The 96,723-nt window shown below is 65.0% G+C and carries 76 protein-coding genes and 2 tRNA genes; 40 read left to right on the top strand and 38 right to left on the bottom strand.

What is annotated here, in order from left to right:
* Nucleotides 1-157: 157 nt before the first annotated feature.
* Together rhtA and ACKLLE_RS21085 are read left to right on the top strand one after the other, a co-directional pair.
* Nucleotides 158-1,045, top strand: coding sequence for a threonine/homoserine exporter RhtA (gene rhtA, locus ACKLLE_RS21090; protein ID WP_064303825.1), 888 nt, complete (start codon nucleotides 158-160; stop codon nucleotides 1,043-1,045).
* Nucleotides 1,046-1,220: 175 nt separating this feature from the next.
* Nucleotides 1,221-1,502, top strand: a complete 282-nt coding sequence (locus tag ACKLLE_RS21085) for a hypothetical protein (RefSeq protein ID WP_064303826.1) — start codon at nucleotides 1,221-1,223, stop codon at nucleotides 1,500-1,502.
* A gap of 43 nt (nucleotides 1,503-1,545) precedes the next feature.
* On the opposite strand, the gene ACKLLE_RS21080 is transcribed toward ACKLLE_RS21085, so the two are convergent.
* Together ACKLLE_RS21080 and ACKLLE_RS21075 are read right to left on the bottom strand one after the other, a co-directional pair.
* Nucleotides 1,546-3,357, bottom strand: coding sequence for an aminopeptidase P family protein (locus tag ACKLLE_RS21080; RefSeq protein ID WP_420058978.1), 1,812 nt, complete (start codon nucleotides 3,355-3,357; stop codon nucleotides 1,546-1,548).
* A gap of 57 nt (nucleotides 3,358-3,414) precedes the next feature.
* Complete coding sequence (locus ACKLLE_RS21075) at nucleotides 3,415-4,575, bottom strand: aminotransferase class V-fold PLP-dependent enzyme (protein ID WP_420058977.1); 1,161 nt, start codon at nucleotides 4,573-4,575, stop codon at nucleotides 3,415-3,417.
* Nucleotides 4,576-4,779: 204 nt separating this feature from the next.
* Here ACKLLE_RS21075 and ACKLLE_RS21070 point away from each other — a divergent pair, with 204 nt between their 5' ends.
* Both ACKLLE_RS21070 and ACKLLE_RS21065 read left to right on the top strand, forming a co-directional pair.
* Nucleotides 4,780-5,883 (top strand): DUF3182 family protein, encoded by a 1,104-nt coding sequence (locus ACKLLE_RS21070; protein WP_420058976.1) that lies wholly within the window; start codon nucleotides 4,780-4,782, stop codon nucleotides 5,881-5,883.
* Nucleotides 5,870-6,640, top strand: a complete 771-nt coding sequence (locus ACKLLE_RS21065) for an alpha/beta hydrolase family protein (RefSeq protein WP_009394690.1) — start codon at nucleotides 5,870-5,872, stop codon at nucleotides 6,638-6,640. The genes ACKLLE_RS21070 and ACKLLE_RS21065 overlap by 14 nt, the downstream gene beginning before the upstream one ends.
* On the opposite strand, the gene ACKLLE_RS21060 is transcribed toward ACKLLE_RS21065, so the two are convergent.
* The gene (locus ACKLLE_RS21060) at nucleotides 6,619-7,617 is read right to left on the bottom strand and encodes a GlxA family transcriptional regulator (protein WP_420058975.1); all 999 of its coding nucleotides are present in this window, start codon (nucleotides 7,615-7,617) and stop codon (nucleotides 6,619-6,621) included. The two genes, ACKLLE_RS21065 and ACKLLE_RS21060, sit on opposite strands and share 22 nt — an antisense overlap.
* Before the next feature lie 107 nt (nucleotides 7,618-7,724).
* Between ACKLLE_RS21060 and ACKLLE_RS21055 the strand changes: the two genes are divergently transcribed.
* Nucleotides 7,725-8,273 carry a cysteine hydrolase family protein gene (locus ACKLLE_RS21055; RefSeq protein WP_420058974.1) on the top strand — a complete coding sequence of 183 codons (549 nt, stop codon included), beginning with the start codon at nucleotides 7,725-7,727 and terminating at the stop codon, nucleotides 8,271-8,273.
* 1 nt (nucleotide 8,274) lies between these two features.
* On the opposite strand, the gene ACKLLE_RS21050 is transcribed toward ACKLLE_RS21055, so the two are convergent.
* Entirely contained in the window at nucleotides 8,275-8,835 is a 561-nt protein-coding gene (locus ACKLLE_RS21050; RefSeq protein ID WP_420058973.1) for a helix-turn-helix domain-containing protein, read from the bottom strand.
* A 115-nt stretch (nucleotides 8,836-8,950) separates the two neighbouring features.
* Between ACKLLE_RS21050 and ACKLLE_RS21045 the strand changes: the two genes are divergently transcribed.
* The 7 genes from ACKLLE_RS21045 (at nucleotide 8,951) to ACKLLE_RS21015 (ending at nucleotide 16,093) form a co-directional block, all read left to right on the top strand.
* A complete protein-coding gene (locus ACKLLE_RS21045) occupies nucleotides 8,951-9,895 on the top strand; it encodes a DMT family transporter (RefSeq protein WP_420058972.1) in 945 nt (314 codons plus the stop codon).
* 146 nt (nucleotides 9,896-10,041) lie between these two features.
* A complete protein-coding gene (locus tag ACKLLE_RS21040; protein WP_420058971.1) occupies nucleotides 10,042-12,954 on the top strand; it encodes a monovalent cation/H+ antiporter subunit A in 2,913 nt (970 codons plus the stop codon).
* A complete protein-coding gene (locus ACKLLE_RS21035; protein WP_009394682.1) occupies nucleotides 12,954-13,298 on the top strand; it encodes a Na+/H+ antiporter subunit C in 345 nt (114 codons plus the stop codon). The genes ACKLLE_RS21040 and ACKLLE_RS21035 overlap by 1 nt, the downstream gene beginning before the upstream one ends.
* Nucleotides 13,295-14,980 carry a monovalent cation/H+ antiporter subunit D gene (locus tag ACKLLE_RS21030; RefSeq protein ID WP_420058970.1) on the top strand — a complete coding sequence of 562 codons (1,686 nt, stop codon included), beginning with the start codon at nucleotides 13,295-13,297 and terminating at the stop codon, nucleotides 14,978-14,980. The genes ACKLLE_RS21035 and ACKLLE_RS21030 overlap by 4 nt, the downstream gene beginning before the upstream one ends.
* Complete coding sequence (locus ACKLLE_RS21025) at nucleotides 14,977-15,465, top strand: Na+/H+ antiporter subunit E (RefSeq protein WP_420058969.1); 489 nt, start codon at nucleotides 14,977-14,979, stop codon at nucleotides 15,463-15,465. The genes ACKLLE_RS21030 and ACKLLE_RS21025 overlap by 4 nt, the downstream gene beginning before the upstream one ends.
* Complete coding sequence (locus ACKLLE_RS21020; RefSeq protein WP_009394676.1) at nucleotides 15,462-15,740, top strand: K+/H+ antiporter subunit F; 279 nt, start codon at nucleotides 15,462-15,464, stop codon at nucleotides 15,738-15,740. Before ACKLLE_RS21025 ends, ACKLLE_RS21020 begins: the two co-directional genes overlap by 4 nt.
* Complete coding sequence (locus tag ACKLLE_RS21015; protein WP_009394675.1) at nucleotides 15,737-16,093, top strand: Na+/H+ antiporter subunit G; 357 nt, start codon at nucleotides 15,737-15,739, stop codon at nucleotides 16,091-16,093. Before ACKLLE_RS21020 ends, ACKLLE_RS21015 begins: the two co-directional genes overlap by 4 nt.
* 6 nt (nucleotides 16,094-16,099) lie before the next feature.
* Here ACKLLE_RS21015 and ACKLLE_RS21010 read toward each other — a convergent pair whose 3' ends face one another.
* The 16 genes from ACKLLE_RS21010 to ACKLLE_RS20935 form a co-directional block, all read right to left on the bottom strand.
* Nucleotides 16,100-16,291, bottom strand: coding sequence for a hypothetical protein (locus ACKLLE_RS21010; protein ID WP_420058968.1), 192 nt, complete (start codon nucleotides 16,289-16,291; stop codon nucleotides 16,100-16,102).
* Nucleotides 16,288-16,755, bottom strand: a complete 468-nt coding sequence (locus ACKLLE_RS21005; protein ID WP_420058967.1) for a hypothetical protein — start codon at nucleotides 16,753-16,755, stop codon at nucleotides 16,288-16,290. The genes ACKLLE_RS21010 and ACKLLE_RS21005 overlap by 4 nt, the downstream gene beginning before the upstream one ends.
* Nucleotides 16,756-17,206: 451 nt before the next feature.
* Complete coding sequence (locus ACKLLE_RS21000) at nucleotides 17,207-18,322, bottom strand: methyl-accepting chemotaxis protein (protein WP_420058981.1); 1,116 nt, start codon at nucleotides 18,320-18,322, stop codon at nucleotides 17,207-17,209.
* Between the two features lie 690 nt (nucleotides 18,323-19,012).
* Entirely contained in the window at nucleotides 19,013-19,417 is a 405-nt protein-coding gene (locus tag ACKLLE_RS20995) for a TraR/DksA family transcriptional regulator (protein WP_064303839.1), read from the bottom strand.
* A 255-nt stretch (nucleotides 19,418-19,672) separates the two neighbouring features.
* Complete coding sequence (locus tag ACKLLE_RS20990; protein WP_420058966.1) at nucleotides 19,673-21,340, bottom strand: hybrid sensor histidine kinase/response regulator; 1,668 nt, start codon at nucleotides 21,338-21,340, stop codon at nucleotides 19,673-19,675.
* Nucleotides 21,324-22,487 carry an alcohol dehydrogenase-like regulatory protein ErcA gene (ercA, locus tag ACKLLE_RS20985; RefSeq protein WP_064303841.1) on the bottom strand — a complete coding sequence of 388 codons (1,164 nt, stop codon included), beginning with the start codon at nucleotides 22,485-22,487 and terminating at the stop codon, nucleotides 21,324-21,326. Before ercA ends, ACKLLE_RS20990 begins: the two co-directional genes overlap by 17 nt.
* 103 nt (nucleotides 22,488-22,590) lie before the next feature.
* Nucleotides 22,591-22,662 (bottom strand): pyrroloquinoline quinone precursor peptide PqqA, encoded by a 72-nt coding sequence (gene pqqA / locus ACKLLE_RS20980; RefSeq protein ID WP_009394664.1) that lies wholly within the window; start codon nucleotides 22,660-22,662, stop codon nucleotides 22,591-22,593.
* 211 nt (nucleotides 22,663-22,873) lie between these two features.
* Nucleotides 22,874-24,394 carry an acetaldehyde dehydrogenase ExaC gene (exaC, locus tag ACKLLE_RS20975; protein ID WP_064303842.1) on the bottom strand — a complete coding sequence of 507 codons (1,521 nt, stop codon included), beginning with the start codon at nucleotides 24,392-24,394 and terminating at the stop codon, nucleotides 22,874-22,876.
* 250 nt (nucleotides 24,395-24,644) lie between these two features.
* Entirely contained in the window at nucleotides 24,645-29,198 is a 4,554-nt protein-coding gene (locus tag ACKLLE_RS20970; RefSeq protein ID WP_420058965.1) for a dermonecrotic toxin domain-containing protein, read from the bottom strand.
* Between the two features lie 121 nt (nucleotides 29,199-29,319).
* Nucleotides 29,320-30,093: an enoyl-CoA hydratase gene (locus ACKLLE_RS20965; protein ID WP_009394659.1), complete on the bottom strand. Its 774-nt coding sequence runs from the start codon at nucleotides 30,091-30,093 to the stop codon at nucleotides 29,320-29,322.
* A gap of 12 nt (nucleotides 30,094-30,105) precedes the next feature.
* Nucleotides 30,106-31,233, bottom strand: coding sequence for an acyl-CoA dehydrogenase (locus ACKLLE_RS20960; RefSeq protein WP_420058964.1), 1,128 nt, complete (start codon nucleotides 31,231-31,233; stop codon nucleotides 30,106-30,108).
* Between the two features lie 8 nt (nucleotides 31,234-31,241).
* Nucleotides 31,242-32,429, bottom strand: a complete 1,188-nt coding sequence (locus tag ACKLLE_RS20955) for an acetyl-CoA C-acyltransferase (protein ID WP_064303845.1) — start codon at nucleotides 32,427-32,429, stop codon at nucleotides 31,242-31,244.
* A gap of 10 nt (nucleotides 32,430-32,439) precedes the next feature.
* Nucleotides 32,440-33,207, bottom strand: coding sequence for an SDR family NAD(P)-dependent oxidoreductase (locus tag ACKLLE_RS20950; RefSeq protein WP_420058963.1), 768 nt, complete (start codon nucleotides 33,205-33,207; stop codon nucleotides 32,440-32,442).
* A gap of 12 nt (nucleotides 33,208-33,219) precedes the next feature.
* A complete protein-coding gene (locus tag ACKLLE_RS20945; RefSeq protein ID WP_420058962.1) occupies nucleotides 33,220-34,875 on the bottom strand; it encodes an AMP-binding protein in 1,656 nt (551 codons plus the stop codon).
* Between the two features lie 235 nt (nucleotides 34,876-35,110).
* Nucleotides 35,111-36,148 (bottom strand): AraC family transcriptional regulator, encoded by a 1,038-nt coding sequence (locus tag ACKLLE_RS20940; RefSeq protein ID WP_420058961.1) that lies wholly within the window; start codon nucleotides 36,146-36,148, stop codon nucleotides 35,111-35,113.
* Between the two features lie 62 nt (nucleotides 36,149-36,210).
* A complete protein-coding gene (locus ACKLLE_RS20935) occupies nucleotides 36,211-36,765 on the bottom strand; it encodes an NADPH-dependent FMN reductase (protein ID WP_009394646.1) in 555 nt (184 codons plus the stop codon).
* A gap of 150 nt (nucleotides 36,766-36,915) precedes the next feature.
* Here ACKLLE_RS20935 and ACKLLE_RS20930 point away from each other — a divergent pair, with 150 nt between their 5' ends.
* From ACKLLE_RS20930 to ACKLLE_RS20920, 3 genes are all read left to right on the top strand, one after another.
* Complete coding sequence (locus ACKLLE_RS20930) at nucleotides 36,916-37,134, top strand: hypothetical protein (protein ID WP_009394644.1); 219 nt, start codon at nucleotides 36,916-36,918, stop codon at nucleotides 37,132-37,134.
* 161 nt (nucleotides 37,135-37,295) lie between these two features.
* Complete coding sequence (locus ACKLLE_RS20925) at nucleotides 37,296-39,392, top strand: AAA family ATPase (protein ID WP_420058960.1); 2,097 nt, start codon at nucleotides 37,296-37,298, stop codon at nucleotides 39,390-39,392.
* An 86-nt stretch (nucleotides 39,393-39,478) separates the two neighbouring features.
* The gene (locus ACKLLE_RS20920; RefSeq protein ID WP_420058959.1) at nucleotides 39,479-40,489 is read left to right on the top strand and encodes a helix-turn-helix transcriptional regulator; all 1,011 of its coding nucleotides are present in this window, start codon (nucleotides 39,479-39,481) and stop codon (nucleotides 40,487-40,489) included.
* On the opposite strand, the gene ACKLLE_RS20915 is transcribed toward ACKLLE_RS20920, so the two are convergent.
* Both ACKLLE_RS20915 and ACKLLE_RS20910 read right to left on the bottom strand, forming a co-directional pair.
* Nucleotides 40,474-41,241, bottom strand: a complete 768-nt coding sequence (locus ACKLLE_RS20915; protein ID WP_064303850.1) for an SIR2 family NAD-dependent protein deacylase — start codon at nucleotides 41,239-41,241, stop codon at nucleotides 40,474-40,476. The genes ACKLLE_RS20920 and ACKLLE_RS20915 overlap by 16 nt on opposite strands.
* Before the next feature lie 145 nt (nucleotides 41,242-41,386).
* Nucleotides 41,387-41,463: transfer RNA gene (locus ACKLLE_RS20910), tRNA-Val, on the bottom strand.
* 310 nt (nucleotides 41,464-41,773) lie between these two features.
* On the opposite strand from ACKLLE_RS20910, the gene ACKLLE_RS20905 reads away from it, so the two are divergent.
* Both ACKLLE_RS20905 and ACKLLE_RS20900 read left to right on the top strand, forming a co-directional pair.
* A complete protein-coding gene (locus tag ACKLLE_RS20905; RefSeq protein WP_420058958.1) occupies nucleotides 41,774-42,088 on the top strand; it encodes a DUF4258 domain-containing protein in 315 nt (104 codons plus the stop codon).
* 1 nt (nucleotide 42,089) lies between these two features.
* Entirely contained in the window at nucleotides 42,090-42,518 is a 429-nt protein-coding gene (locus ACKLLE_RS20900) for a helix-turn-helix domain-containing protein (RefSeq protein WP_009394630.1), read from the top strand.
* 94 nt (nucleotides 42,519-42,612) lie between these two features.
* Here ACKLLE_RS20900 and ACKLLE_RS20895 read toward each other — a convergent pair.
* Nucleotides 42,613-42,689 (bottom strand) — tRNA-Val (locus ACKLLE_RS20895).
* A 224-nt stretch (nucleotides 42,690-42,913) separates the two neighbouring features.
* On the opposite strand from ACKLLE_RS20895, the gene ACKLLE_RS20890 reads away from it, so the two are divergent.
* Nucleotides 42,914-44,197, top strand: coding sequence for an NAD(P)/FAD-dependent oxidoreductase (locus ACKLLE_RS20890; RefSeq protein ID WP_009394629.1), 1,284 nt, complete (start codon nucleotides 42,914-42,916; stop codon nucleotides 44,195-44,197).
* Between the two features lie 308 nt (nucleotides 44,198-44,505).
* Here ACKLLE_RS20890 and ACKLLE_RS20885 read toward each other — a convergent pair whose 3' ends face one another.
* Nucleotides 44,506-45,165 (bottom strand): peptidase C39 family protein, encoded by a 660-nt coding sequence (locus ACKLLE_RS20885; RefSeq protein ID WP_064303851.1) that lies wholly within the window; start codon nucleotides 45,163-45,165, stop codon nucleotides 44,506-44,508.
* Nucleotides 45,166-45,354: 189 nt separating this feature from the next.
* Here ACKLLE_RS20885 and ACKLLE_RS20880 point away from each other — a divergent pair, with 189 nt between their 5' ends.
* Entirely contained in the window at nucleotides 45,355-45,540 is a 186-nt protein-coding gene (locus ACKLLE_RS20880; protein WP_009394625.1) for a hypothetical protein, read from the top strand.
* 76 nt (nucleotides 45,541-45,616) lie between these two features.
* Here the strand turns inward: ACKLLE_RS20880 and ACKLLE_RS20875 are convergent, their stop codons facing one another.
* Together ACKLLE_RS20875 and ACKLLE_RS20870 are read right to left on the bottom strand one after the other, a co-directional pair.
* Entirely contained in the window at nucleotides 45,617-46,366 is a 750-nt protein-coding gene (locus ACKLLE_RS20875) for a TerC family protein (RefSeq protein ID WP_420058957.1), read from the bottom strand.
* 36 nt (nucleotides 46,367-46,402) lie between these two features.
* Nucleotides 46,403-46,639 carry a hypothetical protein gene (locus ACKLLE_RS20870; protein WP_009394620.1) on the bottom strand — a complete coding sequence of 79 codons (237 nt, stop codon included), beginning with the start codon at nucleotides 46,637-46,639 and terminating at the stop codon, nucleotides 46,403-46,405.
* 133 nt (nucleotides 46,640-46,772) lie between these two features.
* Here ACKLLE_RS20870 and nhaR point away from each other — a divergent pair, with 133 nt between their 5' ends.
* Nucleotides 46,773-47,678 carry a transcriptional activator NhaR gene (nhaR, locus tag ACKLLE_RS20865; protein ID WP_009394618.1) on the top strand — a complete coding sequence of 302 codons (906 nt, stop codon included), beginning with the start codon at nucleotides 46,773-46,775 and terminating at the stop codon, nucleotides 47,676-47,678.
* On the opposite strand, the gene ACKLLE_RS20860 is transcribed toward nhaR, so the two are convergent.
* Nucleotides 47,659-48,807 carry an MFS transporter gene (locus ACKLLE_RS20860; RefSeq protein ID WP_420058956.1) on the bottom strand — a complete coding sequence of 383 codons (1,149 nt, stop codon included), beginning with the start codon at nucleotides 48,805-48,807 and terminating at the stop codon, nucleotides 47,659-47,661. The genes nhaR and ACKLLE_RS20860 overlap by 20 nt on opposite strands.
* A gap of 175 nt (nucleotides 48,808-48,982) precedes the next feature.
* On the opposite strand from ACKLLE_RS20860, the gene sstT reads away from it, so the two are divergent.
* Both sstT and ACKLLE_RS20850 read left to right on the top strand, forming a co-directional pair.
* Nucleotides 48,983-50,191, top strand: a complete 1,209-nt coding sequence (gene sstT / locus ACKLLE_RS20855) for a serine/threonine transporter SstT (RefSeq protein WP_420058955.1) — start codon at nucleotides 48,983-48,985, stop codon at nucleotides 50,189-50,191.
* A gap of 97 nt (nucleotides 50,192-50,288) precedes the next feature.
* The gene (locus ACKLLE_RS20850; RefSeq protein ID WP_420058954.1) at nucleotides 50,289-50,933 is read left to right on the top strand and encodes a YceH family protein; all 645 of its coding nucleotides are present in this window, start codon (nucleotides 50,289-50,291) and stop codon (nucleotides 50,931-50,933) included.
* A 195-nt stretch (nucleotides 50,934-51,128) separates the two neighbouring features.
* On the opposite strand, the gene ACKLLE_RS20845 is transcribed toward ACKLLE_RS20850, so the two are convergent.
* Nucleotides 51,129-51,941, bottom strand: a complete 813-nt coding sequence (locus ACKLLE_RS20845; RefSeq protein WP_420058953.1) for a shikimate 5-dehydrogenase — start codon at nucleotides 51,939-51,941, stop codon at nucleotides 51,129-51,131.
* 173 nt (nucleotides 51,942-52,114) lie between these two features.
* Between ACKLLE_RS20845 and ACKLLE_RS20840 the strand changes: the two genes are divergently transcribed.
* Together ACKLLE_RS20840 and ACKLLE_RS20835 are read left to right on the top strand one after the other, a co-directional pair.
* Nucleotides 52,115-52,474: a hypothetical protein gene (locus tag ACKLLE_RS20840; protein ID WP_009394608.1), complete on the top strand. Its 360-nt coding sequence runs from the start codon at nucleotides 52,115-52,117 to the stop codon at nucleotides 52,472-52,474.
* A gap of 95 nt (nucleotides 52,475-52,569) precedes the next feature.
* A complete protein-coding gene (locus ACKLLE_RS20835) occupies nucleotides 52,570-52,752 on the top strand; it encodes a hypothetical protein (RefSeq protein ID WP_064303857.1) in 183 nt (60 codons plus the stop codon).
* Nucleotides 52,753-52,825: 73 nt separating this feature from the next.
* On the opposite strand, the gene ACKLLE_RS20830 is transcribed toward ACKLLE_RS20835, so the two are convergent.
* From ACKLLE_RS20830 to ACKLLE_RS20820, 3 genes are read right to left on the bottom strand one after another with little or no spacing between them, the layout of a single operon-like run.
* On the bottom strand, nucleotides 52,826-53,935 hold the full coding sequence (locus tag ACKLLE_RS20830) for a carboxylate-amine ligase (RefSeq protein WP_420058952.1): 1,110 nt from the start codon (nucleotides 53,933-53,935) through the stop codon (nucleotides 52,826-52,828).
* 3 nt (nucleotides 53,936-53,938) lie between these two features.
* Entirely contained in the window at nucleotides 53,939-54,892 is a 954-nt protein-coding gene (locus ACKLLE_RS20825) for a methyltransferase (RefSeq protein ID WP_420058951.1), read from the bottom strand.
* Nucleotides 54,876-56,207 (bottom strand): iron-containing redox enzyme family protein, encoded by a 1,332-nt coding sequence (locus ACKLLE_RS20820; RefSeq protein ID WP_420058950.1) that lies wholly within the window; start codon nucleotides 56,205-56,207, stop codon nucleotides 54,876-54,878. Before ACKLLE_RS20820 ends, ACKLLE_RS20825 begins: the two co-directional genes overlap by 17 nt.
* 268 nt (nucleotides 56,208-56,475) lie before the next feature.
* Here ACKLLE_RS20820 and pbpG point away from each other — a divergent pair, with 268 nt between their 5' ends.
* Entirely contained in the window at nucleotides 56,476-57,402 is a 927-nt protein-coding gene (pbpG, locus tag ACKLLE_RS20815) for a D-alanyl-D-alanine endopeptidase (protein ID WP_037058468.1), read from the top strand.
* A gap of 117 nt (nucleotides 57,403-57,519) precedes the next feature.
* Here pbpG and ACKLLE_RS20810 read toward each other — a convergent pair whose 3' ends face one another.
* Nucleotides 57,520-57,969 (bottom strand): hypothetical protein, encoded by a 450-nt coding sequence (locus ACKLLE_RS20810; RefSeq protein ID WP_009394601.1) that lies wholly within the window; start codon nucleotides 57,967-57,969, stop codon nucleotides 57,520-57,522.
* A 139-nt stretch (nucleotides 57,970-58,108) separates the two neighbouring features.
* On the opposite strand from ACKLLE_RS20810, the gene pvdM reads away from it, so the two are divergent.
* The 11 genes from pvdM (at nucleotide 58,109) to ACKLLE_RS20755 (ending at nucleotide 68,063) form a co-directional block, all read left to right on the top strand.
* Nucleotides 58,109-59,461 carry a pyoverdine-tailoring dipeptidase-like protein PvdM gene (gene pvdM, locus ACKLLE_RS20805; protein ID WP_064304842.1) on the top strand — a complete coding sequence of 451 codons (1,353 nt, stop codon included), beginning with the start codon at nucleotides 58,109-58,111 and terminating at the stop codon, nucleotides 59,459-59,461.
* Nucleotides 59,462-59,478: 17 nt separating this feature from the next.
* Nucleotides 59,479-60,765 carry a pyoverdine-tailoring periplasmic protein PvdN gene (gene pvdN, locus ACKLLE_RS20800; protein WP_420058949.1) on the top strand — a complete coding sequence of 429 codons (1,287 nt, stop codon included), beginning with the start codon at nucleotides 59,479-59,481 and terminating at the stop codon, nucleotides 60,763-60,765.
* 14 nt (nucleotides 60,766-60,779) lie between these two features.
* On the top strand, nucleotides 60,780-61,640 hold the full coding sequence (pvdO, locus tag ACKLLE_RS20795; protein WP_064304840.1) for a dihydropyoverdine dehydrogenase: 861 nt from the start codon (nucleotides 60,780-60,782) through the stop codon (nucleotides 61,638-61,640).
* Between the two features lie 287 nt (nucleotides 61,641-61,927).
* Nucleotides 61,928-63,130, top strand: coding sequence for a PepSY-associated TM helix domain-containing protein (locus tag ACKLLE_RS20790; protein ID WP_420058948.1), 1,203 nt, complete (start codon nucleotides 61,928-61,930; stop codon nucleotides 63,128-63,130).
* Entirely contained in the window at nucleotides 63,127-63,672 is a 546-nt protein-coding gene (locus tag ACKLLE_RS20785; RefSeq protein WP_420058947.1) for a thiamine pyrophosphate-binding protein, read from the top strand. Before ACKLLE_RS20790 ends, ACKLLE_RS20785 begins: the two co-directional genes overlap by 4 nt.
* Complete coding sequence (locus ACKLLE_RS20780; RefSeq protein WP_009394584.1) at nucleotides 63,669-63,992, top strand: hypothetical protein; 324 nt, start codon at nucleotides 63,669-63,671, stop codon at nucleotides 63,990-63,992. The genes ACKLLE_RS20785 and ACKLLE_RS20780 overlap by 4 nt, the downstream gene beginning before the upstream one ends.
* Complete coding sequence (locus ACKLLE_RS20775; protein WP_420058946.1) at nucleotides 63,989-64,555, top strand: DUF6162 family protein; 567 nt, start codon at nucleotides 63,989-63,991, stop codon at nucleotides 64,553-64,555. The genes ACKLLE_RS20780 and ACKLLE_RS20775 overlap by 4 nt, the downstream gene beginning before the upstream one ends.
* A 16-nt stretch (nucleotides 64,556-64,571) precedes the next feature.
* A complete protein-coding gene (locus ACKLLE_RS20770; protein ID WP_420058945.1) occupies nucleotides 64,572-65,486 on the top strand; it encodes a metal ABC transporter substrate-binding protein in 915 nt (304 codons plus the stop codon).
* On the top strand, nucleotides 65,483-66,232 hold the full coding sequence (locus ACKLLE_RS20765) for a metal ABC transporter ATP-binding protein (protein WP_420058944.1): 750 nt from the start codon (nucleotides 65,483-65,485) through the stop codon (nucleotides 66,230-66,232). Before ACKLLE_RS20770 ends, ACKLLE_RS20765 begins: the two co-directional genes overlap by 4 nt.
* On the top strand, nucleotides 66,232-67,131 hold the full coding sequence (locus tag ACKLLE_RS20760; RefSeq protein WP_420058943.1) for a metal ABC transporter permease: 900 nt from the start codon (nucleotides 66,232-66,234) through the stop codon (nucleotides 67,129-67,131). The genes ACKLLE_RS20765 and ACKLLE_RS20760 overlap by 1 nt, the downstream gene beginning before the upstream one ends.
* Nucleotides 67,128-68,063, top strand: coding sequence for a metal ABC transporter solute-binding protein, Zn/Mn family (locus tag ACKLLE_RS20755; protein WP_420058942.1), 936 nt, complete (start codon nucleotides 67,128-67,130; stop codon nucleotides 68,061-68,063). Before ACKLLE_RS20760 ends, ACKLLE_RS20755 begins: the two co-directional genes overlap by 4 nt.
* Nucleotides 68,064-68,168: 105 nt before the next feature.
* On the opposite strand, the gene ACKLLE_RS20750 is transcribed toward ACKLLE_RS20755, so the two are convergent.
* Both ACKLLE_RS20750 and ACKLLE_RS20745 read right to left on the bottom strand, forming a co-directional pair.
* The gene (locus ACKLLE_RS20750; protein ID WP_420058980.1) at nucleotides 68,169-69,233 is read right to left on the bottom strand and encodes a DUF1615 domain-containing protein; all 1,065 of its coding nucleotides are present in this window, start codon (nucleotides 69,231-69,233) and stop codon (nucleotides 68,169-68,171) included.
* A gap of 17 nt (nucleotides 69,234-69,250) precedes the next feature.
* Nucleotides 69,251-69,802 carry a hydrolase gene (locus ACKLLE_RS20745; protein ID WP_420058941.1) on the bottom strand — a complete coding sequence of 184 codons (552 nt, stop codon included), beginning with the start codon at nucleotides 69,800-69,802 and terminating at the stop codon, nucleotides 69,251-69,253.
* A 122-nt stretch (nucleotides 69,803-69,924) separates the two neighbouring features.
* Here ACKLLE_RS20745 and ACKLLE_RS20740 point away from each other — a divergent pair, with 122 nt between their 5' ends.
* The gene (locus ACKLLE_RS20740; RefSeq protein WP_420058940.1) at nucleotides 69,925-70,929 is read left to right on the top strand and encodes an ABC transporter substrate-binding protein; all 1,005 of its coding nucleotides are present in this window, start codon (nucleotides 69,925-69,927) and stop codon (nucleotides 70,927-70,929) included.
* Between the two features lie 18 nt (nucleotides 70,930-70,947).
* Here ACKLLE_RS20740 and ACKLLE_RS20735 read toward each other — a convergent pair whose 3' ends face one another.
* The 4 genes from ACKLLE_RS20735 to ACKLLE_RS20720 all read right to left on the bottom strand — a co-directional run bounded on the left by ACKLLE_RS20735 (nucleotide 70,948) and on the right by ACKLLE_RS20720 (nucleotide 93,151).
* Complete coding sequence (locus ACKLLE_RS20735) at nucleotides 70,948-76,464, bottom strand: NEL-type E3 ubiquitin ligase domain-containing protein (protein WP_420058939.1); 5,517 nt, start codon at nucleotides 76,462-76,464, stop codon at nucleotides 70,948-70,950.
* A gap of 146 nt (nucleotides 76,465-76,610) precedes the next feature.
* Entirely contained in the window at nucleotides 76,611-82,031 is a 5,421-nt protein-coding gene (locus ACKLLE_RS20730) for an NEL-type E3 ubiquitin ligase domain-containing protein (RefSeq protein ID WP_420058938.1), read from the bottom strand.
* Between the two features lie 156 nt (nucleotides 82,032-82,187).
* Nucleotides 82,188-87,569, bottom strand: a complete 5,382-nt coding sequence (locus ACKLLE_RS20725; RefSeq protein WP_420058937.1) for a dermonecrotic toxin domain-containing protein — start codon at nucleotides 87,567-87,569, stop codon at nucleotides 82,188-82,190.
* Between the two features lie 155 nt (nucleotides 87,570-87,724).
* On the bottom strand, nucleotides 87,725-93,151 hold the full coding sequence (locus ACKLLE_RS20720; protein WP_420058936.1) for an NEL-type E3 ubiquitin ligase domain-containing protein: 5,427 nt from the start codon (nucleotides 93,149-93,151) through the stop codon (nucleotides 87,725-87,727).
* Nucleotides 93,152-93,464: 313 nt separating this feature from the next.
* Here ACKLLE_RS20720 and ACKLLE_RS20715 point away from each other — a divergent pair, with 313 nt between their 5' ends.
* From ACKLLE_RS20715 to ACKLLE_RS20705, 3 genes are all read left to right on the top strand, one after another.
* Nucleotides 93,465-94,484: a branched-chain amino acid aminotransferase gene (locus tag ACKLLE_RS20715; protein WP_420058979.1), complete on the top strand. Its 1,020-nt coding sequence runs from the start codon at nucleotides 93,465-93,467 to the stop codon at nucleotides 94,482-94,484.
* A 152-nt stretch (nucleotides 94,485-94,636) separates the two neighbouring features.
* Nucleotides 94,637-95,317, top strand: coding sequence for a response regulator transcription factor (locus ACKLLE_RS20710; protein WP_009394551.1), 681 nt, complete (start codon nucleotides 94,637-94,639; stop codon nucleotides 95,315-95,317).
* Entirely contained in the window at nucleotides 95,295-96,677 is a 1,383-nt protein-coding gene (locus ACKLLE_RS20705; RefSeq protein WP_064304318.1) for a sensor histidine kinase, read from the top strand. The genes ACKLLE_RS20710 and ACKLLE_RS20705 overlap by 23 nt, the downstream gene beginning before the upstream one ends.
* Nucleotides 96,678-96,723 lie beyond the last annotated feature (46 nt).

Raw genomic sequence — 96,723 nt, 5'->3', positions numbered from 1 at the left:
TGAATAGAGAGATTGAATCCAGCGTCAAGCTTTAATTTGAAACGCACAGCGAAAAAGAAAACTGCGCAATATATTGCTCATCGCCAGGGGTGTTTAGCATCATAGGCAGCCGGTACGAATGTTCGTACCTTTTACTATTAAGGAACGCCCTGCCTCGATGAACACCCAGACCCGCAGCCTAGCCGCTACCTTGTTCCCCGTCGGCGTACTGCTCATTGCCATGGCTTCGATCCAGTCCGGTGCATCGCTGGCCAAAAGCATGTTTCCTCTGATCGGCCCGGAAGGTACCACGACCCTGCGCTTGCTGTTCGCCAGCGTGATCATGCTGCTGTTGCTGCGACCATGGCGGGCGAAGCTGAGCGCGAGCACTCTGAAAAGCGTGATCATCTACGGAGCATCCCTGGGCGGGATGAACTTCCTCTTTTATATGTCGCTGCAGACGGTTCCGCTGGGCATTGCCGTTGCCCTGGAGTTCACCGGGCCGCTGGCGGTGGCGCTGTATGCTTCGCGACGCCCGGTGGACTTCCTCTGGATCGGCCTGGCGGTCATCGGTCTGTTGCTATTAATCCCGGTTGGTGAAACCGGGGCAAGCCTGGACCTCACCGGTGTCGGATTCGCATTGGGCGCAGGGCTCTGCTGGGCGCTGTACATTCTTTACGGACAAAAGGCCGGGGCCGAGAACGGAATCCAGACCGCAGCGCTCGGAGTGGTGATTGCCGCGCTGTTCGTGGCTCCTATCGGCATCGTCAAGGCAGGCAGCGCCTTGCTCGATCCGGCGCTGATCCCTGTCGCCCTCGGCGTAGCGATTCTCTCCACCGCCCTGCCCTACAGCCTGGAAATGGTCGCACTGACTCGCCTGCCGGCGCGCACGTTCGGCACCCTGATGAGCATCGAACCCGCTATTGGCGCTCTGTGCGGTCTGGTTTTCCTCAGCGAAGTACTCAGCCTGTCCCAGTGGCTGGCGATCGGTGCGATCATTACGGCATCGGTAGGCGCAACCCTGTCGATGCGCAAGGACGTTCCTCCACCGGTGGCAGCAGACTGATTGAGAAATACTTTCATTCGAATGGCCGCAAATGATTGTGCGAGCCAATCGGGCCTGTTTAACTGTGCCCTGTGTCATATTTTGAATTTTTCACTCGACGCAGGGACGAACGAGCATCAGGAAGGTGCAACTGGAACGAACACGGGCACAGACCCGCGCAGCGTTAAGGACAGGAATGAAACGAATTCTGCTCATACTAGCTATCCTCGCAGTCGCAGGTTGCGCAGCAACCGCGAAGGATCAGGTCAAGCGTGGCAAGAAAGGGCTGCACATCAACTGCTCCGGCCTTTCCTCTTCCTGGAACAAGTGCTACAGCAAGGCGGAAACCTCCTGTGGCACGAAAGGCTACAAGGTGATTGCCAGATCCGGGGACAACGACGAAGAGCCGGGAGATTATCCATTCGGCATCAACCCTGCCGGCTATACCAGCCGCAGCATGATCGTCATCTGTAAATAAGAAAGGGCAACCAGAAGGTTGCCCTTTGCCTTTATTGCTTCACTCAACCGATAGCCCGGGTTCTTTCGTGCAACCATTGCAGAGCAGCACCGTCGAGCAGCGGTCCCAGACGTCGACGAACCTCGGCATGGTAGGCGTCGAGCCACGCGGCATCCTCGCTGCCAAGCTGGTCGATCAACAGGCAACGGGTGTCGATCGGACACAGCGTCAAGGTTTCGAATTCCAGGAAATCGCCAAACGCGCTCTTGCCCGACTCCCGGTTTATCACCAGGTTCTCGATGCGCACGCCCCACTGCCCGGGACGATAGGTTCCGGGCTCGATCGAGGTAATCATACCGGCCTGCATCGCCGTGTGAGGCGTTACGGCGGCCTGATAGGCAATGCTCTGCGGTCCTTCGTGGACATTCATGAAGTAGCCGACCCCGTGCCCGGTGCCGTGCCCGTAATCGATATGTTCAGCCCACAACGGCGCGCGCGCGATCGCATCCAGTAGCGGCGAGGGAATGCCTCGGGGAAACCGGGCCCGCGATAGGGCGATCATGCCCTTGAGCACACGGGTGCAGTCCAGTTTCTGCTCATGGCTCGGGGTACCGATCGGCACCATGCGGGTGATATCGGTGGTTCCGCCAAGATACTGCCCGCCCGAGTCGATCAGAAGCAGGCCATCGCCTTCGATCCGTGCGAAAGCCTCCGGGGTGGCATGGTAATGCGGCATCGCGCCATTGGCGTTGAACGCCGCGATGGTGGCAAAACTCAGGCAGACGAAATCCGGACGCCGGGCACGCGCCGCCGTCAGTTGCACATCGATATCGACTTCGGTGACCACCTCGCGTCCCTGGGCCGTCTCGAGCCATGCGAAGAACTCGCACAGCGCAGCGCCGTCATGCTCCATGGTTCGGCGGATATGCGCGAGGTCCGCATCGCTCTTGCGCGACTTGGCCAGGGTCGTAGGGTTGATACCTTCGACCAACCGCACGCCCTCACGCAGATTGGCCAGAAGACCACTGGTCACCTTTGCCGGATCCAGCAACACCCGGCTGTCCGCCGCGATCCCGGCAAGACCGGCGGCAACCTCGCTGTAATCACGCAATTCGACCCCATCGGCGGCAAGCATGTCGCGCAGCGCCGCATCCACCTTGCTCTGGGCGACGAACAGAATCGCAGCCTCCTGGCCGATCAGGGCGAAGGAAACGAATACCGGGTTGTAGGAAACATCGCTACCGCGCAGATTGAACAACCAGGCGATATCGTCGAGGGTGGCGAGGAAATGCCAGTCGGCGCCTCGCTCGGCCAGCGTCTGGCGCAAGGCGGCCAGCTTCTCGCGACGCCCCTGCGAGGCATAGGGTGGCAAATGTGCATACACCGGACTGGCCGGCAACGCCGGACGGTCCGGCCAGATCTGTCCCAGCAGATCCTTGTCCAGCAGCAAGCGAACCTTGCGCGCCTGCAGGCGCTCTTGCAATTGCCGAGCAGACGCCAACGCCATGACTGCACCGTCTGCGGCCACCGCACCGTTGGCCGGGGTGTTGTCCGCCAGCCATTCCAGCGGCCCCGGCCTGCCAGGTTGCAGCTTGACCAGTTCGATCCCGGTACCGGCCAGTTCCTGGGTGGCCTGCTCCCAATAGCGGCTATCGGCCCACAGCCCGGCAAAGTCGGCGGTCAGCACCAAGGTTCCGACCGACCCCTGAAATCCGGACAGCCATTTGCGGCCCTGCCAGTATCCCGGCAGGTATTCGGAAAGATGGGGATCGGCAGAAGGCACCAGCAGTGCATCGACCCCTTCGTTGCGCATCACCTGGCGCATCTGCGCCACGCGCGCCCTGACCGCATCCTGCGGTGTCGGTTGACTGTTCATGCTCGCTCCTTTCATCACTACGGCCTGTATTCCAGGCCGCTGATAATGGAGCAGGGCTCAGCCCCGGGCAACACCCCAGAAGGGCGCAGGATGCAGCGCTGCATGGATGGCCGCTACAGCCTGATCAACGTCCGACACGCGGGTGAAACGCCCCAGGCTCAAGCGTATGGTCTGTCCCGCCAGATAGGCATCATGCCCCAATGCCAGCAACACATGGGAGGGTGCTGAACTCCCGGAATTGCAGGCCGACGTGGAAGAAAATGCCAGGGTTTTCGCCAGTTCGGATAGATCCAGCGAGTCGCCGCCAAAGGTCAGGCTGAGGGTGTGGGGAATGGACTGTTCGAGGCTGCCGTTTACCAGTAAGCCGGAAATATCCCGCAGCCTTGTAAGAAGCCGCTCACGCAAACATCGGATGCGATCCAGCTCTTCTCGCTGCACTTCACCAGCCAGGGCAAAGGCCGCCCCCATCGCGGCGATCTGGTGGGTCGCCAGCGTCCCGGAGCGCAGCCCGCCTTCGTGACCGCCACCATGCATCTGCGCCTGCAGCAGTGTACGAGCCCGCTCGCCGACATACAGCGCACCGATTCCCTTGGGCCCATAGACCTTGTGTGCGGAAAACGAAGCCAGGTCCACCGGCCACCGCGCCAGATCGATCCCGACCTTGCCCGCCGCCTGTGCGCAATCGACATGCAGCAATGCACCCCACTCTCGTACCACCTCACCGATGCGCTCGACATCATTGAGCGTACCGAGCTCATTGTTCACCAGCATCAGGGACACCAGGAACGTATCAGGGCGCAGAGCAGCGGCTACCGCCTGCGGCGTGATCAGCCCTTTGCCATCCGGCTTCAGGTAAGTGACCTCGAAACCCGCGTCCTGCAACTGCCGCGCGGTATCCAGCACCGCCTTGTGCTCGATGCAACTGGTAACGATGTGACCGCCCTGCCGTCCTTGAGCCAACCCCTTGATGGCGAGATTGTTCGACTCGGTCGCGCCGGAGGTCCACACAAGCTGCTCGGGACGTGCGCCGATCAGCGTTGCTACCTGCAAGCGCGCCAGCTCCACGGCTTCGCGCGCCTGCTGACCGTAGCGATGTGAACTCGAAGCGGGATTGCCGAACGTACCGGACACACCCAGGCACTTGACCATCACGTCGATGACTCGCTCGTCGACGGGTGTCGTGGCGGCATAGTCGAAATACAGCGGCAGTTTTTCCATGGTTCAAGGCTCTCTTGCAGTTGTCGCCCCGGAAAGCGTCGTGCTTTCCGAATCCTGTCCAGCGATAGTGCCTCAAACTACATAGAACCAATAATTATCAATTTTCATATTTATATAACCATAATTTCATACCTCTTTACCCAGTGAACTTCTCGACCATCCAGGCCTTCAGAACAAATATCTACGCTGACTGGAGCATCCGCCATGCCCCGCCGGACCGACCGCAAGCACGGCGTGCTATTGCTCGATACCCGGGAACGCACGCCAGAGCATGAACGTGCCGTACACCGTAAATTGGCCGAGCATCTGGCCGCCCTCCTGCATACCGAAGTGGTTGCATCGCCCACGGACGAGGAAGAGGATCTCTACTACCTGCCCACCGCGACCCTGATCGACCCTCGCCGTTATGGACAACTGGGCATCCGCTCGACCGACGATTTCTTCGGTGGCCTGGTAGCCCATCCGTACATGGCGACGAAGGCCATCTCCCATCCGTTGCCCGCCGGCGCACAGTATCCCAACGGTTGGACCGACGAGTTCGCCCGTCAGGCAGGCAGGGCGCTGCTCAAGGGCTACACGGTGTTCAGCATCGCCGATGCCAGGGCCGCCGCCACGCTGCTGCTGCGCGATGGTCCCTTGCGACTCAAACCGGTACGCGCAACGGCCGGCCGCGGGCAGAAAGTGATTGCAAGTGCAGCCGAGCTGGAACCCGAACTGAGCCAACTGGACAACGACGAACTTGCCCTCTGGGGGCTGGTGCTCGAAGAAAACCTGACGGATGTCGAAACCTTCAGTGTCGGCCAGGTACAAGTCGCCGGGATCGTTAGCAGCTATTACGGCGTCCAGCATTGCACCCTTGATCATCAGGGCGAATCGGTCTACGGCGGATCGGACCTGGTTGTGGTACGCGGCGATTACGAGCGCCTGCTGCAACTTGAACTGGACCAGCCCCTGCGCCTGGCGATCACCCAGGCGCAGGCCTATGAGCAGGCCGCCATCGCCAGCTTTCCAGGCTTTCTTGCCTCCCGCCGCAACTACGACGTCGCGCGCGGCCTGACCGCCGCGGGCCATGTGCGCAGTGGTGTACTCGAACAATCCTGGCGCATCGGCGGCGCCAGCAGCGCCGAACTGCTGGCCCTGCGCGCCTTCGCCGATGACCCGGCGCTACAGCGCGTACGCGCCTCCACCCATGAAGTGTTCGGTGATGCCGTGCTGCCCGGGGACGCCACGCTTTTCTATCAGGGGGACGACCTTGAAGTCGGACGAATCTGCAAATACGCGAGGATCCGCGACTATGACCATCCATAGCGAAAGCCTGGACATTCCCGTCGACGGCGAAACCATCGCCGGTACCCTGCTCAGCCCGAGCCCCAAGGTCCCCGGGATTCTCTTCGTGCACGGCTGGGGTGGCAGCCAGCAGCGGGACCTGGCGCGCGCCAAGCACATCACCGGGCTGGGCTGCGTGTGCATGACCTTCGATCTGCGCGGCCATGAGAAGACCGAAAGCCAGCGGCGCAGCGTAACCCGCGAGCAAAACCTGGCCGACCTTCTGGCAGCCTACGACAAGCTGGTCAGCCACCCGGCGGTGGATACCAGCTCGATCGCGGTGATCGGCAGCAGCTACGGTGGTTACCTGGCCACCCTGCTGACCCGCCAGCGACCGGTGAAATGGCTGGCGCTACGGGTTCCGGCGCTGTACTGGGACGATGAATGGAGCCTGCCGAAGCAGGCGCTCGATCGGCAACGCCTGTCGCAATACCGGCTGATGACCCTGGGCCCTGGCGACAACCGCGCCCTGGCTGCCTGCGCAGAATTCGCCGGGGACGTCCTGCTGGTGGAGTCGGAAACCGATGACTATGTGCCACACACCACCTTGATGAGCTATCGCTCGGCGTTCGTCTGCGCTCATTCGCTGACGCACCGGATCGTCGACGGTGCCGATCATGCGCTCTCCAGTGACCGGAGCCAGAAGGCCTACAGTGCGTTGTTGACGGCCTGGATCAGCGAAATGGTGATCGGGGCGCGGCTGGACCGTTATCCGCATCACTCGCCCTGGTATTCCTGACATCGCCCGGCCTGCGTAACACGCCGCCGGTAATCACTTGGCGCCAGTCCCGTGACCTTATGGAACACCTTGCGAAACGCGCCTGGGTCCTGGTAGCCCACGCCCCAGGCGATCTGGTCGATGCTGCGCCGGGTGAATTCCAGCATCCGGCAGGCACGGCCCACCCTGACCTGCTGGCAGTACTCGGTGGGTTTCAGTCCGGTGGCGCTGCGAAAGCGGCGCAGGAACGTACGCTCTTCGAGCCCGGCGCAATCGGCCATGACCGCCACGCTGACTTCCCGTGCGCCGGTGCTCTGCAACCAGTGCTGGACCTTGAGCACCGCTTCGTCGCCATGATCCAGGCGCGGGCTGAAAGTACTCCCGGCTGGCTTGATCCGCACCGGTTCCACCGCCAGAAAGCGTGCGGTTTCCGCGGCCAGGGTTGGCCCGAGGTAGCGCTCCACCAGTTTCAAGCCAACCTCGGTCCAGGCCATCAACCCGGCGCTGGTGATCACGTCACCGTCTTCCAGCAGCGGCAGGTTGGCCTCGACCTTTATCCGCGGGAAGCGCTCGGCCAGGGATTGGGCAAAGTTCCAGTGCGTAGTGGCTGAACGTCCGTCCAGCACACCGCTGGCGGCAATAAAGAATACCCCGACGCAGATCGACGCCAGCAGGGCGCCATCGCCGTGCCAGTTGCGCAACTGCTCGCGGTAGCGCTCGAGCAGTTCAGCGGTCGGTTCCTGGGTCAGGCTGGGAGGCACGATCATCACCCGCAGCTGATGGCCGGGCAGCAGGTGGCTGTCATGGCTCACCACCAGTGCGCCTTCTGCATCCTCCTGCCAGTGGCAGACCCGCAGCGGCGCACGCTGTGCAAGGCCCAGGTCGGCCGCCAGACGATTGGCCACGCTGAACAGATCGGTCAGCCCGTGCACAGCCGCCAACTGCGCCCCGGGATAGACCAGGATGCCGATCTCGATGATTTTGCCGTCCCGGCTCATTGTCAGTTTTTCCCGTGAAATTGTCGGTCGCGCCAATCCGCAACGGCGCCGGGCAAGCCTATAACTATCAGCCACGGCCCCACCACTGCCATCAACGAGGAAACCACATGAGCAGCAAAGCCCTGGTCATCATCGATATCCAGAACGATTACTTCCCGGGTGGCAAATGGCCCCTGGCCAACGCCGACCTTGCGGCCGACAATGCGGCGAAAGCCCTGGAAAGGGCACGGGCGCAGGGCGACCTGGTGATTTATGTGAAGCATGAATTCGAATCCGCCGATGCGCCCTTCTTCGCTCCCGGTTCGCAAGGCGCGAAGATCCACGCGAAACTGACGCCCCGGGACAATGAGCCGGTAGTGCTCAAGCACAAGGTCAACGCTTTTCTCGACACCCCGCTGCCCGGCCTGCTGGAAGAACACCGCATCAGCGAACTGACCGTGGTCGGCAGCATGAGTCATATGTGCATCGACGCTGCCACGCGTGCCGCCGCCGACCTCGGCTACACGGTCACGGTCCTGCACGATGCCTGCGCCACCCGTGACCTGGAGTTCAATGGCGTGACCGTCCCTGCGGCCCAGGCCCATGCGGCCTACATGGCTTCGCTGGCTTTCGCCTACGCCCGGGTCATTTCCACCGCGCAATGGCTCGAGGCCTGAGTCAGATCACCACGTTGCGCACGAAGCGCGTGGCCACCGCGCCATCGTTGCGATAGCCGTGGGCGCGGTTGCTGGCATAGGTGAAAAACTCGCCGGCAGCCAGCGCCCGCGCCTCGTCGTCGATCAAAAGGGTCAGGCAGCCCTCGAACACGAAGATCTGCTCGCTGAAGCCTTCCGGGTCGGCATTGGTCTTGTAGAACTCGCCGGGCTCCAGGCGCCACTCCCACAGCTCGACTTCGCGCCGGGCCGGAGTGCTGGCCAGCAGCACCGCCTTGCTGCCGGCATGCTCGCCGGCCCAGGCCAGTTCGTTGATGCGGCTGGAGTCGCGGTTGTCCGCGGCCTTGATCAGGTCGGCGAACGCCACGCCCAGGGCTTCGGCGATCAGGTCGAGGGTCGACAGGCTGACGTTCTTTTCCCCGGCCTCGATAGCCACCAGCATGCGTCGGCTGACGCCGGAGTTCTCGGCCAGGGCACTCTGGCTCAAGCCGCGGACATGCCGCAGGCGCCGCACGTTCTGGCTGACGTGCTGGAGAACCGAGGCACGGTTGGGATCTCTATCCACTGAACTATTCACCGAAAGCAATCACCGAAAGTACTCACCGAAGAGAATTTGCGCAGTATACTGCCCACTTTTGCCGCGCGCACTGTGCGGTGCCTCCATTTCTCGCGTGCAAGCCATGACTACCAATACCTCCGTGCGTCCCTCCCCGACCTTTCGCCTGAGCAAGGCGGAACTGGTGCTGGTGTTCATCACCATGCTCTGGGGTGGCACTTTCCTGATCGTGCACAAGGTGATGACGGTCAGTGGCCCGATGTTTTTCGTCGGCCTGCGTTTTGCTGCTGCCGCTTTCTTCGTCGGACTGTTCTGCTTCCGCTCGCTGCCGGGCCTTACCCTGCGCGAGCTAAAGGCAGGGGTGCTCATCGGTGTCGCGATCATGCTCGGCTACGGCCTGCAAACCGTGGGCCTGCAAACCATCAGCAGCAGCCAGTCGGCCTTCATCACCGCGCTTTACGTGCCCTTCGTACCGATCCTGCAATGGCTGGTGCTGGGCCGCCGTCCCGGCCTGATGCCAAGCATCGGCATCGCCCTGGCTTTTACCGGGTTGATGCTGCTGGCCGGGCCAAGCGGCGGCGCGGTGCATTTCAGCCCCGGGGAGGTCGCCACCCTGGTCAGCGCCGTGGCCATCGCTGCGGAAATCATCCTTATCGGCCACTACGCCGGCAGCGTCGATGTGCGCCGTGTCACCGTGGTGCAGCTGGCTACCGCCTCCGCCCTGTCGTTCATGCTGGTGGTGCCGACCCAGGAGCGCCTGCCGGACTTCTCCTGGCTGTTGCTCGGCGCCGCCATCGGCCTGGGCGCCATGAGCGCGATTATCCAGGTCGCGATGAACTGGGCGCAGAAGTCGGTTTCGCCGACCCGCGCTACGCTGATCTACGCGGGGGAACCGGTCTGGGCCGGGATTGTCGGACGTATCGCCGGTGATCGTTTGCCCGGCCTCGCACTGCTGGGCGGTTTGCTGATCGTAATCGCGGTGATCGTGAGCGAACTCAGGCCCGGACGCAAGGAAGATAAACCGGCGACAAGTGCCGCCGACGGGAAGGAAGCTGATACCGGTATTTAAGGAAACAGCGCGCTCGTCTTGCGGAAACTGTTATAAGAAAAAAGCTTTTTCTTACAATTCTTGTAGGATTCTGCGACAGCTTGCCGGTTGGTGATCACCGGACCGGCACGTATGATTCCCTGCAAATTTCCGCAGATTAGATATCTATGTCCTTGATAGTTCTACTGCTTCTGCCATTCGTGGGGAGCTGTGTGGCCGGTGTGCTGCCGCACAACGCACGCAACTCGGAGTCGCTGCTGGCCGGCATCGTCGCCCTGATCGGCACGGTGCAGGTGGCCATGCTGTATCCGCAGATCGCCGATGGCGGGGTGATCCGCGAGGAGATCCTCTGGCTGCCGAGCATGGGACTCAACATCGTTCTGCGCATGGACGGCTTCGCCTGGCTGTTCTCGCTGCTGGTGATGGGCATCGGCACCCTGGTGTCGCTGTATGCGCGCTACTACATGTCGCCCCAGGACCCTGTGCCACGCTTCTTCGCCTTCTTCCTGGCCTTCATGGGCGCGATGCTCGGCCTGGTGATTTCCGGCAACCTGATCCAGATCGTGTTCTTCTGGGAACTGACCAGCCTGTTCTCCTTCCTGCTGATCGGCTACTGGCATCATCGCGCCGACGCCCGCCGCGGCGCCTACATGGCCTTGATGGTGACCGGGGCCGGCGGCCTGTGCCTGCTGGCCGGGGTGATCCTGCTCGGCCATGTGGTCGGCAGCTACGACCTGGACAAGGTCCTGGCTGCCGGCGATGTCATCCGTGGCCACGCCCTGTACCCGGTGCTGCTGCCGCTGATCCTGCTCGGTGCCCTGAGCAAGAGCGCGCAATTCCCCTTCCATTTCTGGCTGCCCCACGCAATGGCAGCGCCCACGCCGGTGTCCGCCTACCTGCACTCTGCAACCATGGTCAAGGCCGGGGTCTTCCTTCTGGCGCGGCTGTGGCCGGTGCTGTCCGGCACCGACGAGTGGTTCTGGATCGTTGGCGGCGCCGGGGCCTGCACCCTGTTGCTCGGCGCCTACGCGGCGATGTTCCAGAACGACCTCAAGGGCCTGCTGGCCTACTCGACCATCAGCCACCTCGGCCTGATCACCTTGCTGCTGGGCCTGAACAGCCCGCTGGCGGCGGTGGCCGCGGTGTTCCACATTCTCAACCATGCCACCTTCAAGGCTTCGCTGTTCATGGCGGCGGGCATCATCGACCATGAAAGCGGTACCCGTGATATCCGCAAGTTGAGTGGCCTGTTCCGCCTGATTCCGTTCACCGCGACCCTGGCCATGGTCGCCAGCGCCTCGATGGCCGGCGTGCCCTTGATGAACGGATTCCTGTCCAAGGAGATGTTCTTCGCCGAGACCGTGTTCATCTCCTCCACCGCCTGGGTCGAGACCACCCTGCCGGTGATCGCCACGCTGGCCGGAACCTTCAGCGTCGCCTACGCGCTGCGCTTCACCGTCGACGTGTTCTTCGGCCCCACCGCCACCGACCTGCCGCATACCCCGCACGAACCACCGCGCTGGATGCGCGCGCCGGTCGAGTTGCTGGTACTGACCTGCCTGGTGGTCGGCGTCTTCCCGGCGCAGTCGGTCGGTCCGCTGCTGGCCGCCGCCGCCCTGCCGGTTGTCGGCGGCGAGCTGCCGGAGTACAGCCTGGCGGTCTGGCACGGCTGGAACGCCCCCCTGATCATGAGCCTTATCGCCATGTGCGGCGGGGTGCTGCTCTATCTGGCCCTGCGCAGCCAGTTCCAGCAGGGCCGCTTCACTTATCCGCCGCTGATCGAGCGTTTCAACGGCAAGCGCCTGTTCGAACGCGGCCAGGTCCTGCTGATGCGTACCGCCCGCGGCATCGAGCGGATCTTTACTACCCGGCGCCTGCAGAAGCAGCTGTTCATGCTGGTCCTCGCCGCCCTGGTGGCGGGCATGCTGCCACTGCTGGCCCACGGCCTGAGCTGGGGCAACCGGCCGAAGATCCCGGGCTCCGGGGTGTTCGTCATGCTCTGGCTGATCGCCATTGCCTGCGCCATCGGTGCCGCCTGGCAGGCCAAGTACCACCGTCTCGCTGCGCTGATCATGGTCGGGGTCTGCGGCCTGATGACCTGCATTACCTTCGTCTGGTTCTCCGCCCCGGACCTGGCGCTGACCCAGTTGGTAGTCGAAGTGGTCACCACCGTGCTGATCCTCCTCGGCCTGCGCTGGCTGCCACGGCGGATCGAGGGCGTGTCGCCACTTGCCGGCTCCCAGGAGCGGGCGCGCCTGCGGCGTCTGCGCGACCTGGTCCTGGCGGTGCTGGTGGGCGGCGGCATGGCGGTGCTGTCGTACGCCATGCTGACCCGTCCGACACCCAACTTCATCTCCTCCTTCTACCTCAGCCGCGCCCTGCCGGAAGGCGGCGGGACCAACGTGGTCAACGTCATGCTGGTGGACTTCCGGGGCTTCGATACCCTTGGCGAGATCACCGTGCTGGTGGCCGTGGCCCTGGCGGTCTTCGCCCTGCTGCGACGTTTCCGTCCGCCGCGCGAGAGCATCCAGTTGCCGGCGCAGCAGCGCTCGCTGGCACCCGACATGGTCACCGACCTGGTCAACCCGCGACATGCCGAGGACACCGCCCTGGGCTTCATGATGGTCCCGGCGGTACTCGCCCGCCTGGTGCTGCCGATGGCCATGCTGGTGTCGATGTACCTGTTCATGCGCGGCCACAACCAGCCGGGCGGCGGTTTCGTTGCCGGCCTGGTGATGTCGGTGGCGTTCATCCTCCAGTACATGGTTGCCGGCACCCAATGGGTCGAGGCGCAGATGAGCCTGCGGCCCTTGCGCTGGATGGGCACCGGGCTGCTCTGCGCAGTCCTGACCGGTGTCGGTGCGCTGCTGTTCGGCTACCCGTTCCTCACTACCCATACCGCACATCTGCACCTGCCGCTGCTGGGTGACCTGCATATCGCCAGTGCGCTGTTCTTCGATGTCGGGGTGTTCACCGTGGTGGTCGGCTCGACCCTGCTGATCCTCACCGCCCTCGCCCACCAGTCGGTGCGTGCGCACCGGCCGCTACCGAAATCCACCACAGCAGAGGGAGCCGCCTGATGGAAGAAGTCATCGCGATCGCCATCGGCGTTCTCGCCGCCTCCGGGGTCTGGCTGATCCTGCGGCCACGGACCTACCAGGTGATCATGGGGCTGTGCCTGCTGTCCTACGGGGTCAACCTGTTCATCTTCAGCATGGGCAGCCTGTTCATCGGCAAGGAGCCGATCATCAAGGACGGCGTGCCCCAGGACCTGCTCAACTACACCGACCCGCTGCCCCAGGCCCTGGTACTGACCGCGATCGTCATCAGTTTCGCCATGACCGCGCTGTTCCTCGTGGTACTGCTGGCGTCCCGCGGTTTCACCGGTACCGACCATGTCGACGGACGGGAGCCCAAGGAATGAGCGGGATGCAACAACTGATAGTCGCGCCCATTCTCCTGCCGCTGCTGACCGCAGCCCTGCTGCTGTTGCTCGGGGAAAAACGCCGGCCACTGAAGGCGCGGATCAACCTGTTATCGACCCTGACCGGGCTGGGCATCGCGATTGCCTTGCTGCTGTGGGTCAGGGACCAGGGCCAGGCCACCTCCATCGGTGTCTACTTGCCGGGCAACTGGGCGGCGCCGTTCGGCATCGTCCTGGTGCTGGATCGCCTGGCCGCGCTGATGCTGGTGCTCACCGGCGTCGTCGGCACCAGTGCCCTGCTCTTCGCCCTGGCCCGCTGGGACCGCGCCGGCGCCAGCTTCCACGCACTGTTCCAGATCCAGCTCATGGGCCTGTACGGTGCCTTCCTCACCGGCGACCTGTTCAACCTGTTCGTGTTCTTCGAGGTGCTGCTGGCGGCGTCCTACGGCCTGCTGCTGCACGGTTCGGGGCGCTCGCGGGTCAAGGCCGGCCTGCATTACATCGCCATCAACCTGTTCGCCTCGTCGCTGTTCCTGATCGGCGCCGCCATGCTTTACGGGGTCACCGGCACCCTGAACATGGCCGACCTGGCGATGAAGATTCCCCAGGTGCCTGAGGCCGATCGCGGCCTGCTGCATGCCGGCGCGGCGATCCTGGCCATCGCCTTCCTCGCCAAGGCCGGCATCTGGCCGCTGAATTTCTGGCTGGTACCGGCCTACTCCTCGGCCAGCGCGCCGGTGGCGGCGTTGTTCGCCATCATGACCAAGGTCGGCTTCTACACCGTCCTGCGCCTGTGGACCCTGTTGTTCTCCGAGCAAGCCGGCGCCTCGGCCTTCTTCGGCGGACAGTGGCTGGTCTACGGCGGCCTCGCCACCCTGGCCTGCGCGGCCGTGTCGATCCTTGCCGCGCAGCGCCTGGAGCGCATGGCCAGCCTGAGCATCCTGGTCTCGGCCGGCACCCTGCTGGCGGCGATCGGTTTTGGCCAGACCGCGCTGATTTCGGCGGCGCTGTTCTACCTGGTCAGCTCGACCCTGGCCCTGTGCGCGCTGTTCCTCCTGGCCGAGCTGATCGAACGCTCGCGTTCGGCCAACGAGCTGCCGCTGGACGACGATGCCGATGCCATGCCGTCGCCGCTGGAGTCGCTGCAGCCACCCAAGGGCACCAACCTCGATGACGAGCAGAAGGCCGTGGTCGGCCAGGTGATCCCCTGGACCATGGCCTTCCTCGGTTTCAGCTTTATCGCCTGTGCGCTGCTGATCATCGGCATGCCGCCGCTGTCCGGCTTCGTCGGCAAGTTCAGCCTGATCACCGCCCTGTTCAACCCCTCGGGCATGGGCGTGCCGGCCGAAGCGCCGCTGCCGGCCAGCGGCTGGGCGCTGCTGGCCTTGCTGATCCTTTCCGGCATGGCCTCGCTGATCGCCCTGGTGCGCCTGGGCGTGCAGCGCTTCTGGAAGCCGGAGGAGCGCCCCTCGCCGTTGCTGCGCCTGTACGAATGCATGCCGATCGTCGCCCTGCTCAGCCTTTGCGTGGTGCTCAGCCTGTGGGCCGAACCCTTGATGCGCTACGCCCAGGATACCGCCGCAAGCCTCAAGGATCCGGGTGTATACGTGGAAGCGGTGCTCGGTACGCGGCCGATTCCAGGCCCCACCACCCTTGAAAGCCTCGGGCAGGTTCAACCATGAAACGATTGTTCCCCGCCCCGCTTCTGTCCCTGGCCCTGTTCGTCCTGTGGCTGGTGCTGAACCTTTCGATCAGCCCGGGCAACATCATCCTCGGCCTGCTCCTGGGCATCCTCGCACCGCTGCTGATGAGGCCCTTGCGCCCGTTGAGCGCGCATATCCGCAATCCGGGGGCGGTGATCCGCCTGGTACTGCGGGTGGGCCTGGATGTGCTGGTGTCCAACCTTGACGTGTTCCGCAGCGTCTGGCGCATGGGCCGCAAGCCACCGCGCTCGCGCTTCGTGCATATTCCCCTGGACCTGCGCGATGCCCATGGCCTGGCAGCACTGTCGATGATCACCACGGTGATCCCCGGTACGGTGTGGTCCGAACTGGCCCTGGATCGCAGCGTACTGCTGCTGCATGTGTTCGACCTGGACGACGAGGCCCGCTTCATCGAGCACTTCAAGCACACCTATGAACGCCCGTTGATGGAGATCTTCGAATGACCGGCCTGCTTGCCAATGCCATCATCGCCAGCCTGTTCATCTTCACCATCGCCATGGCCGTGACCCTGGTCCGGGTGTTCCGCGGCCCGTCGGCCCAGGACCGGGTGCTGGCCCTGGACTACCTGTACATGCTGGGAATGCTGATGATGCTGGTGCTGGGTATCCGCTACGCCAGCGATACCTATTTCGAGGGTGCGCTGCTGATCGCCCTGTTCGGCTTCGTCGGCTCGTTCGCCCTAGCCAAGTTCCTTCTGCGCGGCGAGGTGATCGAATGACCGCTCCGGTATTGCCGTTCTGGCTGGAAATCGTGGTAGCCGCACTGATCCTGACCAGCAGCCTGTTCGCCCTGACCGGGGCCATCGGCATCCTGCGCCTGAAGGATTTCTTCCAGCGCATGCACCCGCCTGCCCTGGCTTCGACCCTCGGTGCCTGGTGCGTGGCGCTGGCCTCGATCCTGTATTTTTCCGCGCTGAAGGAGACGCCGGTGCTGCATGCCTGGCTGATTCCGATCCTGCTGTCGATCACCGTGCCGGTGACCACGCTCCTGCTGGCCCGCACCGCGCTGTTTCGCAAGCGCATGGCCGGCGAGGACGTGCCCGGCGAGGTCAGCAGCCGCGAGCAGGAGTGACGCCCGTCACTGCCCCTCGGTCAGGCGCTGCAGCTCGCGCCTGACCATCGCCGCGTATTGCGCGGGCTGGAGCTGGTAAAGCTGCCCGGCGACCCAGGTCAGCCACTGCTCCTGCAATTCCTCACGCCGTGCCAGCCACTGCCGCGCCTGATCTTCGGCGCGAGCCTGATGGCGCTCATGGAACTCGCGGCGACTCACTCGCTGGCCTTGAAGGTCAGCTCGCCCTTGCGCCACTTGGCAACCTTGGCCGTGGCCGCCTTGAGGGTCTTGGACAGCCCTTCGCTGATGCGCGCGTGGGCCGCGAACACCATCATGACCGCACGCCCTTCACGGAAGACGATGCCCTCGCCTTCCGGAACGCTGACGAAGGCGTATTCGCCCAAGCCGTAGATGGTCTGCTTGATTTCGCGGAAGCGGATTTCCAGCTTGCCGCCTTCGCGGCTTGGCAGGACGGCGGCGCGGAAGTGGTCACCGACCTTCAGTTCCAGGCGCTGCTTGTCATCGACCACCAGCGCGTCGGCGGTCTCGACCTCGGCCATGTACAGGCCCTCGGGGCTTTGCTCGGTGATGTAAACGAACGGCGACTGGAATTGCTTGACCAGCTTGCCGCGAAGATCTCCCAGCACGAACAGGGCGTGCATATCCAGATTGGTGACTGCCAAAGAAAATTCCTCAAAACCGAGATCACACTGACACCCGTGAAGAAAAGCTCCCACGGGCATGCCGTACTTCATTAATTCGAAGTTCGAAAGACTAATGAGTTGGCGCCAATAAGTAGCGGCCCGGAGGCGTCGCACCTTGTGGGAAATCACACTTTCCCATGCCGGATACGGCTTGATAGCGAACGTCTGACCGACATCGCGCGGTGAAAATTCCGTGTTTCACCGCTCCTTCGCGGTGCAAGGCGACCGATTGAAGATCGCCTCGTAGCGTCGGAAAGCGAATGGCTTACCGCACAGGGAAGCGAATATGCACGAAAACACGGAAACCCGTCGAGGGGTGTGTGCTGTTTGCAGGTGAGAAATTTCTGTTGTTGGGGTTGTTACAGGAGCGGATTAATGTGGTGTTCTTGAGGGCCTCATCGCTGGCAAGCCAGCGATAGGTCCCTCAAGACTAACGAGTTCCCGGCATCTTCTCCGGCCGATACCCCAGCCGCAGCCCGCCCCAATGCCGGCCATCGACCTTGATCGGTACCGACAGGTCATGCATCAGCTCGCCGGTGTCCCGGGTGTAGGTCTGCAACAGCAGGCGCTGCTGATGGCTCCCGCAACGAATACCGGTGCGGTCGTCGAACTTGCGCTTGCTGCGGTTGTGCGCAGTGTCGGTGGCCTCGTCCCCGGTCAGTGGCTGGTTGAAGGCATTGTTGTGGGTCGGCACGTAGCCCTGCTGGGTACAGGCGATCGCGTAGATCAAGCCCTCGTGTTCGCGCAGCAATGGCTCCTGGATAGCCGGCAGGACCTGGTCGGTGTACTGGTCGAAACGGGTGCGATAACGCGCCGGCCGGGTGCCGGGCAACACCTGGTACTGACGGTCGAACAGATCATCATGACTGATCCGGCCCTCACGGATGTCCGCCTCGAAGCGCTCGGCGATCTGCCGGGCGCCACGCAGGGCCAGGTCGAAGACCCGCTGGTGATAGTCATCCAGCCCGACCTCGGCCAGGCGCTCGCTGATGTTCTCCGCCTGCCCTTCCATCTGTACGGCGGCCTGGGCCAGGCGCTGGGTCTGCTGGTCGCTGATGGCCAGGTCGCCGCGCATCTGCTCCACCGCCTGGAACAGGCTGTCGAGCTGGGTACGGGTGGTTTCGGTACCACCGGCGATCTCGGTAATCTGCTGCTCGACACCCGCCGCCAGCCCGGCAATGGCATCCAGTTGCTCGCCGGTGTGCTCGACCTGGGCAACGCCAGTGTGCAGGTCATCCGACAGCCCGCGGATCTGCTCTACCACCTGGGCAGTGCGCTGCTGGATATCGGCGACCATCACCCCCACTTCCTCGGTGGCGCTGGCCGTACGACCCGCCAGGCCGCGGACCTCATCGGCGACCACGGCGAAACCGCGTCCGTGTTCGCCGGCACGGGCGGCCTCGATGGCGGCATTGAGCGCGAGCAGGTTGGTCTGGCTGGCGATGGCCTGGATCACCAGGGTGACCCGGGCGATATCCTCGCTGCGCTGGTGCAGCGCTTCGATCAGTTCGCGGCTGGCAGTGGCGCGCGAACTGAGCAGGTGCATGAGCTGGATCGAATCGGCCAGTACCAGGCGCCCCGCAGCGCTGCTTTCATGGGCTTGCTGGGCGGCCACCAGCGCCTCTCGACTGAGCTGGGAAGTGACTTTCTCGGTGCCGATCATGACTTCGGCGCTATTGACGATCTGTGCCGCGGAAGACAATTGCGATTGCAGCTTGTCCGCCAGTTGCCTGACCGAATAGGACACGCCGGCCGCCGACAGCGCGTTATGACTGGTGACCTGGGCCAGGTCGCGGGTCAGCTCGGTGAGCGGGTCGTGCACGGCCACCTGAGCCGGCTGCGGCCGGCTGCGCAGGTGCGGCAGCCACAACACCAGCAAGGCCAGCGGCAGGCAGAACCAGAACGAAATGCCGGCGAATGCCATGGCCGCCAGCACCACCACCAATACCAGGCTTTGCAGCACCACACCGGACCAGCCACGGGCACCCCGGGCCGAGGGTTCTGCGTGTGCCAGCGCGGCGGGTAGAGATCCTTCTCGCATCATGACTGTGGCTCCCCGTTGTTATTGTTGCGTCATTAAACGCCACTACAACGCCATTAGCCATGCTTCCTTGGGCGTAACCCGATCCGGCCTTGATACAGGACAACTGCCCGCCGCTTTTCGCCCGCGCGAAAACGAAAGCCCCGGGTGCGTGGCCCGGGGCTTTGGTATGCAAGGGTCGACCAGACGTGTCGATCAGACCTGGCGCAGATGCTTGTCCAGTTGCTCGTGACGCTCCTGCGCCTCGATGCAGTACTTGGTGGTCGGGCTGATCAGCAGGCGCTTGAGGCCGATCGGCTCGCCGCTGTCGTCGCACCAGCCGAAGCTGTCGTCGGCGATACGGCCCAGGGCCATTTCCAACTGCGGCAGCAGGCGCTGGTCACGCTCGATGGCGTTGACCAGCCAGTGACGCTCTTCTTCGACCGAGGCGGCATCGGCAGGATCGGCAGGCGAGTCCAGGCTTTCGATGGTTACACGGCTCTGCTCGATGCGCTCCTGGGTCTCCACTTTCATCTGCTTGAGCAGATCGGCGAAGAAGGCCAATTGCTCGGCGTTCATGTAGTCATCGGCCGGCATGGCCAGCAACTTTTCCTTTGTCATTGATATCTCTAATAAAAATTTACGTGCATTTAGACGAATCGGGTGCCGCGGCGAACGCATCGCCAGCAGCGGAATTCTTCAAGCACCAGTCGGCACTCAGTTCATGGGGGGCGGCAGTCTAAGGCCGAGCCTCATGCCGGGCAACAGAAATGACTGCGGTTTTGTCCGAAAAGCCCCTTATCCCTCGCAAGCATGGTGCGGGGGCAGCGTTTATAGCAAAAAATCCGGGCGTGCGTGAAGCACGGCAACGCCCGCTTATCCGAGCAATTGGCTGAGCACGGCGCGCAGCTTGCCCGGTTTCACCGGTTTGTTCAGCAGCGGCGCGCCAAGCCGCTGCATGGCCCGACGGCTCTGGTCGCTGCGGTCGGCAGTGATCATCACTGCGGCGATCGCCACGCCGAAGTGCTTGCGCAGGTCACGTACGACTTCACATCCGGTTACACCATGATCCAGGTGGAAGTCGGCCAGGACCAGCTCCGGCGCCCTGCCTTGCAATACCTGCAAGGCTGTCTCACGGTCGGTGGCGGTGAGCACTTCGCAGCCCCATTGGCCGAGCAGCGCGGCCATGCTCTCGAGGATGGCGGTCTCGTTGTCCAGTACCAGCAGGCGGCGACCCGGCAGCGGATCGCCCAGGGCGGGCGATGGCACCCCGGGTGCGACCACGGGACGCGGGGCTTCCCGCGATAACGGCACATCGATGCTGAACACCGAACCGCGCCCTGGCCAGGAACGCACCCGTACCTGGCAGCCGAGGATGCGTGCGATGCGCTCGACGATCGCCAGCCCCAGGCCGACGCCCTTGCGGTCGGCGGCACGGCCGACGTCCAGCTGGTTGAATTCGAGAAAGATCGACTCCAGGCGGTCGGCCGCGATGCCCCGGCCGCTGTCCCACACTTCCAGGCGCAGCACCTGGCCACGCCGCCGGGCGCCAAGGAGGATGCCGCCCCGCTCGGTATAGCGGCAGGCATTGCTGAGGAAGTTGCGCAGGATCCGCGTCAGCAGGCGGATGTCACTGCGGATCATCCAGGCACCACTGCGTACCCGCAGGCCCAGCCCGGCCGCTTCGGCCACCGGCTGGAACTCGGAAGCCAGGGGGCCGAGCAGTTCGTCGAGGTGGTACAGATCCAGGTCAGGCTTGATTGCCGCCTGGTCGAGGCGAGAAATATCCAGCAGATCGGTCAGCAGGTCTTCCGCGCCCTCCAGCGCCTGGTGCGCGCGTTCCACCAGTACGTGCTCGGCAGCCGGCAGGCTGCGCTCGCGCAACGTGGAAATCAGCAGCCGCGCCGCATTCAATGGCTGCAGCAGGTCGTGACTGGCCGCAGCCAGATACTTGTCCTTGCTGCGGTTGGCGGCCTGGGCAGCATCCCGGGCCTCGATCAACTGGTTGGTGCGCTCGGCAACGCGCTGCTCCAGTTCGTCATTGAGCTGTTGCAGGCGTTCCTGGCTGAGCTTGCGCTCGGTGATATCGGCGACGAAACCCTCGACTACGCCCTCTTCGTCCGGACGCAGGAGCAGGTTCATCAGCACATCGATGGCGCTGCCGTCCTTGCGTTGCAAGCGGGTCTCGTACCCCAGCAGCGCCCGCTCGCGCTGCAGTTGCTCGGCGATGTGCATCAGTTCCTGCTGGCCGCCAATGAACAGATGCCCGGCCAGGTCGGTGCGCGCCAGCAGCAACTGCTGCGGATCGGCGTAGCCCAGCATCCGCGCCATGGCCGGGTTGGCCGCGCGCAGGCCATCTTCCAGGCTGGCCTGGAAAATCCCGTGCACGGCATGCTCGAACAGCCAGGTGTAGCGGTTGCGCTCGGTTTCCAGCTCGTCGAGGCGCGCCGCCAGCTCCGGGTAGTGGCTCTTGCGGACCGTGTGGTTGCTCAGCCCGAGCAATCCGGCCAGGGCGTCGGAGCCCGGCTCAGAGGGCCTCGCCATAGACCACCTCGACATCACGCTGGCTCGAGGCACGAGGGTTGGTGAGGATGCACGGGTCGTCCATGGCGTGTTGCGAGAGGAATGGAATGTCGCTGCCGCTGACGCCATGCAGGCCCAGGGTTTCATGGAAGCCCACGGCCCGCTTCAGGGCGATCAGGTGCTCGACCAGGCGCTGGCGGATCTGGTTATGGCTGAGGCCGCGGCAATCGATGCCGAAGGTTTCGGCGATCACCTTGAAGCGCTCCGGCGCCGCACTGTAGTTGAACGCCACCACGTGCTCCACCAGCACCGCATTGCACAATCCATGGGGCAGGTCGAGGAAGCCGCCGAGGCTGTGGGACATCGCATGCACCGCGCCAAGGATCGCATTGGAGAACGCCAGCCCGGCCTGCATGCTGCCGAGCATGATCGACTCGCGCAGGGCAATGTCCGAAGGGTTGGCGATCATCTGCACCAGGTTGCCGTCGATCAGGCGCATGGCTTCCAGGGCGTGGGTATCGGTCAACGGCCCGTGGCCGGTGGAGACGAACGCCTCGATGGCATGCACCAGCGCGTCGATGCCGGTACAGGCGGAGAGGAACGGGTCCATGCTCAGGGTGGTTTCCGGGTCGATCAGCGACACATCGGGCACCACCGCCTTGCTGACGATGGAGAACTTCATGCGTTCCTGCTGGTTGGAAATGATCACGAACTGCGAAACGTCCGCCGACGTGCCGGCAGTGGTCGGGATCAGGATCAAGGGCGGGCTGGGCACGCGGATGGTGTCGACCCCTTCGAACTCGAGGATGTGCCGGCCATGGGCGACCACAATACCGATGCCCTTGGCGCAGTCCATGGGGCTGCCGCCGCCAACGGCGACGATCACGTCGCACTGCTCGGCACGGTAGCGCTCGGCGCCGTCCATCACCTCTTCCACCCGCGGGTTGGGCGACACCTGGCTGTACAGCACGTAATCGATGCCCTGGGCCTGCAGGCTGGCCTCGACATCGGCGACCCAGCCGGCGGCGATGACGCCGGGGTCGCTGACCAGCAGCACCTTGCGCGCGCCGAAGGTCCGGGCGTAATTGGCGACGTGATGGCGGCAGCCGGCACCAAAGATGATTTCGGGGGAAACGAACTTGCGCAACTGGCTCAGATTCGGGCTCATGCAACGCCTTCTTGTTTTTTTAAGTTAGCGCCAGCCTAAAGCAAAGAGAGGGTAAGGCAAAGGCGGCGCCGGCCGTCTCGAGAGCCGGCCGGCGCCAGGAGGATCAACGGTTGGCGAAGTACATGGTCACTTCGAAACCGATACGCAGATCAGTGAACGCAGGCTTTTTCCACATAGGTCCATCCTCTTCTGGCACCGCAGGCTGGCGGTGCGTCTAGTGATACACCGTTTCCGGTGCGGGTCGAATACTACTTTGGAACAGTCTTGAAGCACGACGCGGACTCTGTGGGAGCGGGTTTACCCGCGATAGCGTCGGTGAATCCATTATCGCAATCGCGGCGGTTCGGCGTTTCGATGAACCCGCTCCCACAAGGAGGCGCGGTGCTTTAGAAGAAGCCCAGAGGATTGATGTCGTAGCTCACCAGCAGGTTCTTGGTCTGCTGGTAGTGGTCGAGCATCATCTTGTGGGTCTCGCGGCCGACACCGGATTTCTTGTAGCCACCGAACGCGGCATGCGCCGGGTACAGATGGTAGCAGTTGGTCCAGACGCGACCGGCCTTGATTGCGCGGCCCATGCGGTAGGCACGGTTGATGTCGCGGGTCCAGACGCCGGCACCGAGGCCGAACTCGGTGTCGTTGGCGATGGCCAGGGCTTCGGCTTCGTCCTTGAAGGTGGTGACGCCGACCACAGGGCCGAAGATCTCTTCCTGGAACACACGCATGCCGTTGTGGCCCTTGAGCAGGGTCGGCTGGATGTAGTAGCCGCTGGACAGGTCGCCGGCCAGCTGCTCGGCGTTGCCGCCGGTGAGGATCTCGGCGCCTTCGTCGCGGGCGATCTGCAGGTAGGACAGGATCTTGTCGTACTGCTGCTCGGACGCCTGGGCGCCGACCATGGTTTCGGTGTCCAGCGGGTTGCCGCGCTTGATCTGCTTCACCTTCTTCAACACCTCCTGCATGAACTGCGGGTAGATGGATTCCTGGACCAGCGCACGGGACGGGCAGGTGCACACTTCGCCCTGGTTGAAGAAAGCCAGGACCAGCCCTTCGGCGGCCTTCTCGATGAACGAAGGCTCGGCCTGCATGATGTCTTCGAAGAAAATGTTCGGCGACTTGCCGCCCAGCTCGACGGTGGACGGGATGATGTTCTCCGCTGCGCACTTCATGATGTGCGAGCCCACCGGAGTGGAACCGGTGAAGGCGATCTTGGCGATGCGCTTGCTGGTGGCCAGGGCCTCGCCGGCTTCGCGACCGAAGCCCTGGACGATGTTCAGCACGCCTGGGGGCAACAGGTCGCCGACCAGCTCGATGAACACGGTGATTGACAGCGGCGTCTGTTCGGCCGGCTTGAGCACGATGCAGTTGCCGGCGGCCAGGGCCGGGGCGAGTTTCCAGGCGGCCATCAGCAGCGGGAAGTTCCACGGGATGATCTGCCCGACCACGCCCAGCGGCTCATGGAAGTGATAGGCGGCGGTGTTGTCGTTGATCTCGGCGGCGCTGCCCTCCTGGGCGCGGATGCAACCGGCGAAGTAACGGAAATGGTCGGCAGCCAGGGGCACGTCGGCGTTGAGGGTTTCGCGGATGGCCTTGCCGTTGTCCCAGGTCTCGGCCAGGGCCAGGACTTCGAGGTTCTGTTCGATGCGGTCGGCGATTTTCAACAGGATGTTGGAACGGTCCTGTACGGAGGTGCGGCCCCATGCATCGGCAGCGGCATGGGCGGCGTCCAGGGCCTTGTCGATGTCCTGGGCGTTGGAGCGGGGGAATTCGGCGATGAGCTGGCCGTTCACCGGCGAGGTGTTGCTGAAGTACTGGCCGCTCAGCGGCTGGACGAACTCGCCGCCAATGTAGTTGCCGTAGCGGGGTTTGAAGGAAACGATGGCATCCGGGCTGCCGGGAGCTGCGTAGATCATGGTTCAGGGCCTCTGCTGAGCGGCGCCCGTCGTGGATGACGGGCAGTGACTGGATCTTAGTCAGGCGCGGCGGAGCAACGAATCAGCACTTGGCAGGGATGGGCTAGTCATTTGGTCGTAGAAAAAGAAGGCGCACCGCGTGTCCTGTGGGAGCGGGTTCACCCGCGATTACGGTGGCGAATCCACCATCGTAATCGCGGCGGTTCGGCGTCCCGATGAACCCGCCCACAGGGTCCGAGTCGCGCCAGCACTACAGGCTCAGGAACAACTTCTGCGCACTGCTCTTGTCGATCCGGCTGCGATACACCTCGATGATCGCCTGGTTGCTCTGCGATGCCATCACCTGCGGTCCGCGGTCATAACGCTGCTCGCGGGTCTTCAGGTGTGCCGCGGTGAAATCACCGACCTGGGCATCGGCGCTGGCGTAGTGGAAATGCGCGTACCACAGCGGCTTACCGTCCTTGTCATTGACCACGAACTCCTGCAGGTAGTCCTGGGGAAAGCCCTTGCGCCTGGCCAGCGCGACCCGCTCGCCTTCCCGGGCAATGCTGATTTCCTGCTGCTCCAGCAGCCAGGCCACCTGTCCCACCGTCGGTGCCTGTTTCTTGAGGATCTCCACCCGCAGGCGCCGGCCCTCGTCACGCATCAGCTTCGCCTTGGCCGTCAGGGCCGCCGACTGGCGCGCCGCATCGATCCCGTCGGCAGAGTCATCCGTGGCGTTTTCCCGGGTGAGCGCATCCTGTATCTGCTGGACCAGGGCATCCAGCGGACGCGCTTCCTGGATCAGGATGTCCTCGATATCAGCCCCCACCGTTGCCGTCTTCGCCTGGCTGCGGACCTTGGCAATCTTGCGTTCGGCATTGTTGAGCAACGGCGTCGAGCGCTTGATCAGCGTGGCCAGGCTCGCTGGCGTCGGTGCCGGCGCTTCGCCGCGGACTTCGCTGACCGGCTGCCAGACACCAGGTTCGGAGGTTTCCTCGTAGCGATCCAGTTCACTGTTGTCGATGGGATCGACCACCACCACGGACTCCGGGCGACCGCCCTCGGCCTTGCGTCGCGAACCGACCACCACGCCGCGGTTGCGGGTGCGGATCAGGACCTGCTTGCGCTTGTTCGACGCCGGCCGGGGCGCCGCATCGCTGCGCCCCGGCAGCAGTTGCAGGTGCGTGGCCAGTTCCTCCTGAGCCTCGCGATGCAGGCTTTCCAGATCGTCGATGAACACCTGCAGCAGTTCCGCACCGCCGGGACCTCGTGGCAGAGCCTGGTACAGGCGCGATGTATCAAGGGCAAAGCGCAGACGGCTGACCACACTGTCGAGAACCTCCACCTCCTCGGCCTCGGTGAACGTCTCCTTCACATCCAGCGCATCGCGCATGCTCAGGCCGGTGCGCGCCGCCAGCAAGGCACGGTAGAGCACCTTGTAGTCGCTGCTTTTTTCGATGTCGAGAATGGTCGCGGCACGCAGGCTCAGGTCGACCGATTTCCATGCCCGCAGGCTCGGCTCGGTGGTCAACAGGCCGTGGGTCTTGTCCGCCAGTTGCGGCCCGCCGGGGAGAATGTCGCGCAACTGCTTGCGCATATCGGCGATCACCGCATGGCAGGCCAGGATGCCATCGACCTCCTCCTGGGACTTGCGACACGCCTCCATCATGCGCGCGAGCTTTTCCACATGCTCCGGCGACTGTTCTTCCTGGGGCGAACCGGCCGGACGCATATCGCGCATGATGGCGTGGTTGTCGCTGAAGCGCGCGTGCAGCACATAGGCCAGTTGCGCCTGGACACCGGCACGGTCGTAAAGGTTGCGTGAATGCATGCGCTTGAACTCGGGCTGCGGTTTCAACTGCTGCAGTTGGCGCAGGTTGTCGTCGAATGACACCAGCACGGCGTCCAGCTGGCCCAGGTGATCGTGATAGACCTGAAGATGGTCCTTGGTCGGATATTGCTGGCGCGCGGCTTCATCCAGGTCTGCCTGGACCTGCTCGGAAAAGCTGACCCGTTGCCCGAGCAAGCGGGCGTGGTTCTCTTCCAACTGGAGGATGCGTTGCCGATTGCTTTCACGCAGTTGCGCAATGCGCCGGTTGACCGGCATGCCGCCGCGCAGACGCAGGCCGAAGTCCAGCCGCCAGTTCCCGCCGGCGTCGCTGCGTACCCAGGGGCCGAGCTTGCCGGCGGCATCGATCAGGCGCGGACCATCCTCGGTGAAGGACAACCGATAGATCACCCCGTCGATCAGGCCCAGCCACTGCTGCTGGTATTGATAAAGCCCATGATGGAGTCCCGGCCCCATCGGCGTACCGAGCTTGTCCACGCTGACCTCGCTGCGAAAACCGGACAGTGCCTCGCGCTGGGCCACGGTCAGGTCGGTGCTGCCCCAGCCGAAACGCGACCAGCGGGGCGCCTGCGGCAGCTCGGTCTTGCTCGGCTCGATGCTCACCGCCTCGCTGTCCCCGTCCGGGGCTGTCGTGGTGTCGCGCGGCAAGCCGGGTTCGCTTTCCGGCAGCAGCAGCAACGCCAGGCTCAGGAGCAACTGCTGCAGGTCACCGGGCTGGCCAGCGCCCTTGTCCTGCGCCAGTACCCCACGCAGGCTGGAAAACAGCGGCAGCATCCAGGCCGCCTTGACCAGTGGCCCATTGAAGAACGGCAAAATGGTGTTCAGCATCAGCCAGCCCAGCTCCTGGTAGCCCAGCCAGCGACTTTCGCTGGTAGACAGGGTTTCCCGCTGCGCCCGGGCAATCAGCTCCTGGGCGCAGGACTGATACAACTGCTCGGGTACATTGCCGTGCAGCACCGCCTCGCCCAGCTTGGCCAGCGCCGGCACGCTGATCATGGAGAATTCGTCACCAGGGAAGAAGCGCACGATGTGCGGCTCGGCAAAACCGCCATGGGCGTAGACCGCTCGGCGCGCCGGTACCAGGCGCTCGAGAATGTCGTCCTGCAGGGCTCCCGCTGCGCACAGGGCCTTGAAGAACTCCGCGCGGCTGGCGTACTCGCGCAACGGCTCACGGTGCAAGGGGCGATACAACAGGCAAGGGCCTTCACCGATGGTCGGTGCTTCGATCAACCAGGCGTTGCCGGCGATATCCGGCGCGGCGCCGGAACGAGCGATGAACGACAGCGGCCGCAGCGCCACCGGTGCTGCGGACGGCAGTTCGGGGCGGAACAGGCTGTCCACCCGCTTCACGCTCTGCGCGCTGAGCGATGCCGGATCACGCAGGCGGGTTTCCAGCGCCAGCAGCGGCATCTGCTCGCAAATCTGCTGGATGAAGCGTTGTTGGCGCGGCCTGCGCTCGTCGGCATCGTCGAGCAGGACGCGCCGCAGCAGCTCCGGATAGTGTCCTCCGACATCCAGGCGCGTCACCAGGCCCTTGAGATAATCCACCGTCAGCCACTGCGGCAACTTCGCACCACTGAGGCTGTGCAGGCTCACGGTGCCGGCCTGCAACACCGCCAGGTTGGCCAGGGCGAACTGCATCGGCGTCAGGCGCACGATCTTTTCCTCGCCCTGGGGCACCACGCTGCCACCACTGCCGCCAGCGGCCCCGGTCACCTGCCTGTTGACCAGTTCCAGGTCATCCAGATCCGGTAACGGATCATGGGGATGGTCGGTGAGCATGGCGTCATGCAGCTGCTGGCGGGCGAAATCGAACGCGTCGGGCACGCCGTCGAGGAAGGACCTGTCGTCCTCATCCTGCCGCAGCCACGCCATGCGCAGCAGGCGCCCGGCATAATCACGGCGCTGATCCTCGCCGGCCTTGGCCAGCCAGTCCGGCAATTGCAGGCGCAAGCGCTGGCGCATCTCGCGCTGGTTGGCCTGGCAGATGCCGAGCAGCGAGCTGGCTTCATCCAGACGCAGTTGCAGCGACTGGCCGGCGCTCATGCCCGGCAGCGCCGGCAGGCGTGCCAATGCGGCGACAAGCTCCTGCTGCTGCTCGCGCAACAGAAGGGCCTGGGACACGAACACCGAGCCGGGTGCCGTGTACTGGTGCAAAACCTGCGGCCCTGTTCTGTCCGGACAGCGATTGACCAGCGAGCCACGCAGGGCCGTACGCGACTCGAAGCGATAGATCGACCCGCTCAGGCTGAAAACCAGGGCCATCGTGCGCTGCAACTGGCTGACCTCGCGCTCCAGCAGGATCGCACTGGCCAGTTCCGGATCCAGGCCCTGTTCAACGCACAGAACCTGCGCGAGCAGGCTGATCTTCACTTCGACCAGGTTGTGCAACAGCGCTCGGTCCTGCGCTCGCGGAAAGTTGATGATGATCCTTGCGGTCGCCGCCTCAAGGCTGTCCAGGCCACCGTTGTGGAACAGTTCCTCTACGACTTCGCGGCATTGCTGCTGCAGATGGCCAGCCATCCACAACAGCGGACTGCCCTCGCCGTCGCGGCTGAAGTTCCAGTACTCGTACAGCGCCTGCTGGTAAGTGGACAGCAGGTAGCGCGCGCTTTCGTTGATCAGCGCCTGGATATCGGCGGCTTCGACCTTGCTGCGGAACGGGGTTTCCGCGCCCTTGTAGAAACTCAGGTAATCGCTGTCGGCGTCGAGGCTGAGCAAGGCGCCAGTGCAGAAGCATTCGATCAGGATGTCGGCCAGGTCCTCGACCTGTTCCATGCCCTTGGCATCGGTCCGATACAACAGCAGCGCCGAGGGATCGGGCTCGGCAAAGCCGCGCAGGTAGGCCTGCTCGAAGATCAGGCACCAGGCCACGTCACGCAGCGAGGGACGCCGGGCGAAACGCTGGGCGATGGGGCCGCAGAGGGGGGAGTTCAGGGCCAGTTGGCCGAGGGGTGATGGGGTTGGGGTCATGGGTGCGCTTCCTTGGGCTGGAGGGAAGCAGCATTTCAATCGTATGCATTGGCATGACGGTGGTAGATCTTGCTTGGGTGGTTGCGGCTGATGGCCTCATCGCCGGTACTTTCAGCGGAAATCAACGGTCCTTGAACTGCGCCTCACGCTTGGCAATGAATGCCGCCATGCCTTCCTTCTGGTCTTCGGTGGCGAATGCCGCGTGGAACACCCGGCGCTCGAAGCGCACGCCTTCCGACAGGCTCACTTCGAAGGCGCGGTTCACCGACTCCTTGACCATCATCGACACCGGTACCGACTTGCTGGCGATCACCGCCGCTACTTTCAGCGCTTCGTCCAGCAGCTCGGCCTGGGGCACGATCCGCGCCACCACGCCAGCGCGCTCGGCTTCCTCGGCGCCCATCAGGCGGCCGGTCAGGCACAGCTCCATGGCCTTGGCCTTGCCCACCGCGCGGGTCAGGCGCTGGGTGCCGCCCATGCCCGGCAACACGCCGAGGTTGATCTCCGGCTGGCCGAACTTGGCGTTGTCGGCAGCCAGGATGAAGTCGCACATCAGCGCCAGCTCGCAACCGCCGCCGAGGGCAAAGCCGGACACCGCCGCGATGATCGGCTTGCGCCGGTTGGCCACGCGGTCACTGTCGCTGAACAGGTCGTCGAGGTAGATCTGCGGGTAGGTCAGCTCGGCCATTTCCTTGATGTCGGCGCCAGCGGCAAAGGCCTTGGCCGAACCGGTGAGGACGATGCAACCGATGTTGGCATCGGCCTCGTAGGCGTCCAGCGCCTGGTTCAGTTCGCCGATGATCTGGCGGTTCAGGGCGTTCAGCGCCTGGGGCCGGTTCAGGGTAATCAGGCCGACCTTGCCACGGGTTTCGACGAGGATGGTTTCGAATGTCATGAGCTGCTCCCTTCAAAGATTGCGCGCAATCACCATGCGCTGAATGTCGCTGGTGCCTTCGTAGATCTGGCAGACCCGCACATCGCGGTAGATCCGCTCCAGCGGAAAGTCACTCAGATAGCCATATCCGCCGAGGGTCTGCAAGGCATCCGAACAGACCTTTTCGGCCATTTCCGAGGCGAAAAGCTTGGCCATGGACGCTTCGACCAGCGCCGCCCGACCGGCATCGCGCAGGGCAGCCGCGTGATGCACCATCTGCCGCGCCACGGCAATCCGGGTGGCCATGTCGGCCAGGCGGAAGGCCACGGCCTGGTGCTCGATCAGCGGCTTGCCGAAACTCTCGCGCTCGCGGGCATAGTCCCGGGCCACTTCGAACGCGGCGCGGGCCATGCCCACCGATTGCGCGGCAATGCCGATGCGCCCGCCCTCCAGGTTGGCCAGGGCGATCCTGTAGCCTTCGCCTTCCTCGCCCAGGCGGTTGGCCAGCGGCACGCGCACCTCGTCGAAGACGATCTGGCAGGTGTCGGATGCGTGCTGGCCGAGCTTGTCCTCGACCCTCGCGACCTGGTAGCCGGGGCTGTCGGTGGGAACCAGGAAGGCGCTGATCCCGCGCTTGCCCGCAGCCGGATCGGTAACGGCAAAGACGATCACCAGCCCGGCATTGCTGCCGGAGGTGATGAACTGCTTGCAGCCGTTGATCACGTAGTGGTCGCCATCGCGACGGGCGCGGGTCTTCAGGCTGCTGGCATCGGAGCCGGCCTGGGGTTCGGTCAGGGCGAAGGCGCCGAGCATGGCACCGCTCGCCAGCGGAGTGAGGAACCGCTCCTTCTGCTGCTCGTTGCCGAACTTGAGGATCGGCACGCAGCCCACCGAGTTGTGCACGCTCATGATGGTGGAGCAGGCGCCGTCACCGGCGGCGACTTCCTCCAGGGCCATGGCATAGGACAGGTAGCCGGTATCGCAACCGCCCCACTGCTCCGGCACCAGCATGCCGAAGAAGCCCATATCGGCCATCTCGGCCATCGCCTCCTTCGGGAAACGATGCTCGCGACTCCATTGCTCGGCGAATGGCCGCAGGCGCTCCTGGGCGAACTGCCGGGCAGCATCGGCGATCTGTTGTTGCTCGTCGTTAACCAGCATGGCGCACCTCAATCCAGGATCTCGACAGCCATGGCCGTGGCCTCGCCACCACCAATGCAGATCGCCGCCACACCGCGGCGCTTGCCTTTCTGGCGCAGGGCGGACAGCAAGGTCACCAGGATCCGCGCGCCGGACGCGCCGATCGGATGGCCGAGGGCACAGGCACCGCCGTGGACGTTGACCTTCTCGTGTGGCAGCCCGAGCGTCTTCATCGCGACCAGGGTCACCACGGCAAAGGCTTCGTTGATCTCGAACAGATCGACATCGCCCAGGTCCCAGCCGGTGCGTGCGAGCAGCTTCTCGATGGCACCGATCGGCGCGGTGGGGTACAGCGAGGGCGTGTCGGCGAAGGCGGCGTGACCATGGATGACCGCCAGCGGCTTGAGGCCCAGCGCTTCGGCCCGGGAGCGGCGCATCAGCACCAGCGCCGCGGCGCCGTCGGAGATCGAGCTGGAGTTGGCCGCAGTCACGGTGCCCCCGTCGCGGAACGCCGGCTTGAGTTGCGCGATCTTGTCCAGGCGCGCCTTGGGCGGCTGCTCGTCATCGCTGATCAGCACCTTGTCCTTGCCCACCGTGACCTCTACCGGAACGATCTCCGCGGCGAAACTGCCGTCCTTGATCGCCTGCTGGGCGCGGGTCAGCGAGGCGATGGCGAAATCGTCCTGGGCCTGGCGACTGAAGTCGTTGGCCTCGGCACAGTCCTCGGCGAAGGTGCCCATCAGGCGACCCTTGTCGTAGGCGTCCTCGAGACCGTCGAGGAACATATGGTCGATGATCCTGCCGTGGCCCATGCGATAGCCGCTGCGGGCCTTGTCCAGCAGGTACGGGGCGTTGGACATGCTTTCCATGCCGCCAGCGACAACCACATCGGCACTGCCGGCCAGCAGCAGGTCGTGGGCCATGATCGCCGCCTGCATGCCGGAGCCGCACATCTTGTTCAGGGTGGTGCAGGTGGTGCCCTTGTCCAGGCCGGCCCCCAGCGCAGCCTGGCGCGCCGGAGCCTGGCCGAGGCCGGCAGGCAGTACGCAACCGAACAGCACCTGCTCGACGCTGCCGGGCTGGATGCCGGCACGCTCGACGGCGGCGCGGATCGCCGCGGCGCCCAGTTGCGGCGCGGTCAGGCTCTTGAGGTCGCCCTGCAGGCCACCCATCGGGGTGCGCACGGCGCTGACGATGACGATCGGATCCTGGTTCATGTTCGACTCCTTATTTCGCAGCCATGCGCAACGCGCCGTCGAGACGGATGGTCTCGCCGTTGAGCATGCTGTTTTCAATGATGTGGCGGGCCAGCGCAGCGTACTCGGCCGGGCGGCCCAGGCGTGGCGGGAACGGTACCCCGGCGGACAGCGAGGCACGGACCTCCTCGGTCATCCCGGCCATCATCGGGGTTTCGAAGATGCCCGGGGCAATGGTCATCACACGGATGCCGAAGCGCGCCAGTTCGCGCGCGGCAGGCAGGGTCAGGCTGGCGACGGCGCCTTTGGAGGCGGCATAGGCGGCCTGGCCGATCTGGCCGTCGAAGGCGGCGATGGATGCAGTGTTGATGATCACCCCGCGCTCGCCCTCCTCCGACGGCGCGCCTTCGGCCATGGCCGCCGCTGCCAGGCGCAGCATGTTGAAGCTGCCGATCAGGTTGACGTTGATGACCCGGGCGAAGCTGCCCAGGCCATGGGGACCGTTGCGGCCCAGGACCTTCTCGGCACCGACGATGCCGGCGCAGTTGACCAGCCCGTGCAGGCTGCCGAAGGCGGCGAGCGCAGCATCCACGGCGGCCTTGGCCGCGCCTTCCTGGCTGATATCGGCTACCGCATGCCGGGCCTGTTCGCCAAGGCTGGCGGCCCTGGCGGCGACAGCCTCGGCATTGAGGTCCACCAGCATTACCCGGGCGCCGGCCTGGACGAGCATTTCGGCGGTGGCCGCACCCAGCCCGGAGGCGGCGCCGGTGACGATGAAGTTGTGATTGGCGATTTGCATGCTTGGCTTTCCTCAGGCGCTGGCCTTGTGGGCTTGTTGCGCCGCTTGTTGAAGGGCGATTTCCTGGTTGCGCAGGATGAAACGCTGCAGCTTGCCGCTCGGGGTCTTGGGCAGCTCGCTGACGAATTCGATTTCACGGGGATAGGCGTGGGCGTAGAGGCGCTTGCGTACGTGCTGGCGCAGGGCTTCGGCCAGCTCTTCGCTGCCCTGCTGGCCGGCGCCGAGTACGACGAAGGCCTTGATCAGTTCGGTGCGCTCCGGATCGGGCTTGCCGATCACCGCCGCTTCGATCACCGCCGGATGCTCGATCAAGGCGCTCTCGACGTCGAAGGGGCCGACCCGATAGCCCGAGGTGGTGATCACGTCGTCGCTGCGCCCGACAAAGCTGATGCTGCCATCCGGGTTCAGCTCGACGGTGTCGCCGCTGAGGTAGTACTTGCCGACGAAGGCCTTGGTCGGCAAGCCGTGGTAGCCAGCGAACCAGCACAGCGGCGACTGCTCGCGATCCACGGCGAGGATGCCCGGCTGGCCGGCCGGCAGTTCCTCGTGCTGCTCGCCAAGCACGACGATGCGGTGACCGGGCACGGCATAACCGGCCGATCCCGGATGAACGTTGTGTTCCAGGCCGTGGTGGTTGCACAGCACCATGCCCAGTTCGGTCTGGCCGTAGTGGTCATGGATGGTTACCTCCAGCTCGTCGCGGAACCAGCGGATCACCTCCGGATTGAGCGGCTCGCCGGCGCTGCTGACCACCCGCAGGCGCCCCTTGATCGGTGCGGAGAATGCCGCGCCGGCGGCGATCAGCATGCGATAGGCGGTGGGCGAACCGGCGAGGTTGGTGATGCGGTATTTGTCGATCACCCGGCAGGTGCTCTCGACGCTGAACGGCCCGTCGAAAAAGGTCGTGGCATGGCCCAGGGACAATGGCCCGGTGACCGCGTAGTACAGGCCATAGGCCCAGCCCGGATCGGCAAGGTTCCAGAAGGCGTCCTCGGGACGCAGGTCGATGGCATCGCGCATATAACCCTGGAAGGCAACGATGGCGCGCAGCGGCACTTCCAGTGGCTTGGCCGGCCCGGTGGTGCCGGAGGTGAACATCAGCAGGAACGGCGCTTCGCCGGGCAGCAATACCGGGTCGCAAGCCTGGGTGGTGGCATTCAGCGCAGCGTGGAAATCCACATCGCCACTGACCTGGGCGGCATTGACGCAGATGATGGCGGGACACTGCTCGACTTCTTCCAGCTTGGCCCGGTTGTTCGCATCGGTGACCACCACCTTGGCCCCCGACGCATGCAGGCGGTGTTCGACCGCCTTGGGTCCGAACGCGGTGAACAGGGGCTGGTAGACCGCACCCAGGCGCCAGGTGGCCAGTACGGTAACCAGCAACTCGACGGTGCGTGGCAGCAGCCCGGCGACCCGATCGCCAGGGCCGACGCCCTGGGCCTTGAGGACGCTGGCGAAGCGCGCCGCCTGGTCGCGCAATTCATCGAAACGGTAACTGGCGCTCTGGCCGTCGCGGCCCTCCCAGTACAGCGCGACGGCTTCGCCATCGGCGTGCCGGTCGCAGCACTCGACGCAGGCGTTGAGCGCCTCGAGACTGCCTGCCAGTGCCGCCCGGGCTGTCTGCTGGTAATTGAAAGAACGTACTGCCGCGCTGTACTCACGCATTCGCCAGACTCCCCATTGTTGTTTTTGGAAGGAATTCGAAGGTCTGGAAATAGTCGCCCCGGTGCCGGGTCGCGGCAATGGTCAAAGTTATCAATGTGGATGACTGGTTTGGCCAATCCTGCTGGAAGTCGAGCAAGACCATGGCTCACCGGAAGGCGATTATCTGGAACGCATGAACCGGCTTTCACCGAACAGGCCCTGGACACCGGCTGATCGCTGAAGGAAGTACACCCCGTCAGGCGCTGGCCAACACCAGCGTCCGATAATGCCCTGGACTGCTTCCCGACCACTTGCGGAACGCCTTGTGGAACGAGCTCACATCGGCAAAGCCCAGGCGTTCGGCAATCTCGGCAAAGCCCAGGTCCGCTTGCGCCAGCCAGCCGATTGCCAGCTCCTTGCGCACACTGTCCTTGAGTGCCTGGTAGGTCTGCCCTTCGTCGGCCAGCCGGCGGCGCAAGGTCGAGGCGGAGATGCACAGGTGCCGGGCCAGGGTTTCGGTTTCCGGCCACTGCGCAGCCGGGCGCTGGCGCAGGTCGTCCTTGATGCGCCGCGCCAGGCTGTCCGGATCGCGGTACTTGACCAGGATGTTGCCGGGCGCCTGGGCCAGGAACCGCTGCAATTCCTCGGCACTGCGCTTGACCGGCAGGTCGAGGCAATCGGCGGCGAAGATCATCCGCGTGCGCGGTCGCGAAAACTGCAGGTTCTGCGAGAACATCACCCGGTAGTCATCGCAGAAATCCGGTTCGGCGCAGCGCAGCTCGATGGCCAGGATCGGGATGCGCCGCCCGGCCAGCCAGCAGGCCACGCCGTGCACGATCATCCAGAAGGTGAAATAGGTGAAGGGCCGGCGCGCCTCCTGCTGTGGCTCGCCGATCACGATCTCGGCCAGGCTCTGCTGGCGCACCAGCACCGGATGCAGGTGTTCGAATGTCAGGGTCAGGAATTCCAGGGCCGAGGCCAGCGCAGCGCCCACCGTGGGCTGGGCCATGGACGAGCGACAGATGAAGGCCAGGCTGCCGCTGCGCAGTCCGCGCGGGTCCATGCAGAAGAACTCGTCGTTGCAGCGTCGCGCCAGCAAGCGCCAGAGCCGGGCATAGGCGCTGGCCGGGACGCGGGCATCGGGCAGATCGAGCCGGGCCGGGTCGATACCGACCCGGCCCAGTACCTCGGCGGTTGCAGCCCCCGGCGGGCAGCTTTGCAGCAGTGCTTCGCGCACCAATTGCATGGAGATGGTGTCTTTCGCCGTGTTCAACAGGGGTTCGCCTTGGGTCATGCCGGTGCCGGCATCTTACGCCAGATTCAAGCCTGCAGTGCCAACCTGGCGGCCCCGAACACTCAGCCCTGGTGCCTGGCGACCCACTTGGCATAACTGTCGATGAACCCCTGCAGGAACGGCCGGGATTTCTCCGACAGTTTCCCCTGCTCGTCGAACAGGCTCCCCGCACCGCCCACATAGGCCTCCGGTTGCTGCATGCATGGCACATCGAGGAATACCAGGGACTGGCGCAGATGATGGTTGGCACCGAATCCGCCCACCGCCCCCGGCGACACGCTGATCACCGCTCCCGGCTTGCCGCTGAACACGCTCTGCCCGTAAGGCCGCGACCCCACGTCGATGGCATTCTTCAAGGCCCCCGGCACCGAGCGGTTGTACTCCGGGGTGACGAACAGCAGCCCCTGGGTGTCCTTGATCTGCTCGCGGAAAGCCTTGTACGCCGCCGGCGGATCAACGTCGATATCTTCGTTGTACAACGGCAGCTCGCCGATCTCGACGATCTTCAGCTTCAGGCTCGACGGCGCAAGCTCACCCAGGGCCTGGGCCACTTTGCGATTCAAGGACGCCTTGCGCAGGCTGCCGACCAGCACCGCAACCGTATAAACCTGACTCATGAGCACCACCATCTGCGTGAATTAGGGAATAGACAGTTATAGATGATGGACGAGTGGCGGGAGGTTTTTTTCCTGGTCCTACAAAACTTCCTACGGACCGGTACGGTCTATGAACCACGCAGATCATTTTTTTCAGAGGTCATAACCGAAATGACAGCAGTACTGGTCGGGCAATTTCATGCCAGGGACGCCGAAGGACGCATCTATCCCGTGCATGAGTTTCAGGAAGCCACCCTGCAGGCCGATGGAAGTGCCGCCTCGTTACCGATTACCACCTATCGCCTGGCTATCGGCGATCGGGTCAACCACCTGGGCGAAGATCGCTTCGAGCTGGTGCAGAGTGGTGTCGAGTTGATCCGCGTCCCCTGATTTCCCTTTGCGAGCGGCTCGATCGTGGGCCGTTCCTCTTTTCCTTCCGAAGAGCAATCTGCGCCGGTCTTGCCCCGCCTCATCCCTCCATCCCCCCTGACGACACATTGTGACCATCCCCTGGCCCATCCTGCGCGCCCACAGCCTCAGGAGAAGTCGACATGGCGACCTGTTTCAACCCCCTCGGCCGCACCAGCCTGCGCGTCGCCGATACCTGCCCGTTGTCCCTGAGATGGAGCTACCAGCTGCTGCTGGAACTGGGCGGACACCGCAACTTCATCACCCGCCACGGTTTCAACGACTATGAGCTGGCCCATGAACTGGGCCTGCAGAAATGGGCCGAGGACGACACCTTCGATACGGCACGGGTACTGGCCGCCCTGCGCAGGAGCGCGCGCACCTTCCACGCGCAGCACCCGCAACCAGCCTACCCGGACCGACTGGGCAACAACCTGGCGGCGTTGGCCGGGCTGCTGGGGCTGAACGAGGCCGAGTTGCGCATCCTCGGTTTCTGCGTATTGATGTTCTGCGACCCCACCCTGAGCGATGCTACCGACCAACTGGGCCTGCTGGGCATCAATCGGACCATGAAAGTGCTGTCGGTCCTGCTCGGGCTTGATCTGCCGACCGTGGAAGCCTGCCTGGCACGGGGCAGCACCCTGATGCGCAGCGGCCTGCTCGAGCTGGGCACCGTCAACCGTGCAGCAATGGCCCTGAGTTCGATGCTGTCGATCAGCAATACCGAGCTGCCCGGCCTGCTGCGTTTCAGCCAGGGCCAGCCCCTGGAGCTGTTCGCCTACGCCTTCCGCCCCAGCCCGCCGGGGAACCTGAACGCCGAGCACTACAGCCATCTGAAGCACTCGCTGGGCATTGCCGAACGCTATCTGGAAAAGTCCCTGGCCCAGCGGCGCCAAGGGGTCAACATTCTGCTCTACGGTCCTCCCGGCACCGGCAAGACCCAATTGAGCCGGCTGATCGCAAGGAACCTCGGCTGCGTGCTGTACGAGGTGGCCTGCACCGACAAGCACGGAGACCCGGTCCAGGCCCGTCAGCGCCTGTGCTCGCTGCGGGCGGCCGACAGCGTGCTGCGTTCGCAGAGGGCGCTGCTGGTACTCGACGAGATCGAGGACATTTTCCACCACGCCAGCCCCGAAGCCGGCAGCCGCTCGCAGAAAGGCTGGATCAACCGCATGCTGGAAGAAAACGCCCTGCCCTGCTTCTGGCTGAGCAACAGCATCGAAGCGATGGACGCCGCGCATATCCGTCGTTTCGACCTGGTCATCGAAGTGCCCAACCCGCCTTTGGCGCAACGTCGCAAGCTGTTGCGCGAATGCAGCGGCGGCAAGCTGGGCGACGAACTGGTCGAGCACCTGTGCAGCCACGAGCAGATGACTCCGGCCGTGCTGGAGCGGGCGATACGGGTGGGACGCAGCCTCGCCCAACGCGCCGGAAAGCCGCTGGACAACGCCGTTCGCAGCATCGTCGACAGCACCCTCAAGGCCCAGGGTTTCGAGCGGCTGCAGCCCGACGAGCAAGGCTTGCCGCCCTTCTATTCGCCACAGTTGATCAACACCGACCTGGCACTCGACGGCCTGGTCAGCGGCCTGCAGGCCCACTCCCAGGCCCGTCTGTGCTTCTACGGGCCACCAGGCACCGGCAAGACCGCACTCGGCCACTGGCTGGCCCGCGAGCTGGGCAAGCCGCTGATGGTTAAGCGCGTATCCGACCTGGTCTCGCCCTACGTCGGCAGCACCGAGAAGAACCTGGCCGATGCCTTTGAACGGGCCCGCCAGGAAGACGCGGTGTTGCTGCTGGACGAGGTCGACAGTTTTCTCAGGGATCGACGCAAGGCCCGGCAGAGTTGGGAAATCACCGCTGTGAACGAAATGCTCACGCAAATGGAAAGCTACAGCGGACTGTTCATCGCCTCGACCAACCTGATGTCCGACCTCGACGAAGCCTCGCTGCGCCGCTTCGATCTCAAGGTACATTTCGGCTATCTGAACCCGATGCAGATCCGCAACCTGTTCGCTGCACACCTTAAAGCCCTTGGCCTGAAGGATACCGGTGGCCGCGCCGTGCAGGGCCTGCTCGACGAAACCTGCCTGACGCCGGGAGATTTCGCCCTGGTCGCCCGCCGTGCGCGCTTCAGACCCTTTGCCAGCGCCGCCGGGCTGGCCAGTGCACTGCGTGCCGAATGCCAACTGAAACCCGCGGCCCGGCAACGCCCGATCGGGTTCGCCGCCTGGACCAACTAATGCTTGCGAGGGGCTGCGGATCGGCAGAAACTCGCCCGCTTGATTGCTAGCCAAAGGCCAGCCCCGACCCCACAAGGATGATCCAGGTGCCTTCCGCCAAGACCCACAGCGCCCTCAATCGACAATGGGAACTGCTGCAGCAACTGCCCAAACGCCCGCCCGGCATCACCGTCAGCGAACTGCTGGCGCGCCTCACCGCCGCAGGGTACAGCATCAGTCGGCGCAGTATCGAACGGGACCTGCGCGACCTCTCGATAGTCTTTCCCTTGCAATGTAACGATGGCGGCACGCCCTTCGGCTGGTACTGGAAGCCGGGCGTTAATGTGGAGTTGCAAGGCATCACCCTGACCGAAGCGGTCAGCCTCGCCCTGGTCGAGGATGCGGTTCGCCCACTTTTGCCGGGGAGCATGCTGAGCGTGCTGGAACCACGCTTCGAACACGCCCGGGCCAAGCTCAAGGGCCTGGGCGACGGTAATCCGGCCGCACGCTGGCCGGACAAGGTGGCCAGCGTGCGGCCGGATTTCAATCTGCAGGCACCCCAGGTCCAGGCACGGATCCTCGAGCCGCTGCAGCAGGCATTGATCAGCGAACGGCAGGTGCAGTGCCAGTATTATTCAGCGCATAACGACAAGCTCAGCGAACTGACCCTCAATCCACTGGCAATCGTGCAGCGCGGCCTGATCACCTACCTGATCGCCACCGCCGAGCCCTATACCGATGTTCGCCAGTTCGCCGTGCACCGGTTCCGCAACGCCGTCTTGCTCGATTCATCCTGCCGGGGCCTGGATTCCTTCGAACTGCAGGCCTACCTCGACAGCGATGCCCTGCAGTTCGGCAAGCCAGAGAAAATCCGCTTGCAGGCCTGGGTCAGCGAGCACCAGGCCCGGCTGATCCGCGAAACGCCACTGAGCAGCGACATGCAGTTGGAGGAAGTCGAGGACGGTTTCCACCTGAGCGCCACGGTGACCAATACCTGGCAACTGCACTGGTGGATCCTGTCGTTGGGCGATGCCTTGGTGGTGCACGAGCCACCCGCCCTGCGCCAGCAGATTGCCGGGACCCTGCAACGAGCAGCGGCGGCCTACGGGCCGGCCTGATCATCAGCCATTTGCGAAAGCAGGCGCGGCAGGATCTCTGCCGCGTCACCTATCAGGCTGAAGGTCGTTGCCCCGTCCGCCGGCTCCGCGTCGAGATTGACCTGCACCACCCTGGCACCATTCTGTCGGGCCACCTGGGGAATCTGCGCAGCAGGCATCACCAGGCCGGAAGTACCGACCACCAGTAGCAGGTCGCACGCCCTCGCGGCGGCCAGCGCCTCACGCCAAGGCCGCTCGGGCAACGCCTCGCCGAACCAGACCACACCGGGGCGGATCCTGCCATTGCAACGCAGGCAACGAGGCGGCTCGATGCGCTCGCCCTCCTCGACCCGTGCCGGCTCGGCATCGCTGCCGGCATAGGCCCGGGCACAGGCAAAACAACGCGGCGCATGCAGACTGCCGTGCAGATGGATTACCTCCTGGGACCCGGCTCGCTCGTGCAGATCATCGACATTCTGGGTCACCAGGGTCAGGCGCGGCACCCGGCGAGCCAGTTCGGCGATGGCAAGATGCGCCGGATTGGGCCTGGCGGCCAACACCTGGGCCCGCCGCCATTGATACCAGCCCCAGACCAGCGCCGGATCCTGGCGAAAGGCGTCGGCGGTAGCCAGACTGGCCGGGTCGTAGCGGCTCCATAAACCGCCCAGGGCATCGCGAAAGGTCGGAATGCCACTGCTCGCCGAAACGCCGGCACCGGTGAAAACCAGTACATGGCGTGCGTCGCGCAGTACTCGCAGGTCGAACCCCGTCATCGTTCACTCCTTGCTTAACGCTTCGTCAGGCAGATTATCGAAATGGCCGACGACGATTCGTGTCGTGTCCGAAACGCGAAAAGCAAAAAGGGCGACCCTTTCGGGTCGCCCTTTTCGCTGTACCGCCAACAGGAGCGGTTATGTTTGGTAGGCACAATTGGACTCGAACCAACGACCCCCACCATGTCAAGGTGGTGCTCTAACCAACTGAGCTATGTGCCTGCTGTGGGGCGGCATTCTACGCACTTGGCTGAGGCTGTCAACTGCAAGATTGAAGAAAATCTGCAAAAGAATCAGCGACTTCAAAAAGCGCGTGGCGGCAGACAAGGAAAACTCAACACAGGCCGCCCGGCCCCTGGTTACTTTTTGATCCAGCACAGCGCTTGCCCAGGGAAATCGTTTCGCCTGAGTCTCGTCGGCGGTCGATGCTCATCCCTTCTGCGAAGAACATTGGCCATCAATCAGCTACCAATTGACGAACCCAGGTTGCGCATTACCATAGAGCAACCTATAAAAATTATAGGTAACTGAAATGAGCCGTCAGCCTTTATGGACGAAGCAACAGCTCGAGGAATTCGTTCACGCATTGGCCAGGGATTCGGCCAGGGTCGTGTTCACGGGGCATTGCCTGCAGCGAATGGAGCAGCGCGGGGTGTCGACGGTCGAGGTACTGTCCTGCCTGCGTCGTGGATCCATCGTCTGCGGACCGTTCTACAACGCAGGACACCAGAGCTTCGAGTTCCGCATGAGCGAACCGGCGCCACGGGATATCGTCTGCGTCATAGCGGCTGTAAAGCCGGTCGCAATCCCTGGCGAGCTTTTCGCCATTACCGTATGGGAGATTTGAGATGTACGAATATACCGGCTGCGGCCTGAACGGGATCTTCCTGAAGAATGGCTACAAGATGGTGGAAACCTCGTATGGGGGTGGTGTGGTCATCGAAGACATCGATGGCCTGCACCGGGCCATTGCAGTAGACATTCTCGGCCAGACCACGCCGATGTCCGGGCATCAGTTTCGCTTCCTGAGGAAGGAGCAGGGCCTGGTCCAGAGCGAACTGGCAGCCCTGCTGCGCGTCGATGTGCAGACGGTCGCCAACTGGGAGAAGAAGGGCCTGGAGGCTGTGCCCGGGCCGGCGGATGTAGCGATGCGCGCCTGTTACTGCGCCTCTGTTCAGGTCCGCTTCGGGCCGGTGGTCGTCGAGCCAGACGCGAAGGCTGACGAATCCGCAGTCTTCGAGTGGAGCGATCACGCGTGGGTTGAGCGGGCCGCGTGAAGCCGGGACGGCTCGGGCAGACACAGCGAAAGCAGAAAGGGCGACCCTCTCGGATCGCCCTTTCTGCTTGACCGCCAACAGGAGCGGTGATGTTTGGTAGGCACAATTGGACTCGAACCAACGACCCCCACCATGTCAAGGTGGTGCTCTAACCAACTGAGCTATGTGCCTGCTGTGAGGCGGCATTCTACGCTTTCGACAAGGTGTGTCAACGTTTTTTTCGCCTAAACCACTGAATAATAGAAATTTTTTACTTACGCTTGACGCTTGGGGCCGGCTTTAGGGGATTTCGTCAGCCCGGCTGGCGGGTGTTTATTATTGTTGATAGGATTGGCGCATCCGTAAAAAATACAAAACACACAACTACAAAGTCATCGTTTAGAGGTTCACCGCGCATGGCCACCATCGCCTACCCACAATCCTATTACGCCGCCTCGGCCAATCCGGTACCCCAGCGCCCCGCCCTGCAGGAAGAAGTGCAGACCGATGTCTGCGTGATCGGTGCCGGCTACACCGGCCTGTCCAGCGCCCTGTTCCTGCTGGAGAACGGGTTCAGCGTCACCGTACTGGAAGCCGCCAAGGTCGGCTTCGGTGCGTCTGGCCGCAATGGCGGGCAGATCGTCAACAGCTACAGCCGCGACATCGATGTCATCGAACGCACCGTCGGCCCGCGCCAGGCGCAACTGCTGGGGCAGATGGCCTTCGAAGGCGGGCGCATCATTCGCGAGCGCGTCGCCAAGTACAACATCCAGTGCGACCTGAAGGACGGTGGCGTATTCGCCGCCCTGACCAGCAAGCAGATGGGCCATCTGGAATCGCAGAAGCGCCTGTGGGAACGCTTCGGCCATACCCAGCTGGAACTGATGGACCAGAAGCGCATCCGCGAAGTGGTGGCCTGCGATAACTATGTCGGCGGCATGCTGGACATGAGCGGCGGTCATATCCACCCGCTGAACCTGGCGCTGGGCGAAGCCGCCGCCGTGGAATCCCTGGGCGGCAAGATCTACGAACAATCCCCAGCCGTGCGCATCGAGCGCGGCGCCAACCCGGTGGTGCATACGCCCAACGGCCGCGTGCGGGCCAAGTTCATCATCGTCGCCGGCAACGCCTACCTCGGTGGCCTGGTTCCGGAGCTGGCGGCCAAGTCCATGCCCTGCGGCACCCAGGTGATCACCACCGAACCGCTGAGCGACGAACTGGCGCGTACCCTGCTGCCGCAGGACTACTGCGTCGAGGACTGCAACTACCTGCTCGACTACTACCGCCTGACCAGCGACAAGCGCCTGATCTTCGGCGGCGGCGTGGTCTACGGCGCGCGTGACCCGGCGAACATCGAAGCGATCATCCGGCCGAAGATGCTCAAGGCCTTCCCGCAGTTGAAGGACGTGAAGATCGACTTCGCCTGGACCGGCAACTTCCTCCTGACCCTGTCGCGCCTGCCGCAGGTTGGCCGGATTGGCGACAACATCTACTACTCGCAAGGCTGCAGCGGCCACGGCGTGACCTACACCCACCTGGCCGGCAAGGTACTGGCCGAGGCGCTGCGTGGCCAGGCCGAGCGTTTCGATGCCTTTGCCGAGCTGCCGCACTACCCGTTCCCGGGTGGCCAGATGTTCCGCGTGCCGTTCAGTGCGATCGGCGCCTGGTACTACAGCCTGCGGGATCGCCTGGGGGTTTAATTGCTGCTGGCAGCAGGTTTATCCCTGCTGTCAGTCCCGGCCCTATCGCTGGCAAGCCAGCTCCCAACACTGTGGGAGTCCGCCCAGCCTTTCAGGCTGCGCTGTCGCGCAGAGAACAGTTCCAAAGCACGACGCGTACCCTGTGGGAGCGGGTTTACCCGCGATTGCGGTAGTGAATTCACAATAGCAATCGCGGCGGTTCGGCGCTCCGATGAACCCGCTCCCACACGGTCCCTGCAAATCAAAGAGTTATGCTTCGTTCTAGGAGCTGGCTTGCCAGCGATGCGCCCTCAAGAGCAACACAAGGCTCAGCGCCCGATCGCCTCGACCGCCTGCCGCGCCGCCTGCTCCTGCCCCGCCTGGGCCAGGTCATTGGCCGCCTTCAACCAGCGCTGCCGATCCACCGCGGCCGGCAACTGCCTTGGCTGCTGCACCAGCACCGCCCAACTGCCCTCTTTCTTCCACGCCGACTCGAACGCATCGAAGTCCATCAGCAGCCTTCGGCTATTGCCCGCACGCAGCAATACCCGTTGCTTATACCGATCGAAGCCCACCAGCAGCCCGTAGCGCGGCTCGCTCCAGAAGGCCGAGCCCTCCTGGAAACGCACCAGCACCGGATAGCCCGCGGCGACCTGGCTCAGCAGCGCGGCCAGGCTGTGATCCAGTGGATAGACCAGCATGCCGTACTGACGCGCCGTGGTCTCAACCCCGGCCTGGAGCTTTTCGGCTTGTTTCGGCAGGCCCAGCAGCCCCGGCGTCACCCGCACGCCCTGCTGCGACAGCAACGCAGCCAGCGCCATCGGGGCACTCTGGTCGGCGTTGCCACGGAAGAACGGTACGGAGCTGAGCTCGACCCGCTGGGGCAATTGCTTGAGCTCGGAAGACGGCTGGCTGGCACACCCGGCCAGGCCGGCGGCCAGGAGAAAGGCCAGCATCAGGCGGCGCGGGGCAATGGAAAGGATCGGCATGGGTCCTCGCTCGACAGGGTCAAAGGGCCGATCATAGGCCGACGGACGGCATCGGTATAGCCCGCGCCGGGCTTGGAACAAAGCGGTCTAGCACTTGGACCTTCGGTCAATAGCCTGAAATAACTGACCGTCTAGACTTATCAGGTGTCTGAGTTACAGGTCCCGCCTGTACTGAAGAAGGAGGCACCCATGAGCCTGACCATGGCTATCTTCATGTTGATCGCAGCCTGGCTGAGCGTAGCCGCTGCCATGTTGTGGGGTGTACTGCGAATCGCCCGCCGCCACCATTTGCACCACCAGGATCCGCATGCAGCGACCAGGCCAGCCGCACCAGCCCATCGCCGGGCTGGCCGGCGTCACGCCAACGCGCACTGATCCGCCAGCCGCCTGCCCATAAAAAAGGGGCTCCCGAAGGAGCCCCCAAACTACAGCACGCAACAGATCCGGTTGATCAACCCTTGCTGGCCTCACGGCGCTGGCGAGCCCTGCGCGACATGATGTTGAGTACCTCGATCGCGGTGGAGAACGCCATCGCTGCATACACGTAGCCTTTCGGCACATGGGCACCGAAACCTTCGGCGATCAGGGTCATGCCGATCATGATCAGGAAGCCCAGTGCCAGCATCACCACGGTCGGGTTGTCGTTGATGAACTTGGCCAGCGGGTCGGCGGCTACCAGCATCACGATCACGGCACTGATTACCGCAATGATCATGATCGGCAGGTGTTCGGTCATGCCCACGGCAGTGATGATGCTGTCGATGGAGAAGACGATGTCCAGCAACAGGATCTGACCGATGGCCGCTGCAAAGCCCAGGGTAATGGTAGACGAGGCTGCCGATTCTTCCTTGGCCCGTGGATCCACGCTCTCATGGATTTCCTTGGTGGCTTTCCACAGCAGGAACAGGCCGCCGGCGATCAGGATCATGTCCTTCCACGAGAAGCTCTTGCCGAGGATGTCGATCACCGGCTCGGTGAGCTGCACGATCCAGGCTACGGTGCTCAGCAGCGCCAGGCGCATCACCAGGGCCATGGAGATGCCGATGCGGCGGGCCTTGGAGCGGTACTCCACGGGCAGCTTGTTGGTCAGGATGGAAATGAAGATGAGGTTGTCGATACCAAGGACGATCTCCATCGCCACCAGGGTGGTCAGGGCGACCCAGGCGGTCGGGCTTGCAGCGAGTTCCAGCAGGTATTCCATGAATCAGGTCCTGAGAGGGGGTTATTGAAAAATAGGTCAGATTTTCTGGCCGTCGGCGTCCTTGCTGTCTTCCTTGTCGGTTTTTTCCGAACCGGTGGCTTCGCTCAGCGCCTGCTGGGCCGCTTCGTTGGTCTTGTCGATGGCCTGCTTGGCCGATTCGGCCGCCTGGTTGAGCATCTGCTGGGCGGATTTTTCAGCCTGTTCGCAGCCACCCAGGGCGAACAGGGCCATGACCAGCACCAGCGGTGTACCAATGGATTTGAGATAGAGCATGTCGTCCTCACTGCAATGGCATCGGCGCGCGAAACATGGCGCCGCAATGGGAGGCATTCTAGAGAGCGGAAAACTTCAGAAAAATTCGTATTTTCAGCGGTTATACTTCGGTTTTTTCGAATCGGGATTTGCCGTGCTCAATTACCGCCAGCTCCATTACTTCTGGGTCGTGGCCCGCACCGGCAGTATCGTGCGCGCCTGCGAACAGCTGAACCTGACGCCACAGACCATCAGCGGGCAGATCAGCCTGCTCGAGCAGACCTATGGCATCGAGCTGTTCCAGCGGGTCGGGCGCCAGTTGGAGCTGACGGAGACCGGGCGCCAGGCGTTGTCCTACGCCGAGCAGATGTTCCAGATCGGCGGCGAGCTGGAAGCCATGTTGCGCGCGCAACCCAACGAGCAGCAGGTGCTGTTCCGCGTCGGGGTGGCCGACGTGGTGCCCAAGTCCATTGTCTACCGGTTGATCGCCCCGACCATGGAACTGGCCGAACCGCTGCGCATCAGTTGCCGCGAAGACAAGCTGGAGCGCCTGCTCGCCGACCTGGCGATCCAGCGCCTGGACCTGGTGATTTCCGACAGCCCGATGCCCGGCCACCTGGACATCAAGGGCTATAGCCAGAAACTGGGCGAGTGCGGCATCAGCTTTCTCGCCACCCCGGAACTGGCCGGGCGCCAGCCGCTGCCCTTCCCCGCCTGCCTGCAGCACGCGCCGTTGCTGATTCCCGGCCAGGAGACCATGGTGCGCAACCGCCTGCTGCGCTGGTTCGCCGAGCAGCAATTGCAGCCGCGGATCGTCGGTGAATTCGATGACAGCGCGCTGATGCAGGCCTTCGGCAAGTCCGGCAGCGGCATATTCATCGCGCCCAGCGTGATTGCCGAGGAGGTGTGTCGGCAGTACGGCGTCGAACTGATCGGCCAGACCGACGCGGTGACCGAGTCGTTCTATGCCATCTCGGTGGAGCGCAAGGTCAAGCATCCGGGCATCGTCGCCATCACCGAGGGTGCGCGCCGCGAGCTGTTCAACTGGCCACTGGCTTGAAGCGGCTCAGCCACAGGGCCAGGGCCACCGACAGGCCGATCAGCAGCGCGGCGACCTGACCGACACTGCCCAGGCCCAGATGATCGATCACCTGGCCGCCGATCACTGCGCCCAGGCCAATGCCAAGGTTGCCCCCGGCGATATTCAGCGAGGCGCCGAAAGCCGGTGCCGAGGGTGAGGCCTTGATCACCCGGACATGACTGACCAGGAACAGCGCCGCCTGGGTCGCGCCCCACAAGGCCAGGGCCAGGATCAGGCCGACCGGCGAGCTGATCGCCGGTACCACCACCAGCAAGGCGATCACCAGCAGCGCGCTGAAGCCTGCCGACGCCAGCAACGGATGACGATCAACCGCCCGGCCCCCCAGGCTGTTGCCAATCAGGCCTACCGCACCGAAGCCCATCAGGTACCAGCCAACCAGCTTGCCGTCGAAGCCGGCCAGGCGCTCCAGCAGGTCTGCCAAGTAGGTGTAGGCGGTGAACATGCCGCTGAACACCAGCACCGACAACAGCACATGCCCTTGCAGCAGGCGCCCGCGCAGCACGCCAAACTGGCTGCGCAGCGAGGTGGCCTCGCTCTTGCGCGGGGTATGCGGCAGAAAGCGCCACAGTAACAAGGCCTTGGCCAATGCCAGCAGGGCCAGCACGCCGAAAGCGGCGCGCCAGCCCCAGGCATCGCCCAGCAGCGTGCCAAGGGGAATGCCGAAGACCATGGCGCAGACCACGCCGAAGCTGATCTTGCTGATCGCCCGACCGGCATAGGCCGGGCCGACGATATCCACCGCCGTTTCGCTGGCCAGCGACCAGAACACCGGCAGCCCCAGGGCCGGAACCAGCCGCGCCAGCGCCATCACCCAGTAGTTAGGCGCCAGCGCTGCCAGCAGGTTGGACGCAGCGAACAGCAGCAACACCCCGACGAACAGGCGCTTGCGCTGGAAACGCGCGCACCAGGCGGTCAGGAAGGGGCCGCACGCGGCCACGGTGAAGGCGAACAGGGTCACCAGCAATCCGGCACGGGGCACGCTGACGCCCAGGTCGCGCGCGATCCCCGGCAACAGGCCGACAATAAGGAATTCGGTGGTCAATACGGTGAAACCGGCCGCGGCCAGCAACAGAATGGGCAAGAACATCCAGGCTCCAACGGTGAGCGCGTCGGCTCGAAACGGCCGCGCATGGTAACAGCGACAGCGCCGGCAGACCTACCGCCGGACGGCACCTTGGGTTGGGGCAGGCACTCTATGCTAGAGTTCCGCCCTTTTTCCGGCCGGCCTTGCCGGCGTCTGCCAAGACCGAGAAACAACCCTTATGCTGCCCGTCCTCACTCTGCTCAATCGCACCAGCCTGGTGCTGCAAATCGTCATCGGCCTGGTCGCCGGGATCGCCCTGGCGTTGATCGCGCCAGGGGTCGCGGCCAACCTGGCCTTCGTCGGCAAGGTTTTCGTCAGCGCCCTGAAGGCGGTGGCGCCGATCCTGGTGTTCGTGCTGGTCATGGCCTCGATCGCCAACCACAAGCAGGGCCAGCAAACCCACATCCGGCCGATTCTCGCCCTGTACCTGTGGGGCACCTTCGGCGCGGCGGTGGTCGCGGTGGTGGCGAGCATGCTGTTCCCCTCGACCCTGGTGCTGAACACCGGCGAAGCGCAGATGAGTGCACCCGGCGGCATTGCAGAAGTGCTTCAGGGCCTGCTGCTCAGTGCCGTGGACAACCCGGTCAACGCCCTGGTCAACGGCAACTTTATCGGCATCCTGGTGTGGGCCATCGGCCTGGGCATCGCCGTGCGTCACTCGGGCAACACCACCCGCAGCGTGCTGGATGACCTGTCCAACGGCGTGACCATGATCGTGCGCGTGGTGATCCGCTTCGCCCCGCTGGGGATCTTCGGCCTGGTGGCCTCGACCCTGGCGCAGTCGGGCCTCGACGCACTGCTCGGCTACTTGCACCTGCTGACCGTGCTGATCGGCTGCATGCTGTTCGTGGCCCTGGTGATGAACCCGCTGATCGTGTGGTGGAAGATCCGCCGCAATCCGTTCCCGCTGACCCTGCTGTGCCTGCGCGAAAGCGGCATCACCGCCTTCTTTACCCGCAGTTCGGCGGCGAACATCCCGGTCAACCTGGCCCTCAGCGAGAAGCTCGGCCTGCATGAAGACACCTACTCGGTGTCCATTCCCCTCGGCGCCACCATCAACATGGCCGGTGCGGCGATCACCATCACGGTGCTGACCCTGGCGGCCGTGCATACCCTGGGCATCAACGTCGACCTGCCGACCGCCGTGCTGCTCAGCGTGGTCGCGGCAGTCTGCGCCTGCGGGGCCTCGGGCGTGGCCGGCGGTTCGCTGCTGCTGATCCCGCTGGCCTGCAGCCTGTTCGGCATTCCCAGCGAAGTCGCCATGCAGGTGGTCGCCGTGGGCTTCATCATCGGCGTGCTCCAGGATTCGGCGGAGACCGCGCTGAACTCCTCCACCGACGTGCTGTTCACCGCCGCGGCCTGCGAAGCCGAAGCCCGGCGCGCCTGATCCCGTTCACGACCGATGGCCTCAAGCCATCGGTCGCTTGTGTTTTACCCGCCTGCGCCCCTAGGCTATGACCCTTTTCACGCAAAGAGACAGGGCCATGTCCGACGAGCACGATTCTTCCGCCACTGCCCGATTCACCCCCGCCGAAGTGCGCATCCTTGGCTCGCTGATCGAGAAACAGGCGAGCAGCCCGGAAACCTATCCCCTGACCCTTAATGCGCTGATGCTGGCCTGCAACCAGAAAACCAGCCGCGAACCGGTGATGAACCTGACCCAGGGCCAGATCGGCCAGAGCCTGCGCAACCTCGAAGGCCAGGGCCTGGTGCGCCTGCAGATGGGCAGCCGCGCCGACCGCTGGGAACAGCGGGTGGACAAGGCCCTGGAGCTGGTGCCGGCACAGTTGATCCTGATGGGGCTGATGTTCCTGCGTGGGCCACAGACCCTGAACGAACTGCTGACCCGTAGCCAGCGCATGCATGAGTTCGCCGACACCGATGAAGTGCAGCACCAGCTGGAGCGCCTGGTTGCCCGGGACCTGGCCCTGCACGTGCCGAAGCAGGCGGGGCAGCGGGAAGATCGCTACACCCATGCGCTGGGGGACCCGGCCGAGATCGAAGCGATCCTGGCGGCGCGCCAGCAAGGGCCGGAGCGGGTCGCCAGCGGGGTTTCGGCGGAACGCATCGAAGCCCTGGAAGCGCGGATTGCGGCACTGGAAGAACGCCTGGCACGGCTAGAGCAATGAATTGATCCGACCGGCCTCATCGCCGGCAACGCCGGCTCCCACAAGGTTCAGTGTCAATCTCATTACCTGTAGAAGCTGGCCAGCGATGGGGTGCTCTTTTTGACCTCATCGCTGACAGCTCCCACGGGGATCTGAGCTGCGCCGCGGACACTGTGGGAGCTGGCTTGCCAGCGATAAGGCCCGAAAGAGCACCCTCTAAATCCGGGCGAACGCCACCGCCAGTTCCACCTGTTCCCGCGTCGGCCGCACGCCGGTATACAGCACGAACTGCTCCAGCGCCTGCAAGGCAATCACCTCCAGCCCGGTGATCACCCGCTTGCCGCGCGCCTCGGCGGCCAGGATCAAGGGCGTGCGCGCCGGCATCGCCACGACATCGAAGACCACCCGGGCGGCATCGATCAGCGCTTCGGAAAACGCCAGTTCCTGCGCCTCCACACCACCGGCCATGCCGATCGGCGTCACGTTCACCAGCAACGCCGGACGCAGATCCCCGACCTCCGCCCGCCACTCATAACCACAATTCCCCGCCAGGCGTCGCCCTGCCTCTTCATTGCGAGCGACGATGGTGCCATTGCTGAACCCGGCATCCCGGAACGCACAGGCCACCGCCTTGGCCATCCCGCCGCTGCCGCGCAACGCCAGCGACCACTGGCGATCGAGCCCATGCGCCTCGATCAAGTGCCGCACCGCGATGTAGTCGGTGTTGTAGGCCTTCAGATGCCCGTCGCTGTTGACGATGGTATTGAGCGAGTCGATCGCCGCCACCGACGGATCCAGCTCGTCCACCAAGGCGATGCTGGCCTCCTTGTAAGGCATCGAAACCCCGCAGCCACGGATCCCCAGGGCACGGATCCCGGCGATCGCCCCCGGCAGGTCGCGCGTGGTCATTGCCTTGTAGTAGTAATCCAGTCCCAGTTGCTCGTACAGGTGGTTGTGGAAGCGTACGCCGAAGGTGCCGGGGCGGCCGGCCAGGGACATGCACAGGACGGTGTCTTTGCTGGGGGTCATGACGAACTCCGGAAAACCACGAAAGCCGACAGTATGCCCAAGCCTGCGCCCTACCGCTGATCGCCCCTTACAAAACCTTTACCAAGCGCACCGGCGAAAGCTTGCGAAATAGCGGTCATAGTAATGACCCGACCCGCTGTATCGGGCGGAGTTATGCCCTGCGAGGAATCATCATGAAGCGTCATATACCCGGTATTGCCTTGCTGATCGGTGCCCTGGCCCTGTCTGGACAAGCCTCCGCCCATGGCGGCGGCTGGGGTGCAGGTCCGGTCATCGGTGCTGCCGTAGTGGGTGCCGTGGTCGGTGCTGCCGTGTCCGGCGGCCCGGAACGTACCGTGGTCGTCGAACGGGCCCCGGCGTATTACCCGCCGCCACCGCCTGCGCCGGTCTATTACCAGCCGCCACCCCCGCCGCCACCGGTGGTGTACTACCAGCCCTACCCGGTCGTGGAGCGCTATGTGCCGGCGCCACCACCGCACTACCACCGCTACTATGGCCCGCCGCCGGTCTATTACGGCCCGCCGCGCTGGTAGTGGATTTCATCAATGAACACTATTGAGAACACTGATTTCACCACAGCCCGCGTGACACGTAAGGTTGGCGGCATGACCCAGAGGGAGTACTCGCCATGGCCACCATCAGCATCATGTCCGTCGTCGGCAGCGCCGTCCCCTCTCCACTGAGGGATGTCGGATTGCTGGTCTGCTGGTACCTGGTCCGTGACGGCGAGAAGATCGGCGGCCCGATCCTCTCGCTGCCCGACGCCGAAGCAAGGGCCCGTGATATAGCAGCCAGGTCCTTCGAGGCATAGCTCAACGAAACCGTCTTTCCCTTGTGCGTTGCTCCGCACACCTCCCCTTGCCCCGCCTTCATGGCGGGGCTTTTTATTGCCCTGCGGTTTCGTCCAGCAACCCTTCCACCACCAGGCGCAGCGCCTGCGCCTCGCTGGCCCCGCTTTGCCGGGCCAGGGCGAAGGCAGTGAGCTGATGATCGGCACTGCTGCCGAACAACAGGATGGAACCGGCCCGGCTGAAAGCGTCCCGCGCTTCAGCGCAGCCAGGCTGGAGGATATCCATGGTCTCGGTCAGCCACTGCTGCGCGGTCAGCGAGCTGCCGTCCTCGCCAATGAATTGCCCGCGCCGTCCGAGGCGCATGGCTCGCCAATAGTTTTCCTGCTCGCGCCAAAGGGCCTGCTGGTCAGGCGCCCTGCCTGGTACCGGTTGCCTGATGGCCCATTCGACCATCTGCCGGAACAACCCGGCGATGCACAAACCGTCTTCCAGGCGCGGACAGGCATCGCTGATGCGCAATTCCAGGGTCGGGAAACGTGACGACGGCCGCAGCGCCCACCAGCAGTCGCCATCCGTACGCAACGAACCCGTACTGCGCAACCACGCCAGGTAATCCTGGTAATGCGCCCAGTCGTCCAGCGGTTCCGGCAGGCCCATGCGCGGCCATTCCCCGCACAGCACCCGCCGATAGCTGCAATAACCGCTGTCCTGCCCCTCCCAGAAGGGTGACGACGCGCTGAGCAGCAGCAACAGCGGCAGCCAGCGCCGCACCCGGTTGCTCACGGCAATCCGGTCGACCCCGGCGGGTACGCCGACATGCACATGCAGCCCACATACCACGCTGCGCCGGGCCACCTGGCGATAATCCTCGAACAACTGGCGGTAGTGCGCCTCTGCCGTCGGTCGCTGCTGGCTCCAGCCACCCAAGGGATGACTGCCGGCGCTGAGCAGCCCGACGCCGTCCGCCGATAGCTGCAGCGCCAGCCGCTCCCGGCGTGAAGCCAGGAAATCCCGCGCCTGGGCCATGCTGTCGAAGACCGGAGATACCAGCTCGACCTGGCTGCGGAACATCTCGGGCGCGAAATGCTCCCCGAAGACCTCGCGACAGGCTGCCAGCACCTGCGGCGGTGGGTCGTAGAGCAGGCGTCCGCTGTCCAGGTCTACCAGCAGGTATTCCTCCTCGATGCCGAAGGTGCAGCCCATGACTCAGCTCCGTCGCGTCACGGTCAGCGCCACGGCGGCGATGCGCTCCACCCGTTCATAACCCGGCTCGAGCAATTGTTCGCCGAACAGGTCCGGGTCCAGTTCCTCGTAGAACCAGGCCCACTGCGGCTGGTCGAGCACGTCGCGCAGGGCCTCGAGGAACGGGTCCTGCCCGTCGATCATGGCCACGCCGGTGTACAGCAGCAGGCTGCCGCCCGGGGCCAGGCGCTCCAGCGACTCACGGACCATGCGCAGCGACAGCCCTTCACCAAGCCGGCCGCCGCCGTGCCGGTAGGTGCGCTGCCGGGCATCGAGCATGTACGGCGGATTGGCGACGATCAGGTCGAACCGGCCCGTGATGCCTTCGAGCACATCGCTGTACTCCACCGTGACATTGGCCAGTTCGGCCAGCGCCACGTTCACCGCCGAATAGCGCAGCGCCAGGGGATTGATATCCAGCGCGCTGACCTGGGCATGGGGCCGCGCCCGGGCGATCAGCAGCGCGCCGATCCCGGTGCCGCAGCCGATCTCGACGGCATGCTCGATCGGCGCCGTTGCATGTTGCAAGTGCGCCTCGATCACCCGTGCGAAGCGATAACTGTCCGGCCCGAAGAACACCGCATCCGCCGTGTCGGTGGGGAAGCCCGAATGCACCAGCAACAGGTCATGCACGCTGGACCAGCGCACCTGGCTACGCAGCAGCCCGTCGTGTGGCCGGACGATGCCGGCCTGGCGCATGTGCTGCAATTCGTCCGGCGACAACAACGACTCATCGAACCCCAGGTTCCAGCCGAATACATCGCGCAAGGTCAGCGCCGGTCGCGACGCGTTCTGCTGCTGGTAGCGCTGCTGGGTCAGCGGGGTAACGCAGGTGAAGCGGTAGCCATCGGCATGCAGGCGTCGCCCCAGGTGCAACAGGGCCTCGTCGCTCAGGCGTTGCTCATCGGTCAATTGCATGGCAATGCCCTCCCTTGAGGCCGGTCAGTTGAATGTAGCGACGGGTGGCGGCCAGGCCCAGCGGCGTGGCATGGCGGTCACCGGCCATCTGCTCGATCAGTTCGGCAATCGACAGCTCCCGCTCCGGCCGAGGCAGCTCGACCTCCGGGAACAGCACCGGCACCGAACGGGTCTTCGGCGCCTGCCAGTCACCGGCGATCCAGTCATGCAGCAACTGCTTTTCATAAGGGCTGAACACCCCGAACATCGCTGCCTGCGGGCCTTCCACCAATTGCCAGAAACGGCTCTCGGCGGGATCGCGATCACGCAGGATCCAGCGCTGGCGCTGCAACGCATCGAGAAAGGCCGGAAAGCTGCCGGGCGCGGAGAGCCATTCGTTGACCGTGCGCCCGTCGAACCGGCAGCGGTCCGAATGCAGGTGCTGGGCGAAAACCCGTTTGCGCTCAAGGGCGGCCAACAGCTCGCTTTCCAGGTCGAAGCCCGCAGCCACGTCCATCGAGCCTGCGCCCAGGTCGTTCAGGCGATAGCCCCGGGCCAGGCGCCTATAGAATTCATCGCCGCCCTGCTCCGGCCAGAACTGCCGCACCGCATCCAGGGCCTTGTTGGCGTGGCCGGTGCTGGCATTGTCGATGGTCACGTGCAGGCGGAAATAATGCGGGTCGATGCCCAGTTCGTCCAGTTCATGACTGCTGATCAGCAGGTGCAACGGCAGTTGCTCGTAGCCCAGGTTGTAGCCAAGCACCTCCGGGAAGAATGCTTCGCTGTTGCAGCCCAGGGCCAGTTGCAGCGCGCCTTGCAGATAACGCTCATCGGCCAGCGGCACCGGCTCGTGGCAGCCTTGCTCGGTGAGCAGGCGGCGCCAGATCACTACGTGGTTGCAGGCCGGGTCGCCGTCGCCCAGTTCCTCAAGGTAGATGCGAATGAGCCCGTGGTAACGCGGGTCGTCCCAATGGGCCAGCACCCCATGCAACCAGGCACCATCGACGGCCTTGGTCGGGGTGACCTGCTGAAGGAAATACAAGGCGTGGGCCCGGTTGCTGAACATGCGGCGCGGTGCTCCAGCGCGGCGCTGCTCAAGGTAATCGGCATAGCGCTGGGCGACCTGCGCATTGCGCTGCTCGATCCAGGCGCCCAGCTGCCCAGCAGACGCCGGCAGGTCGTCGCCCAGGGCATCGGCACGACGCAGTTGGGCCGCCAGCCATTCCTCACTGCCCGTCACGCCACCGCGCAACAGCTCAAAATACAGGTTTTCAACACCACCCCCGTGCACCGCGGGGCTGGCCTTCACGTCGTCCAGCTCGGGCATGCGTCCCATGATTGAATCCCCTGCGCAAACTCTGTTGGCTATCTATGCAAGGGAGGATCCCGGGCGCTGACTAGTTCAGATTCTTTGCGCCAGGGCAGGATGAGTTGCACGGAGCTTTTAGCTGCCAGTTGGTACCAGCTGATTAAAGTTTATTCATATTCGGACTAAGCACCGGGCGGCAATCGACAGGCTCCAAGCCATACTCCACAATGTCACGCTTAGAAAAATAAAAAACCTTGCCTTGCCAACGACATACCTTCTTTTAGTGAGCACCTACGTGAAAACCTCTCTCTCGATCTTCAGTCTGCTGCTAATGCTCACTGGTACCGTCGGCGTCACCGCCAACGCCGTCGCCCAACCCGCTTCCGCCCTCGAACAGCGCGATCCGTCCAAGCTGCACCTGGCTTCCGGCAGCGCCATGCTGGTCGACCTGCAGACCAACAAGGTGCTGTATTCCAGCCATCCCGACATGGTGCGCCCGATCGCTTCGGTGACCAAGCTGATGACCGCCATGGTCGTACTCGATGCCAAGCAGCCGATGGACGAGATGCTGACCATGACCATCGCCCAGACCAAGGAAATGAAGGGTGTCTACTCGCGGGTTCGCCTGGGTAGCGAACTGAGCCGCCGCGAGACCCTGCTGATCACCTTGATGTCTTCGGAAAACCGCGCTGCGGCGACCCTGGCCCACCATTACCCGGGCGGCTATGGCGCCTTCATCAAGGCGATGAACGCCAAGGCCAAGGCCCTGGGCATGACCAGTACCCGTTATGTCGAGCCGACCGGCCTGTCGCCGAGCAACGTCTCTACTGCCCGCGACCTGACCAAGCTGCTCATGGCCGCGCGCAACTACCCGCTGCTGAGCGAACTGAGCACCACCCGCGAGAAAACCGTGGCCTTCCGCAAGCCCAACTACACCCTGGGCTTCCGCAATACCGATCATCTGGTGAACAAGCCGAACTGGGATATCAAGCTGACCAAGACCGGTTTTACCAACGATGCCGGCCACTGCCTGGTGCTGCTGACGAAGATGGACAACCGTCCGGTGGCGATGGTGATCCTCGATGCCTTCGGCAAGTACACCCACTTCGCCGATGCCAGCCGCATGCGCCAATGGCTGGAAACCGGCGCGACCAAGCCGGCACCGGCGGTAGCGGTGCGCTACAAGGCAGAGCGCAGCCAGAATCGGCCGCAGGTGGACTGACCTGGAGGGCCTCATCGCCGGCAACGCCGGCTCCCACAAGGTTCTGCGGTGAACGCAATACCTGTGGGAGCCGGCGTTGCCGGCGATGAGGCCAGTAGCAACACCAGCAAACCCCGTTCAGGCAGTGGTATCGACGCTATTCCCCGAAGTACTGCTCCCCGACTCGGTCAGCGCCGCCAGCAGTGCGGCATTGGCCTGCAACAACTGGCCGGTAGTCGCCGCCACCGCCGCCTGGGCTGAGGCGATGCGGGTCTGCTTGATGGTGTCTTCCTGATCGCTGGCCATGGCTTCCTGCAGTTCTTTCTGCTGCTGGGCCAGTTGCTTCTGCAATTCCTTCACCCGTTCGCGCAGCAGCTTGACTTCATTTGACTCGCTGGTGGTCTGCGCCGTCTTTTCCGACGCCGTGGGCGCTGCCGCGCCGCCGCTGCGTACTGCCGACAGATCGCCTCGCACACTGCCCTCCGGCACCGCCGATGGATCGGAAGCGACATTGGTCTTGTTGGTCACGCTGCTGAGGTTGCCGTTGATCGACAGGTTCGATGCCAGGGCTTTGAGGTAATCGGCCATGAAAATTAACGTCCTGAAATAAGAGATCCGAACAGGGCATCGGCCGTTGCACATAAACCTTTAACCCGTTCTCCCTGCGTAAATTTCCTCGCCGCTTCTTCGTTCTTCCCCTGACACCTCAATCGCGACCGAGATGGCAATGACCAAACCCCGCTCCCGCAAAGCCCTGTTCATCGGCCTGCCGCTGGTCCTGGCGCTCGGCCTCGGCGCCGCTGCCGCCGGCTGGCTGTACTGGAAGAACGACGCCGGCTACCCGCGCAAGATCGTCGAGCAGGCCAACGCCCTGCACGAGCACATGATTTCCTTCGACAGCCATATCACCGTGCCCCTGGACTTCGGCAGCGCCGGGCGCGAAGCGGACAAGGACGGACCGGGCCAGTTCGACCTGGTCAAGGCCGGGCGCGGGCGGCTGTCCGGCGCGGCGCTGACCATCTTCGGCTGGCCGGAACTGTGGAACGGCCCCAATGCTCCGCACCGGCCGACCCCGGGCTTCGTCGACGAGGCCCGGCACCAGCAGGAAGTGCGCTACAGGATCATCACCGGCATGGTCCGCGATTTCCCCAACCAGGTCGGCATCGCCTATACCCCCGACGACTTCCGCCGCCTGCACGGCGAAGGCAAGTTCGCCATTTTCATCAGCATGCTCAACGCCTACCCGCTGGGTGATGACCTGGACCAGCTGGACCTGTGGACCGCCCGCGGCATGCGCATGTTCGGCTTCAACTACGTGGGCAACAACGACTGGTCCGACTCGTCGCGGCCACTGCCGTTCTTCAACGACACCGCCGACGCCCTCGGCGGCCTGGCGCCTATCGGCAAGCAGGCGGTGACCCGGCTCAACGACCTCGGGGTCATCATCGACGTGTCGCAGATGTCCACCCTCGCACTGGAACAGGTCGCCCGCCTCAGCCGCGCGCCGCTGGTGGCCTCGCATTCGGCACCGCGGGCGCTGGTGGATATCCCGCGCAACCTCAGCGACAAGGAACTGCAACTGATCAAGGACAGCGGCGGCGTGGTGCAGATCGTCGGCTTCCCGACCTACCTCAAGCCCCTGAGCAAACCGACCCTGGACAAGCTCGAGGCATTGCGCGCGCGCTTCGACCTGCAGCCGCTCGACGGCCTGGCCAACGCGCTGATGCCCGGCGACGCGGTGATTGCCATCTGGCCCGAGGCGCGCTTCGGCGACTACGCCAGCAACCTTTACGGCATCGTCGACAAGGAACCCAAGGCCGGGCTGAAGGCGTTCGGCGACGCCATCGACTATGCGGTGAAGAAGATCGGCATCGACCATGTCGGCATCGCCTCCGACTTCAACGACGGCGGCGGCCTGGACGGCTGGAAGGACGTCAGCGAGATCCGCAACATCACCGCCGAGCTGCTGACCCGCGGCTACAGCGAGGCGGACATCGCCAAGCTATGGGGCGGCAACTTCCTGCGGGTCTGGGAGCAGGTGCAGAAAAGCGCCCGCCCCGTGGCCGCCGTTACCCCTTGAACCGGACCGCCCCCGACATGAACGCTCGCCGCACCTTTCTCAAGCAGGCCGCCATCCTGGGTGCCGGCCTGCCGCTGGCCAGTTCGCTGGCCAAGGCTGCCGAAAAACCTGCCGGCATGCCGCTGTTGCAGGGGCCGGACAAATGGCGGCGCCTGCGCGAGCTGTTTCCCCTGGACCCGGACACCGCACACTTCGCCAACTTCCTGATCACCGCCCATCCGCGCCCGGTGCAGGAGGCCATCGACCATTACCGCCGCGAGATCGACCGCAACCCGGCGGCGCTGATGGACTGGGAGAGCCAGTACGAATGGCAGCGCGAGGGCGAGGTCCGTGACTGGGCCGCGCGCTACCTGGAAGTGCGGCCGCGGCAGATCGCCCTGACCGGCAGCACCACCGAGGGCCTGGGCATGATCTACGGCGGCCTGCAGGTGGGCGCCGACCAGGAAATCCTCACCACCGAGCACGAGCACTATTCCACCCACAGGACCCTGGCCTTTCGCGCCCGCCGCCAGGGCACCCAGGTACGCAAGCTGCGCCTGTTCAAGCACCCGTGGGAGATATCCAAGGACCAGGTGCTGACCACCATCGACCAGGCCATCCGCCCGCAAACCCGCGTGCTCGGCATGACCTGGGTGCATTCCGGCAGCGGCGTGAAGCTGCCGGTGGGCGAAATCGGCGAGATCGTCCGCCGGCACAACCGCGACCGTGACGAACACGACCGGATCATCTACGTGGTGGACGGTGTGCACGGCTTCGGCGTGGACAACCAGCGCTTCGCCGACTTCAACTGCGACTACTTCATCTCCGGCGTGCATAAATGGATGTTCGGCCCGCGCGGCACCGGGCTGATCTGCGCCGCCTCGGAACAGATGGGGCCGTTGGTGCCGACCTTCGCCACCTTCTCCCAGGACGAGGACTTCGCCACCACCATGACCCCGGGCGGCTACCACGCCTTCGAACATCGCTGGGCCATGGGCAAGGCCTTCGAACTGCACCTGCAACTGGGCAAGGCCGAGGTCCAGGCGCGCATCCACCAGCTCAACGACCGCCTCAAGGCGCGTTTGCTGGAACACCGCCAGATCCAGCTGGTAACCCCGCGCAGCAGCGAGTTCTCCGCCGGTTTCACCTTCTTCCGCATCAAGGACCGCGACCCGGATGCCATCGCTGCGTACCTGGCGGACAACAAGGTGATGTCCGACGCGGTGAACCGCGATGTCGGCCCGGTGATCCGCCTGGCCCCGGGCCTGCTCAACGACGAGCAGGAAATCGACCGGGCCATGGCCCTGCTGATCAAGAAACTCTGAAGGAAAGCCTTGCGATGACTCCTGTCCTGTTCCGCCTCACCCTGACCGCCCTGCTCGGCTCCGCCAGCCTGCCCGCCCTGGCGGCCGGCGACCAGCCCGGTACGGTGTTTCGCGACTGCAAGACCGCTTGCCCGGAAATGGTCGTGCTGCCCGCCGGCAGCTACATGATGGGCACCCCGGACGACGAGCTGGGACGCCAGCCGGATGAAGGCCCGCTGCACCAGGTGACCTTCGCCAGGCCCTTCGCCATCAGCCGTTTCCAGGTCACGGCCGGGGAATGGGATGCGTATGTCCGTGAGTCCGGGGTGAAGATCGCCGATGGCGACACCCGCCCGGGTCGCGAGTGCAAGGCCAGCAAGCCGCGCTACAAGCAAGGCCCGAAACAGCCAGCGGTGTGCATGGACTATCACGATATCGAAGCCTATGTGGCCTGGCTGTCGAAGAAGACCGGCAAGCACTACCGCATGGTCAGCGAAGCCGAGCGCGAATATGCCGCGCGCGGTGGCAGCACCGGGCCCTTCCCGTTCCCGCTGGACCCGGACGCCGAGTACGAGATCAGCCAGCACGCCAATGTGTACGGGCCGAAGGACGGCTACAGCTACACATCGCCGGCAGGCAGCTATCCGCCCAACGATTTCGGCGTGTACGACATGCACGGCAACGTCTACGAATTCGTTGCCGACTGCCATCACGACAGCTACGTCGGCGCGCCGAGCGATGGCAGCGCGTGGAAGGAGCCGGGCTGCAAGGTGGTGCAGATCCGCGGCAATGACTGGGGCGAAGCACCGATCTTCTCGCGCTCGGGGAACCGCAACAACGTGTACATCACTACCCGTGGGGACTGGCTCGGGTTCCGGGTGATCCGCGAACTTTGATGTCGTCTGTCCCGGCCTCACCGCCGGCAACGCCGGCTCCCACAGGTTCTGCGGTGCACACAATACCTGTGGGAGCCGGCGTTGCCGGCGATGAGGCCCTCAGCACCACCCCAAAATCAGGAGGCTTGCAGTCAGCACATCAGTCCATCGGGAGCTGCCCGAAACCTGCCCATGAATTATTTACTTACATATTCCTGCGCAGGTTTTCGATTCTCATTCGTCCTTACAAGTGCAGCCCTCGGTTGAGCATCGGCTCGACCCCACTTTTTACGAACAAGACTGATGCAATGGCCCAACAATCGAAAAAGTCCAAATCCAGGTTGTGGTTCCTGGTCCACAGCTGGCTTGCCCTGCCCATCTGGTTCTTCGTGCTGATCGTCTGCGTCACCGGCACCCTGGCCGTGGTCAGCCAGGAAATCGTCTGGCTGGCCAACCCCGATGTGCGCGCCAGCAAACCGAACGACGATGCCGAGCGCCTGAGCTTCCAGCAGATCCTCGATGCCTTGAAGCAGGCCGAGCCGGACATGGCCGTGCGCTACATCAGCCAGCCGGACGGTTCGCACTTCGCCCTGAACGCCGCCGTGACCTTCCCCGACGGCACCGCGCCGATCCTCTATGTGAACCCCTATACCGGGGCGATCCAGGGCAAGAGCCCGGACTTCAACTTCGAAGGCTTTACCCGCGCCCTGCACGGCTGGTGGCTGGTGCCCTTCACCAATGGCTACAGCTGGGGCTGGTACCTGGTGTCGCTGCTCGGCCTGCCGATGCTGGCGTCGCTGGTCACCGGGCTGGTGGTCTACAAGCGTTTCTGGAAGGGCTTTTTCAAACCGACCCTGCGTTTCAACCACGGCGCGCGGATCTTCTGGGGCGACTTCCATCGCTTGAGCGGCATCTGGTCGATCTGGTTCATCGCGGTGATTTCCATCACCGGCACCTGGTTCCTGATCCAGGCAATCCTCGCCGACAACCACATCACCCTTTCCACCGAGCCGATCACGCCGGTGATCGCTCGCGAAGACGTGCCGCTGTCGGACAGCAAGGCCCCGGTACCGCGCATCGATCTCGACGAAGCCACGCGCATCGCCACCACGCAGGTCCCCGGCCTGGACGTGACCTTCGCGCAACTGCCGGCCAATGCCTACGGCCACATCTACCTGGGCGGCCGCGGTTGGTATCCGCTGATGTTCCAGACCGCCAGCGTCAACCCCTACACACGCAAGGTCGACGCCTCGTTCCTGGTCGGCGACCGCTCGGCCCTGGAGTTCGTCACCGAATCCATGCGCCCGCTGCATACCGGTGACTTCGGCGGGCTCGCCATAAAGCTGATCTGGGCCTTCTTCGGCCTGCTGCTGTCGATGATGGTGCTCAGCGGCCTGCTGATCTGGACCAAGCGCACCGCCCAGGCCACCGCCGCCGCCCTCAAGCGTGCCGACAGGACGCCGAGGGCAACCAAGGTCACCGGCGAAGCCGCCACGGAGATGCAGCCATGAGCCAGGCCCGCGACGCTGTCACTGCACCGAGCCCGCTGAAACAGTGGTGGCTGAAATGGCGCTTCCACCTGAACATCCTGCTGTTGCTGATTCCCCTCGGCTTCATGCCCAAGTACTTCGCCGACGCGAAAATGTTCCGCGGCGAAAGCGGCCTCGGCGCCAACCCGATCGAGAACATCGCCGTCGGCCCGTGGAGCATCAGCCTTTCCGAACTGCTCGCCGACGCGCCGCGCCAGGACGGCCCGGCCGGTTACTTCAAAACCTTCAACGCCGCGCTGTGCAGCACCTGCGGCAGCGAGGTCAAGGCCGCCTACCTGCGCATCGGCAAGCCACGCAGCCTGCGCGCCGCCGGCACCATCTTCTTCGGCAACCCGCACCGCATGAGCACCAGCCTGCCGGTGCCGGAGCGCACCCGCGCCGACGCCGAACTGTGGATCACCCTCGAAGGCTGGGACGGCAGCCTGCACCAGGCCTCGGTCCCCCTGGCCAAGGCATCCCCTGCCACCCTCGCCTGGCTGAAAAAACAAGGAGGCAAACCATGATCTTCAAAGCCGGCAGGCTCGTCCTGCCCCTGTTGCTGCTGGCCTGCGCCGGCCCTGCCCTGGCGCACAACCCGATGTGCCAGTGCGAGCCGGTCGATGGCGAACGGATCAAATGCACCGGCGGCTTCTCCGACGGCAGCGGCGCGCCGGGGGTGACCCTGGATGTGATCGGCTACGACGAGACGGTGCTGGTACCCGGCAAGCTCGGCGACGACTCGACCCTGACCTTCAAGCGCCCGGACGGCGAATTCTACGTGCTGTTCGATGCCGGCCCCGGCCATGTGGTGGAAATCGACCATGCCGACATCGGTGAACCATGAGCCAGGTCCAGGTGGTACGACCGGCCGGTGCCGGACATGAAACCCTCTATGTGGCGCTGGTCGCCCTGCTGATCCTGGTGCTGGCCGCCGCCGTGGTCGGCCTGCGCGGCGAGCGTGAGGACGAGACCCGGGTCGAGGCCCACCAACTGGATGCCCGGCTTGATCTCAATGCTGCCGAGCAAGGCATCTACACCGACTTGCGGGTGGCCTTCGACGAAATCCAGGCACGCCGCGCGGAAGAGCCCGGCCTGGCCAGCGTCGAACTGCTGGCCGAGGAAGGCTTCGCGCCCTTTGTCGCCGATGCCAGCAGCGTTACCCGCGGTGCGCACCAGTGGCGCCAGGTCAACGCCGCCTATGTCGGCCTGAGCGCGAAACCGGACACCGCCGGCAGCTTCGTCCTGCTGGTGCCCGAGGCCCACGACGGCGCAGCCGATGTCTGGCTGAGCCGCGAGGCCGCGCCCACCCTGCCCGCCGAACTGAGCGCCAGCGCCCTGCAGGCCGCCGGCTGGAAACAGATCGCCACCCACTACGACGCCGGTGTCACCCGCCAGCATCAGCACTGACCCGCAAGGAATGCCCATGCTCCGTTCCGTTGTCCTCCGAGTCCTCAGCCTGTTCGTCGCCGTGGCCCTGCCCGCCCTGGCATTCGCCGAAAACGGCAAGCCGCTGCGCATCGGCATCACCCTGCATCCCTATTACAGCTACGTCAGCAATATCGTCGGCGACCGCGCCGAAGTAGTGCCGCTGATTCCGGCCGGTTTCAATCCCCATGCCTACGAACCGCGGGCCGACGATATCAAGCGCATCGGCACGCTCGATGTGATCGTGCTCAACGGTGTCGGCCACGACGATTTCGCCGACCGCATGATCGCCGCCAGCGAAAAGCCCGGCATCGCGACCATCGAATCCAACGCCAACGTGCCACTGCTGGCCGCCACCGGCATCGCTGCCCGTGGCGCCGGCAAGGTGGTCAACCCGCACACCTTCCTGTCGATCAGCGCCAGCATCGCCCAGGTCAACAACATCGCCCGCGAGCTGGGCAAGCTGGACCCGGACAACGCCAGGTTCTACAGCCAGAACGCCCGCGACTACGCCAAGCGCCTGCGCAAGCTGCGCGCCGATGCCCTGACGCAACTGACCGAAGCGCCGAACCCGTCGTTCCGCGTCGCCACCATCCATGCCGCCTACGACTACCTGGTGCGCGAGTTCGGCCTGGAAGTCACTGCGGTGGTGGAACCCGCCCACGGTATCGAGCCGAGCCCGGCGCAACTGAAGAAGACCATCGACCAGCTGCAGGCCCTGGACGTCAAGGTGATCTTCTCCGAGATGGATTTCCCGTCCGCCTATGTCGAGACCATCCAGCGCGAAGCCGGGGTCAAGCTCTACCCGTTGACCCATATCTCCTACGGCGAATACACCAAGGAGAAATACGAGGTGGAAATGAAGCGCAACCTCGACACCGTGGTCCGCGCAATCAAGGAGAACCAGGCATGACCGTGGCCGAACCCGTCCTCGCCGCGCCCTGCGGGCCGTCCATCGAGTTCGACGGCATCGACCTGACCCTTGGCCGCACGCGGATCCTCGACCAGGTGCGTTTCCAGGTCGCGGCCGGCAGCGTGCACGCTATCGTCGGCCCCAACGGCGGCGGCAAGAGCTCGCTGATCAAGACCCTGCTCGGGCAGATGCCGCACCAGGGCCGCCTGGCCCTGACCTGGCCGGACGCCGCCCGGGTGATCGGCTATGTGCCCCAGGCCCTGGAGTTCGACCGCGGCCTGCCGATGACCGTGGATGACTTCATGGCCGCGATGTGCCAGCGCACCCCGGCGTTCCTCGGCCTGTCCAGACGCGTGTCGCCGGCCATCGACGCGGCCCTGGCCCGGGTCGGCATGCAGGACAAGCGCAAACGGCGCATGGGCGCCCTGTCCGGCGGCGAGCGCCAGCGCGTGCTGCTGGCCCAGGGTCTGATCCCGGCGCCGCAATTGCTGGTACTGGATGAACCCATGTCGGCGCTGGACGAAGCCGGCATCCAGGTGTTCGAGCGCCTGCTCGGCGAATGGCGTCAGGCCGGGACCACGGTGCTGTGGATCGAGCACGACCTGCAAGCCGTGTCCCGCCTGGCCGACCGCGTCACCGGCCTGAGCCGCCGGGTGCTGTTCGACGCACCGCCCAGGGAAGCCCTGACCCCCGAGCGCCTGCTCGGCCTGTTCTCCATCCACCCGCGCAGCGAGAGCATCAGCTGATGAACTACGAAGAATTCCGCCTGATGATCCAGGGCTGGGCCAGCGCCGGCTACCTGCCCGAAGCCCTGGCCTATGGCTTCGTGGTCAATGCCCTGCTCGCCGGGCTGATGATCGGCCCGGTGCTGGGCGGCCTCGGCACCCTGGTGGTGGTCAAGCGCTTCGCCTTCTTCTCCGAGGCCGTAGGCCATGCCGCGCTGACCGGCGTGGCCATCGGCATCCTGCTCGGCGAGCCCTACGCCGGCCCCTATGGCAGCCTGTTCGGCTACTGCCTGCTGTTCGGCATCCTGCTCAACTACCTGCGCAACCGTACCGGGCTGTCGCCGGACACCCTGATCGGCGTATTCCTCTCGGTATCCCTGGCCCTGGGGGCGAGCCTGCTGCTGATGCTGGCGGGCAAGATCAACGTGCACATCCTGGAGAACGTGCTGTTCGGCTCGGTGCTCACGGTCAGCGGGCAGGACCTGGTGGTGCTCGGCATCGTCGCCGGCCTGGTGCTGGCCCTGGCCCTGCCGCTGTACAACCGCATCATGCTGGCCAGCTTCAACCCGCAACTGGCGGCAGTACGCGGAGTGGCGGTGAAGCGCCTGGACTACCTGTTCGTGGTGCTGGTGACCCTGGTCACGGTGGCGGCGGTGAAAGTCATCGGCGCCATCCTGGTCGGTGCCCTGCTGGTGATTCCGGCGGCAGCGGCGCGGCTGGTCAGCCAGTCGCTCAAGGGCTTCTTCTTCGCCTCGGTACTGATCGCCACCTTCAGCACCCTGATCGGCATTCTCCTGCCTATCGTCTTCGACCTGCCGGTGCCTTCGGGCGCAGCGATCATCCTGGTCGCCGGCAGCTTCTTCGCCCTCGCCGCGCTGGCGCGCGGCTTGGTTCCACGCCTGCAAGGAAACCCGGCATGACTGCAAACCTCAAGCACCTGAGCCTGGCCCTGCTGCTGGCCGGCCTGCCCTTCGCCGCCCTTCCCCTCGACGTCCAGGCCCGGGACACGGCGAAACCTGCCGTGCAGCAACAGGCCGCCGTCACCGTGCTGGCCTCGCTGCCGGTGACCTACGGCCTCGGCAGCCTGCTGCTCGATGGCACCTCGGTGAAGCTGGTGCGCGCCGCGCCGGAAAACCTCCCGGCCACGCGCCAGCCGTCGTACTTCAGTGGTCGTGGCGCGACCAGCCTGCAAAAGGCAGCGACCCAGGCCGATGCGGTGATCGGCCTGCGCTCGATATGGAGCGACGATCCGCTGTACCCGGTGGCACGCCGCAGCAATATTCGCATCGTCGAGATCGACGCCGCGCGCCCGGTGGACGGCGCCCTGCCAGGCATCGCGGTGCAGGGCGACAACGTGTTTGCCGGCTACCCCTGGCTGAACCCGACCAACCTGGGGCGCATGGCCGATGTGCTGGCCAACGATCTCGGGCGCCTGTCACCGGCCGACCACGAGAAGATCCAGGCCAACCTGGCCGGGCTCAAGCGCCAGTTGCTCGACCTCACTGCCGCCAGCGAGGCGAAGCTGGCCGAGGCGGACAACCTGAGCGTGGTCAACCTGTCGGATCGACTGGGGTATCTGGTGGGTGGCTTGAACCTTGACCTGATCGATCACCCGCAGGTGGCCGATGACCAATGGACGGCGGAGCAGCTCAAGAGACTGGGCGATGAACTCAAGGCACAGGACGTGGCCCTGGTACTGCATCACCGGCAACCGGTGCAGGCGGTGGTGGAGGTAATTGCCGCATCGGGGGCGAAGCTGGTGGTGGTGGATACCGATGCGCCCGACAGCGTGGCCGGGTTGAAAGCCGGGGTGGATCAGGTGGTGGAGGCCTTGGCTGCAGGCAAATCCTGAGTAGGACCTTGAGTGCCTCATCGCTGGCAAGCCAGCTCCCACAGTGATCGCGTGGGCAACTCTGACCCTGTGGGAGCTGGCTTGCCAGCGATGAGGCCCGAAAGATCACCGCTTCATGCAGCGCTGATATCGCTCATCCACCCGATTGGCGAACCATGCCGTGGTCAGTTGCCGGGTGATCTTCGGACTTTCCAGCCTGATCCCCGGCAACACTTCCCGGGCTACCCGCTTGCCCGCCGCCTTGTCCGCCAGGGCGAACACCTGCTGGTACAGGCGGGTTTCCTCGAAGTCCTGGCTATCGCCCTTCTCCAGTTGCTGGCGAATCGTCGGATTGCGCATGCCGAAGCGCTCGCCCAGCGTGCGCGCCGCCTTCTCGGTGCTCCCCGGCAGCAGCGAGCCGTGGGCGATCAGGTCGCCATCCAGCGCCAGCTTCACCCCGGTCACCCGGCTCAGCGCCGCCTGGAACGCCGCGTTGCGGCTCGCATACCAGCCCGCGTTGAAGTCGGCGAAGCGGTATAGCGGTCGCGGGTAATTGGCCGGATAGCCAAGCAAATGGGCGGTACCGAAGTACATGCCGCCGCGCCGGGTAAAGACTTCCTGGCGGACACTGCCGTCATGGTCGTAGGGGTAGTCGCGGGCATGGCGCTCGGCGAAGTCGATGCTGACCTGCATCGGCCCGCCGGTACGCACCGGGTTGAAACCGCCGAGCAGGGTGCGGCCCAGGGGTAGCGAGCCGGTCAGTTCGTCGTACAGGCCGCTCAGTTCACGCTCGCTGCGCACGGCGGCAAGCCGCTGGTTCCAGGTCTTGCCGTTGGCCGAGCGGGTATCCAGGGCGGCATTGACCAATGCCTTCGGAACGAATGCCTTGGCCGCACGACGATCGATTTCCTCGCGGGCGATACGGCCGAGGTTGGGCACCTGCGGATCGGCGCTGAAGGTGGACTCCTGTTCGGTCACGGCCAGAACGGCACAGATATTCGACTGGCTGGGATCGAGCTTCTGGCTGGTCAGGGCGACCTGGATATCCCGCGCCCAGCCCTGGCGGTCAGTGACATTGGCCGGCAGGAGCGCGGCGACCTTGTCGCGAACCTGTGCGTCCGACAGCCTGGGCTCCTGGCTGGTGCGCGTGCCGACGCAACCGGCCAGCAGTGCCAGGAGGGCGAACAACAGCCAGCGCGCCGGGCCTTTCAGGGTTGCTCCCCGACCAGGAAGGTCTTGCTGAGGATGCGGAATTTCTCGTGGCTGGAGCTGCGCATCAGCTCGAACAGCACCATCTCGCGGGTGACGATCTGCGCCCCGGCCCCGCGCATGCGTTCCAGGCCTGCGACCTTGCTTTCAACGCTACGGCTGTCGCAGGCATCGGCGACGACGAACACCTGCTTGCCGCTTTCCAGCAGCTCGAACACGGTCTGCAGCACGCAGACATGGGTCTCCATGCCACAGACGATCACCTGCTCGCGGGCCAGCAGCGAGGCCGGCAGGCACTCGCCGGCGACGCAGGAGAAGTGCAGCTTTTCCACCACCTGCGCCTGCGGTGCCGCTTCCAGCAGGCTGGCCACGGTCGGGCCGAGGCCCTTCGGATACTGTTCGGAGATCACCGTGGGCAGGCCCAGTTCGGCGGTGGCGGCGAGCAGCCAGCGGGTCCGCGCCAGGGTTCCGGCGGGGTCGCTGACCGCTCCGATAAGTTTCTCCTGGACATCGATGACCAGCAGCGTGGCCCGGGAAGCGTCGATCAGCATGTGTGGGTTCCTTGCAGGGGATATGGGTTCGACTATGCGGGGCTAAGCCGCCAATGGCAATGCAACGGCAGCGCCCGCGCCGCTGTCTACACTCAACCCACCCTTATTCGAGCACCACGCCGATGAAACGCCTGGCCTTGCTGTTCTGCACCGCCCTGCTCTCCCTTGGCGCGCTGGCCGCGCCGAAGACGCCGATCCACTTCGGCGAGATCGCCTGGGAAAGCGGCAGCTTTACCACCGAGGTGCTGCGCCTGATCGTCGAGCACGGCTACGGCTACCCCACCGATACCCTGCCCGGCAGCACGGTGAGCATGGAGGTGGCCCTGGCGCGCAACGATATCCAGGTGATCGGCGAAGAATGGGCCGGCCGCAGCCCGGCCTGGGTCAAGGCCGAGCAGGCCGGCCAGGTGTTCGCCCTGGGCGACACGGTAAAGAATGCCGACGAAGGCTGGTACGTCCCGGAATTCGTGATCAAGGGCGACCCGGCCAAGGGTATCGAGCCATTGGCCCCGGATCTGCGCTCGGTCACCGACCTGCAGCGCCACGCCACGCTATTCGCCGACCCGGAAGCACCAGGCAAGGGCCGTTTCCTCAACAGCCCCAGCGGCTGGACCTCGGAAACCGTGAACAGCCAGAAGCTCAAGGCCTACGGCCTGGATGGCCTGTATACCAACTTCCGCAGCGGCTCCGGCGCTGCGCTGGATGCCGAGGTCACCTCGGCCATCCGGCGCGGCAAGCCGGTGCTCTTCTACTACTGGTCGCCCACTCCGCTGATGGGCCGTTTCAAACTGGTGCGCCTGGAAGAACCGCCCTTCGATGAACAGGCCTGGGCGACCCTCACCGATGCCGGCAACAAGGCGCCGAAGGGCAGCCGCTCGCTGCCGGCCAAATTGTCCATCGGCGTGTCCAGAACCTTCCATGAGCAATACCCGGACCTGGTGGCCTTGTTCAGCAAGGTCGACCTGCCCATCGATACCCTCAACGCCGTGCTCGCACGCATGAGCGAACAGCGCCAGGACCCGGCCGTGGCGGCCCGGGCCTTCCTCAAGGACAACCCGCAGGTCTGGCACCCATGGCTGCCGGACGAACAACGCAACAAGGTCGACGCCTGGCTGGCCAACCATTGAGCGGGCCCGGAGCCCGCACTACACGGGCCCGGCCTCCATCTCCTCACGGTGGGTCAGCTCGCCGACCAGCGCCGCCTCGTCCAGCTTGCGTTGCTCGATCAATTGCTCGATGCGGGCGCTGGATTGCGCCGGAGTGTCGTCGGGATACTGGTCGTCCAGCATCAGCACCCGATCCTCGAAATCCTCGCGCAAGGCGGTGAAACGCGCGGCGTAGGCTTCCTGCAGGTAACTCAGCCAGAAGTCCCGCTGTGCCGCGTAATCCAGCAGACGCTGGCCGTTCTCGCCCTGGCGAACCCGTTCGGCCACCCGCTCGAGTTCGCCGGGATGCAGGTTGGCGGAACCTGCATAGAGCATCTGTTGCGGGGCCACCGGCAGGTCCAACTGGTTGGCCAGGTTCAGCCGATAGGCCAGGCGCACCTCCGCCTCGTCGCGGGTACCTGCCTCGAGCCGGGCAATACCATCGAGTTCGTGCAGGCGATACAGGCGCCGCATCAACCGGTACAGCGCCGGACCACGCTGGGCAGCGCTGACCGAACGCAGGGCCTGGGCCGTATAGACAAGGGTTTCCATCTGGTTGAACTCCAGGCGGATGCCGTCCGGGCAGGTGTCGTACTCGCGCAACTGACGCAGCGGTTCCTCGGCCATGCCATTGAGGGTCAGGCGCAAACCGGTGTCCTGGGCACAGATGGTCAGCACCTGCCAGACCCGCTCCACCAGGTCAGGCCGAGTCGTCGCATTACGGTATTCGGCGGTGTGGCGCAGGCGGCCGATCAGTTGCATCAGGTCATCGGCATCGTCGCCGCTTTCCAGTTGCTGCCACAGCTGCCGACGGCTCTCGCTGACAGCGTCGGCGCGATCCAGCCAGACATCGGGGGTAGCCAGTTCCAGTTGCGAGGCAGCGCCGGAACTGCCCCCGCCGGAACTGGAACTGCGCCAGCTGCCATCCAGGCGGCGGATATGCTCGGGCAGGTCCATGCGGAAGGTATAGGGGCGGGTCAGGCCTTCGGAGAGGTGGGCCGAGTACATGGTGTCCTCGCTGAGTGGATTGCCCTCCAGGGAAATTTCCGTGCTGCCGAGGGCGGTTTCGCGGTTTTCCAGCAGATAGGCAGGCAAACCGGTCAGGCGGTTGTTGTTCAGGCTCAGCCACTGGACGCGCTCCGGCAGCAAGCTGTCGAGCCAGGCGGGCCATTGGCCGATTTCCATGCGCTCCAGGGCCAGCAGGCTGAAGGACAGCCGGGCGAAGGCAGACGCATCGCCGACCTCGCCCAAGCGGTTGCCGCTCAGGTCCAGCGAGGTCAGGCCGGGCATTCGGGCCAGGCTGTCAAGCAAGGCCTGGTCGACCACCAGGCTGGCATCGGTCAGCGCCAGGTGATGCAGTTGGGCAAGCTCGGTGATGGCAGTGGGCACGCCTTGCAGGGCGACGTTACCGATGACCAGGTGCTGGAGGTTGGCAAAGCGGCGCACCAGCCTCTCGATCTGCTCCACCCCGCCAAGCGGACGAATCAGTTCCAGGCGGCTGATCCGTTCCAGGTAGAACGCCGGCAGTGGGTCGGGAAAATCATCCAGGCGAACCTCCTCCAGCACCAGCGAGCGACGTACCGAGTGCTCGACATAGGTTTCCCAGTCGGCCAGCAGGGCATCACCGAAGGAGCGCCTGGCGATGATGCGCGTGCCGTCCAGCGCGGCATCCTGTCGCGAGACCTCCAGCCACCGGTCGATGGCGCTGGACAGCTGCGCCCGCTCGAACATGCGGTTGGCAACGATGTTTTCCACGGCTTGCGGCACCGGCAGGTCGAACCGAAAACGCCGACCGTTCCAGTCGCTGCTGCGGATCTCGATCAGGGCCCGGTGGGAAAACAGGTTGCCATGCAGGGATATCCAGGTGGAGCGCTCGGCTTGCGCAGGGTTGTGGCGCAGTTGGGCAGGCAGGCTGGTCAGGCGGTTGTCGCGCAGGGATACCCGCTCGATACCGTCGAGCTGGTCGTTGTCCAGCCAATCCGGCCAGTCCTCCAGCCCCAGGCGGTCCAGGCCGAGATAGTCCAGTTGCAGCCCGTTGGCCAAGCGCACCGGCAGATGGCTGGGACGGTTGCCGCTGAGATCGAGATAACGCAGGTCACCGAGGCGGCTGAGTTCGTTCATCAACTCCTGGCCAAGCGGCAGGTGCAGGTTGAGCAAGCGCAATTCCCTCAGTTGCGGGTAGGCAGCGGCAATGGTGCGTGGCAGATCGTAGGGAGAGCGGCCCTCGCCACCATCGATCTCCAGCCGGTTGACCCGCGGGAAACCACGCAGCAGACGTTGCAGGCGGTCTTCGAAGCCAAGCACGCCATCCGGCCCCGGCGTCATCACCGCCGGCGGGATCCTCACCTGCGACAGCTCCAGCGCCCGTACCCGGCTTTGGAAGAAGGCCGGCAACCGTTCAGGGAACGACTCGAGCGACACCGCGAACAGGCGCAGCGGCACACCATCGCGACCGATCTCGGGCAGCAGGTTGTCGCGCCAGTGTTGCCACAGCGCCAGCTCGATCAGTTGGCGATCGTTCAGGGGCGGCTCGCCGTCGGTACCCTGGCGTGGCGCCTCGCCCTGCGGCAGCAATTGCTGCATCTGCTCGCGCTCTTCGAGCAGCTCGAGCAGGCGCGCATCGATGGCCACGTCGGCCAGGCCGATATCACGCAGTTGCTGGAGCAGGTCGTTCGCGAAGATGTCCGGCAGCTCCAGCAGGCGGATGCGATCCAGCAGGGTGTTTTCGCTGACCGGCGGGGCCAGTCGTGGGTGCCCGCTAAGGGGATAGCCCGGCCGACCGCTGGCCAGGCGCATCGGCGAGCGCACGCCAGGACGGATCGGCTGCATGTGCAGGAGCCTGCGCAACTCCGCACGCGGCAACGGGCGCTGCATGATGTTGTCGCGCAACACCTGCGCGGAATCCGCGGCAGTCAAGCCAAGGGCCTGGCGTTGCGACGCAGTGAGGCTGCGCAACACCACGGCGAACAGATCGTCGGGCGCCAGGTCCGGTGCCTGTGCGGTGCCGTAGCCCGCGGCGGTCTTCACCAGGACCTGCCGCTGCGGCGCCGTCGTCGGGCCTATGCCGTCGAGCAGCGCGCCATCCGCGCGTAGGCTGCGGATCTCCAGGCGATACGCCTCGGGCCAGCCCGGCAACCCGGCCAGGCCATGCAACATCAACCGGGTACTGTCGTCGTTTTCCAGCGCCGGCAGGAACAGCCCTTCGTAAGCCCGCGCCAGGCGTACGTTCTGCAACAGGAGCCGGGCCTCCTCGGCCAACCGCGACGGCACCCGTTGCTGTTCGACGAGCAATTGCATTTCCTGCGCCGTGGCGTGCTCCAGCAGCTCATCCACCAGGCGCTGCGGCAGGCCGCCGAAGTCGCGCAGGACAACGTTCTGCGCCAGGCCCGGGGGCGGCAGGGAAGCCTGGTACTGGCTGTCGAACAACCACGCGAGATGTTCACGGTCCTGCGTGGTGTTTTCCGACGCCAGGCCGCGATAGATGCGCCGGCGTTCGAGGGTATCGATCAGCAAGGCAGGCGCCGGCTGGCGCTCGACCAGCGCCCGGCGCAGTTCGGATTCATGGCACCCGCTGATCAACAGCGATTCGGCGGCCTGGGTCTCGTCCAGCGCCAGGGCAGCCGGGCCGAGGCGCTCGAACAGGGCCAGGCCCGACCACTGGCGCGGCTGATCCGCCTCATGCAGCCAGCCGCCGTCAGGATGACGGGAAACGCTCGGCTGATAGGCATCGACGCGCCGGGGATGCTCGATGAACCCGGTCTCGTCCTCGCGCAGCTGCACCGAATAATTGCGCCCGCCCAGGGCCAGCCATTGTTTGCCCTGGTATTGGTAGAGCCCGCGCGAATCGGGGGCCAGGTCGGCGGGCAAGATCACGTCGTGGGCGAAGGGCGCAAGATCGCGGTTCCACAGGCGCGTGCCGCCATCGGCCAGGCGCACCGGGTGCAGGCCATCGGGCAGGGGTGGCAGCTCGCGCGCGGCGAGTCCAGGCCCGGCATGGCCGGTGCCGGCCAGGGCGGCAACCAGCGCCAGGTTTTCCAGCACATCGAACAGGTAGGCCCAGGCCTGCTCCTGGTCGTCACGACTCCACTCGCCGATGCCATCATAGACCTCGTGGGCCAGTTGCACGGCGCTGAAGACCATCATCGCCGCCCCCACCACCGGCACTGCGAAGGCCAGGACATTCAGGGTGGCCAGGCCGGCATCGGCAAAGTAGCGGAGCTTTTCTTCCAGGCTCTTGTGATTCTCCACTGCCGTGGGCACCACCAGGAACAGGCCGTCCGCCTTGAGTGCAGCGATGCGGCGGCGCAACAGGGTCGGCATCAGCAAGCCGTCGAGGGTGCGTTCGCGAAACGGCAGCTCGACCTGGCGGTCGAGGCGTTCCTCGTACCAGCCGCCCGGGTTCCACACCTTGGGATTGAAAGCCTGGCGCAGCTTCGCCAGTAACGCCGCGCGATGCCGCAAGGGAATGAAGCGCTGGAAAAACTGCAGGTAGTGCGGCTCCAGCAGGCGGTCGCGCAGGTCCCTGGCGAAATCCAGGAAGGACTCATACTGGCGCAGCGGATCCTGCGGGTCGTCGGGGATATGCACGAGGATCCGGTCCGGTCCGTCCCGGCGGCTGCGGTCCGCGCCAAACAGCAAAATGCCATTGAATTCCACGTTCCACAGGCTCAGGCAGGTACAGGTCAGGGCCACGCCATCAATGGCCGCTTCACGGTTGTGCAGCACCCGCGTCACCGCCCGGTACAGCGTCGGCTCGACCGCCCCGCGCAGGCGTGCCAGGTGCAGCTGCAGCAGCAGGCCCGACTGCTCGTGGCGCTTGAACGCCTCCTGGCGAACGACCCGGGCCGCCGGGTCCGCCTCGCCGGCCAGGTGCGGATCGAAGATCTCGGCGATATGGCTCTGGAACAGGCTGCCCAGGTCCAGCTCGCGGCACACCGCAGCGAAACGCTCGGGAGCAATGTCCAGGGTCTGGCCTTCCCAGAGGGCCTGGCCGGGGTTGATGGTGAAGATCCGCGCCTTGGTCACCGGCAGGTCCATGCCGCCGGGCTCGCATTCCCAGGCTTCGAAATTCTGCAGGGCGACACTGAGCAGCGGCCGGCAGGCCAGGCGGTAGGCCTTGAAGTTCTCCACCGCCCAGTCTCGCGACGCGGTCAGGAAGGAATCATCGTGCTGCATGCGCCGTGGGTGGAACAGCCAGGTGTTGCGCACGTCCAGGTCGACACCGAACGCCTCGCGCAGCGCGTACGCCAGCAAGGGTTCGGCAAAGGCCTCGGGGTCGTCCAGGCACACCAGCCATTGTCCGACCTGGGTCGCCAGGGCACTGTGCTCACGATAATCGTCCTGCAGCCGGGCAACCACCTCGGGCATTTCATCGAGTGCACGGGTGAACCAGGGGATCGCCGCCAGGCCTTGCCGGCGCCCGGCCTCCCGGGCCTCGGCGGACAACAGCCACGGCGGGGTCCTGCGTTCGATCGCGGTGTAGGCCTGCTGGTGCCGGGATTGTTCCAATGGGGACATATGAACCACCTTCCTTGCTGATTGGGCGCTCCAGCCTAGCCAGCAAGGAGGTCGGGTTCGGGGCATATAGATAACACCTGTGGTGCTCTTGTGGTCCTCATCGCTGCAAGCCAGCTCCCACAGGAGTGGGAACCGGCTTGGGCACCTCAGCGTGCAAGCATCGCCTGCTCCAGGGTCAGGCTTTCCAGAAGGGCCCGTTCGTCACGCTTGAACCTGTCCTCCAGGGCCCGGATACGCTCCGCCACCTGGTCGGGGTTGTCATCCGGATACAGGTCGGTGACCTCGAGCACCGACTGTTCATAGGCATCCTTGAGCAGCCTGAAACGCTCGGCGAACGCTTCGCGCAGGTAGGCGACCCAGAACTCGCAGTCGGCGGCAAAAGCGGTCAGCCCCGCCCCGCGCTCTTCCAGCAGCACCTGGTTCAATGCCTGCTCCAGCTCACCCGGGGCAAGGTCGGCCTCGCTGCGATAGAGCATGGCCCGCGGCGGCAATGGCAACTCCAGTTGCTCGCCCCAGCGCAGCCGATAGGCCAGGCGCACCTCCGCTTCGTCACGCCCGCGCGCCCGTTCGCGCGCGATGCGATCCAGCGTCTGGGCACGGAAGGCCCCGCGCATCAAGCGGAACAATGCCGGCCTGCGGTTTGCCTCGGGCATATCGCGCAGCGCCTGGCGGGTATGCACCAGCAGTTCCATCTGGTTGAACTCCAGGCGAATGCCGTCCGGACAGGTGTCGTGGTTGTGCAACTGCTGCAACGGTTCCTCGGCCATGCCGTTGAGGGTCTGGCGCAACTGGGCATCCTGGCTGGCCGCCGCCAGCACCGTCCAGACCCGCGCGACCAGCTCGGCCCGGGTGCCGGGCGCACGGTAGTCGGCACTGTGCTGCAAGCGCATGACCAGGCGCAGCAGCGCTTCGGCATCGCCCTGGGAAGCCAGGCCGGCCCAGGTCTGCTGGTTGTGCGCGTCAGCCCTTGCATCGCCGGTCAGCCAGGCGCTGGTCGGTTCATCTTCGAGGGAACCGGTTTCGTCGGACAGCGGGTCGGAAATCTCCGAATCGGAAGAATGCCGCCGCGCATCCATCGCCGCGATATCTTCCGGAACGTCCATGGTCAGGCTGTAGGGACGGTTGGCGTGCTGGGACCTGTAGGCCTGGATCAGGGTTGCCCGGCTCAGCGGGTTGTTGCGCAGGGAAATGTCCACCGCACCATCGGCGACATAACGGTTTTCCAATAGCTGGATCGGCAGCTCGACAAGCTGGTTGTCGTCCAGCCCGAGCAGCTCGATGTTGCGCGGCAGCAATTCGTTGAGCCACTGCGGCCACACGGCGATGCCCATGTTCGCCATGCCGAGGTAGTCGAAGAAGCGCTCATGGAACATCGACACGTCCTGGATCGCCCCCAGCCGGTTGCCATCCAGTTGCAGCGAACTCAGGCGAGGCAGGCGGCCAAAGGCGTCCATCGCCTCCTGGTCGATGGTCATGCCCATGCGCACCAGGGCCAGTGTGTGAAGTTGCGGATGGTTGCCGAGGAATCCGGGCACCGCAGGCAACGCTGGCTGGCCGCCGACCAACGACAGTTCGGTAAGGTTGCGCAACGGCGCGAGGAAATGTTCCAGGCTGCGCCCGCTGGCGTCGAAGCGGACCAGCTCGAGCCGGCGCACCCGCCCCACGAAGAACGCCGGCAGGTTGTCGGGGAAATCGGCCAGGTTCACATCTTCCAGGTACAGCAAGGCTGCAGTCGGCGAATACAGGCTCTCCCGCCAATAGCCAATCAGTAGCCGCGCAATGCGTGACCGATAGCCGGCCACCGTGCTTGGCGCCGGATTGTCGCTCCAGGTTTGCAGCAACATCTGCAACTGCGCGCGCTCGTTGACCCGCAGGTTCAACTCGTCCATCAGCGCTGGCGGCACGCCCAGGTCGAAGGCGAAACGACTGCGGAAATACTCGGCCACCCTCAGGTCCAGCAGCGCCTGGCAACCAAGGGGGTTGTCGCGCAGCACCACGCGTGTCAGGCGCCCCGAGGCCGAGCCGATTTCCTCGAGGATTTCCACGGGCAACGCAGTCAAGCGGTTGCCCGTCAGCGAAACGTTGCCGATCCCTGACAGGGTGGCGCTGTTCAACCAGCGCGGCCATAAGCGCAGGTCCATCCAGTCCATGCCCAGGTACTCCAGGCTCACCCCTTCCATCACCGGCAAGGACATCTCGGCCACCCGGCTGCCACGCAATTCGAGCCAGCGCAGCCGGGGCATACGCCTAAGGGTCAGCAGGTCGGTGTAGCCCAGCGTCGCCACGAGTTCGCGCAAGCCCAGGGAAACCAGCTCGGGCCAGGCCCGGGCGACCTGCTGGACCATACCCGTATCCCAGACGCCACCGCGGATATCCAGGCGGGTCACTGCCGGGAATTGCCGGGCCAGCCGCTGCACAGTGCGTTCGCCGATGACTCGCTCCTGCGCGCTGCCCTCCTGCAGCATCACCTCGTTCAGCAGCAGCGCCGCGACCCGCTGGTGGATGAACGACGGCAGTTGCGCGGGCAGGTCAGCCAGTTGTACCCGGTACAGCGCCAGGGCTGCAGGCTGGCGGCCGAGTTCCGGAAGCACATTGCCGCGCCAGTGCGCCCACAGCGCCTCGCCGATGCGCGCGCGGCTGCGCTGGCGTGCCTCGCTGAAGATCTGGTGGGCGGAATCCAGGGCCCAGCGGTCGAGGTATTCGCGCAACGCCTGCATCTCGTCCAGTACCTGGTGCAGGCGCGCGGCGATCGCTGCGCGGTCCAGGCCGGCGCGATACAGCGCCTGCAGGGCGTCCTCGGGATAGATATCGTCCAGTTCCAGCAGGCGCAGCTTGTCCAGCAGTTCGTCCTCGGTGAAGAACGGGTCGCCCCGGCCGCTGAGCGGGTAGCCGATGCGCCCGTCGGCCAGGCGTAGTGGCGAGCGGAAACCCGGTTTGACCGGCTGCATGCCCAGCCACTGGCGCAGGCGCTGGCGCGGCGGCAGGGGTTGTTCCTGCAGCCTGGCGCGCAGGGCACCGGCGTCGGTAAGTCCGAGGTTGTCACGGGTGGCTTGCGGTATGGCCTCGAACAGGGTGCGGCAGAAGTCCCTGGGCAACTGGCGCCGCCAGACCACGGCAATCTCCGTGGCGTCACCCGCGCCGATCTGCGCAAGAAGCCGGCCGTCCAGTGCGTCCTCATGGACGGCCATGCGCAGGTGCGCCGGCCAGTCCGCAAGTTGCGCCAGGCCATGCAGCAACAGGCTGGCGCCGTCGGGATTGGCCTCCACATCCATGTACAGGGCTTCGCAGGCCCGGGCGATCCGCACTTGCTGCTGATACAGCCGCGCCTCCTCGGCGATGCGCAGAGGCACGCGAGCGCTTGCGTTGATTTCTTGGATTTCCGCCTCCGTGGCGGCGCCGAGGATTTCCTCGATGACCCGCCGCGGCAGGCTGTCGAACTGCTGCTTGAGCACGGTACCCGCCGGCGCAAGCTCGACCTGCCGCTCGCCATAGGCATGGGCGAACAGCTCGCTTTGCAGCGAGTCGGGCAGGCTGGCGACATCGCCCAGGGGGAACTCGCCGAGGGCATCGGCCACGGCCAGGCGCAACAGGCTATAGCTGAGCAAGGCCGGAGGGCGGCGGCTGTCCATCAGGCTGCGGCGCAACTGCGCCTCGCTGACACCGCTGATCCGCAGCGCGCGCTGGGCCATCGCGGCGCTGACCTGCGCTTCCAGCACCCCGGCACGCCGGAACAGTTCCTCGCCACGCCAGTGCTGCGGCGTATCCAGTTCATGCAACCAGCCGCCATTATCGTTGTGCCGCACCGGCAACTGCCAGGCGTCGGCCTGGGTCGGGTGTTCCAGCACATACCCGGTTTCGCTGTCGAGCAGCGTGCGCACCGAGTAATAGCGCCCGTCCAGTTGCAGCCACTGGCGCCCACCCCAGTCGTACAGGCCGTTGTCGCCGGGCTGCAGGCCGGCGGGCAGTTCCACGTCGTAGGCGAACGGGCGCAGGTCCGGTTTCCACAGGCGCACGCTGCCATCGGCCAGGGTCACCGGGCGCATGCTGCGCACCGCCAGCGGCAGGTTGCCTTCGAAACGCCCGGCAACCGCGCCGGCGGCCCCCAGGGCGGCGATGATCGCGAGGTTCTCCGCGACATCCATGAAGTAGCCCCAGGCCTCTTCGCGCTCGCCCCTGGACAGGCTGTCGAAGCCTTCGTAGACCTCGTAGCCGAGCAGCGCCGCATTGACCCCCAGCATCACCAGGCCCAGCCCCGGCACCACGAAGGCCGCGACATTCAGAACGTTGAGGCCGACCCCGAGAAAGTAGCTGACCTTGTCTTCCAGCGACTTGTGGTCCTCGACAGCGGTGGGCACGGCATGGAACAGCCCGTCGTCCTTGAGCACGGCGATCTTGCGCTGCAGCAGGACGTCGAACAGAGGCGAGTCCATGGCCTTGCTGCCCAGGCCAATGGATGCGCTGGGGTCGAATTGCTCCTCGTACCAGCCACCGGGGTTCCACACCTTCGGGTACAGGTGCGCCTGGATTCGCCGCAACAGCCCGGTGCGCTCACGGGCGGGGACGAAGCGCAGGAAGTAGTTGCGCCAGGCCGGGTCCTTCAGGCGCTCGCGCAACGATGCCTGCAGCTCGTCCAGGGTCTTGAACACCTGGAGCGGCTGCCTGGGCTCGTCGGGCATGAAGACCACCAGGGCATCGGCACAGGGAAACAGCACCACGCCATTGAGCTCGACTTCCCAGAGGGCCAGGGAGCTGGCCGGCGAACCGTCGTTCACCCTGCCCAGCAGGTTCTCGTAGAGGGCCTGGTCGATCCACGAACGCAGGCGCGCCAGATGCAGGGTCAGCAGCAGCGTGGAGCGCTCGAACCGCCGGAACACCTCGCGGCGGTCGCGGGCCGCACCTTCCACGGTCTCACCCTCTTTGGGCAGCGGCCGGAAGACGCCCTCGATCACCCGCTGATAACGGGCGCCCAGGTCAAGGGTGCGACACAAACCGGCAAAACGCTCCGGCAACAGGTCGATCGGCTGGCTTGGCGCCAGCACCTCGCCGCTGTCGCTGGCGAAGATCAGCGACGGTCGGCGGTCATCGCGCAGCCCGTCCGGCTCGGCCTCGAAAGCCTCGAAATTCTGCAGCGCCGCCAGCAGCAAGGGCTGGGTCGCCACCTTCACCACCTGGAACGCCCTGACCACCGGATCGCTGCCGCTCAGGCGCGACTCGTCGGCCCGCGCGCGCACGGCGTTGAACAGGAAGGTGCGACGCACATCGAGGTCCAGGCCAAGACTGCTCTTCAGCGCCTCGCGCAGCAGTGGTTCGGCGAAGGCCGCCGCATCCGGCACCTGGGCGAGGAAACCCTCCACCTCGGCAGCCAGTGCCTGATGACGCTGTTGCTCGTCCTGCAGGGCGGCCAGGACCCCGGGCAGGCCGGCCCTGGCCGCCAGCAGCCAGGGCAAGGGCCCGGGCAGGCTGCTTCGCAGCGCCTTGCGTTGCTGCGCCGGGCCCTGGACCAAGTGTTGGGGAACACGTCGGCTAACGGTCTGGTAGTGGATGTCAGGTGTGGCGGTATCGCTCATGGTGAAGCCCTCTCGTCCGTGAAATCGGGCGTTCAGGCTAATGAGCGGGTGAGCGGTTGTGAAAAGGGTCGGGGTTCCCGGGGGCTGTTCCAGGGCCTCGCCGCCGGCCAGCGGATCACCGGCGACGGGCCTTGCCTCAACTACAGGAACAGCCGCTCACTGCTGCGCCAGGGCCTGCTCGAGGGTCAGGTTTTCCAGCAAGGCTTTCTCGTCGGCCTTGAACTTGTCCTCGAGGATCCTGATCCGCGCCGCCGAATGCTCGGCCGACTCATCCGCCGAGGTATCGGTCACCGCCAGCACCGCCGCCTCGTAGTCGTCCTTGAGCACCTTGAAACGGTCGGCGAACGCTTCGCGCAGGTAAGCAGCCCAGAAATCGCATTGCGCGCCGAACTGCAGGAAACCCGGCCCGGCCTCCTCCGCCTGCAGGCGTACCAGCACCTGGTTCAGCTCGCCCGGGGCGATCTCGGCGTCGCCGCGGTACAGCATGCCTCGCGGTGGCAGCGGCAGCTCCAGCTGTTCCGCCCAGCGCAGGCGATAGGCCAGGCGCACCTCCGCTTCGTCACGCCCGCCGGAACGTTCCCGCGCCAGGCGGTCCAGGGTCTGCGAGCGGAACAGGCTGCGCATCAGGCGGAACAGCGCCGGGCCGCGATGGGCCTCGGAAATCTGGCGCAGCGCCTGGTGCGTGTAGACCTGCAATTCCATCTGGTTGAACTCCAGGCGGATACCGTCGGGGCAGGTGTCATGACGCCGCACCAGCCGCAGCGGTTCCTCGGCCATGCCATTCAGGGTCAGGCGCAGTTCGGTGTCGGCCTGTGCTGCCGCCAGCACTGTCCATACCCGTCCCACCAGCTCCGCGCGGGTGTTGCTGGTGCGATAGTCGGCACTGTGGCGCAGGCGCATGATCAGGCCCAGCAACGACTCGGCATCGCCTCCGGCCTCCAGGCTGCTCCAGATCGCCTGGTTGCGTTCATCCTGCTCCGCGTCGCGGGTCTGCCAGATCTCCGCCGGGGTTTCTTCGGCCGGGTTGGAGCCTTCCGGGGACACCACCGCCTCGGAGTCCGACGAGTGCACGTCCGGCTCCATCGCCGCGATGTCTTCGGGCAGGTCCATGGTAAAGGTGTAGGGACGGTTGTAACGCTGCGAAGTATGGGCGCGAATCATGGTTTCGCGGGTCAGCGGGTTGTTGTGCAGGACAATCTCGGCAGCGCCGTCATCGACGTGGCGGTTCTCCAGCAACTGTTCCGGCAGTTCGGTCAGTTGGTTGTCGTCCAGATTCACCTGCTCGACCCCGTGGGGCAGCATGTCGTTGAGCCACTCCGGCCAGGTCGGGATCCGCATCTGCGCCAGACTCAGGAAGCTCAGGTACCGGTGGGTGAACATGGACATGTCGGTGATGTCGCCCAGGCGGTTGCCGTCGAGTTGCAGCGAGGCGAGCGCCGGCATGCGGGCGAAGGTGTTCATGGCCGCCTGGTCGACGGTCAGGCCCATGCGTACCAGGGCCAGTTCGCGCAGGTTGGCCAGGCCGGTGAGGCCTTCGGGTACCCGGGCCAGGGTCGGCTCGCCGGCGATCAGCGACAGTTCCACCAGCTGCGGGAACTGCCGGACGAAGCGTTCGAGCACCGGCTCCGGGGCGGTGAACCGGGTCAGGTCCAGGCGCCGCACCCGCTCGTAGAAAAACGCCGGCAGGTTATCGGGGAAATGGTCGAGGGCGACGTCCTGCAGGACCAGCAAGGCCACGCCATCGCTGCGCAGGCTGTCGCGCCAGTAGTCGAGCAACTCGCGGCTGATGCGGTTGCGATAGGTAAGCCGCTCGCTTGGCTGCGCACTGCTGTCTTCGGCCGGTGCATCGACCCACGCCTCCAGCGCGTCGCAGAGTTGCGTGCGCTCCTGGATTCGCCGGTTCAGCTCGTATTCCATGGTCATGTTCAGGCCCAGCTCGAAGGTGAAGCGTTGCAGGAAGCGCTGGGCCAGGCGCATGTCCAGCAGGGCCTGGAAGGCGAAGCGGTTGCCCAGCAGGATCATGCGCGTGGGATGCTCCACCGTTTCGGCGTTGCGCAGGATCGCCGTCGGCAGCTCGCTCAGGTGATTGCCCAGCAGCGACAGCTCGCCGATCCGCGCCAGGGCACCGTTGTGCAGCCACCGCGGCCAGGTGCGCAGGCCCATCCAGTCAAGGCCCAGGTAGTCCAGCTTCAAGCCATCGAGGGCAGTCTCCGGCATATCGGCCAGTTGCATGCCGCGCAGATCGAGCCAGCGCAATTGCGGCAGGGTGGCCAGGGCCCTGAAATCCTGTTCGCCGATGAAAATGAAGACCTCGCGCATCCCCAGCGCGGCAAGCCGCGGCCAGGCCCGGGTGAGCATCTGCGGCAGGCCCATGTTCCAGTGGCCACGACGCACGTCCAGGGCGGTCAGCTCCGGGAAGTGGGCCGCGAAGGCCTGCAACTGGCTCTCGCCGATGATCTGTTCGTGAGGCGCGCCATCGGTATGGATCACTTCATCGAGCAGCATCGAGCGCACCCGCCGCAGGAAGAATTCCGGCAGGTTGCTCGGGAAGTCCGCCAAGTGGATCTGGAACAGGATCAGGCGCGAGGCCGGCTGGCCAAGTTCCGGCAGGATGCCGCGGCGCCAATGCTCCCACAACGCCAGGCCGATGCGCTCGCGAGCGCGCTGGCGACGCAGGGACATGTTCTCCCTGGCGGAGTCGTAGGCCCAACGGTCCAGGGCCAGGCGCATCTCCAGCATTTCGCCCAGCAGCGCGTTCAACCGGGTATTGATCGCCGCCCGGTCGAGCCCGCTGCGGTACAGCGCCTGCAGGGCATCCTCGACATACACATCGTCCAGCTCCAGCATGCGCAACTTGTCGAGCAGTTCGTCCTCGGTAAAGAACGCCTGGCCATTGCCGCTGAGCGGATGGCCGATGCGCCCGTCCGCCAGGCGCATCGGCGAACGGAACGCCGGCTTGATCTGTTCCAGGCCCAGCCACTGGCGCAGGCGCCGGCGCGGCAGGCGCTGCTCGCGCAACGTGCGCCACAGCGTGCCGGCATCGGCCAGGCCGAGGCGCTCGCGGTACACGCCGGGAATGTTGTCGAACAGCACGCGGCAGAAATCCCCCGGTAACTGACGATTCCAGATCACCCCCAGCTCCGGTTCCTGACCCTCGCCGATACCGTCCAGGCGTGGTCCTTCGATCCAGCCGTCGTAGAGGCCGATGCGCAGCTTCGCCGGCCAGCCCGGCAGGGTTTCCAGGGCGTGCAGCATCAGCCGCGCGCTATCCAGGCTGATTTCCCGGTCCAGGTACAGCGCCTCGCAAGCGCGGGCGATGCGCACCTGCTGCTGGTAGATCCGCGCCTCGTCCGCCAGGCGCACAGGCACGCGCCCGGAACTGGTCATCTGCGCAGTTTCGTCTGCGCTCGCGGCGCCGACGATCTCTTCCAGGATGACATGGGGCAAGCTACGGAACTGCCGTTGCAAGGCCATGGCCGGCACCGACAGGGGCGCTTGCGACGCCTTGTAATCCGCGGCGAAGGTAGCGGCCCCGGAGGTTTCGGCCAGGGCCAGGCGGCGCAGGGTATCGGTGAGCAACGCCGGCGGGCGATGACGATCGACCAGGGTCTGGCGCAGTTCCGCTTCGCTGACCCCGCTGATGCGCAGGGCGTTGCCCGCCATATCCTCGGAAACACTGGCCTCCAGCGGCCCCTGACGGCGGAACAGTTGCATACCGCGCCATTGCTCCGGAGCATCCAGCTCGCTCAGCCAGCCACCATTGCCGTTGTGCTGCACCCTTGGTGCGTAGGCCCCGGCGCGGCGCGGGTGCTCCAGGCAATAACCCTCCTCGCCCAGCAGCATGCGCACCGAATAATAACGCCCGTCGAGCTGCAGCCACTGGCGTCCCTGGAAGCTGTACAGGCCGTTGGCATCGGCCTGCAGGCCGGCCGGCAGGCGGACTTCGTAGGCGAAAGGCGCAAGGTCGGGCTGCCACAGGCGCACGCTGCCATCGGCCAGGGTCACCGGGCGCATGCGCCGTACCGCCAGCGGCAGGTTGCCCTTGAAGCGATGGGCCGCCGCTCCCACTGCGCCCAGCGCAGCGATGATCGCCAGGTTCTCGCCGACATCCATGAAGTAGTTCCACGCCGCCTCGCGGTCACCCTTGGCCAGGCTGTCGAAGCCCTCGTAGACCTCGTAGCCGAGCAGCGCCGCGTTGACCGCCAGCATCACCTCGCCCAGCACCGGCACGACGAAGGCCGCTACGTTGAGGACATTGAAGCCGGCCGCGAGGAACCAGTCGATCTTGTCCTGGGTCGACTTGTGATCCTCCTCTGCCGTGGGCACCGCGTGGAACAGCCCGTCATCGCGCAGGGCGAGCATCTTGCGTTGCAGCAGGACGTTGAGCAGCGGCGCGCTGAACGCCTGTTTTTCCAGGGCCAGCACCGCGTCGGGGTCGAAGTGTTCCTCGTACCAGCCACCGGCATTCCACACCTTGGGAAACAGGGTGCGCTGGATCTTCGCGAGCAGCGGGTCGCGCTGGCGGGCGGGGATGAAGCGCAGGAAGTAGTTGCGCCAGGCAGGGTCCCTCAGGCGCTCGCGCAACGAGGCATGGAATGCCTTCAGGTGGGGGAAGGTTTGCAGCGGCTGTTGCGGTTCGTCGGGCATGTAGACCACCAGGCGCCCCGGGCGGAAGAACAGGACGATGCCCGACAGCTCCACGTCCCACAGGCGCAGGATGCTGCGCTCGAGATCGCCCTGGGCCTTGCCGTTCCTGGCTACCTCCAGCAGCTCGTCGTAGCAGGCCTGGTCGATGTGCCCGCGCAGGCGCGCCAGGTGCAGCTCAAGGCGCAGGCTCGACTGCTCCAGCAGCTTGAAGCGGGCCTGGCGATTGCTGGCCGCAGCCTCGGCGCTTTCGTCCCCGACCGGCTCGGGACTGAACGCCCGGTCGATCAGGCGCTGATAGCGCGCGCCCAGGTCCAGGCTGCGGCACAACGCGGCGAAGCGCTCCGGCGCCACCTGTACCTCTTGCCCTGGCTCGCCAGGCTGGCCGCTGTCACTGACGAAGATCTTCGCGGGCCGGCGGTCGGCCTGCATGCCACCCTCCTCCGCCTCGAAGGCCTCGAAGTTCTGCAGCGCGCTGCGCAGCAGCGACTGGGTTGCCGCTTTCACCGCCTGGAAGGCCCGCACCACCGGGTCGGCAGTGCTCAGGTGGGACTCGGCGATACGCGCACGGGCAGCATTGAACAGAAAGGTGCGGTGGACATCGAGGTCGAGGCCGAAGGTATTTTTCAAGGCTTCGCGCAGCAAGGGCTCGGCGAACGCCTCGGCACTGGGCAACTGCTCCAGCACCGTAGCCACGGTCTGGGCGTGCCGTCGGTGGCGCGCGTACTCCTCGTCCAGCGCGGCAATCACCTGGGGCAGGTTGCCGCTGGCCTCCTCCAGCCAGGGCATCGCTGGCGGAACCTTGTTGCGCAGGGCCTGGCGCTGTTCGGCGGAACTGTCGACCAGGCGCTGGGACACGCGCTGGCTGACGGTCTGGTAGTGGATATCGTCCATGGTGAAGCCTTCTCGTCCGTGAATGGGGCGTTCAGGCTAAAGAGAGGCTGACAGGTTTTAAAAAGGGTCGGGGTTCCCGGAGGACTGGTTGCCCTTTCGGGCCTCATCGCTGGCAAGCCAGCTCCCACAGGGATGATGAGGCCCGAAAGAACGACTCAATTCCCGGCCAGCGCCTGCTCCAGCGTCAATCGCTCCAGCAGTTCCCGCTCATCGCGCTTGAACTTGTCCTCCAGCGCACGAATCCGCGCCGCCGACTGTTCCGCCGTGTCATTCGGGTAGACGTCGATGGTGCCGAGTACCGCCGCTTCGTAGCCATCCTTGAGCGCCTTGAAGCGTTCGGCGTAGGCCTCGCGCAACCAGGCCACCCAGAAATCGCAGTCCGCGGCGAAGGCCTGCAAACCCGACCCGGCTTCTTCCATGCGCAACTGGGTCAAGGCCTGGTCCAGCTCGCCCGGGGCGATATCGGCCACCCGCCGGTACAGCATGCCCCGCGGCGGCAACGGCAGCTCCAGTTGCTCGGCCCAACGCAGGCGGTAGGCCAGGCGTACCTCGGCTTCGTCGCGCCCATTGGCCCGCTGCCGGGCTATCTGGTCCAGGCGTTGCGCACGGAAGGTGCCGCGCATCAGGCGAAACAGCGCCGGCCCCCGGTTCTCCTGGGGAATACGACGCAAGGCCTGGCGGGTGTGCACCAGCAGCTCCATCTGGTTGAACTCCATGCGAATGCCGTCGGGGCAGGTCTCGTGGTTGTGCACCTGCTCTACCGGCTCCTGGGCCATGCCGTTGAGGGTGGCGCGCAGTTCGTCGTCCTCCCCTGCCGCCTCCAGCACGTTCCAGACCCTTTCCACCAATTCCATGCGGGTCGTGGCGGTACGGTAGTCGGCACTGAAGCGCAACCGCGAGACCAGGGTCAGCAGCGAGTCGGCGTCGCCTCCGGCGCTGAGTCCGGCCCAGAGCGTGTCGTGCCGGGCATCCACCGTGGCGTTGCCGGTTTCCCAGGTGGCGGCCGGATCGTCATCCGACATCCAGGTAGGCTCGGTGCCCGGAGATGCGCTGCCAGAGTCCGAATCGGATTCGTGCGGCTCCCTTGGCATGGCCTCGATGTCCTCCGGCAGGGTCATGGTGAAGTTGTAGGGCCGGTTGAAATGCTGCGAGGTGTGCGCGGCGATCATGGTTTCCCGGGTCAGCGGGTTGTTGAGCAGCGAGATCTCAACCACCCCGGCCTCGGTACGGCGGTTTTCCAGGAGCCGGGCAGGCAGTTCGGTGAGCAGGTTGTCGTCCAGGCCGAGCAGTTCGATGCCTTGCGGCAGCAGGTTGTCGAGCCAGGCCGGCCACACCGAAATCTCCATCTGCGCCAGGCCCAGGAAGCCAAAGAAGCGCTGGTTGAACATTGACACATCATTGATCTGGCCGAGGCGATTGCCGTCGAGCTGCAGCGACGACAGCATCGGCATGCGGGCGAAAACCTCCATGGCCGCCTGGTCGATGGTCATGCCCATGCGCACCAGGTTCAGTTCGCGCAGGTTGGGGAAGGTGGTGAGGAACTCGGGCACTGCCTGCAATGCCGGCAGACCACCGGCCAGTGACAGCTCGATCAGGTTGGGGAATTGCCTGACGAAGCGTTCGAGCACCGGCGGCTCGGCATCGAAACGGGTCAGGTCGAGGCGATCGACCCGCGCCGTGAGAAAGGGCGGCAGCGCCTCGGGGAAGTCGGCCAGCACCGCGTCCAACAGATTCAGCCGCGCCGCGCCGAGGCCGCGCAGGGTGTCGCGCCAGTAGTCGAGCAACACCGAGGAAATCCGCTGCCGGTAAGCGCGGTGCAGTGGCGTCAGCGGCTCGTCGGCGGAATCGGGATTGACCCAGGCTTCCAGCAGCTCCTGCAACTGGACCCGCTCCTGCACGCGCTGGTTGAGCTCGTCGGCCATGGCTGGCGACAGGTCCAGGTCGAAGCTGAAGCGCCCGCGGAAGCGCTCGGCCATGACCATGTCGAAACAGGCCTGGTAACCGAATTGATTGCCGCGTACGGCAATACGCAGGGTGCGGGTGGCCGGCTCGGGGTCTTCGAGGAGCAGCCGCGGGACTTCGCTGAGCTGGTTGCCAACCAGCGACAGCGAGCCGATGCGCTCCAGCGCGAATGCATCCAGCCAGTGCGGCCAGACGCGCAGGCCGAGCCAGTCGAGGCCGAGGTAATCGAGGTTCATGCCATTGAGCGCACTGGCCGGCAGCTCGAACACGCGGCTGCCGCGCAGTTCCAGCCAGCGCAGGCGTGGCAGGCTGGCAAGGGCGCGGAAATCCTGGACCCTGAGCAGGTGGCCCATCTCGCGCAAGCCAACCTCGGCGAGTTCCGGCCAGGCCCGCGGCAGCGTCTCGACCAGGCCAGGCTCCCATTGACCGGCACGGATATCCAATGAACGCAGGTTGGGAAACTCTTCGGCGAAGGCCAGCAGCGGGGCTTCGCCGATGACCTGCTGGAAGCCTTCGCCTTCACGCAGCATCACCTCGTCCAGCAGCAAGGCGCGCACCCGTTCGGTGAAGAACCGTGGCAAGCCGACCGGCAGGTCCGCCAGCTGCACCTGCCACAGCACCAGTGGCGCCACCGGGCGCCCCAGCTCGGGCACGGTGCTGCGCCGCCAATGGTCCCACAGCCCGTTGCCGATCCGCTCGCGGCTACGCTGGCGCCCCGGGCTCAGGACTTCCCGGGCCGAATCCAGGGTCCAGCGATCCAGATGCTCGCGCAACGCCTGCATCTCGTCGAGGGCGCGGTTCAGGCACTGGGTGATCGCAACACGGTCCAGGCCGTTGCGGTAAAGGGCGAACAGCGCGTCCTCGGGGTAAAGGTCGTCCAGTCCCAGCATGCGCAGCTTGTCGAGCAGTTCATCTTCGGTGAAGAACGGCTCGCCGCGACCGCTGAGCGGATAGCCAATACGCCCGTCGGCCAGGCGCATCGGCGAGCGAAAGCCTGGACGCACCGCCTGCATGCCCAGCCAGCGGCGCAGATCCTGGCGCGGCGGCAGGGGCCGGGCCTGCAGCAACGTGCGCAGGCTGTCGGCGTCCTGCACACCAAGCGCGGTGCGGCACGACTGCGGCAGCACATCGAACAGCGCACGGGTGAACGCGCTGGGCCGCTGCTCGTTCCAGGCCAGGGCGATCTCCTCGGCATCACCACTGCCCACAGCATCCAGGCGGCGCCCGGCGGCGTCATGCAGGACGATGCGTACCTGCTCCGGCCAGTCCGGGAGCTTTTCCAGCAGGTGCAGGGTCAGCCGGGCGTTATCGAGGCTGGGCGCGCCGTCGAGATACAGGCCCTCGCAGGCCCGGGCAATCCGCACCTGCTGCTGGTAGACCCGCGCCTCCTCGGCCAGACGCAGCGGCACACGCCCGGCAGTGGCCATCTCGCTGAGTTCATGGCCGTCGGCATGACCGATGATTTCCTCGACCACTCGATTGGGCAGGCTGTCGAACTGACGCTGCAGCAACTGGCCCTGGGCCGACAAGGAGGGTTGCTGCCCGGCATCCGCCGCCGCGAAGGCCTGGGCATCCAGCGGGCCGGATTCGCCGAGCGTCTCGGCCAGGGACAAGCGACGCAAGGTGTCGGTCAGCAAGGCAGGCGGTCGATGACTGTTGACCAAGGTGTGGCGCAATTGCCCTTCGGAAATGCCACTGATGCGCAAGGCGCGCTGGGCCATGGCCTCGGTGACGATCGCCTCGCGGTGTCCCTGGCGGCCGAACAGTTCCATGCCGCGCCACTGCTCCGGCGTGTCCAGTTCATGCAGCCAGCCACCGTTGCCGTTGTGCCGCAAGGGCGGTTCGTAGGCCCAGGGTCGCTCGGGATGCTCCAGGCGATAGGCCGGCTCGTTGCCATGCAAGGTACGCACCGAATAATAGCGCCCTTCCAGCGCCAGCCATTCGCGGCCCTGGTAGCTGTACAGGCCGTTTTCCGCAGGCTGGAGGTCCGCCGGCAGCCTGATGTCGTAGGCGAATGGCGCAAGGTCCGGCTTCCACAGGCGCACGCTGCCATCGGCCAGGGTCACCGGGCGCATGCTGCGCACTGCCAGCGGCAGGTTGCCGGTAAAGCGATGGGAAGCGGCCGCAGCGGCACTCATGCCGGCCATCAGCACAAGGTTTTCCGCAACGTCCAGGAAATAGCCCCAGGCCTGCTCGCGCTCGCCCTTGGCCAGGCTGTCGATGCCTTCGTAGACCTCGTAGCCGAGCATCGCCGTATTGACCACCAGCATCAGCTCGCCCAGCCCGGGCACCACGAATGCCGCAACGTTGAGCACGTTGAAGGCCACCGCCAGGGCATGGTCGATCTTGTCCTGGGAAGATTTGTGGTCCTCGACCGCCGTGGGCACCGCATGGAACAGGCCGTCGTCCTTGAGCACGGCGATCTTGCGTTCCAGCAAGGCGTCGAACAGGCGCGTGGAAAACTCTCGCCTGCCCAGGTGCAGCACGGCCTGGGGAGCGGGACGTTCCTCGTACCAGCCCCCCGGGTTCCATACTCTCGGGTTAAGGGTGCGCTGGATCTTCTGCATCAACCGGGCACGCTCCCTGGCCGGGACGAAGCGCAGGAAATACTTGCGCCACGCCGCATCGCCCAGGCGTTCGCACAGCCAGCGGTTGAGCGCCGGCAGGGAGCGGAACTGGCGGAACGGCTGTTCGGGCTCGTCGGGCATGTACAGCAGCACATCGCGCACCGGCTGTTCCTCCGGCCTCGGCCGGAAAAATACCACCACGCCGTTCAGTTCCACCGCCCACAGTTTCAGCATGGCGCGGCAGAGCGTGGCGCTGGCCCGGGTATTGTTGGCCACCTCCAGCAACTCCTGGTATTGGCCCATGCCAATCCAGGAACGCAGGTACGCCATGTGCAGTTCGAGGCGAAAACTGGATTGCTCGAAGGCCCTGAACGTGGCCCGACGCCTGAGCATCGCCGCTTCGGCGGTTTCCTCCCCGGTCGGCGGCGGAGCGAAGGTGCGATCGATCAGACGCTGGTATTGCCCGCCAAGATCAAGGCGGCGACACAGCGCCGCAAAGCGCTCGGGCACCAGGTCGACGGGCGTCCCGGGATCCAGTACCTGGCCGCTGGCGCTGCTGAAGATACTTGAAGGACGACGCTCGTCCTGCATGCCCCCCGCCTCGGCCTCGAATGCCTCGAAATTCTGCAGGGCCGCCGTCAGCAGCGAGCCGGTCGCGGCCTTGACCGCCTGGAAGGCCCTGACCACCGGATCGCTGTTGGACAGGTGTTCCTCGGCGATCCGACTGCGGGCCGCGTTGAACAGGAAGGTATGGCGCACGTCCAGGTCCATGCCGAAGGAATCCTTGAGCGCCTGGCGCAGCAGCGGTTCGGCGAAGGTCCCGGCATCGGGCAGGTCCTTGAGAAAGCCGTTGATAGTGCCGGCCAGGCGCCTGTGGCGCCGATGCTCCTCGCGCAGCGTCTGCAACACGTCCGGGTGGGTGGCGGCGGCGTCCGCCAGCCAGGGCATCGGCTGTGGCGGCCTGGCCCGCAGGGCCTGGCGTTCGGCGGCGCTGCTGTCGAGCAGATACGGTGGCACCCGGCTGCTGACCGTCTGGTAGTGAATATCGTCCATGGTGTAGCCCTTGCATCCTTGAATGGAGGTTCAGGCTAAAGGCCGCATCGGCTTTAAAAAATGGCAAATTCCTTATGGAAAAGGCCCGACTCCGATCAGGACTTCGAACCTGAAAAAGCGCTATCTACCACCCGGAGAGGCAAAACCGACCGCAGGTCGGTTGCGGCGAACGGACGACGAATTGTCCCCGCGAATCTGCCGACAGGCGTTTCCGATCTGCACCGGATGTATTATCTTGACCGCCTTGCGCGCAAAGCGCGGCCTGACCACGGATCAAGACTGGCAGGCGATTGCCAAACAGATCGAGGGTGCCATGAGCAACGAAAGCATTAACTGGGACAAGCTGGGCTTCGACTACATCAAGACCGACAAGCGCTACCTCTCCGTATGGCGCGACGGCGCGTGGGACGCGGGCACCCTGACCGAAGACAACGTCCTGCACATCAGCGAAGGCTCCACTGCCCTGCACTACGGCCAGCAATGCTTCGAAGGCCTCAAGGCCTACCGTTGCCAGGACGGTTCGATCAACCTGTTCCGCCCAGACCAGAACGCCACGCGCATGGCCCGCAGCTGCGCCCGCCTGCTGATGCCGCAAGTGCCGACCGACGTGTTCATCGAGGCCTGCAAGCAGGTGGTCAAGGCCAACGAGCGCTTCGTCCCGCCGTACGGCAAGGGTGCCCTGTACCTGCGTCCGTTCGTGATCGGCGTGGGTGACAACGTTGGCGTGCGCACCGCGCCGGAGTTCATCTTCTCGGTGTTCGCCATCCCGGTCGGTTCCTACTTCAAGGGCGGCATGACCCCGCACAACTTCATCATCTCCGGCTATGACCGTGCCGCCCCGCAAGGCACCGGCGCGGCCAAGGTCGGCGGCAACTACGCGGCCAGCCTGATGCCAGGCGCCGAAGCCAAGAAACAAGGCTTCGCCGACGCCATCTACCTCGACCCGCTGACCCACAGCAAGATCGAGGAAGTGGGTTCGGCCAACTTCTTCGGCATCACCGCCGACAACGAATTCATCACCCCGAAGTCCGCGTCCGTGCTGCCGGGCATCACCCGCCTGTCGTTGATGGAACTGGCCGCCTCGCGCCTGGGCCTGAAAGTGATCGAAGGCGACGTGCTGATCGACGAGATCGGCAAGTTCATGGAAGCCGGCGCCTGCGGTACTGCTGCGGTGATCACCCCGATCGGCGGCATCCAGTACAACGGCAAGCTGCATGTGTTCCACAGCGAGACCGAAGTCGGCCCGATCACCAAGAAGCTGTATGCCGAACTGACCGGCATCCAGAGCGGTGACGTGGAAGGCCCGGCTGGCTGGATCGTCAAGGTCGCTTGATCTTTCCCTCCGTCGCGGGACACCCGTCCCGCGACAACCCTCCGTATGTCAAAAAATCGCTCAGCGACTTTTCGCAACATGAATTTCCTTTAACCCGGGCCTTGCCTATTCTTTGGCACAATCCAGTTTCCAAATGCCGCCCAGGTAAAAGCATGCCCCGCGTACTGACTATCGAAGACGATGCCGTCACCGGCCAGGAGATCGTCGCCGAACTTTCCAGCCATGGCCTCGAGGTCGAGTGGGTCGACAACGGCCGCGAAGGCCTGGCCCGCGCCATCGCCGGCGGCTACGACCTGATCACGGTCGACCGCATGCTGCCGGAAGTCGACGGCCTGACCATCGTCACCACCCTGCGCAACCTCAAGATCACCACGCCGATCCTGATGATCAGTGCCCTCTCCGACGTGGACGAACGGGTGCGCGGCCTGCGCGCCGGCGGCGACGACTACCTGACCAAGCCCTTCGCCTCCGACGAAATGGCCGCCCGGGTCGAGGTGCTGCTGCGGCGCAACAGCGTACCCATGACCCAGACCCGCCTGCAGGTCGCCGACCTCGAGCTGGACCTGATCAGCCATGAGGCCCGGCGCGGCGAGCAGGCCCTGAACCTGCTGCCCACCGAGTACAAGCTGCTGGAATTCCTCATGCGTCATGCCGGGCAGGTGATTACCCGGATGATGATCTTCGAGGAAGTCTGGGGGTATCACTTCGACCCCGGGACCAACCTGATCGATGTGCATATCGGCCGCCTGCGCAAGAAGATCGACGCGCCCGGCCAGACGCCGCTGATTCGCACCGTGCGAGGCTCCGGCTATGCCATTGCCGAACCCGCATAAGGGCTGGAGTTCGTCCACCAGCCGTTTGCTGGCGCTGTACAGTTTCCTGTTCGTGGCCTGGAGCAGCATCCTCATGGGGGTGCTGTACTTCGAAGTGTCCAGCTACTTGAACAAGCTGACCCGGCATTCCCTGACCCAGCGCCAGCACCTGTTCGCCCATATGAGCGGCAAGCAACTGGACGATGCGCTGATCGCCAGCCAGGCCTTCGAGGAACGCAGTTTCGACGCCTACGGCCTGTTCGACGCGCAATTCAACCCGCTTGGCGGCCAGATCCGCCAGATGCCCGCGGGGCTCGGCCTCGACGGGCGGATCCATGAGCTCAAGCGCTGTCTCGATGCGGACGACCCGCGCCTGCCGGCCGACAGTTGCGACGGCGTGGCGCTGAAGGTACCGGACGGGCGCTGGCTGGTCCTGGTGCGCGACAACGGCTCGCTGTTCGTGGTCACCCGGATCATCCTGCATGCCCTGCTCTGGGGACTCTCGCTGACCATCATTCCCGGCATCGCCGGCTGGTACTGGCTGCGGCGTCGGCCGCTCAAGCGCATCCGCGCGATCCAGGCCACCGCCGAGCAGATCGTCGCCGGCGACCTGACCCGGCGCCTGCCGCTGTCGCAACGGCGTGACGAGCTGGACATGCTGGCAGCCATCGTCAACGCCATGCTCGACCGCATCGAGCGCCTGATGCACGAGGTCAAGGGCGTCTGCGACAACATCGCCCACGACCTGCGCACGCCGCTGACCCGCCTGCGGGCCCAGTTGTACAGGATCCGCCAGCAGGCCGGGGATGATGCGCCCCAGGCCGAAGCCATGGAGCAGGCGATCGCCGAGACCGACACCCTGATGGCACGCTTTCGCGGCTTGCTGCGCATCAGCGAGCTGGAAGACCGCCAGCGCCGCGCAGGCTTCGTCGAACTGGAGACCGGGGCGTTACTGGCAGAACTGCATGACTTCTACCTGCCGCTTGCCGAAGACGGCGAAATTGCCCTTGCACTGAAGATGCCGGAGGCACTGCCGCCGCTGTTCGGCGACCACGAGTTGCTGTTCGAGGCGCTGGCCAACCTGGTGGGCAACGCGATGAAGTTCACCCCCGCCGGCGGCCAAGTGCGGATCAGCGCCAGCAGCGATGACGACGGCGTGCATATCGCGGTGGAAGACAGCGGGCCAGGGATTCCGGCGGAGGAGCGGGAGACGGTGCTGAAGCGCTTCTATCGCAGCGAGGAAGGCCACAAGCATGCGGGGTTCGGGCTGGGACTGTCGATCGTCGCGGCGATCGTCGATCTGCATGGGTTCGGGCTGGAGGTAGGGGAAAGCGACCTCGGCGGGGCCCGGCTGGTGATGCACTGCCGGGGGCAGGTCTGAAAGGCTGATGGCCTCATCGCCGGCAACGCCGGCTCCCACAAGGTCG

The organism is Pseudomonas bharatica (assembly GCF_048586865.1).
Taxonomy (GTDB): domain Bacteria; phylum Pseudomonadota; class Gammaproteobacteria; order Pseudomonadales; family Pseudomonadaceae; genus Aquipseudomonas; species Aquipseudomonas bharatica.
Note: the sequence above shows the minus strand (reverse complement) of the source record. Positions and strands in the feature narration are given on the sequence as shown.

Bases quoted from the DNA above. Each gene is read 5' to 3' on its own strand.
- ACKLLE_RS20720 (WP_420058936.1), bottom strand. From the start codon at position 93,151: ATGGACGATATTCACTACCAGACGGTCAGCAGCCGGGTGCCACCGTAT.
- ACKLLE_RS21080 (WP_420058978.1), bottom strand. From the start codon at position 3,357: ATGAACAGTCAACCGACACCGCAGGATGCGGTCAGGGCGCGCGTGGCG.
- ACKLLE_RS20890 (WP_009394629.1), top strand. From the start codon at position 42,914: ATGGCCACCATCGCCTACCCACAATCCTATTACGCCGCCTCGGCCAAT.
- ACKLLE_RS20765 (WP_420058944.1), top strand. From the start codon at position 65,483: ATGACCGTGGCCGAACCCGTCCTCGCCGCGCCCTGCGGGCCGTCCATC.
- ACKLLE_RS20705 (WP_064304318.1), top strand. From the start codon at position 95,295: ATGCCATTGCCGAACCCGCATAAGGGCTGGAGTTCGTCCACCAGCCGT.
- ACKLLE_RS21015 (WP_009394675.1), top strand. From the start codon at position 15,737: ATGACCGCTCCGGTATTGCCGTTCTGGCTGGAAATCGTGGTAGCCGCA.
- ACKLLE_RS20915 (WP_064303850.1), bottom strand. From the start codon at position 41,241: ATGACGGGGTTCGACCTGCGAGTACTGCGCGACGCACGCCATGTACTG.
- ACKLLE_RS20830 (WP_420058952.1), bottom strand. From the start codon at position 53,935: ATGGGCTGCACCTTCGGCATCGAGGAGGAATACCTGCTGGTAGACCTG.
- ACKLLE_RS21065 (WP_009394690.1), top strand. From the start codon at position 5,870: ATGACCATCCATAGCGAAAGCCTGGACATTCCCGTCGACGGCGAAACC.
- ACKLLE_RS20820 (WP_420058950.1), bottom strand. From the start codon at position 56,207: ATGGGACGCATGCCCGAGCTGGACGACGTGAAGGCCAGCCCCGCGGTG.
- pvdM (WP_064304842.1), top strand. From the start codon at position 58,109: ATGACCAAACCCCGCTCCCGCAAAGCCCTGTTCATCGGCCTGCCGCTG.
- pvdO (WP_064304840.1), top strand. From the start codon at position 60,780: ATGACTCCTGTCCTGTTCCGCCTCACCCTGACCGCCCTGCTCGGCTCC.
- ACKLLE_RS20735 (WP_420058939.1), bottom strand. From the start codon at position 76,464: ATGTCCCCATTGGAACAATCCCGGCACCAGCAGGCCTACACCGCGATC.
- ACKLLE_RS20740 (WP_420058940.1), top strand. From the start codon at position 69,925: ATGAAACGCCTGGCCTTGCTGTTCTGCACCGCCCTGCTCTCCCTTGGC.
- ACKLLE_RS20790 (WP_420058948.1), top strand. From the start codon at position 61,928: ATGGCCCAACAATCGAAAAAGTCCAAATCCAGGTTGTGGTTCCTGGTC.
- ACKLLE_RS20995 (WP_064303839.1), bottom strand. From the start codon at position 19,417: ATGACAAAGGAAAAGTTGCTGGCCATGCCGGCCGATGACTACATGAAC.
- ACKLLE_RS20840 (WP_009394608.1), top strand. From the start codon at position 52,115: ATGAAGCGTCATATACCCGGTATTGCCTTGCTGATCGGTGCCCTGGCC.
- ACKLLE_RS21085 (WP_064303826.1), top strand. From the start codon at position 1,221: ATGAAACGAATTCTGCTCATACTAGCTATCCTCGCAGTCGCAGGTTGC.
- ACKLLE_RS20945 (WP_420058962.1), bottom strand. From the start codon at position 34,875: ATGCGTGAGTACAGCGCGGCAGTACGTTCTTTCAATTACCAGCAGACA.
- ACKLLE_RS21035 (WP_009394682.1), top strand. From the start codon at position 12,954: ATGGAAGAAGTCATCGCGATCGCCATCGGCGTTCTCGCCGCCTCCGGG.
- ACKLLE_RS20710 (WP_009394551.1), top strand. From the start codon at position 94,637: ATGCCCCGCGTACTGACTATCGAAGACGATGCCGTCACCGGCCAGGAG.
- ACKLLE_RS20940 (WP_420058961.1), bottom strand. From the start codon at position 36,148: ATGACCCAAGGCGAACCCCTGTTGAACACGGCGAAAGACACCATCTCC.
- ACKLLE_RS20825 (WP_420058951.1), bottom strand. From the start codon at position 54,892: ATGCAATTGACCGATGAGCAACGCCTGAGCGACGAGGCCCTGTTGCAC.
- ACKLLE_RS20785 (WP_420058947.1), top strand. From the start codon at position 63,127: ATGAGCCAGGCCCGCGACGCTGTCACTGCACCGAGCCCGCTGAAACAG.
- ACKLLE_RS20845 (WP_420058953.1), bottom strand. From the start codon at position 51,941: ATGACCCCCAGCAAAGACACCGTCCTGTGCATGTCCCTGGCCGGCCGC.
- ACKLLE_RS20780 (WP_009394584.1), top strand. From the start codon at position 63,669: ATGATCTTCAAAGCCGGCAGGCTCGTCCTGCCCCTGTTGCTGCTGGCC.
- ACKLLE_RS20745 (WP_420058941.1), bottom strand. From the start codon at position 69,802: ATGCTGATCGACGCTTCCCGGGCCACGCTGCTGGTCATCGATGTCCAG.
- ACKLLE_RS20770 (WP_420058945.1), top strand. From the start codon at position 64,572: ATGCTCCGTTCCGTTGTCCTCCGAGTCCTCAGCCTGTTCGTCGCCGTG.
- ACKLLE_RS20900 (WP_009394630.1), top strand. From the start codon at position 42,090: ATGTACGAATATACCGGCTGCGGCCTGAACGGGATCTTCCTGAAGAAT.
- ACKLLE_RS21025 (WP_420058969.1), top strand. From the start codon at position 14,977: ATGAAACGATTGTTCCCCGCCCCGCTTCTGTCCCTGGCCCTGTTCGTC.
- ACKLLE_RS21055 (WP_420058974.1), top strand. From the start codon at position 7,725: ATGAGCAGCAAAGCCCTGGTCATCATCGATATCCAGAACGATTACTTC.
- ACKLLE_RS20905 (WP_420058958.1), top strand. From the start codon at position 41,774: ATGAGCCGTCAGCCTTTATGGACGAAGCAACAGCTCGAGGAATTCGTT.
- exaC (WP_064303842.1), bottom strand. From the start codon at position 24,394: ATGATCTACGCAGCTCCCGGCAGCCCGGATGCCATCGTTTCCTTCAAA.
- pvdN (WP_420058949.1), top strand. From the start codon at position 59,479: ATGAACGCTCGCCGCACCTTTCTCAAGCAGGCCGCCATCCTGGGTGCC.
- ACKLLE_RS21030 (WP_420058970.1), top strand. From the start codon at position 13,295: ATGAGCGGGATGCAACAACTGATAGTCGCGCCCATTCTCCTGCCGCTG.
- ACKLLE_RS20870 (WP_009394620.1), bottom strand. From the start codon at position 46,639: ATGCTCTATCTCAAATCCATTGGTACACCGCTGGTGCTGGTCATGGCC.
- ACKLLE_RS20860 (WP_420058956.1), bottom strand. From the start codon at position 48,807: ATGTTCTTGCCCATTCTGTTGCTGGCCGCGGCCGGTTTCACCGTATTG.
- ACKLLE_RS20930 (WP_009394644.1), top strand. From the start codon at position 36,916: ATGACAGCAGTACTGGTCGGGCAATTTCATGCCAGGGACGCCGAAGGA.
- ACKLLE_RS21045 (WP_420058972.1), top strand. From the start codon at position 8,951: ATGACTACCAATACCTCCGTGCGTCCCTCCCCGACCTTTCGCCTGAGC.
- ACKLLE_RS20955 (WP_064303845.1), bottom strand. From the start codon at position 32,429: ATGAACCAGGATCCGATCGTCATCGTCAGCGCCGTGCGCACCCCGATG.
- ACKLLE_RS20810 (WP_009394601.1), bottom strand. From the start codon at position 57,969: ATGGCCGATTACCTCAAAGCCCTGGCATCGAACCTGTCGATCAACGGC.
- ACKLLE_RS20960 (WP_420058964.1), bottom strand. From the start codon at position 31,233: ATGCTGGTTAACGACGAGCAACAACAGATCGCCGATGCTGCCCGGCAG.
- ACKLLE_RS21060 (WP_420058975.1), bottom strand. From the start codon at position 7,617: ATGAGCCGGGACGGCAAAATCATCGAGATCGGCATCCTGGTCTATCCC.
- ACKLLE_RS20725 (WP_420058937.1), bottom strand. From the start codon at position 87,569: ATGGACGATATCCACTACCAGACCGTCAGCCAGCGCGTGTCCCAGCGC.
- ACKLLE_RS21040 (WP_420058971.1), top strand. From the start codon at position 10,042: ATGTCCTTGATAGTTCTACTGCTTCTGCCATTCGTGGGGAGCTGTGTG.
- ACKLLE_RS20885 (WP_064303851.1), bottom strand. From the start codon at position 45,165: ATGCCGATCCTTTCCATTGCCCCGCGCCGCCTGATGCTGGCCTTTCTC.
- ACKLLE_RS20965 (WP_009394659.1), bottom strand. From the start codon at position 30,093: ATGACATTCGAAACCATCCTCGTCGAAACCCGTGGCAAGGTCGGCCTG.
- ACKLLE_RS21000 (WP_420058981.1), bottom strand. From the start codon at position 18,322: ATGCACCTGCTCAGTTCGCGCGCCACTGCCAGCCGCGAACTGATCGAA.
- ACKLLE_RS21070 (WP_420058976.1), top strand. From the start codon at position 4,780: ATGCCCCGCCGGACCGACCGCAAGCACGGCGTGCTATTGCTCGATACC.
- ACKLLE_RS20775 (WP_420058946.1), top strand. From the start codon at position 63,989: ATGAGCCAGGTCCAGGTGGTACGACCGGCCGGTGCCGGACATGAAACC.
- ACKLLE_RS21020 (WP_009394676.1), top strand. From the start codon at position 15,462: ATGACCGGCCTGCTTGCCAATGCCATCATCGCCAGCCTGTTCATCTTC.
- ACKLLE_RS20880 (WP_009394625.1), top strand. From the start codon at position 45,355: ATGAGCCTGACCATGGCTATCTTCATGTTGATCGCAGCCTGGCTGAGC.
- ACKLLE_RS20950 (WP_420058963.1), bottom strand. From the start codon at position 33,207: ATGCAAATCGCCAATCACAACTTCATCGTCACCGGCGCCGCCTCCGGG.
- ACKLLE_RS20850 (WP_420058954.1), top strand. From the start codon at position 50,289: ATGTCCGACGAGCACGATTCTTCCGCCACTGCCCGATTCACCCCCGCC.
- ACKLLE_RS20970 (WP_420058965.1), bottom strand. From the start codon at position 29,198: ATGACCCCAACCCCATCACCCCTCGGCCAACTGGCCCTGAACTCCCCC.
- ercA (WP_064303841.1), bottom strand. From the start codon at position 22,487: ATGAGCCCGAATCTGAGCCAGTTGCGCAAGTTCGTTTCCCCCGAAATC.
- ACKLLE_RS20875 (WP_420058957.1), bottom strand. From the start codon at position 46,366: ATGGAATACCTGCTGGAACTCGCTGCAAGCCCGACCGCCTGGGTCGCC.
- sstT (WP_420058955.1), top strand. From the start codon at position 48,983: ATGCTGCCCGTCCTCACTCTGCTCAATCGCACCAGCCTGGTGCTGCAA.
- ACKLLE_RS20760 (WP_420058943.1), top strand. From the start codon at position 66,232: ATGAACTACGAAGAATTCCGCCTGATGATCCAGGGCTGGGCCAGCGCC.
- ACKLLE_RS20715 (WP_420058979.1), top strand. From the start codon at position 93,465: ATGAGCAACGAAAGCATTAACTGGGACAAGCTGGGCTTCGACTACATC.
- ACKLLE_RS20755 (WP_420058942.1), top strand. From the start codon at position 67,128: ATGACTGCAAACCTCAAGCACCTGAGCCTGGCCCTGCTGCTGGCCGGC.
- ACKLLE_RS20730 (WP_420058938.1), bottom strand. From the start codon at position 82,031: ATGAGCGATACCGCCACACCTGACATCCACTACCAGACCGTTAGCCGA.
- ACKLLE_RS20925 (WP_420058960.1), top strand. From the start codon at position 37,296: ATGGCGACCTGTTTCAACCCCCTCGGCCGCACCAGCCTGCGCGTCGCC.
- rhtA (WP_064303825.1), top strand. From the start codon at position 158: ATGAACACCCAGACCCGCAGCCTAGCCGCTACCTTGTTCCCCGTCGGC.
- ACKLLE_RS21075 (WP_420058977.1), bottom strand. From the start codon at position 4,575: ATGGAAAAACTGCCGCTGTATTTCGACTATGCCGCCACGACACCCGTC.
- ACKLLE_RS20990 (WP_420058966.1), bottom strand. From the start codon at position 21,340: ATGGCGAGGCCCTCTGAGCCGGGCTCCGACGCCCTGGCCGGATTGCTC.
- ACKLLE_RS20835 (WP_064303857.1), top strand. From the start codon at position 52,570: ATGGCCACCATCAGCATCATGTCCGTCGTCGGCAGCGCCGTCCCCTCT.
- ACKLLE_RS20935 (WP_009394646.1), bottom strand. From the start codon at position 36,765: ATGAGTCAGGTTTATACGGTTGCGGTGCTGGTCGGCAGCCTGCGCAAG.